The sequence below is a fragment of the Kitasatospora sp. NE20-6 genome (assembly GCF_045862635.1).
This window is the reverse complement of record NZ_BPRL01000040.1, coordinates 1-108,629: the sequence shown is the minus strand read 5'-3', so window position 1 is coordinate 108,629 and position 108,629 is coordinate 1. Positions and strand designations below refer to the sequence as shown.

The following is a 108,629-nucleotide window of genomic DNA, read 5'->3' as shown; positions in this document are numbered from 1 at the left end:
GGAAACGGCCCTGCTCGTCGACCTCGGCCGCGTACGGGGCGATCTTGGCCTCGGCCAGCGAACGGATCGCGTCCCGGAGCATGTCGTGCTCCTCGGTCGGCCGGAAGAGGTCGGAATCAGACATGTGGGTCCTCGTGAGGTCGGCGGGCGGTTCAGTGGACGGAGCGGCGGGCGGCGATCCGCTCCTTGAGGGCGTGCAGGTCGGCGGCCGGGTGGTGGTGCCCGGCCCGGACCACGCCGGTGATGCGGTGCAGGTTGTCCACGCTCTCGACGGGGTTGCCGTCGAGGAGGACGAGGTCGGCGTTCCGGCCGGGGGCGACGGTGCCCGCCGTGCCGGTGGTGCCGAGGAACTCCGCGGGGAGCAGGGTGGTCATCTGCAGGATGCGCAGGGGGCCGAGGCCGGCGCGGGCGAGCTCGTCGAACTCGTGGTGGAGGGCGGCGCCGGGGACCTCCCAGGCGGCGCCGGAGGAGTCGCTGCCGGCGAGCATCCGCACGCCCGCGTCGTCGAGGAGTTTCGTCAGTTCCAGCTGACGCCGGTAGGCGGCCCTGAAGGTGGCGCGGGCCTCGGGCGGGAACCGGGCGAACTTCTCGGCCGCGGCCTCCCAGTCCTTGATCACGGACGGGGCGACGTAGCGCAGGTCCGGGTCGGCACGGAAGGAGGGGTCGTCGCAGAGCTGGCTGGTCCGTTCCCGGATCAGCGTGGGGACGTGCCAGGTGCCGTCGGCGGCGAAGCGTTCCGCCATGGTGCGGGCGAGGTCGGCGTCGAAGGTTCCGAGGGCGTGGTCGAGGATCTCGATGTCCGCGGGCCTGTTGAGGTTGACGGGGTTGACGACGGCCTTGGCGATGATCCGGCCCAGGAGGAGTTCGAGGAAGGGGATCCTGAACGGCGGCAGTTTGATCTTCGGGCGGGATCCGGCCGCCTCCTGCACGTGGTGCCCGTCGGTGGAGCAGCAGGCGAACAGGCCCACGCCCGGGCCGAGGTGCTCGATGGACTTCATGCCCCGCCGGGAGGCCTCGGCGGTGTCGATGCCGGCGGGCAGGTGGCCGACGATGGGCAGGCCGAGGCGCAGCGCCTCCGCCTGGGCGTCGAAGAAGACCTCGGGGGTGACGAGCCCGACCTTGATGAAGTCGGCCCCGGCGGCGTGCTGTTCGCGGACGGCGGCGACGGCCCGGGCGGAGGTGCCGGCGTTGGCGGGAGTGAGCAGGGCCCCCGGCGTGGCGAGCAGCGCGGGCGAGGCCGCGGGCAGGTCGAGGGTGCCGGCGGTGCGGCGGCGCAGCAGGTCGAGGGAGCCGGACATCTGGCGGAAGCCCGTCACGCCGTGGGCGAGCATGAGTTCCAGGGCGCCGGTGGGGTCCGTGCGGCGGTCGAGCGGGTGGGCGTGCATGTCGACGAAGCCGGGGACGACGTACGTTCCCCGGGCGTCGACGGTGACGGCCCCGGCCGGGGCGGTGATGCCGGGGCGGACCTCGGCGATGCGGCCGTCGCGGACGAGCACGTCGGTGTCCGTGGCCAGGGTGCCGTCCCGCGTGTCGACGACGGTGGCGGAGCTGAGCAGCAGGGCGGGGCGGGGCCCGCTGCCCGGGCCCGGCTGCGGCGGTGCGGTGGTCATCGGGGGGCTCCTGGTGGTCCGGGGAACGTGTCCGGGGTGCGGGGTTCGCGGTGGTCCGTCACGGGCGGTGCAGCAGCCGGTGGGCGTTGCGGGTGGTGAGGGTGCGCCAGGTGTCGGCCGCCGTGTGCGGGGGTGCGGCGTCGACGGAGCGGATCTGGGCCGCGACGGCCGGGGCGGGGGTCCAGCAGTAGTCGCTGCCGTAGAGGATCCGGTCGGGGCCGAAGGCGGCGAGCAGGGCGGGGACCTGGCGGGGGAAGGGGGTGCCGGCGGTGTCGTACCAGAGCGTGCGGAGCTGTTCCTGGACGGTGGGCGTGTCCGGGTCGTGGTCGGCGCCGGCCATGCCGGTGCGGAAGAGCTCCATCCGGTCGGCGAGCAGGGGCAGTGCGCCGCCGCCGTGGGTGAGGACCCACCGGATGCCGGGGTACCGGGTGAGGACGCCGCCCAGGACGAGGTCGCTCGCGGCGCGTGCGGAGTCGAAGAGGAACTCCAGCATCGGGCGGGGCCGGCCGAGTGACACGGCGTCGGCGTGGGGCGGGGAGGTGGGGTGGACGAAGACGGTCGCGCGGCGGCGGTCCAGCTCGGCCCAGAGGGGTTCGTTGCGGGGGTCGCCGAGGTAGACGCCGTGGTGGTTGGTCTCGACCGCGACGCCGTCGGCGCCCAGGACGTCGAGGGCGTGGGCGAGTTCGTGCAGGGCGCCCTCGACGTCGGGCAGCGGCAGCGAGGCGAAGTGGCCGAAGCGGGTGGGGTGCCGGTCGCGGACCTGCGCGGCGAAGTCGTTGACCTCGCGGCTGAGGGCGCGGGCGGCGGGGTCGTCGCCGAAGTGGACGCCCGGGGAGGAGACGGAGAGGACGGAGGTGCGGATCCCGTGGCGGTCCATGAGGTCGAGGTGCGCCTCGGGGCTCCAGTCGGGCCACCCGGGCATGCCGTCGGGGTGGGTGTGTCCGGCGGCCTTCGCCGCGGCGGTGTAGCCGTCGGTCACGAAGTGGGCGTGCACGTCGATCAGGGCGGAGGGGTCGGGGGTCACGGGGCGGGTGGTCATCGGGTGGCTCGTTTCGTCGGCCGTGCCGGCCGGGTGCGGGGTGGTCTCAGGTCCGGGCGAAGCGGGTGAAGTACAGGAGGGCGTCGTAGTCGTCGACGGCCTCGCGGCTGACGACGTCGCCGACGGCGGCGCCCTGGAGGAGGCGTTTGACGGGCACCTCCAGCTTCTTGCCGGTGCGGGTGTGCGGCACGGCGGGCACGGCGAGGACGGTGTCGGGGACGTGCCGCGGCGAGGCCTGGGTGCGCAGGGCGGTGCCGATGCGGGCGCGGAGGTCGTCGGTGAGTTCGTGGCCCGGTTCCAGCACCACGAAGAGCGGCATCCAGTAGCCGCCGTCGGGGAGTTCGGCGCCGATGACGAGGCTCTCGCGGATCCCGGGGAGGTCGTCGACGACGGCGTAGACGTCGGCGCTGCCGAGGCGCACGCCCTGGCGGTTGAGGGTGGAGTCGGAGCGTCCGGAGACGACGACGCCGCCGTGGGGGGTGGTGGTCATCCAGTCGCCGTGCCGCCAGACGCCGGGATAGGCGCTGAAGTAGGCGTCGTGGTAGCGGCTGCCGTCGGGGTCGTTCCAGAAGGAGAGCGGCATGGACGGCATGGGGCGGGTGACGACGAGTTCGCCGACCTGGTCGACGACGGGGCGGCCGTGCGCGTCCCAGGCCTCCAGGGCGACTCCGAGCAGCGGGGCGGATATCTCGCCCGGCCGGACGGGGACGGTCGGGACGCCGCCGGCGAAGCCGCTGACGATGTCCGTGCCGCCGCTGGTGGACGCCACCTGCACGCCGCTCCCGACGTGGTCGCGGACCCAGAAGTAGCAGGCCGCGGGCAGGGGCGCGCCGGTGGAGCCGAGGGTGCGCAGCGCCGACAGGTCGAGGTCGCGGCCGGGTTCGAGGCCGGCCTTGGCGGAGGCGAGGAGGTAGCCGGGGCTGACGCCGAGGACGGACACGCGGTGCCGGTCGGCGAGCTCCCACAGGCGCTGCGGTGCGGGGTGGCCGGGGCTGCCGTCGTAGAGGACGATCGTGGCGCCGACGAGCAGGCCGGAGACCACCATGTTCCACATCATCCAGTTGGTGGTGGTGTACCAGAGGAAGCGGTCGCCGGGGTGCAGGTCGAGGTGGAGGCCGAGCAGCTTGTGGTGGTCGAGCAGGACGCCGCCGTGGCCGTGCACGATGCCCTTGGGGGCGCCGGTGGTGCCGGAGGAGAACAGCACCCACAGCGGCGCGTCGAAGGGGAGGCGTTCGAAGAGCGGCTCGTGGTCGCCGGCGGTGGCGTCCTCCCACGCGGTGGTGGAGGGGTCCGCGGGCAGGGGCCGGCCGAGGACGGGGACGTGCACGGTGTGCCGGAGGGTGGGCAGGGCCCGGCGCAGGTCCTCGGCCTCGTCGCCGCGGTCGTGCAGGGTGCCGTTCCAGCGGTAGCCGTCGGCGGTGAAGAGGACGACGGGCTCCAGCTGGGCGAAGCGGGCCGCGGCTCCCTGCGCGCCGTAGTCCTGGCCGCAGGCCGACCAGACGGCGCCGACGGCGGCGGTGGCGAGGAAGGCGACGACGGTGTGGACGGTGTTGGGCAGGTAGCCGACGACCCGGTCGCCCGGGGTGACGCCCTGCCCGCGCAGCCAGGCGGCCAGGGCGCCGACCCGGGCGCGCAGTTCGGCCCGGGTGACGGTGACGGTGGTGCCGTCCTCGCCCTCGGAGATCACCGCGGGTTCGCTGTCGTCGTCGCCGCGCAGTGCGTGCTCGGCGTAGTTGAGCCGGGTGCCGGGGAACCAGCGGGTGGCGGGCATCGGCGCGTCGTCGAGGACGCGCTCGTACGGCGTGTCGGAGCGGATGTCGAAGAAGTCCCACACCGCGGACCAGAAGCCGGCGAGGTCCTGGACCGACCACCTCCACAGGGACCGGTAGTCGGGGTGGGCGGTACCGGTCCGCAGGGCGACGAACTCGGTGAACCTGGCGATGCGGGAGTGTTCCGCGGCCGCCGGGTCGGGGGCCCAGATCGGCGGGTGGGACATGGCGGCGTTCTCCTACTGCTTCGCGGGCGCGGCGTGGGCGCCGGTCATGAGTTCGGCGAGGTCCTCGGGGGCGAGGAAGGAGGGCGGCGGCGGGGCGCCCCACGCCCACAGCGCCTTGGCGCCCTCCCAGACGCCGGGTGTCCACAGGGCGTCCTCGACGATGCAGTCGAGGTCGGAGTAGTACTCGGAGAAGGTGCCGGCCGGGTCCTTGAGGTACCAGAAGAAGTTGGAGCCGATGAAGTGCCGGCCCAGGCCCCAGGTGTGCCGGTCGGGGTCGGCCTCCAGCATGGCGGTGGCGCCGCGGCCGACCTCGTCGACGTCGTCGACCTGCCAGGAGGTGTGGTGCAGGAACGCCACCGGCGCCTGCTGGACGAGGACGTTGTGGTGGTCGGTCGAGCAGCGCATGAACGCGGCCAGGCCCGGGACGGTGTCGCTGACCTTGAAGCCGATGCCCTGCTGGAAGAAGCGCTGGGAGAACGTCTGGTCGGTGGAGCCGAGGACGACGTGTCCGAGCTTGCGGGGCCGCACCCGGTCCTCGCGGAGGATGCCCGGGGCGCGCAGGTGCAGGCGCGCGTCGGTGCCGGGCGTGTTGTACGGCGGGGCGGGGGTCGGGGCCTGGCGGTAGCGCGGTGCGATCTCGACGCGGACGAGGACCTCGGTGCCGGGATCGACGGCGGCGACGGCGGTGGGGGTGCGGTTCACCGGGACGCCGAGGCGCTCCAGGGAGGAGGCGACCCGGTCGAGGTCGTCGGGGTCGTCGACGCCGACGCCGAGTTCGACGAGGCGGCGGCGCGGGGTGCGGACGATCCGCAGCTGGTCGCCGCCGTCGACGGTGGCGAGGACGCGCGCGTCGGCGTGGGCCGGGGTGGTGGCGCCCGGGGTGGTGGCGCCCGGGGTGGTGGCGCCCGGGGTGAGGCCGAAGTCCTCGTAGTAGGCGGCGGCCTGTTCGACGTTCGGCACGCCCATGACGATCTGGGTCAGTCTGTGCAGCGGCATGGCTCGGGCTTCCTTCCGGTGGGTGTCTTCCGATGCGGCCTGTCGTCCGACGGCCTGTCCTTCGGCGGGTGGTGTCCGGTCAGGGGGCGAGCATCGGGTTGCGCAGCGTTCCGACGCCTTCGATCCAGGTGACGAGGGTGTCGCCGGGGGCGAGGAACTTCTGGGGGTTGCGGGCGCCGCCGACGCCTGCCGGGGTGCCGGTGAAGACCAGGTCGCCGGGCAGCAGCGGGCAGACGGCCGAGAGGCGGACGACGAGTTCCCGCACGTCGAAGATCATGTTCGAGGTGCGGCTCTTCTGCAGGACCTCGCCGTCCTCCAGCATGCAGCCGAGCTCCAGGTCGTCCGGGTCGGCGAGTTCGTCGACGGTGACCAGCTCGGGGCCGGTGGGGGCGAAGCCGGGGTAGGACTTGGCGAGGGAGAACTGCGGCGCGGGGCCGGTCAGTTGCAGTCGGCGCTCGGAGAGGTCCTGGCCGACGGTGACTCCGGCGACGTGCGACCACGCGGTCTCGCGGGTGGCGCGGTGGCAGTGGCGGCCGATGACGAGGACCAGCTCGGCCTCCCAGTCCACCAGGCCCTCGGGCAGGGTGACGGCCTGCTCGTGCCCGGTGAGCGAGGACGGGAACTTGGTGAAGACGGCCGGCTCGGTGGGGATCTGCAGGCCGGACTCCGCCACGTGGTCGCGGTAGTTCAGGCCGACGGCGAAGACCTGGGCCGGGCGGGGCACCGGCGGGCCGAACGGCGCGCCGGCGACCGGGGTGGTGGGCGCGGCACGGCCGGCCGGATCGGCCCGCAGGTACTCGCCCGCCCAGTGGGTGAAGGCCTCCCAGTCGGCGAACAGCCCTTGCGGGTCGGGGCCGAACCTGCCGTCACTGGCCGCCTCCACGTCGAGGTAGCCGTCGGCGAGGCGCAGGGCCGTCCGTCCGTCGATGTTCGCCAGGCGCATGGTGTCTCTCCCGCTCCGGTGCCCTGCCGCTCTGTCGCGCCGGGCTCTGACACGCAGTGTTCACGCAAATTATCGCCAAGGCAAGAGATTAACGATAATTGTTCCTCATAGCGCTTCCTGCTACCCTCTGCGACCATGGCGGGAGAAAAGGCGACACGAGCAGGCACGGTCCACGCGCTGATCCGCGAGGAGATCTTCCAGGGACGGCTGCAGCCCGGGCAGCGGCTGCGCCTGGTCGAACTCGCCCAGCGCTTCACGGTCAGCCAGTCCGTCGTCCGTGAGGCCCTGACCCGCCTGTCCGAACAGGGCCTGGTCACCGCCGCACCCCAGCAGGGCTTCAGCGTGGTCGCCCTCTCCCTGCAGCACCTCGACGAACTCACCGAGGCCCGCGTCGAGATCGAGTCGCTGGTGCTGCGCCGCGCCGTCGAACGCGGCGACCTCCGGTGGGAGGCGGCCGCCGTCGCCGCCCACCACCAGCTGGCCGGCACACCCACCACGCTCCCCGACGGCAGCCCCGACCCGGAGTGGTTCGCCGTCCACGAACGCTTCCACCAGGCCCTGCTCGCCGGCTGCGGCAACGACCGGCTGCTCGCCGTCACCATGGCCCTGCGCGACGCCGCCACGCTCTACCGCCGCTGGTCCCGCCCCGTCGGACACGACTACGACCGCGACGTCGCCCACGAGCACCAGCAACTCCTCGACGCCGTCCTCGCCCGGGACGCCACCACGGCCTCCCGACTCCTCGCCGAGCACATCGACCGCACCTCCGCCTCCCTGCGCACCGTCGTCCGCGCCGAGACCGAACCCGTCGGCTGACCGCCCCCACCCGTCCGCTCCACCCACCCACCGCTGTCGCCCGCCCTGTTCGCCCGTCCCTGTCCGCCGGCTCCGGCCGGTCGACACATCCGGGCGACCGCGCCACGCTGGTGGCGATGCCCTGAACCACCGGAGGCAGCCTTGGAAGAGACGGGCACGGCACCGCCCGGCAGCGGTGGATCCCCCTACGAGGGGACGGTCCCCGCCCCCGAGAACGGTGCCGACTGGCTGCGCCGGCTGGCACCGCCGGACACGGCGCAGGAGCTCACGCCGGCCAGCTCGCCGCGCACCCGGGCCGAGACCGAGGCCTGTCTCGGCCCTGCCCCGGTCGTGTGGGCCGTCGCGACGGGCCACACGATGGCCGAGACCATCGCCGCCGAGGTGCCCGAACTCGGCGGCGGCGCGGAGCCGTTCGAGACGCTGCGGATGGGCACCGAGTCCTCCGTGCTGTGGGCCCTGCTGCTGCTCGCCGATTCGGCCGCCCGCACGCCGGCCCCGGACGAGGCCCTGCAGGGCGACCGTGACTTCGTCCGCCGCGGCATCCCGCTCGACAAGGTGCTGCGGGGCATCCGGCTCGGCCACGCCGGCCTGGCCCACGCCCTGATGGCCGCCTGCCGCGAACTGACACCGCCGGAGCGGCGCGCCGAACACATGCAGCACCTCTCCGACACCCTCTTCCGCTTCATCGACGGCTTCTCCTCCCGGATGACCGAGGAGTACCTGGCCGAGCACGACCGCTGGCTGACCGGCAACGCGGCCGCCCGGCAGGAAACCGTCCGGGCGATCCTGGACGGTGAGCCGGTCGACCCCGACACCGCCGGCCAGACCCTCGGCTACGCGCTGGCGCACGACCACCTCGCGATCACCGCCTGGTGCGACCCGACGGCGGGGGCCACCGGCACGGACCTCCAGCAGGCGGCCGTGGAATTCCTGCACCGCAACGGGCGCACCGCCACGCTGGTCGTGCCCACCGGCCGTACGGCCCTGTGGGCCTGGGGCTCGCGCGTCGTGACCGGCCGGTCCGACAGCGGCCGGTCCGACGGTGGCCTGCCCGGCGGTCTGTCCGGTGGCCTGCCCGGCGGGGACCGGTCCGGCGCCGGTCGGCCCGCGGAGGAGGCCACCGCGGTCCGCGCCGGCGTCCACCTCGCCTGCGGTTCCCCGCACCCGGGCCCGGCCGGCTTCCGGCAGTCCCACGAGGAGTCCGGCCGGGCGGCGCGCGTGGCCCGCACCAACCCGCAGGGCAGTCCCCCGGTCCTGCACTACCGCGACATCGAGATCGCCGCCCTGATCGGCGGCGACCTGCCCGCCGCGCGGAACTTCGTCCTCGGCGAACTGGGCGCGCTCGCGGACGACACCCCGCAGGCCGGGCAGCTCCGCGAGACCCTGCGGCACTACCTGCAGGGCGAGCGGAGCCTCATGACGACCGCGGCCCACATGCACGTGGCCCGCAACACCGTCACCTACCGGGTCAAACGCGCCCAGCAGATCCTCGGCCACGACCTCACCGAGCGGCATCTCGAAGTGCACGCCGCCCTGGCCGTCGCCCGCGCACTCGGCCCGGCCGTCCTCAGGCCGGCCGGAACGGATCCCCGCCCCGGCCGCCCGTAGCCGGCGCCGGATCAGCGGGGCGACCTGCTCCCCGATGCCGAGCAGCGCCCGCCCGTACAGCTCCGTACAGCTCCGTACAGCTCCGTACAGTTCCGTGGAGATCGCGGTGTCGATCACCGCATGGCGGATGCCGGGCCCGGCCCGCAGGAGCTAGCGGGCGGCGGCCTGCCCGGCGTCTTCGAGGACCTGGCGGGCGACGGCGTGCTGGCCCTCCCGCTCCATGGTGAGGGCCAGCCGTCGGAGGAAGGCGTCCATGAGGCCGTCGACCTCGGCCGGGTCGAGGGCCCGCCGTTCCAGGGCGATGGAGATCGCCTGGTGGAAGCCGTCGGTGTCGACCTCGGCCTTCCGCCGGTAGTAGTCGTCCCCGATGCGGCTGCGGTCGGCCGAGCCCGTGGTGTTTTGGGGGACGCGGTACCGGCAGGGGATCGTCGGGAGGTAGGCCAGGGCGCTCCCGCCGGCGGACATCCGGAACCACGCGTGCGCGTCCTCGGACGCCCGGACGTGCGGGAACGGGTGGGCGAGGGCGAGAGCGGTACGGACGGCGACGGTCGAGGTCAGCGTGGTGTACCCGGTGTCGACGCCCATGCGGATCCAGGCGTCCGGCCCCTCGACCGGGGTGGTGCGGTGGGACTCCACGATCTCGCGGAGCGAGGGGGTGAGACGGTCCTCCGCCACGGTGGCGCCGTACTCGTCGATCACGGTGAAGGTCGAGTAGACGAAGTCGACGTCGGGCCGTTCCTCGAAGACGCGCCGGGTGGCTTCGAGCCGGAGCGGGTGGGCCACGTCGTCGGCGTCCTGGAAGAGGACGATGCCCGATCCCCGGGCGTGCGCCCAGCGGGTGCCGAGGTTGCGGCAGAATCCCTGCCCGCGGTTGACCCCCTGGGGGAGGAGGAAGACCCGCTCCGGATGGGACCGGCCGAGGGCCTCCACCTGCTGCCGGGCGGCCGGTTCCGGTGAGGCGTCGTCGACGACGACGAGTTGCCAGTCCCGGTCCGTCTGGGCGAGCAGGCTCTCCACCGTGTGATGGAGGTGGTCGGCAGCTCGCGGGCCGTCGGCGTAGAGCGGCATGACGAAGGTGGCGGTTGACGTCGAAGCCATCGTGGTCCCCTGTTCCCTGTTCCTCCCGGCTCCGAGAGGGAGACGGGAGCGGTGCTGTGTGTCAGGGCGTGGTGATCCGGCACGCGGAAGGCGGCCGACCTCTGCCGGGTGCGGAGGGCTGCGACGGGACATGGGGGACGGGTGCCGGGACACTCCGGCCCGGTGCGGTGGCCGCCCGGCCGGATCGGACCCCATCGAACAGGGGCCGACATGGCCGGTCAACGAGCGGACGCCGCCACGGCTCCAGGGTCGGCCACGTGAATGATCCCTGATGTCCTGTTCAGTGCCGTTGTGTCAGCTGTGCTCACTCGTGCGGCCCGTGGGGCTGGTCGGCCCGGTGGGACGGCTGCCCGGACCGGCACCGGACGTGTCGGCGCAGCGTGCGCGGGTCGCCCGGCGACGCCGGACCCCGCGGGGAGGGGCGGTCCGGTGCCGTCGCCCGTCCGTGTCGGGAGATGGCGGGAAACCGCCGGTTGCCCGCGGCCCGCGGCCCGCGGCCCGCGGTCGGCGGCGGAGCCGGCCGGTGTTCCGTTGCTACTGGTCGCGTGCTGCGGACCGTTCGGCGACCTCGGTCCTGACCGTCTCGTGCAGCTCGTCCGACGTGAAGCCGAGGCTGCGCAGGATCTGCGCGGCCGGACCCTCCTCGACGCGGATCAGGCCCAGCAGCATGTGCTCCGTGCCGACCCGGTCGTGGCCGAGGTCGGCCGACGCGCGGGACGCCTGCTCGATGGCCTCCTTGCTGTCCGGCCGGAACGCGATGTGACCTCGCAGCGCCTTCTGACCGGCCGGCGGCAGCGCTTCCTCGATCGCGTCGCGGATGCGCTGCTCCGAACCGGCCTTCGCCGTCAGCACCTCGTACGCCAGGCCCTGCGGTTCGCCGAGCAGGCCGAGCAGGAGGTGTTCGGTGCCGATGCCGTCGTGCTTGTGCGTTCGGGCGGCCTCCTGTGCCAGCACGATGCTGTGCCGGTTCAGGTTGGTGAACCGTTCGAACGCGGCGGGCGTGTGGCGTTGCTGGGCGGCCTGCTTGGACACCCCGATGGCGTCGCCGATCTCGGTCCACGACGCGCCGGCCTGCTTGGCCTTGCCGACGTAGTGGCCGACGAGCTGGTCGCCGAGGTCGGACAGGGTGTGGGAACGGACGTGGGCCTCGCTGATGCGGGCCAGGTTGTCGGCGTCGGGGAGTTCCTCGTCGAGACGGGCGATCAGGTCGGCGAGGCTGATGTTGAGTGGGCTCATGCGTCAATCGTAGATTGACGATTCCCCGACCGTCAATCTGTAATTGACGCAGATTTCCGGCGCACCCGGCGCACCCGGCGCACCCGGCGCGGGCCGTGAGCTCGCCGTCCGGCGGAGCGGGTGCGGGCCGCTTCGGGGCAGGCTTCAGGCCGGCTCGGGGCCGGCGGTGGCGGGGTGCTGCCCCCCGCTGACCGCGTCGAGGTATTCGGCGACCGAATCCCGGTTGCGGATCAGGCAGTTGATGCGTTCGGTCATCCGGTCGCGTTCGCGGGTGAGGGTGGCGAGCATCTCGGGTGTGGCGTCGGGGAAGTGGATGGTCCGGGGCTTGTCGAGGCAGGGCAGGATCTGTTTGATGATCCTGGTCGGGAGTCCGGCGTCGAGCAGTCCCCGGATCTGCATCACCCGGTCCACGAAGCGCTCGTCGTACTCGCGGTAGCCGTTGGGGGAGCGGGTGGAGACGATCAACTGCTGCTCCTCGTAGTAGCGGAGCAGACGGCGGGACGTGTCGGTGCGTTCCGACAGTTCTCCGATGCGCACGTGACCGACCTCACATTCGACCTGATTGACCCTCACATATATGTGAGGGTTCAACCATAGCCGCCATGAGCACACGGTTGCCGGTGGACACCCAGGCAGAACCCGAGGACGACGAGCAGGCGGAGAACCGGAAGCTGCCGGTCCCGGCGCTGCTGGCGCTTGCCACGGCCGTCTTCGTCACCTGTCTGACCGAGACGATCCCGGCGGGTGTGCTGCCCGCGATGAGCGCCGACCTCGGGGTCGGCGAGTCGGCGATGGGACAGTCGGTGACGATCTACGCGATCGGGACCGCGCTCACGGCGATCCCGCTGACCCTGGCCACTGCCGCGTGGCGTCGCAGGCGGCTGCTGCTGACGGCGATGGCGGCGTTCGCCCTCGCCAACACCGTCACGGCGCTGTCGACCGCCTACACGCTGACCATGGCGGGCCGGTTCGTCGCCGGAGTGGCCGCCGGGCTGGCATGGGCGCTGCTGGCCGGGTACGCCCGCCGGATGGCGCCGGTCCCGCTGCAGGGCAAGGCGATCGCCGTCGTCATGACGGGCATTCCGGTCGCGCTGTCGCTGGGGGTGCCCGCGGGCACCTTCCTGGGCGAGGCGTTCGGCTGGAGGGTGGTGTTCCTGACGATGACGGCGCTGGCCCTGATCGTGATCGCGTGGATCACGGCGACCCTGCCGGACCACCCGGGACAGCGGCCCGGTGGCAGGACCCGCATCGTGGGGGCGCTCTCCGTCCCCGGTGTGACGCCGGTGCTCTTCGTGACCCTGCTCTTCGTGCTGGCCCACACCGTCCTGTACGCCTACATCGCGTCCTACCTCGACCACCTCGGCATGGGCCGCTCCACCGACCTCGTGCTGCTGGTCTTCGGTGTCGCCTCGATGGTGAGCATCTGGATCGTGGGCGCCCGGATCCACCACCGGCTGCGGGCCCTGACGATCGGCAGCTCGCTGCTGGTCGCGGTGGCGGCCGCCGGGCTGGGGCTGCTGTCCGACAGTCACCTGCTGGTCCACGCGGCGGCGGCGCTCTGGGGTCTCGGCTGGGGAGGCGTCCCGACCCTGCTGCAGACCGCGGTGGGCGACGCGGGCGGTGAACAGGCGGACGCCGCCCAGGCGATGCTCGTCACCCTGTGGAACGTGGCGATGGCTGCAGGCGGGGTCGTCGGCGGCGTGCTGCTGGACGCGCTCGGCGCCGGGGCCTTCCCGTGGAGCGTGCTGATCCTGATGGTCCCGGTGCTGGTCGTGGTGGTCACTGCCCGAACGCACGGGTTCCCCCGCCGGCGCGGGTGAGCGCCGCCGCCCCGCTGCCCACCGCCGGGACGCGCTGCCGCCCACCACCGACCCCGCTGCCCACCGCCGGAACCTGCCCCGCACGCCGCCGCCCCCGCTGCCCGCCGCCGACCATGCTGTCCGAGGAGACCGTCTGCCGTGCCCCTGAAACAGATCCATCTCGCCGCTCAACTCCCCGCTGTGCAGAACACCGTGGTCTGGTCGGACCCCAGCGCGGGCAGCCAGATCGCCTTCGACTCGTTCGCCCGGCTCGCCCGGACCGCCGAGCGCGGCAGGTTCGACTTCTTCTTCCTCTCCGAGGGCCTGCGGCTGCGCGAGCACAAGGGACAGGTGCACGACCTCGACGTGGCGGGCCGGCCCGAATCGCTCACCGTGCTGAGCGCGCTCTCCGCCGTCACCACGCATCTCGGGCTGGCCGCGACGGTCAACTCCACCTTCAACGAGCCGTACGAGGTGGCCCGGCGGCTGGCCACCCTGGACCACCTGAGCGAGGGCCGGGCCGCCTGGAACGTGGTGACCAGTCACGACGCCTTCACCGGCGGGAACTTCCGGCGCGGCGGTTTCCTCGACGAGGCCGACCGCTACACCCGGGCCGCCGAGTTCCTGCAGGCCGCGCGGGTGCTGTGGGACAGCTGGCGGCCGGGCGACTTCCGGGCGGACGCGGCCTCCGGCGCGTTCATCGGGGCCGGGGCGGGCGCGTTCGAGCACCGGGGCCGGCACTTCGACATCTCCGGGCGGTTCAGCACGCCCCCCGGGCCGCAGGGCCACCCGGTGATCATCCAGGCGGGGGACTCCGCCGAGGGCCGCGAGTTCGCGGCCTCCGACGCCGACGTCATCTTCAGCAGGCACGACAACCTGGCCGACGGCCGGGCCTTCTACCGCGACGTCAAGCGGCGGCTCGCCCCGTACGGCCGAGCCCCGGAGGACCTGAAGATCATTCCCTCGGTCGGCTACGTGCTCGGCGACACCGCCGCGGAGGCCGCCGAGCACGCCGCCGAGATCGCCCGCGCCCAGGTCGGCCCGCAGACGGCACTGATGCTGCTGGAGGCGGCCTGGGGCCGGGACCTGTCGGGGTACGACCCGGACGGGCCCCTGCCGGACATCGACCCGCTGCCCGACGGCGTCACCGAGGGACACTCGCAGTTCCGCAAGGGGCGGGAGCAGACCGTCCGTCGCTGGCGGGCGATCGCGGAGGCGGGCGGGCTGAGCATCCGGGGCCTGGTCACCGAGGTCACCGCGCGGCCGACCTTCGTCGGCACTCCACGCCAAGTGGCCGACTCCATGAACGAGTTCGTGCAGACCGACGCCGCCGACGGCTTCATCTTCGCCCCGCACCTGGTGCCCGGCGGGCTGGACGACCTGGTCGACCGGGTGGTCCCGCTGCTCCAGGAGATGGGCGTCCACCGCACGGAGTACACCGGCAGCACGCTCCGCGACCACCTCGGTCTGGGAGGACCGCCCCGCAGCGCGGCCGCCGTTCGTCCCAGCACGGCGGCCGTCCGTCGCAGCACGGCGGCCGCCCGTCCCGACACGGCGGCCGCCCGGGGCGGCACGGCCGGACGCACCGGTAAGGAGACGTCGTGACGCAGCTCCACCTCGCGGTCGCCCTGGACGGCACCGGCTGGCACCCGGCGTCCTGGCGGGAGCCGGGGGCCCGGCCCGCCGAGATCCTGACCGCCCGGTACTGGGCCGACCTGGTCACCGGGGCCGAACGCGGTCTGCTCGACTTCGTCACCTTCGAGGACACCCTCGGCCTGCAGACCTCCGCCTTCCACCTGCCGGACGACCGGACCGACCACGTCAGGGGCCGGCTGGACGCCGTCCTGCTCACGGCCGCGCTGGCCCCGCTGACCTCGCACATCGGGCTGGTCCCCACCACCAACGTCACCCACACCGAGCCGTTCCACGTGGCCATCGGCATCGCCTCCCTGGACCACGCGAGCCGGGGGCGGGCGGGCTGGCGTCCGCAGATCACCTCGCGCGCCGCCGACGCGGCCCACTTCGGGCGGCGGACCACCCCCCAGCTGACCCCGGAGGACGTCCTCGACCCGGAGCTCGTCGCCGCCCGGTTGCGCGAACTGTTCGGCGAGGCCGGCGAGGTGGTGGAGGCGGTCCGTCGGCTCTGGGACAGCTGGGAGGACGACGCGGAGATCCGGGACGTCGCGACGGGGCGCTTCATCGACCGCGACAAGGTGCACCACATCGACTTCGAGGGACGGCACTTCAGCGTCCGGGGTCCGTCGATCACACCGCGCCCGCCGCAGGGCCAGCCGGTGGTGGCCGTCCTTGCGCACGCGAGCACGCCCTACGAACTGGCCGCCGCCGCGGCCGACGTCGTGTTCGTCACGCCGCAGTCCCGCGCGGACGTCGTGACCAGGCTCGCCGAGTTCGGGCGGGCACGGCAACGGTCCGGGCGGCCGGCCGGGGACCTGGTCAGGGCCTTCGCCGACCTGGTGGTCCTCCTGGACGCGGAACCGGGTCGGGCCGCCGAACGCAAACGCCGGCTGGACGAGCTGGACGGCAGCGAGTTCGCCTCGGACGCGGCCGTCTTCACCGGCACCCCGGGCGAGTTGGCCGACCTGCTGCTGGAGTGGCAGGCGGCCGGGCTGGACGGCTTCCGGCTGCGACCGGGCACGCTGCCGCACGACCTCGCCGCCATCACCGGCGGCCTGGTGCCCGAGCTCCAGCGGCGCAAGGCGTTCCGTACCGCCTACGGGGCCGACACCCTGCGCGGCCTGCTCGGCCTGCCCCGCCCCGCCAACCGCCATGCGCGGGCCCCCGGCCCCGCATAGCGCCCGGGCCGGGCCGGGCCGGGCTGGGCTGGGCCTCCGCTCCCGCATCGCGGACGCTCAGTCGACGCAGAACTCGTTGCCCTCGATGTCCTGCATCGGGATGCACGCGTCATTGCCGTCGTACAGCGTCCGCACGTGGACCGCGCCGAGTGCGACCAGCCGTGCGCACTCGGCCTCCAGCGTGGCGAGGCGCTCCTCACCCACGAGTCCGGTGCCGACCCGCACGTCGAGGTGCAGCCGGTTCTTGGCGGCCTTCCCTTCGGGGACGCGCTGGAAGTACAGCCGCGGGCCCACGCCCGAGGGATCGCTGCAAGCGAACCACGCGTCCTGCTGCTCGGGCGGCAGCGAGAGCCTGTGGTCGTCCCAGGTGGCGAACCCCTCCGGTGGCGGCGGTACGACGTATCCCAGCACCTCGCACCAGAAGCGGGCGAGTCGCTCGGGTTCTGCGCAGTCGAAGGTGACTTGGAACTTCTTGATCGACGTCATCGGGCCACCATATTGACGCGTTCCGCTCAGCGCACCCACCGGGGTGTCATCGCCGCGCGGGCCGGGGCCCCGTCCGGCACGAGGAGTGCCGACGGACCGGATCGCCCGGGACGGCGGCCGATTCGCGGAGACGGCACGGTGCCGATTCGCGGGGGACGGCACGGACGAGGAGGTGCTGGACGGCCGCCTGGCCACCAGGCCACCTGGCCACCTGAACCGACCGGTCGGTGACGGCGAAGCCGGGTCCGGGGCTCCGGCCGGGCGGGCGTGCGATAGGTTGCCCGCCATGACCGAGTACGGACCCGCCGCCTGGCCGCCTGCCCCGATCAGGACCGGGCGGCTGGTGCTCCGCGAGTCCGAGGCCCGGGATCGTCCGGCGTTCGTCGAGCTGTTCGCATCGCCGGAGGTGGGTACCTACATCGGTGGCCCCCGACCGCGGGACGAGCTCGACCGCACGATGCCGGAGGTGCCCGGGCAGCGTCCCGGCTTCTTCGTGATCGATCTCGCCGGCGCGATGATCGGCATGATCACGCTCGACCGGCGCGACGCGGAGCGTCCTGGCCACGTCCGTCCGGAGGCCGGGGAGACCGAACTCGGCTACCTGCTCCTGCCGGAGGCGTGGGGGTGCGGGTACGCCGCCGAGGCGTGCGCAGCGGCACTCGACTGGTTCGCCGACGCGCTTCCCGGCGAGCCGGTGGTGCTCTGCACCCAGACCGTCAACGACCGCGCGATGCGCCTCGCGGCGAAGCTGGGGTTCACCGAGGTGGAGCGGTTCGAGGAGTACGGCGCCGAGCAGTGGTTCGGCGTGCGGTCCCCGGACGCACCGTCCGGTTGAGCCCGGGCGGTTGAGCCCGTGCGGGCATCGCGGATCCACGGGGTCACCGATCCGCCGTCGGCCCCGGCTTCCGGCCTCCTGGGGCCGGACACCCGTGGGGCGCCCGGCCCCAGGAGGCTGCCCGGCAGTGCACCCGTGCTGCGCAGGCCTCACGGGTCGGCCGCAGGTGCCGTCGGTGAGGCCTGTGCAGCACGGGTGCGCCGGGGCGGTCAGAGCGCCGGAGCCCGGGTGAACGGCATGGCGGCCAGATCGGCCCGAACCGCTGCATCCTGACCGGCCGTCACCTGCCGGATCACCAGGATCGCCAGAACCGCAGCGACGACGTTGACCGCCGCGTCGTAGGGGGAGTACCCGTAAGGACCCGAACCGAGCTGAACGGCAATCGCGCCGCCGACCGTCTTGGCGAGCCACGCCGCCCACCACGCGTTGATCACCCAGGCGCCGCCGGCGGGCGAGTTCGCGCGCAGGACGTCCAGCGCCATCCGGCGCGGAATCCACCACATCGCCACGGGGATGAACCACGCGCCGACGGCAAGTCCCGCCGAATACCGGTGAGTTCCGGGAGCGAAGTGCTCCGCGTTGAGCCGGCAGCGCCGGAACCAGAAGAGGAACACGACGACGGTGGCGACGAACAGCGGCATGGAAATCGGGACGAACTGTGCGAAGAGCTTCGACCCGGTGCCGACGGTCACCGCCCCGGCCAGTTGTACGGCGGTCTGCACGGCGATCAGCACCTGCGCGGCCAGGGCCGGTCGCCGGGGGTCGGCGACCGGTCCGCTGTAGGCCAGGGCGCGCGGAAGCGGTCCGTGACGATGTGATTCGGAGTTCACTGCGAGCCCCCGCCGACATGCCTGCGGTGCCGGTCACGCGCAGAGATCGCCTGCAGAGTAGGGCTGCGTGTGCAGGCTGTCCACAGGTTTCCTGTCGTGCTCCGCGGGCCAGGGCCCAGGCACTGCGGGCGTCTCCGCCGCGGCCGCGCCGGCCCTGCTGCCTGCGGGTGGCCGGCGCCGCCGGGGTGGGCGGGCCGGCCGGTCGGCCGCGGATCTCCAGGTGCAGGCAGCCTCCGCAGGCCGCCCGGTCCCGCAGGCCAGGCCCCGCAGGCCAGGCCTCGGTGCCGCTGTCGCGCCGGGACGTCGTCCTTCACAGGGGCGTGAGGATGTCCTGGTGCGCCTCGTCGAGGACGAAGCCGTTGTCCAGCCGGACCCGGACCGTCACCCGGGTTCCCCGTTCCTGCTGCGCGGTCCACTCCGGTTCCAGCGCGGCGATCTTCGCCTCCAGCTGCTGCCGGCTCGCCGCCGGCATGGTGTGCCCGTAGTCCTCGAACAGCGCCTTGAGCCGCTGGTACTCGCGGGCCTCCTCGCTCTCCGGGAGTTCCCCGTCCACCCGCTCGACGGTGCCCTCGGTCCCGGCTGCCAGTGAGAGGAACCCGACGACGGCCCCGGGCTCCCCGGCGACCGCCTCACCGAGTGCGAGGTCCTCGGCCAGCCTGACGCGCAGGCCTTCCTTCAGGGTCATCCGTCCTCCGTCTTTCCATCGATCGGTGCCCCGGGCGCAGCCGGCCCGTGGCCTCGGCCATTATCCGTCGGGCGCGTCACGGCGCCGGGCCGCGGACCGGCCCGCTGATCGCTGCGCCTCCGCCGCCTCCGCTGTTTCCGCGTGGTCGCGCAGGCGCAGGCCGTCCCGGCGCCGCCCGTGGCCGGGGCGGAGGTGCCGGGGGATCGGCAGGCCGTCCGGGACGTGTGACGCGCATCCCACCACCCCCACTTGAACGCGTTCAAATCTGTGCCCTAGAGTCGTGCCCACAAGGTTTTGAACACGTTCGAAACGGAGTCCCGATGGACTGCACAGTCATCAGCTACGCCGCCTACCTGCCGATCGCCACCGGTGTGACCATGTGGGTGGCGCGGACGCTGAGCAGGAACGGCCGGATCTTCCTGGCCGACGTGTTCGCCGGCGACGAGCGGCTCGCCGACGCGGTCAACCACCTGCTGGTGGTCGGCTTCTACCTGATCAACCTCGGCTTCGTGGCGCTCTGGATGCGCACCGACGAGCGGGTGGACAACGTCCGGGGCGTGTTCGACGCACTCTCGTACAAGCTCGGCACCGTGCTGCTGCTGCTCGGCGTGATGCACCTGGGCAACGTGTACGTGCTCAACCGGATCCGCCGCCGGAGCGCGCTGGAGAAGCAGCACCGGCCGCCGGTCGCGCCGCAGGCGTGGGTCCACCCGCACCAGGCCTGACCCGCCGTGCATGCGATCACCCGTCCCGGAGCCGGGGCCCCGCCGCCGGTCCGTCGGATCACCGTGCTGCACGATCCCGGCTGCCTGCTCTGCCGGCACCTGACGGCCTGGCTGCGGGGGCAGCCGCAGCTGGTGCCGCTGGAGTTCGTCACGGCGGCCTCGGCCGGGGCCCGGGAGCGGTTCCCCGGGCTCGACCACGACGCCTCGCTCGGTGAGATCACCGTCGTCGCCGACACCGGCGAGGTCTGGCGCGGGGCGCACGCCTTCGTGGCCTGCCTGTGGGCGCTGGCCGGGTACCGGTCGCTCGCCGTACGGCTGTCGACCCCGGCCGGCCTCCCGCTGGCCCGGGCCGCCGCGTTCACCGCCAGCAGGTACCGCTCCGCCACGGGGGTAGGCCGGGTCGCGCCGGACGAGGAGGGGGCGGCCGGCGCCGACCGGCCTCCGGCCGCGGCCCCCTGCGGGGACGGCGGCTCCTGCCCGGCGCCCCGGCCGGCGGGTCCGTGAGTCGGCTCGCCCTTCCGGCCGTCGACCGCCCCGTCGCTCACCCCGCCCGGCCCGGTGGCGGGCCGCCGGGCCGTGGCGTTCCGCGCGTAAGGCACCGCCGGTCCGATGACAAAGAACCGGCGGTCTGTAGTATGAGTGCGTGGACACCTTCCAGCGTGCGCGCAGCGAGGAGCAGCGAGAGATCCGACGGCAGTCGATCCTCGACGCCGCCGCCGCCATGCTCGACGAGATGCCTGTCGGCGAGGTCAGCCTCAACGAGCTCAGCCGCCGCGTCGGCCTGGCGAAATCCAACGTGCTGCGGTACTTCGAGTCCCGCGAGGCGGTCCTGCTGGAACTGCTGGACCTCACCTGGAGGCGGTGGACGGCCGGGCTGCCCGCTGTGCTGGCCGACGCGATCGACGCGGAGGCGGCAGTGGCCGAACGGACGGAGCGCTTCGCTGCCGCCCTCGCAGCATCCCTCGCCGGGTACCGGGTGCTGTGCGACCTGCTCAGCGCGCAGGCCGGGGTGCTGGAGCACAACGTGTCCCCGGCGGTCGCCGCGCGCTACAAGAGGGCCGCCCTGGCCAACGTCGGGGAACTGGCCGCGCTCGCCCGCTTCCACCTGCCCGAGCTGGGCGACCGGGCCTCCCGGCTGGCCGCCTCCGTGATCATGATGATCGGCGCGGTGTGGACCCACGCCCGCCCTTCACCGTCGATGCTCGCCGCCTACGCGGCCGACCCCTCGCTCGCCGTGTGGAAGACGGACTTCACCACGGCCCTGCAGGACGTGCTGGCCACGCTCACCGCGGGCACGCTCGCCCGCACCTCTGCCTGAATCCCCGCCCCCACCACCCCCACCGCCAGGAGCAGCCGTGCGCGTCATCGTCTTCGGGGCATCCGGAATGGTCGGCCACGGCGCGCTGCGCGCCTGCCTCCTCGACGACACCGTCACCGAGGTCCTCGCCGTCGTCCGCAGTCCCCTCCCTGTGGAGCACCCCAGGCTCCGGCAGATCGTCCACACCGACTTCACCGACTACACCGCCGTCCAGGACCAGCTGAAGGACCTGGACGCCTGCTTCTTCTGCCTCGGCGTCTCGGCCGTCGGCCGGAAGGAGGAGGAGTACACCCGCGTCACCTACGACTACGCGCTGGCCGCCGCCCACGCCCTGAACGCCGCGAATCCCGGGCTGGCCTTCGTCTACGTCTCCGGCGAGGGCACCGACAGCACCGGGAAGAGCCGCCAGATGTGGGCCCGCGTCAAGGGCCGCACCGAGAACGACCTGCTCGCCATGCCGATGCGCGCGTACATGTTCCGGCCCGGTTACATCCAGCCCGTCGGCGGTGCCACCTCCCGCACCCCGCTCTACCGCGCCGTGTACCGCGCCACCGCAGTGCTGTACCCCCTCCTGCGGCGCGTCTTCCCCCGCTACATCACCACCACCGACGCCGTCGGGCGTGCCATGCTCGCCGTCGCCCGGTCGGAGGGGGCCGGCCCCACCGTGCTGCGGAACCCCGACATCAACCGTCTCGCCGTGACCGGGCAGGACGAGCCGGCCGGACGTCCGGCCCCCTGACGGCCGGCGTGCCGCGGCAGACCGCCGTCGTGGCCCGGCTTCCTGTCGCTGCGGGACTCCGGGCCGCCGTGGCTGCCGTCGCCGTCCCGGCCCGGTCAGCCGTCGGGTGGGGTGTACTCGTGCGGCACGGAGCTGTGGTGCTCCACCGGGTCCTCCGTGCCGAGGCGTGCCCACAGCCAGTACCCGCAGCCGACGGCGGCCAGTGCCGCGACCGGGATGAGAACGGCGAGCAGAACGTTCAGCACCGACGCCCCCTACGTCCCCTGCGTCCCGTCGGACCGGCGGCCGGGACACGCCCGCCCGGCACCACCTTACCGAGCCAAGTTCCATTGCAGTAAAGGTGATTGAGCGTACTGCGGGCCGCCCGGGGCAGTCCGTTCGTGGCCCGGGAACCGTGCCCGGGAGCCGTGGCCCCGGGAGCCGTGGCGTCAGGTGCGGTTGCGTCAGGTGCGGCTGAAGACGCCGCGGGGGAAGGCGCCGTTGCTCATGGCCGTTGCGGTGAGCTCGCGTCCGACGGCGGTGAGCCGTTCGACGCCCGCCTGCCCCAGGTGGGCGAAGGGCGCGTGGGCGAGTCGGTCGGTGGTGTCCTCGACACTCCGGCGGAGCGCGTGGCCGGCCTCGGTGAGGGCCCCGGTGGTGTCGAGGAGCCCTCGCCCGGCGAGCCGGTCGGCGGCCTGCGCCCATGCGGTGTCGGTCCAGCCGCGGCTGGCGCGGGCGAACGCCGTGGTGAAGCCCCGGCCCGTGGCGGTGTGGGTGACGAGGGCCTGCGGGCCGTCCAGTTCGGCCTCGGTGAGTGCGGCGAGGTGGCCGTCGCCGCGGTACTCCCGCAGCAGGGTGATGGCGTGCCACAGCGCCAGGTGGGGTTCGTCGGGCACCGGGAGTTCGGCGTGCGCGGCGTACAGGGTGCGGCCCGCCGGCGTGCACGCCTCGGCCGCGCGGAGGGCGAGGGCCGCTGCCTCGGCGACCTCGGGGTCGGCCGCGATGCCGTCTCCGAGCAGCCGGCGCAGCGTCCGGTCGACGGCGCGCTGCCGGGCTTCGAGCACGGCGGCCGGGCTCGCGAGCGTCCAGGCCCGCGGGACGTGGCGGGCCACCAGCGCGGGGTCGAAGTTGAAGAAGGCGGCAGCGACCGGCCCGGCGCCGACCGCGCCCATGGCGGCCGATCGCCCGGCGAAGTAGCACATCCGGCCCTGGTCCAGGCCGACTGCCGTGAACTCCTCCTCCGCCTCGGGGGCGAAGTAGATCAGGGAGTGCAGCGGGTTGAGGGCGTCGTGACACTTCCTACCGGCGAGTAGCTCCATGGTGGGTGACTGTACCCGGGCCGCTGTACGGGCCGGAAGGCGAGGCCGCGGCGGTCGGCGACGCACGCCGTCCGGGCACTCCGCGGCCGTCCGCCCCCTCGGCACCGGAGGACCGCGGCCCCCGGAGCCGCAGTGGCTGTCGGTCACAGCACCGCGTCCTCGGCCCCGGCGCGTCCCGCGAGGAGCAGCGGCCCCACGACGCCCTCCCCGCTCGTGTTCCCGTTCCAGTCCCCGTCCCCGTCGCCGAACGTGCGGCCGTCTCCGGCCCGGACGCCGCGGGCCTGCTCGTCCGGCTCGACGGGCACCTGCGGTGCCGGCAGGCTCCGGCCGCGCAGCGGCGAGCGCCACACGGCGCCGAGGACCGCGGCCGCGCCGAGCACCGCGCCGGCCGCCGTGAACCCGGCGGCCGCGCCCGCCCGGTCCATCAGCAGGCCCGCCGCCGACGACCCGAACGCACCCCCCAGGTTCCAGGCCGTGTTCACCCAGGCACCGGCCTCCGTCCGCGACCCGGCCGGCACCAGCACGTCGACCAGCAGATACCCGGTCACCAGCAGGGCGTCCGTGCACGCGCCCGCCAGCAGCAGGCCGACGGCGGCACCGGCCGGCGACGGCACCAGCACCGGAAGCGTGTAACAGCCGGCTGCCGCCGCGGCCAGCACCAGCAGGCGCGGTCCCGGACCGGAACGCCAGGTGCGCCGGCCGTAGGCCAGCCCGCCGACCGCGCCGCCGACGGAGAACAGCGCGAGCAGCGGACCTGCCGTCCCCGCGCCCCAGGCTGCGACGATCGCGATGTCGGCCAGGGCCGCCGCGGCTGCGACCGCCAGGACCACCAGCAGCAGCGGGACGACGCCCGGCGCCCGCAGCGGACCGGTCACCACCCCCGCGGACGACGGCCGGGCGGCCGCGGGACGGCCGCGCAGCGCGTGCGCGAACACCGCGAACGCCACCACGAACAGGGCCGCACACACCGCCAGCGCGACGGGGGCGGACCATGCCGAGACCAGCAGCCCGGCCAGCACCGGACCGAGCGCGAACACCGTCGACTCGGCGACCGTGTCGAGGCTCAGTGCCCGCTGGTGCTGCTCCTCGTCCGCGGCCAGTTCGCCCCACAGCGTCCGCATCAGCGGTCCGACCGGGGGCGGGAACAGCCCGGCGAGCACCGCCGGGGCGAGCGAGGCCCAGGCGGGCAGCGAGGCCGCGGCGCAAGCCGCCACCACGGCCAGCAGTACGGCGTGGGCGCCCGCCAGGACGGGCAGTGCGACCGGACGGCGCTCGACCAGCCGGGCCCGCAGCGGCCCCAGCAATGCGCAGATCAGACCGAACAGGCCCACGGCGGTGCCTGCCGCCGTGTACGAGCCGGTGGCGTCCCTGAGCGAGAGGAGCAGGGGCAGCGGCAGCACGCCGTAGCAGAGACGCGCCAGCAGGGCCGCGGCGAACGGCGTGCGGGCACGGGGGAGCGAGAGGACAGCGCGGTAGGTCGCGCTGCCCCTGACGGGGCGGGACATGGGGATCTCCGGCAGGAAGAAGGGCAGTTGACGGATCGGCGGCGCCCCGCCCGCCTCGCGTCGGCGAGGGGCGGTGGCGGTGGCGATCCGTCAGTGCGGCCCGGAGATGTCCATGCCGGTGATCGTAGGCGATCGTCCGGACGGTGACCAGCCCGCGGTGGCCGGCCCGCGATGACCGGCAGGACCGGCCGTTACCGCAGGCGCCGAAGGCCGTCGCGGAGACGGCGCGCGTCGCGGAGACGCTGTTCGTAGCCCGCGCCGACGGCCAGCAGGAGCAGGCCGGCCGCTGCCGGAGGAGCCCAGCGCGGCAGCAGCCCGAGCACCTGGACCACCGTCGGCGCGAGTTCGTGTCCTGCCGTCACCAGCAGCGTGCCCCCGCCCAGCACCAGCGGCGCCTGCAGCCGGAACCGCACACCGAGCAGCGTCACCCCCAGCGCGGCGGCGCCGAGCAGCAGCGGACGGAGCCAGTGGCCGTCCGCCCCCAGCGCCAGGACGCTCGGCGCGAGGCCGAGACCCAGCCCCGGCCCGTACGCCGCCCAGGAGGACAGCGCCGCGTCACGGCGGTACCGCAGGTGCCCGACCGTGAGCGCCGCACCGGCCAGGCCCGCGGTGTACGCCTCCGGCGTGACCACGCCCCACAGCGCCAGCCGCACCCAGGTCGAGGCCAGCAGCAGGACGGTCGCCGCGATCCCCGCCGCGGCCCGCCGGTCGGCGCGCAGCGCGACCGCCGCGGCCACCACACCGGCCGCCGCCAGTCCGAACGCCAGCACTCCCGGGTGGGCGACCATCAGCCCGAGCGCCACCACGGCCAGCGCGTAGCCGGTGCCCTCCACCACCCCGGCCACCCGCCGGAGCGCCGTCGCACCGGCCGTCGTGGCACCGGCCGCCCCCTCCGGCGCACCGGCGACGAATGCCGCACCGGCGACGGATGCCGCACCAGGGACGGATGCCGCACCGGGGACGGTCCCGCCCGCCGTGCTGCCGCCGCCCCGCGCCCGGTGGGCGAGCACGGCGACCACCGGCGCGGTGGCCGCGGCGACGCCCAGGATCGCGAGCGCGACGGACGGCTGCCCCGGACCGGCCGTGTCGCCGACCGCCGCGGCCTCGACACCGAGGGCGAGCACCGCACCGGCCGCCGCCGTGGCAGCCGCCCGCCCGGTGGTGCCACCACGGGTGACGGCCCGCCAGGCGGTCGCTGCCGCGAGTGCCGCGCAGACACCGAGGGCGACGATCGTGGCCGTCCGGTCCGCCGACGCCCACACCGGCGCCAGGCCGCCCGCAACCGCGAGTCCGGCCCAGGCCGGCCGTCCCGGCCGCACCGCGACCACCGCAGCTGCCGCCGCGGCGAGCAGCAGGGCCCAGCCCACCGACACCTCGTAGGGCAGGCCGGCGGCCGGCGCCGCCAGTGCCACCACCGGGAGACCCGCCACCACGGCCCCGGTCGCCGGCACCCGGGCCGGCAGCCGGACGACCCTCAGCGCGGCCGCCGCACCCAGCGCGACGGCGACCAGTGCGAGCCCGGCCAGCGCGGAGCCCGGCACCTGCCACGGCGTCTGCCGGTCCCACCCGGACCCGACACCCCATCCCCAGGTGGCGGGAGCGTGACCGAGCGGTACGAGCGCGGCGGTCAGCGCCCGCGGCACCGTTCCCAGCGAGGCCGCCGCGAGCACTGCGGCCGCCGTGTGGAGGACACAGGTCCAGGCGGTCCGCACGACCGACTCCGGCGCCGCACCCGATGCCGCACCTGCACCGGTCCCCGCGCCGGCCCCCGCGCCGGTTCCCGCACCGGTCCCCGCGCCGGCCTCCGCACCGGGCTCCGTCTTCCGACCGGCCGCCGCCCGGTGCCGCAGCAGCATGCCCGCGCCGACGACCAGCAGTGTCGCGGGCAGCCCGTAGGCCACCGCCGTCCACTCCACCGGAAGCAGCAGTCGCAGCGTCCCGCCGGCCGCGGCGAGCGCCGCCACGGCCGCGCCGGCCGCCATCGCCCGCCGCGCCCCGTGCGGCAGGCCGGGCGACCGGAGCGCCGACCCCATCCCCAGGGCTGCCAGCACGCCCAGCGGCCCCCAGGCCAGGAGGGCCTCCGCGGGTCCGTCCGACAGCACCGACCCGAGCACCGCGATGCCGCCGCCGAGCAGCGCCCACACCGCGGCGAACCCCGCCCCGATCCGCCGGAACGTCACCTCGGCGTGCTGTTCCGGAGCCACCGGGCCGACGGTCCGCCCCGCCGCGCGCCGCTCCGCACGCACCAGGAGCGCCGTGTCCAGGACGGTCACGGCCACCATCGCCGCCGCGTACGCCTCCACCTGCTCCACCCCGGCCGCGGCCAGGGCCAGCAGCACGGGCACCCGCGTCAGCACGAAGCCCGCCGCACGCGGGAACCGCAGCTGCTGCGCCCGGCCGTAGGCCAGGGAACCGGCGGCGAGCAGCGCGGTGGCACCGGCCCAGTAGCCGAGCCCGTCGGTGCCGTCGAGCCCGGCGAGACCGGCAGCCCTGGCCGCGTAGCAGTCCAGCACCAGGAACCCGAGCCCGACGGCGGCCGCCGCCTCCGCGGTCGCGGTGAGCCGGCGGCGGCGCAGCGGGGACGGGACGGCCAGGGCGACAGCCGTGAGGCCGAACAGGACGGCGCCGCGGCCACCGATGCCCAGCCGCCCCCAGCTGACCACGGTGAACACCAGGGCGGCGACGCTCACCAGCAGCCCGCCGAGCACCAGCAGCACGGTCTGCGCTGACCGGCCGGAGACCTCGGCCGGCCCACCGGCCCCGGCGGCCGGCGGCAGCGCACGGGGCGGCGGCACGACCGGGAGGGCGCCTGGCGGCGCCGCCCACACCGGGGCGGTGTCGGGAGCGTCCCGGCGGGCGCGCAGCCCGGCGAGCAGGTGGTCCCGGTGCCGCACCATCGCCCCGCGCTGCTCGTCCAGCCCGCGCAGGGCCATGACGACCTGCCACAGGGCGCCGGCGTCGGCTCCGGTCAGCGGCAGCCGGCAGTGCGGGCACCGGGTGTGCCGGCCGGGGCCGAGGTCGGCGCCGCAGTCGGGGCAGGGGGCGGAGTAGGGGCTCGTCATGCGCAGAGTGTGCAGGACGTGCCGTCCCGCGCACATGAGTACGACGACTCACTTCGGGGAGGTGCCGGGCCGTTTCACCGTCGGCGCGGACCAGCACGTCCCGGGGGGCCCGTGCACACACGGGGGTCCGGATCGCGGGCCGCAGCAGCACCTCGTACGACCCCGTGCCGTGCCGGGGCCGTGTCGGGGCCGTGTCGGGGCCGTGCCGAGGCCGTGTCGGGGTGCAACCGCGCGGGAGAAGAACGCGGAAACGGGGCCGGAGGGTCAGGGCGGCGGCACTCCCGGCCGCTCCGGGCCCCGTAGTTCGGCGTACACCGACCAGACCACCGACACCGCGGGGACGGCGACGACCGCGCCGATCACCCCGGCCGAGATGCTGCCGACAAGCACCGAGACCGCGACCACCACCGGGTGCAGGCTGACGGCCCAGCTCATCACCAGCGGGTGCAGCAGGTGGCCCTCGATCTGGCCGATCACCACGATCAGCGCGAGGACGACGATCGCGATCACCGGCCCGCGGGCGGCCAGTGCCACCAGCGAGGCGACCAGCATCGCGATCGGCGAGCCGACCAGCGGGACGAAGGAGGCGAAGAATTCGAGCACGGTCAGTGGCAGGGCCAGTGGAACCCGCAGCAGGAGAAGGGCGATGCCGACCATGATGGCGTTGCTGATCGCGACGATGAAGATGCCGCGGGTGTAGCCGGCGAAGGTCCGCCAGGCCGCGCGGCCGCCCCGGTCGAGGTGGTCGCCGGCAGCGGCGGGCAGCTGGCCGGCCGTCCAGCGCCACATCCGCTCGCCGGAGTGCAGGAAGAACACCGACATGAAGAGGGCGAGCGCGGCGCCGGTCGCCACCTCGACCACCCGGCCGGCGCCGCTGACGGCGGTGCTGATCAGGGTGGAGCGGTGCTCCGCGACGAAGTCGGAGACCTTGCGCTGGAGGTCGTCGAAGGTGCCGTGGGCGATGTGCAGCGGGGCTCCCTCCAGTGCCTTCTCCAGTCGGTCGAGGCCGCCCTGGAACTCCCTGGTCAGGCCGGACAGTTCGTTCGCCACTGTCTCGCCGACCAGCGCGAGCAGCCCGGCCGGCACCAGCAGGGCGACGGCCAGGCCGGTCAGCACCGCGAGCGGGCGGGGGAGGACCCGGGCGACCCGGTCGACCAGCGGCCTGATGACCGAGGTGATCACCATCGCGAGGAAGGCCGCCAGTGTGATCAGGTGGAACTTCCCCAGGACGATCAGCACCAGGTAGGCCGCCCCCGCGAGGACGAGCAGCCGCCAGGCGTAGTCGGAGAGGCGCCGCAGCCCCGCCGGTGCGCCGGTGCCGTCCGCCGCCGGGCGGTCGGGCCGGGCCCGCCCCGGCCGCCTCACCGGCACGCCGCACCGCCGTCCCCCGCCGGTACCGCCGATACCCGCCGGGCCGGGATCCGGCCGCGCGGCGGGGGAGTGGTGGGGCGCGAAAGTGGCATGAACCCTGGATAGCGGCTGGAGCACCGCGCGGGCTGTTCCCGCGCCGACGCAGGCCCGCCCCGGCCCGCTCCTTCACCCGGCGGGCCGCCTGCGGGGCCGGGCCCCTGCGCCCGCGCCGGGGGAGCAGGCTCAGGACCTCGTCGAGGCGGCCTTCGAGCAGCCGCGGCTGCGGTTCCTCGCCGCCGTCAGCACATGCCGCGGACGACCGGCGAAGCCCACCACGCCGGACAAGTACCGGAGCCTGTCTTCAAAGGGTTCAGGCTGGCGTGGAATCATGTGGGGTGTGGTGCGCCGACACGAGCTTTCGGATGTGGAGTGGGAGGTGCTGTCCCGTTTTCTGCCGCGGTCGGGGACGGGACGTCCTCGGGCGGATGACCGGGTGGTGCTGAACGGCATCGTGTGGAAGCTGCGGACCGGTACCGCCTGGCGGGACGTGCCGGGACGCTACGGTTCCTGGCAGACCCTGTACACGCGTTTCCGCAGGTGGGCGCTGGACGGCACGTTCTCCCGGATGTTGCAGGCCGTCCAGGCCGAGAAGGACGCCGCGGGCGACATCGACTGGCTGGTGTCGGTGGACTCCACCGTGGTGCGGGCCCACCAGCACGCCGCGGGCGCCGGTGAAGGGGGGACGGGCCGGAGGGCGAAACGGACGATCACGCCCTCGGTCGGTCCCGCGGCGGACTGAGCGCCAGGATCCATCCGGCCCGCGACGCATCGACCAGGCCACCGTCACCATCGCCTCGATCCTGCTCCGGATCCAACCTTTGAAGACAGGCGCCGGCAGGCACGACCGCACCCCTCTCCGCTTCGGGACGCGAGCGAAGCGGTGGGACGGCGGTCCACCCAGCCGGGGGGGGGCAGGGCCGGCATCGACAACAGGCCCGGCGGGCCGACGCGCCTTCCGAGTGACGGATGTAACCGGTCGAACCCTCGTGCGCCGACGTGGATGCGATGGCCGACCGCGCGGCGATATCGGCCTCCCACCCCTTGACGCCGCTGCGCTCCGGGGATGTCATGTGTTGCATACCGTTTGAACATGTTGGTTGTTGGTGGGGCGGGTTGCCGCGATCTGCGGACAGCTCCGTAGCGGCATGCCCTCCGCCGCGGTAGGCGCCGCCGGCCGACCGCCCGCGGCCCCGCCGCCGTCCCTGCCACCGAAGCACCGAAGCACCGAAGCGCCGAAGCACCGAAACGCCGCACGTCCACCGACGCGTGCACACCATCCACGTGCCGTGCACGAATCCCCAGCCGAAGGGTCCTTCAGGTGAAGTACACCCGCAAGCTCCTCCCGTTATGGTTGTTAGGGCTGATCGCCGCGATGCTCGCGGTCGGCGCCACTCCGTCCCAGGCCGCCACGACCACGATCACCGTCGACGGTAGCCAGGGCGGCCGTACGTTCGACGGCATCGGCGCGATCAGCGGCGGAGGCGGCAACTCCCGTCTGCTGAAGGACTATCCGGCGGCCCAGCAGGCGCAGATCCTGGACTACCTGTTCAAGCCCGGATACGGCGCGAGCCTGCAGTTGCTGAAGGTGGAGATCGGCGGTGACGCCAACTCCACCGACGGCTCGGAGCCGTCGATCGAGCACAGCCGCGGCGTGATCAACTGCAACGCCGGCTACGAATTCTGGCTGGCCGAGCAGGCCAGGGCCCGCAACCCCGCCATCGGCCTGTACGGGCTGGCGTGGACCGCGCCCGGATGGATCAACGGCGGCTTCTGGTCCACCGACACCATCAACTACCTGATCTCGTGGCTCGGTTGTGCCAAGCAGCACGGCCTGACCATCAGCTACCTCGGCGGCTGGAACGAACGCGGCCACGACGCCAACTGGTTCGTCCAACTGCGTACGGCGCTCGACAACGCCGGGTACTCCGGTGTGAAGCTCGTCGCCGACGACAGCGGCTGGGACGTGGCCGACGACATGGCTGCCGACTCGGCCTTCAACAACGCCGTCGCCGTCATCGGCGCCCACTACCCCTGCGGGTACGGCAACGACGACATCGCCAAGACATGCTCCACCACCACCACCGCCCGCAACAGCGGCAAGCCCCTGTGGGCCAGCGAGGGCGGCTCGAACGACATGGACAGCGGAACCCCGGCGCTGATCCGCGCCATCACCCGCGGCTACACCGACGCCAGGATGACCAGCTACTTCAACTGGCCGCTGATCGCCGCGATCTACCCCAACCTGCCGTACAGCACCGTCGGCCTGGCCACCGCCAGCTCTCCCTGGTCGGGCAACTACACCATCGGCGCCAGCACCTGGGCCACCGCCCAGGTCACCCAGTTCACCCGGCCGGGCTGGAAGTTCATCGACTCCGCCTCCGGCTACCTCGGCGGCACGGAGTCCAACGGCACGTACGTGACGATCAGGTCGAACACCAACTCCGACTACTCCACCATCCTGGAGACCACCACCTCCACCGGGACGCAGACCGCCAACTTCCATGTGCAGGGCGGCCTGTCGACCGGTACCGTGCACGTGTGGGCCACCAGGGTGAACTCGCCGAGCCCGGCGACGTCCTTCGTCCACACCCAGGACATCACCCCGAGCAACGGCTCCTACTCGCTGACGATGCAGCCCGGGTACGTCTACACGGTCAGCACCACGACCGGCCAGGGCAAGGGCACGGCGACCGCGCCGGCCGCACACCCGCTCGCGCTGCCCTACGCCGACAACTTCGACGGCTACGGCAACGGCACCGAGGCCACGTACCTGTCCGACATGCAGGGTTCCTACGAGGTCCAGCCCTGCACCGGCCGCTCCGGCAAGTGCGTGCAGCAGATGGCACCGGTCAAGCCGATCGAGTGGCAGGACGACTCGGACTCCTACGCGCTGATCGGCGACACGACCTGGTCCAACTACACCGTCAGCGCCGACGTCCTCCTGCGGGGTGCGGGCACCACCGAGCTGATCGGCCGCGCCAACACCCAGAAGCGCCCGCAGTCGCACATGAACGCGTACTACCTGCGCATCCGGGACACCGGGCAGTGGTGGATCGAGAAGATGTACACCGACGGCTCCAACCACACGCTGGCCACCGGCACCACCACCGCGCTGGGCACCGGCACCTGGCACAACCTGTCCCTCGCCTTCCAGGGCTCGCAGATCACGGCCAAGGCCGACGGCAACCAGATCGGGACGGTCGGCGACTCCTCCTTCCAGTCCGGACAGGCCGGCCTCGGCATCCAGGGCTACCGCACCGACCAGTTCGACAACCTCTCGATCACCCCGGGTTCGGGCAGCGCGGGCGGTACCGCGACCGGGCCGGTCACCACCGCCCTGAACACCGCGAAATGCCTGGACGACTACACCTCCTCGACCACGCCGGGCGCGGCCGTCGACATCTGGGACTGCAACGGATCCCCGGCCCAGCAGTGGACCGTCGGCAACAGCGCGGTCACCGTCAACGGCCTGTGCCTGGACGTCGCGGGAGGCGCCACCGCCAACGGCTCGGCGGTGGACCTGTGGACCTGCCACGGCGGCGCCAACCAGCGGTGGACCGTCAGCAACGGCACCCTGGTCAACCCTGCCTCCGGCCGCTGCCTGGACATCCCCGCCTCCAACACGGCCAACGGCACCAAGCTGAACATCTGGGACTGCAACGGCGGCGCCAACCAGAGGTGGAACGTCCCCGCCGCGTCATGACCCGGCCCTGAAGCCGTTCGCCGGGACCGTTCCCGGCACGGCTCTCTCGGCCGACCCGGGCCGGGCGTACTCCCGCACACGGAATACGCCCGGCCGCCCGGCCGGGAGTCCCCACCGCAGCCGGCACCACGACTCCCTCACGGCCCCCGCTCCTCGACGGAGAAAAGATATGATGTATCACTTTGCGATGCCGGCCGCCCTGGAGGCGGCTTCCCCCAGCGTCGGCAGCGGTACGGGCACCGGCCGCCGGGGCCGCCGGTGGAGCACGACGTCGCCCGACGGCCATGCACCGGAATCCGTGCCGGCGTCCGGCGCAACGGCACCCCGTCCGTGGACAGCGCCACACGCCAGGTGGTCCGGGAACCACGCGGATGCCCACAGCGCGGGCGCAGAGGTGCGCCGCAGCTGATCGAACGGCCCCCGTCCGCACTGTCGGCCCCCGGGCACCGCACGGGGCCGGCGCATCCGCTCCCGAGTTCCTCATCGATCCGCAAGGAGATCTCCGTGTTCGGTAAAGCCCTGCACAGACGGCGCCATCGCCGATGGCCGACGGCCGCCGTCGCCGCGCCGGCCATGGTCGCGGCCCTGGTGGCCACCGTGACGACCAGCCCCTCCACCGCGTCCGCGGCGACCGGCTCCCCGGTGACCTCCGTCGCGTCGGGCCGCTGCCTGGACGTGGTCGGCAACCGCACGACCGACGGCACCGGGATCAACATCTACGACTGCGACTCCTCGAAGGCCAACCAGGCATGGACCTTCACCTCGGCCGGTGAGCTGCGGGTCTACGACAGCCCGAAGTGTCTGGACGTGGCCCACAACTCCACCACCGCCGGTGCCCTGGTGCAGATCTGGACCTGCAACGGCGCCACCAACCAGAAGTGGAGGATCAACAGCGACGGCACCATCACCGGCGTGCAGTCGGGGCTGTGCCTGGACGTGGCCGGCGCGAAGACCGAGAACAGCACCCTGGTGCAGATGTGGACGTGCAACGGCCAGACCAACCAGCGGTGGAGGACCACCGCGGGTGACACCCAGCCGCCGACGGTGCCGGGCAACCCGCGGGTCGGCAACCTGCTGTGCGACTCGGTGACGTTCGCGTGGAACGCGTCGACCGACAACACCGGAGTGGCGTTCTACGACGTCTACCACGACGGCCAGTTGATGAAGTCGCTCAGCGGAACGACCCTGTCGACCAGCCTGACGGTGGTCCCCGGGGTCACCTGGGGGCTGTACGTCAACGCCCGCGACGCGGCCGGGAACGTCTCGCAGGCCAGCTCGACGGTGCCGATCACCGTGCCGCAGTGCCAGGTCGACACCCGGCCGCCGACCGCGCCCGGGTCGCTCACCGGAACGGTCTCCGGCACCACGGTCACCCTGAAGTGGTCCGCCTCCACCGATGACATCGGCGTCAAGTACTACGACATCTACCGCGGCAGCACCAAGGCCGGCACGGTCACCGCCAACGGGACGACCCCGCCGGCCACGACCTTCATCGACAGCGGACTGACCGCGAACACCACCTACTCCTACTACGTGGTGGCCCGCGACGCCCAGGCCAACACCTCCGCCCACAGCAACACCGCGACGGTGAAGACCGGCGCCGCGTGCGGCAGCCCGGTGTGCACCGTCACGCAGATCGCCACCGACACCGACATCCCCTGGGGCCTGGCAACTCTGCCCGACGGGACGATCCTCTACACCCGACGCGACGCCCACACCATCGTCCACCTCGACCCGGCCACCGGGGCGAAGACGACCGTCGGCACCGTGCCGAACGTCGACAACACCGACGGCGAGGGCGGCCTGACCGGCCTGGCGATCGCACCGGGCTTCGCCACCGACCACTGGCTGTACATCATGCACACCTCGCCGACCGACAACCGGATCGTGCGGATCAAGCTGGAGAACGACAAGCTCACCCCCGGCAGCGAGCAGGTCCTGCTGTCCGGCATCCTGCGCAACAAGTTCCACGACGGAGGGCGGCTGCGGTTCGGCCCGGACGGCAAGCTCTACGCGAGCACCGGCGACGCGCAGAACGGCGACAACGCGCAGAACAGGAACAGCCTCAACGGCAAGATCCTGCGCCTGAACCCCGACGGCACCGTTCCCTCGGACAACCCGTTCGGCACCTATGTCTGGAGCTACGGGCACCGCAACCCGCAGGGGCTGGCCTTCGACTCCCAGGGACGCCTGTGGGAGCAGGAGTTCGGCAACTCGGTCATGGACGAGACGAACCTGATCACCAGGGGCGGCAACTACGGCTGGCCCGCCTGCGAGGGAACCAGCGGCACCTGCGGCACCGCCGGGTACATCGCCCCGAAGCACGCCTACACCACCGCCGACGGCTCCTGCTCCGGCATCGCCGTCGTCCGCGACGTCCTCTACGTGGCCTGCGAACGCGGCACCCGCATGTACCGCGAAGTCATCAGCGGCACCGAACTGACCGATGTGCAGATCTACTTCAACGGCACCTACGGCCGGCTGCGCACGGTGGAACCCGCCCCCGACGGCGGCCTGTGGCTGACCACGAGCACCAAGGGCGACAAGGACAGCATCCCCGACAACAGCGACGAGAAGATCTTCCACGTCGCTCTCGGCTGACACCGGCACCCGGCCCGGAGGATCCCCGACGACGCCCCCGGGCCGGGCGCCCTCCGCATCACACGCCAGCAGCATCACGACCGCTGACGCGTCATCGACGAATCGGGGAGACATGAACCGGACCAGCATCCTGGTGGGTGCCGTCATCACGTTGGTGATCGGCCTGTTCGGGTCGACCGCCGCGCACGCCGGCAGCGCACCACCGCGGGCCGCGGCCGCGGCCGTCTTCGACGTCAGGGCCTACGGCGCCCTGGGCGACGGCCACGTCAACGACAGCCCCGCGATCCAGAAGGCCGTCGACGCCGCCAACGCCGCCGGCGGCGGCATCGTGGAGTTCCCGGCCGGCACCTACAAGTCGAAGAACACCGTCCACCTCAAGAGCAACGTGACGATCCAACTGGACGCCGGCTCCACCGTCATGGGATCGACAGCCGCCACCTACGACGCCGCCGAACCCAATCCGTACGACGCCTACCAGGACTACGGGCACAGCCACTTCCACGACGCGATGTTCTACGGCGACAACGTCTCCGGCATCGGCTTCACCGGCTCCGGAACGATCGACGGCATGGGCTACCTGACCGCGAGCGTCGACCCCGGCGCAGGACAGGCCGACAAGATCATCTCGCTGACGCGCTGCAGGAACCTGACCCTCAGCGGCATCACCCTGCGCCGCGGTGGCCACTTCGCCGCACTGATCAACAACTGCGACCAGGTCGTCTCCGACCACCTCGTCATCGACACGGCGAGCGACCGCGACGGCTGGAACATCATCTCCACCACCAACGTCAGGATCACCAACGCCGACATATCCGCCAACGACGACGCCCTGGTCTTCAAGAGCGACTACGCACTCGGCGCCAAGCTGGCCAACGGCCACGTCACCGTGAGCAACTCCAAGCTGTCCGCCCGGTGCTGCAACGCGCTGATGTTCGGCTCCGAGACCTGCGGCGACTTCACCGACTACCGGTTCCAGGGCATCAGGATCACCGGTGCGAACAAGTCCGGTCTGGGCATGGTCTCGATGGACGGAGCGAACATCTCCGACGTCCACTACCGCGACATCACCATGACCGGCGTCCACTCCCCGATCTTCCAGAAGATCGGCGCCAGGAAGCGCTGCGGCAACAACCCCGGCGTCGGACACATCAGCAACATCACCTACGACAACGTCACCGCGACCGGAAACAGCCCGAGCGTCACCCCCACCCTGTGGGGCGAGTCCGGCGGCAGCCGCATCAGCGGGGTGACCTTCGCCGGCGTCAACATCACGGTGCCCGGAGGAGGATCGGCGATCTCCACGGCCGTGCCCTCCAACGACGCGGTCAGCTACAACCCCACCAGCATCGGTACCCGGCCCTCGTACGGCTGGTACCTCCATAACGCCGACAACATCCGCTTCACCGACTCCTCGGTGAGGTTCGCCGCCGACGACAACCGTCCCGCCGTCATCGCCGACGGCGACAGCGCCGTCGTCCTCGACCGCTTCACCGCGCAGCGCGGCACCGGCAGCGCCTACGACGTCGGCTTCCGGGCCGTGAACGGCTACTGCGTGACCGGCAGCGCCAACACCACCGGCGGCGGCCTGCGCGTCAACGCCACCGGCTCCACCAAGACCTGCTGACCGCCGGATTCCGTGCGGGAGCACTCGACGTGGTCACCTCTGACGGCTGCCCCGGCCTCCGGATCCCGTCGGGGGCCGACCGGTCCTCGACGGGATCCGGAGGCAGCGCGACCTCCTCGCACCCCTGTACCCCTGTACCCCTGTCCCCGGAGGATTCCGATGGATGTGCGACGACGCAGGTTTCTGACCCTCGGCGCGGCCATGGGGCTGTCCGCCGCCGCTCCGTTCCCCGGCGGGAACCTCTCGTTCCTCGACGGCATCCCCGCGATCGGGAACAAGTTCCACCCCGCCGCCTCCGTAGGGCCCGTCGGCCGGCCCAACACGGCGACGGGGACCTACGCCCGCACCCTGTACTTCCACTTCGGAACCGACGGACGCCCTTGACCGGCCTCCGGCGAAGCCATAGCGTCATGCATATCGTATATGAGATCTCCTGGGAGCCTGCCCTGTGTCCGATGCGCTCGTCCACTCCGGCCATCCGCGTCCCGGCTCGCTCCCCTCGCGTACCGAGGCGGTGCTGGAAGCGGTCAAGCACGCCATCCTGGTAGGAGAGCTGAAGCCGGGTCAGCCCCTGGTGGAGACCGAGCTCGCCGCACGACTGGGCGTGTCGAAGACGCCGGTGCGCGAGGCGTTGAAGACGCTGGCCGGGACGGGCCTGGTCATCATGAGTCCCTACAAGGGTGCAGCGGTGCGCGAGGTGGACCAGGCCCTGGCGCGCAGCGTGTACGACATGAGGCTGCTGCTGGAGCCGGCTGCCGCCGCGCGGACCGCTGCGGGCGCCGACCGCTCGTGGGGTGAGGCGGCGGACGCCCTCGACCGGGCGGACCGGGCGGCGGACGCCGCCGAGCGCTCGTTGGCGAACCGGGACTTCCACCGGGCCCTGTACGCGGGTTGCGAGAACCCGCTGCTGATCGGCTGTCTGGACGGGTTGCGGGACCAGACGGCCCTGGTGTCCAGCGCCGCCTGGGCGGTGCGGCCCTCCTGGGAGATGGAGGCGCGGGAGCACCGGGCGATCCTGCAGGCCGCGCGGAGCAGGAAGCCCGAACTGGTGGGCGACCTTCTCCGCGCCCACATCGGCGCATTCATCGCACGCAACTTCCCCGAGAACTCGGCGAGTTAGGACCGGCATGAAACTGGAGCCCTCACTCTTGGACGACCTTCGTACCCGACTCGCCACCGTCATCGCGATTCCGGTGACCCCCTTCGCCGCCGACGGCAGCGTGGACTGGGACAACCACGCGGCACTCGTCCGCCGGCTGGTCGACCACGGAGTGCGGGTGGTCACCCCCAACGGCAACACGGGCGAGTTCTACGCACTCGGCCAGGCGGAGACCCGACGGGCCGTGGAGTCGACCGTCGCGGCGGTCGCAGGCCGGGCGGAGGTGGTGGCGGGCGTCGGCCTGGACACGGCGGGAGCGATCGCCGCCGCCCTGCACGCCCGCGAGGCGGGAGCAGGATCGATCATGGTGCACCAGCCCGTCCATCCCTACCGCTCCGCGGAGGGCTGGATCGACTACCACCGGGCGATCGCGGAGTCGGTACCGGAACTCGGCGTCGTCCTCTACGTCCGCGACGAGCGCGTGAGCGGCGAGCAGATCCGGACACTCGCCGACCACTGCCCGAACATCGTCGCCGTGAAGTACGCGGTCCCCGATCCGGTGCGTTTCGCGTCCGTGGCACGGGACGCGGGCCTGGAGCGGTTCGCGTGGATAGCCGGGCTGGCCGAGCTCCACGCCCCCGGCTACTGGGCGACCGGCGCGGTCGGCTTCACCTCGGGCCTGGTCAACGTGGTCCCGCGGTTGTCGCTCGCACTGCTGGAGACACTGCGAGGCGGGGACTACCCGAAGGCGATGCGCGTGTGGGAGTCGGCGCGGGTCTTCGAGGAGCTGCGCGCCGCCGACGCGTCCGCCGACAACGTCAGCGTGGTCAAGGAGGCGTTGGCGCAGCTCGGTCTGGGTGGGCGGGCGGTGCGTCCGCCGTCGCGGATCCTGCCGGCGACGGTCCGCGACGGCATCGGCGGACTGATCGCACAGTGGCGGTCGGAGGGCTGGCTGTGACGGCGCACCGGAGCCCGGCAGCCGACGCCGGGAACGGCAGCGGGCGGGGGAAGCCGCTGCGCAGCGAGGCGTGGTTCGGCAGCGCCGACGACGTCACCGGCGGTGGCCTGCGGACCTTCAGCCACCGCTCGCGGATGCGGCAGCTCGGTTACCTTCCGGAGGAGCACCTGGGCAAGCCCGTCATCGCGATCCTCAACACCTGGTCCGACATCAATCCCTGTCACATGCACCTACGGGAACGGGCCGAGCAGGTCAAGCGCGGCGTCTGGCAGGCCGGCGGATTCCCGCTGGAGTTCCCCGTCGCGACCCTCTCGGAGACCTTCCAGAAGCCCACGCCCATGCTCTACCGCAATCTGCTGTCCATGGAGACGGAGGAACTGCTGCGGTCGTACCCGGTGGACGGCGCGGTGCTGATGGGCGGCTGCGACAAGACCGTACCCGCGCTGCTCATGGGCGCCGCGAGTGCCGGGCTGCCGGCCCTGCTCGTCCCGTCCGGACCGATGCTGCGAGGCCATCACCGCGGGAAGACGCTGGGCAGCGGCACCGATCTGTGGGCCTACTGGGACGAGTACCGGGCAGGACGGATCGGCGAGTGCGAGATGTCGCAGGTGGAGTGCGGCCTGGCACGGTCGCCGGGCCACTGCATGACCATGGGCACGGCGTCCACCATGACCGCTGCCGCCGAGGCCATGGGCATGGCGCTGCCCGGCTCCTCCGCCATTCCCGCGGTGGACTCCGCCCATCACCGGATGGCGGCGGCGGCAGGGCGGCGGATCGTCGGTCTCGTCGAGGAGGACGTCACCCCGGCCGCGGTCATGACCCGGGAGGCGTTCGAGGACGCCGCCGCCACCGTGCTCGCCCTGGGCGGCTCCACCAACGCCCTCATCCACCTGACAGCCATGGCCCGACGGCTCGACGTCCCCTTCTCCCTGGAGGACTTCGACGTCATCGGCCGCCGGACCCCGGTACTCGCGGATGTCCGTCCGGTGGGCCGGTACCTGATGGAGGACTTCTACTACGCGGGCGGACTCCCCGCCCTGCTGCGGCAGTTGAACGAGGTCCCGGGAGCGCTGCATCCGGACCGGATCACCGTCGCGGGTCATCCCTTCGCCGGCTACTTCGCGGACGCGGAGATCCACGGGCCGGCCGTCCGTCCGCATGACGAACCCCTCCACGAGGAGGGCGGTCTCGCCGTCCTGCACGGCAACCTCGCCCCGGGCGGCGCGGTGATCAAGCACCTGGCCGCCACCCCGGACCTGCTGAGCCATACCGGCCCCGCCGTCGTCTTCGACTCCTACGCCGAGCTGAGGGAGGGCATCGACGATCCCGCCTTCGCCATCACCAGGGACACCGTCCTGGTGCTGCGCGGGGCAGGTCCCCTCGGCGGACCGGGCATGCCCGAGTACGGGATGCTTCCCGTTCCCGCCTACCTGCTGGAGAAGGGCGTCACCGACCTGGTGCGGCTCTCCGACGCCAGGATGAGCGGGACCAGCTACGGCACCTGTGTCCTGCACATCGCCCCCGAGTCGCACGCGGGCGGCCCGCTCGCGCTGGTACGCACCGGTGACCTGATCACCCTCGACGTCGAGCGTCGCCTCCTGCAACTGAACGTCGAACCGGACGAGTTGGAAGACCGCCGTCGTGCCTGGATCCCGCCGGAGCCGGTGTCCACGCGCGGCTACGGCGCGCTCTACGGCAGGCACGTCACCCAGGCCGACGCGGGCTGCGACTTCGACTTCCTCGCCTCGCCGGGCGTGGACGCGGTTCCCGATCCGCGCTGAGGAGTGCTTCATGGCCGCCGGCGAGGCGGCGGTGGCTCGCGAGCAGCGTGTGCCCGAGGCCGGTGAGACCTCCGCCGATCACCACCATGGCGGGGTCGAAGAAGCCGACCAGGCCGGCGATGACCTGGCCGGTGCGGTGGCCGCCCTGCCGGCAACGGGACAACCGTCGGCCCCCGTCGGTCAGCAGGGCCGGATCGCTGAAGGACCGACGACTGTCGGAGACCCCACTGGCCGATCGGTCCCCGCGCTCACCGCTGGAACGTTGAACGGCAAGCTAGAGCGTGCGGATCACCCGGGCGGGCGAGCCGACGGCGAGGGACCGCGCCGGGATGTCGCGGGTCACCACCGCTCCGGCACCGATCACGCTGTCGTCGCCGATGGTGACCCCGGGGCAGATGATCGCGCCGCCGCCGAGCCAGACGTTGTCGCCGATGGTGATCGGCCGGGCCGCTTCGAGCCGGTCCTTGCGCGGCTGTGGTTCCAGCGGGTGCACGGGCGTGAGCAGTTGTACGTTCGGCCCGATCTGGCAGTCCTCGCCGATCACGATCGGAGCCACGTCCAGGGCGGTCAGGTTGTAGTTGACGAAGGTGCGTGCCCCGATGCTGAGATAGGTGCCGTAGTCGACGTACAGCGGCGGCTTCACGTGTGCCCCGGATCCGAGACGGCCGAGCAGTTCCTCCAGGATCGGGCGGGCGGCGTCCGGGTCCTCGGCGTAGGCGGCGGTGTACGCGGTCTGCAGGCGTACCGCCCGTTCGGCCTGTTCCCGGCTGTCGGGGTCGTCGCTGATGTACCAGTCCCCGGCGAGCATGCGCTCCCGGTTGGTGCGGTCGTCCCCGGCGAAGTGGTCGGTCACGGCGGTCCTCCTTCGGTGGCGGCGGGTGCCGGTTGTCACCGTAAGGGAGATGGGGGTGACTTTCCGTGTGCGGTGGTTCGGGCGGCCGCGTCACCGGAGACGAGGTGCGATCCCGTCCCGGCTGTCGGCGGTGCCCTGGCTGCGACCGCCCGATTTCGTCAGTGTGCGTGTGGGCCTGTAGTGTCACTCCTACCGACGCGGGGTGGAGCAGCTCGGTAGCTCGCTGGGCTCATAACCCAGAGGTCGCAGGTTCAAATCCTGTCCCCGCTACGAGGAGAACGGCCCGGAACGCACTGTTCCGGGCCGTTCTTGTTGAAGCAGCACGATCCCGGCAGCGACAGCGGCAGCACCGGGGGCCGTTCTGGCCGCCGGTCATCCGGCAGTCGGCTCCTGGGCGGGCCGACTGCCGCGAGGCGGTGCGCTGTCCGGCTGCAGATCCGCCAGCCAGCCGTGCCCCGGATGCACCTGGGCCAGGAGGCCGGCCAGCGTCCGCCGCCGGGTGTCGTCCAGCAGCGCGAGGGTGCTGCTGAAGTCCCACTGATCCTTGGGCCGGACGGCCTTGGCCTTGAACAGCAGCGCCAACTCCGGTGCGAGGTAGGGGATCCCCTCCGGCGTGCGGAGGACGACCGCGCTGTACGGCAGACGGATCGACGGGTCGCGCCGGCAGATCCACACCGGGCCGTCGTGCGGCTCGCGGAACACGTCCAGCAGGAAGTCGCCGGTCGCCGGATCGCGCAGCCACGTCTGGTGGGTCAGCTCCCACGCCTCCGGCGCCGGTGTCCGCCAGAGCTGTCCGGAGGCCACGATGTCGAAGGCGAACCCGGGGAACCGCGCCCGGATCTCCGGGAATCGTGCGGCCGGTACGGCGATCTCCAGGTCGCTGTGGTCGCGGCTCTGTTCGCCCTTGAACAGGTCGATGGCCCAGCCCCCGGCGACGTACCAGGGGGCGGACACCCCGGCCAGCCGGGCGGCCACCTGGGCGGGGGACCAGGCGTTCCTCCATCTGGCCTCGGCCTCGGCGTCGGTGAGCTCGACACCGCCCGCCGGAAGTCCTTCGCTCATCCGGCCAGCCTACGGGCGGCGTTGACCGCAGGCACCCCTCACGGGGACGTGTCGGTGGCCGCGGTCAGGACGGCAGCGCGGCGGCGGCAGGCATGGTGGGTGCTCTCCCCTTCTCGCGGCGCCGAGCCGGTGCCGAGCCGGTGCCGAGCCGAGATCGGTATTCCGGCGACGCTTGACATAGCGTTGGCCCGATGTCTAGCAATGATAGAATTCCGCTCATGTCAGTCACCCGGAATCGCCGCGAGCGGGAGCGCGCCCAGCGCCATGCTCTGATCCTCGCCGTGGCGCGCGAGTTGGCCGAGGCCGAGGGCTGGGAGGCGGTCACCACCCGCCGCCTCGCCGAGCGCGTGGAGTACAGCCAGCCCGTGCTCTACAGCCACTTCAAGGGCAAGGACGCCATCGTCGCGGCCGTCGCCGAGGAGAGCTTCGCCGAGCTGGCCGAGCTGCTGCGCGACGCACGGGCAGCCGCCGGAGGGCGCGGGCCGGCGGACGGCCTGCGGGCCGTGTGCCAGGCCTATCTGCGCTTCGCCGTCGAGCATCCGGCCCTCTACCAGGCGATGTTCGTGATGCCCACGCAGCTGAAGTTCGCCGACGAGGAGACACCCGTGGCGCTGCGTGCCGCCTTCGGCGCCTTCGTGGAGGCGCTGCCCGAGGGGACCGCGGGACGCGAGGCGCGTGCCGAGCTGCTGTGGGCCGCCCTGCACGGGATCTCCGCCCTGTCGGCGACCGGCCGCATCCCGGCGCACGGCGAGGGGACGCGGCTGGACCTGCTCATCGAAGGAATCGCCCCGAGCGGCTGAGAGCCCCCGCGGACAGGCGTGTTGCGGACAGGGGGCGGGCGGCTCGCCCGGATGACCGGAGCAGTCGCAGAGGCTCGGGCGGGGGGCGGGGAGGAGGACTTCGCGAGGTGCTCGTACTGCGGCGGCCGGGGCACGGCCCACCGGACCGGCGGTGCAAGCGCTCTCCCCGTGACGCGGCCGGGCCGGAGGTACGGTGGTGCGCGCTGCCGGTGTGTGAGGTGTGGCACATTCCGCCGCTCGGTCGGTCCCGTTTGATCCCCCCTTGGCCGCATGCGTCTGGTTACGGTCCGTCAGAAACTGCTGGCCAGGGGCTATTTTGTCGTGGACGGTTCGTGTGGGGCCGCCGCAGCCTCAGCAGTCGGACTCACCACGTGCGGGTGATCACGGCCCGCTGCGGGCGGACCGCGGACCGCGCACTGCGCACCGCGGACCGCGGACCGCGGAGCGCAGATGTTCAGGTGGAGAAGGCCGTGTCCGTCCGGCACGGCGAAGGACCCGGAAGGGGCGGCGCGTGGGCGCAGGGACGGCAGGCGTGTTCCGGACCGGAAGCCTTCCCGCGAAGGAGCGGTTCGACTGCTGGCGGGAGGTGATCGGGCGTACCCGGGCGAGCGAGGTCGCCACCACCCACGCCGACGACTTCCATGCGGACATGCGGAGCCTGGACCTGGGGCCGGTGAGCCTTCTCAGGTCGTCGTTCTCCCCGGCGCGGTTCTGGCGGACCGAGCGCATGGTGCAGCGCTCGGACTCCGAGATGTGCCACCTGACGCTGCTGCTCGACGGAGGCCTGGCGCTGACCCGCGGCGCCGCCCGCCACCAGGAGACCTTCGGACGCGGCGACCTGCACATGGTCCACAGCTCCCACCCCTTCGACCTGCAGGGCTTCGACACCCGCACCACCGGCCCAGGAGAGGGCCGGATCGAAGCGCTGGGCGTCGACTTCCCCGCCGCGCTGCTGCCGTTCCCGCCGCACCAGGTGCGCGACCTGCTGAGCCGCAGCCTCCCGACGCGGGAGGGCGCGGGCGCGCTCCTCCCGGACTTCCTCCTCGGCCTGGACCGGCAGGCCGCCGCCCTGGGGCCCGCCGAGGCGCCCCGCCTGGGAACGGTCGTCGTCGACCTCGTGACCACCTGGCTCGCCCGCGAACTGGACGCCCAGGCCGCCGTGCCGGACGACGTCCGACGGCGCGCCATGGTGGAGAGCATCCGGACCTTCATCCAGCGCAACCTCCACGATCCCGAACTCTCCCCGCCCGCCATCGCCACCGTGCACCACATCTCCCTCAGCTACCTGCACCGCCTGTTCACCCAGCACTCGCAGGGCGAGACGGTCGCCGCCTGGATCCGCGGCCAGCGACTGGAGAGGGCACGCCGCGACCTGGCGGACCCCGCGCTGCGCGCCGTGCCGATCCACGCCGTGGCCGCCCGCTGGGGCATTACCCGCGCCTCCGACTTCAGCCGGGCCTTCCAGGCCGCGTACGGACTCTCGCCCAGAGAGCACCGTTCCCGGGCGCTGTCCGCGTGCGCAGGTGAGTAGACGCATGGCCAAGGGACTGGCGACGCAGCGCCAACACGCACCGGCGATGTCCTGACACCCTCGATGGGGCGCCACCACGGGCAGCACGCCGTCTTCCCTCTCGGCCCGGACCCGACCCGGCCGGACCGACCGGACCGGTCGGCCGCTGCCCCGCCCGGTGGATGCTGCGCAGTCGAATCGTCGAGAGTGAGCAGGTGTCTGACATGGGATCGGTTGTGGGTGGCCACGGCCGGTGGGGGCGGATCGCGGGGCGCACAGCGTCCGCGGCACGCCCGACCACCGGTCTGATGACGGATATCGGGTGGGCGCGCGCCGTTCCGGGTGCGGGTACGGGTGCAGGTGCAGGTACCGGTGCGGGTGCGGAGAGCGCTGGTGCATCGTCACCGCAGGCCCGGCAGAGCTCTTACGCGCTGGTCACCAGCTGATTCCGGCGGCCACCGGCAGATGATCGCTGCCGGTGGCCGGCAGCACCCACGAGCTCTCCGGCTTCACGCCGCGGACCAGGATCTGGTCGATCCGCGCCACCGGGAACGTCGCCGGCCAGCTGAAGCCGAAGCCGTCCCCGGCCGCGTCCTGGGCCGAGTGCAGCTGTGAGGTGACGCCGGCGAACGCGCGGTCGTCCGTCGTGCCGTTCAGGTCGCCGAGCAGCACCACCCGTTCGTTCTGCTCGGCGGCGAGGGCCTTGCCGAGCGACTGCGCGCCCTTGTCCCGCTGGTCGGTCCAGAAGCCTCCCCTGGGCATCACCCGCACGGAGCCCAGGTGGGCCACGTACACCGCCAGCGGCCCCCGGTCCGTGGCCACCGTGGTGCGCAGCGCCCGGGGCGTGGCCGCCTTCTCCTCGGCCGACATGTTCGCGGCCAGCGGCCCGGCCATGCCCTGCATCGCGACGTCGACCGTCCTGGTGTCCGACAGCGGCAGCCTGCTCCACAGCCCGACCGTGCCCCGCACCGTGTGGTACGGGTAGGCCGTCGCCAGCTCCTTCTCGTACGTGGCCCCGGCCTGCGGGGTGATCTCCTCCAGGGCCAGCACGTCCGCCCCGGAGGCGACGAGGTCGCGGGCGGTGCCGGCCGGGTCGGAGTTGTCCGCGCCGACGTTGTGGCTGACCACGGTGAGGTCGCCGCCCGGGTGGGACTTGTCGCCGAGCATTCCTCCGAAGAGGCTCAGCCACACCGTGACCGGCAGCAGCAGCGCGACCGCCGCGGAGGCGGAGCGGCGCCGCAGCGCCGGCACCGCGAGCACCGGGACGAACAGGCCGAACCACGGCAGGAAGGTCTCCACCAGACTGCCGAGGCCCCCGATGTCCGTGATCTTCGCGTGCAGCAGCATGAGCAGGCCCAGCAGCAGCGCCAGCGCCGCGAGCACCGGGCCGCGCTTCCAGGGTTCCGGCCGGGAGCCGGTGCGGATCGCCCGGCGGAGGCCCGCGCGCCGGGTGCCGGAGCCGTTGTCCCGGCGGCCGGCGCGGCCCTGTCCGGTCTCCGCGGTGTCCGTGGTTTCGGCGTGCTCCGCGGCCTCGGCCTGCTGCCGTGCAGCCGCGGTGGTCTGTCGTGATGCACTCACTGATCAAATTCCCGAACTGTGAAATCGTGGAAAGGCTGTTTTTCGACGGGCGGTCGGTGGTCGGGCGGGCGGGCGGTCGGTGGTCGGGCTGCGCGGTTGCGCGGCTGTGTATGGGGGGGTCCGGCCGTGCGGCCGTACATGATGTCGCCGTGCGGACCTGGCTAGGTGACCGCAGAGGCCGGTGGGGCGGGCAGTCGGACGGAGATGCGGAGTCCGCCCGCGGGGCGCGGGGTGATGGTGAGGGATCCGTCGTGCGCCTGGGTGATGCTCTTGACGATCGTCAGGCCGAGACCGACACCTGCGTGGTCGGTGCGAATGCGTTCGGTGCCGCGCCGAAACGGTTCGGTGAGCGTCCGGACCAAGGGCGGTGGGAGCTTCTCGCCGCTGTTTTCGACCGTGAGCACCACGGTCCCGGCGTGGACGCCGGTGTCGACCCACACGGTGCCTCCGTCGGGCAGGTTGTGCACGATGGCGTTGTGCACGAGGTTCGTCGTCATCTGCAGCAGGAGCGCCTGCGATCCGAAGGCCGGGGCGATGTCGCCGGAGGTCTCGATGGTGACACCGCGCCTCTCGGCGAGCGGGAGCAGTGTCTCGGTGGCCTCGTCCACGAGCAGGGACAGGTCGACGGGTTCCCGGGTGAAGGACCTCCGGCCGGCGCGGCCGAGCAGCAGCAGCGCCTCGGTGAGGTCGATCGCCCGGGCGTTGACGGTGTGCAGGCGGTCGATGGTTTCGCCGAGGTCCCGTGTCGGGTCGCTGCGGGCCACGTCGAGGAGCGCCTTCGAGATCGCCAGCGGGGTGCGCAGTTCGTGCGAGGCGTCGGCCGCGAATCTCTGCTGCTCGGCGACGTGCGCCTCGAACTGTTCGAGCATGACGTCGAAGGCGTCGGCGAGTTCGCGGAACTCGTCCTGCCGGCCCGGCAGCCGGATCCGGTGGGAGAGCGATCCGTTCGCGGCCACACGGGTGGCGTCCGTGATGCGGGTCAGCGGGGCGAGCATGCGGCCGGCGAGGATCCATCCGCCCAGGAGACCGAACACCAGCAGGAAGACCAGCACCATGCCTGCGGCCGACGCGAAGATGCGCAGGAAATCGGAGCGGTCCAGCGTTCCCGCGGGGCTGCTTCCCACCTCGGGCATGAACCGCCGCACGGACACCCACCCCGCCGCGAGCAGCAGGACACCGGCCAGCACGAGGAATCCGGCGTAGCTGAGGGTGAGCTTGACGCGAACGCTCAGCCCGGGCGCCCTCTCCGCGCCCTCCTCCCTCACGTCCGCCGTCCGGTGTCAGGCCGGGTGTCGATGCGGTACCCGGCGCCCGGCACGGTGGCGATGATCCAGGGTTCGCCGAGCCGTCTGCGCAACGCCGAGACCGTGATGCGCACGGCGTTGGTGAACGGGTCGGCGTTCTCGTCCCACGCGCGCTCCAGGAGTTCCTCGGCGCTGACGACCCCGCCCTCGGCGGCGACGAGGACGTCGAGCACGGCGAACTGCTTCCTGGTCAGCGCGACGGGCCGGCCGTCGCGGTGGACCTCCCGGCGGAACGGGTCGAGCCGCAGACCGGCGATCTCCCGCACGGGAGGCCTGCTGTGCGCACGCCTGCGGTCGAGCGCCCTGAGCCTGAGCACGAGCTCCTGGAGGTCGAAAGGCTTCGTGAGGTAGTCGTCCGCGCCGAGCCCGAACCCGGTGGCCTTGTCGTCGAGGCGGTCGGCAGCGGTGAGCATGAGGATCGGCAGCCCGCTGCCGGAGGCGACGATGCTTCTGGCGATCTCGTCGCCGGTGGGTCCGGGGACGTCCCGGTCGAGGACGGCGATGTCGTAGGCGTTGACGCTCAGCAGCTCCAGAGCGGTACCGCCGTCACCTGCGATGTCGGCGGCGATCGCTTCCCGCCGCAGGCCGTCGCGGATGGCTTCCGCCATGAAGGGTTCGTCCTCGACGATCAGCACACGCATGCTCCGAGGCTACGAGTCGGCACATATCGTCGGCATATCGAAAACCTCCGGCGTGATCGTTCCGCCGGCGGGCGCGAGGGCGGAGCCGCCGGTCCGCGGTCCGTGGCCACCGTCGGCCGTCGGCCGTGCCTGCCCGTTTATCCGCTGTGCATCGCCGTGGGCCACGCTTCCCCCGGATGTCGTCGACGCACCGATTGCAGAGGGATCACCTTGAGCCGAGAACTCAGCTTTGCCGAGCACCAGGTCCTTGCGCAGCTGGAGGGCGAGATCGACGTGATCCTCGCCCGGGGCACCAAGGGCGAGCTGGAGTCGACGACCGTTCTGAGCGGTCCGGGTGCGCTCCCGGACTACACGGTCTTCCACGCGCGCTTCCAGCGGCTCGGCGCCCGCCTGGACGAGCTGGTGAAGGCCGGACTCGTGAGGGTGAACGAGGGCCTGCCCGCGGCCATGGGCGCGAACACCGTCATCACCCGCGGCGCGAACCCCGTGGTGCAGAGACTGGAGCTGCGGCCGAGCCTGGTCGCCGAGGGCGGATCCTCGCTCACCACCCGCGCGATCACCCTGGTGCACGAGCTGTCCCACGCCCTGGTCGAGGGCTCGGTCCACCCGGTCAAGGACTACGCCTACCGCGACGGCTGGGCCTGGGGATACCTGCCGGCCACGCTCGTGCAGAGCAACGCCGACACCTTCGCCGAGGCCTTCGCCCTCCTCGCGGAGCGGTCCCGGGGACGGTGGGCGCGCTACCAGAAGCTGGGTCGCGTCCCCTCCCAGCGCTGGGCTCTGTGGAACCTGAGGGGGGTGTCCGACCTCGGGCCGGCGCTGGCCCACGCGGACATCCTCCTCAACCGGGCCTGGCTGCGCAGCAACGACAGCATGGGCGTGGCGCTGGCCGACTTCAGCAACAGCACGTGGGCGACGACCGAGCCCGCGTGGCGGGCCGAGCCGGACTACGCCTCCCTGCTGAAGATCGAGGCCGGGCTGCAGGGCCTGGGCATCATCGGCGCCCGGACCGCCGGTGTCCTCCGCACCGGCCTGAGCGGCACCGACAAGGATACGGTCACGGCGATCCACACCTACCTGACCGGCCTGAAGAACGCACTGGCCGAGGCCGAGCCGGTCCCGGTCGCCGAGGGGCGGACGGTGGTCCACCACCCCGCGACCGGCCGGCTGGAGATCCCGTACGCCGTGGCGGGCGTCGGTGTGGTGGCGCTGGCCGACCTCGTCATCGGTGCCCTGATCGCGGGTTCGGCGGTCGGCGGCCCGGCGCCCAAGGCGTTCACCGACAACCGCAGGCCGGTCATCGACCTGCTGGTGGCCAACGACCGCCTGGTGGAGAGGGCGGCCCTCGGTCCGGTCCGGGCCGCCTTCGCAGCCGCACCGGTGAGTGCTGCGAGCCCGGCCCGGTGGGCGGAACTGGCCTCCGACCTGCTCATCGCGACGCTGACCGACATCAGCGGCCGCTGGATCGAGATGGCCACGCACGCCGTGGACCTCCTCGGCGGACCGGCGGCCGAACGTGCCGGGCTGGAGACCCTCGACGAGTACCTGGCCCGGGACGTGGAGACGGCCGTCGCGGTCGGCAAGCAACTGCCCGGCTCCGAGCAGGAGTTCCGGAAGATGCTGCTCGCCCTGGCCGACATCGGCGTGGTGGCGACCAAGTTCTTCCCGGCCCGGGCACCGCAGTACACCGAGCTGCGCAAGCGCCTGGAGCCGTTCCGGCCCGGCGCCCGCTGACCCGCCGGCCCGCAGGGTCCGCCCGCCCGGTCGCGGGGTGACGGCACGTGTCAGGAGCGGGCGCATCGCTGCTGACCGAGGCGTCACCCCCGGCCGAGGGCGGTGACCTCGCGTACGGCTCCGGCGACGGCGCGGAAGTCCTTCCGGAGGATCGCACCGTGGTTGCCGGCGACCTTCGCGCTGATCCGGATGTTCGGGTTGCGGGCGGTCACCGCGTCGAGGCTGCGCCGTATCCGTTCCTGCTCGTCACCGCGGCTTCCCAGGGATGCTCCCGAAGCGACCACGTACCGCACCGGGCCGGTGATGCCGTCCAGCACGGGGCCCAGTTCACGTTCGCGGGAGATCACGCCGATCTCGATGTTGCTGTCCGCCATCTGTTCGGCGTTCATCCGCGGGGTCAGGCCCGTCGGGCGCAGCAGCGGCAGGAGCCGGCCCCACTGCCGGAACTGCTTGCGGATCCGCTGCTCCATGGCCTCGTCGAGCCAGTCGTGGGGGAAGGCGCCGTCGACCAGGACCGTGCCCACGGTGCGGTCCGGGTTGCGGCCGGCCCAGTGCGCCGCGACGAAGGCCCCGTAGGACCAGCCCACGAGCAGCGCACGGTCCACTCCTCTGGCGGCGAGGACGGCGTCGACGTCCCGGACGGCGGCCTCGAAGGAGTAGTCCGCCGAGCGCTTCGACTTCCTGCCGCGGGCGCGCTCGTCGTAGGTGATGTGCCGCCGTTCCGTGCCCAGTTCGGCGATGACCCGTCGCCAGTACCCCTGGGTGGCGAACTGGCCGTTGAGGTAGATCACGGGGGTGCCGGGGCCGCCGGTGTCGGTGACGGCCAGGGCCGTGTCGTCGACCGGCACCATGCCGGTCCAGTGCCGGTCGGTCGGGTCGGTGCTGTTCCTCGTCATGTGTTCCCCCTGGTGGTGGTGGGCGTCGTGGGTGGGTTCCCCTGGTGCTGGGTGCTGGGTGCTGGGTGCGGATCGCGGATCGCGGGTCTCTCGGGGCGGCCGGCCGGCCGGCCGGACCGGCGACCGGCGGGATCGCGGTCGCGGTGGGACAGGCCGGCCGGGCGGTCCCGGGTCCGCCGTTTCAGAGGCTGCGGGCGGTGATGTCGCCGTGGGAGGTGGTGGCGCGGATGTCGAGTCCGGGGGTGCCGTCGTTCCTGAGGGCGTTGTCGATGCGGCCGTGGCCGGTACCGGCGTCCAGGGAGGCGGAGACGCCGGTGGCGGCGGTGACCGTGATGTCTCCGGACCGGGTGCTGAGTGCGACCGTGCCGCGCACGGCCTCGGCGATCCGGATGTCGCCCCGTGCGGTGCTGATCTCCGCGGGGCCGCCCAGCCGGCCGACCTCGACGTCGCCGTCGACCGCGGTGAGGCGGATGCTCGCGGCTTCGTCGATCTTGATCCGGCGGTACGCGCCTTCGAAGGCGATGTCCCCGAGGCGGCCGACGCCGCGGAGCTCGGAGGCGGCGGACCTGGCCTCGATGCGGGAGCCGGTGGGCAGCTGGATGGTGACCTCCAGGGATCCGGAGGGGCCGAAGAGCTGCTTCCCGGGCTCGGGGGTGTGGATCTGCAGGACGCCGTCGGCGTAGGTGACGGTGGTCTGCTCCGCGGTCCTGACGTCGCGGCTCTTGGAGGGGTTGGTGGGGAGCACCTCGACGGTGGTGTCGGTGCGGTCGGCGGCGATGACCTGGATGCGTCCGGCGGGGATGCTCAGGACGGCGGAGACGGGGGCGGGGGTGTCGAACTTCTGCATCGTGCTCTCCTTGTGCGCTCACTGTTTCTGACATGAGAAACGCTACGTTGCATTCATGGTTATGGCAACACTGTCGTTGCAAGTGTCCGGCATCAGTGCAGGTGGTAGTCGTAATATCGTTGCAATGGATATGAATTCAACGCAACGTCAGGCATCGGCTCGTTGCAATGATCTGAGAGTGAACGCTATGCCGGAGACGCCGGGGAGCGCGGACGGGACCGCGGACGGGACCGCGGACGGGACCGCGGACGGGACCGCGGTGCCGGAAGGCGGCCGCACCCGGCAGGACTGTCGGCGGACCGCCCTGCGGCCGCGACCTCCCGTGACCCGACGCCCCGTCACCTTCCGCTAGCGTGTGACCGCGAAGCGCACCGGACCACGACGAGCAGGAGACCCGCCATGGCCACGGCCGCCCCCGACTCCACCGCACCCGTGCCGCACGGACGGCGCGCCGCCGCCCTGCCGCCCGAGCTGGACCCGGCCGCCGTCCGGACGTGGCAGACGGGCGGCGGGAGCATGATCGACCTGCTGACCCGGGCCCGCGCCCTCGGCCCCGTCAGCCGGTTCGTCCTCGGCGGCGTGCCGACGGTGCTGGTGACGGCGCCCGAGGGCGTGCACCACGTCCTCGCCCTGCACGCGGACCGGTACGTCAAGCGCTCCCACCGCGCCCGCGCGCTGCTCGGCGACGGCGTGCTCTCGGCCGCGGGCGAGCCCTGGAAGAGCCAGCGCCGCCTTCTCCAGCCCCACTTCACCGGACAGGGCGTCCGCCGCCTCGAACACCACATGGAGGCGGCCGCGCAGGCCGTCGCGGACGGGTGGACGGCGGCGGCGCGCAGCGGCGAACCCCGCGACCTCGCCGAGGACATGCGCCGCTACGCCATGGACGTCATCTGGCGCGTCCTGACCGGGCACCGGATCGACGACGCGTCCTACCACGCCCTCCAGGCCGGCGAGTCGATCCTGGCCGCGCTGCCCACACTGCCCGGCCAGGAGATCGACCCGGCGGCCACCGCGGACCTCGCCCGCATCGACGACGTCGCCCACGCCGCCATCGCCCGCGCCCGGCACACCCCGCCGGGGGAGGACGGACCCGGCCTCCTGCACACCCTCCTGGACGCCGGCCGTGAACACCCCGCCTACACCGACCGGTTGATCCGCGACGAGCTCGTCACCCTGCTCGTCGCCGGGTACGAGACCACGGCCACGACACTGACCTGGCTGTACCGCCTCCTCGACCGGCACCCCGGGGAGCGCACCCGGGCACTCGACGCGGGGCCCGCCGGCTCGCCGGCCCGCGCCGCCGCCGTCCGGGCCCTGGTCGGCGAGACCATGCGCCTCCACCCCGTCGCGTGGCTGCTCCCCAGGCACGCCACCGAGGACGACGTCGTCGCAGGCCACCTGATCACCGCCGGCAGCACCGTCCTGACCTGCCCCTACCTGACCCACCGGGATCCCGGCCTGTGGCCGGAGCCGGACGGATTCAGGCCCGGCCGGTTCCTTCCCGCCGGGGAACGCCCGGCCGGCCCGGGCGCGTACTTCCCGTTCGGCCTCGGCCCGCGGGCCTGCCTGGGCGCGCAGCTCGCCCAGCGCGAGGCCGACATCCTCCTCGACCGCCTGCTGCCCGCCTTCGTCCCGCAGCTGCACGAGAGCCCGGCCGGTCCGGTGTTCGGCTTCACCCTCCGCCCGGGCGGCCCGACGCCCGCCACGATCACCGCTGCGCCGGCCCCGGCCTGAGGCTCCGGTCCGGCCCCTCTGCGCCGGTGCGTCGCGGTCCGCCGAGCCCCGGCCCGCCGAGCCCCGGGCCGCCGAGCCCCGGCCCGGGGTTCCGGCCGCAGGGTTCCGGCCCGCCGTGCGGACCTGCGGGACGAACGGGCTTGACCTGGAGTGGACTCCAGGACGAAGAATCCCCTTCGGCCCGTACCGCACGGGTCGGAGATCGGAGGCACAGCACCGTGAAGTACCGCACCATCGGCAGCGATCCGGCGACCCGCCGTGAGGTCAGCGTCCTCTCGCTCGGCGCGATGCTGTTCGGGACACTCACCGACGAGAAGACCTCCTTCGCCGTCCTGGACCGCTACGTCGAGGCCGGCGGCACGTTCGTCGACACGTCGAACAACTACGCCTACTGGGCCGACGGCGGACTGGGCGGGCAGAGCGAGGCACTGCTCGGCCGCTGGCGGCACAGCCGCGGCATCGGCGACGGGATCGTGATCGCCACCAAGCTCGGGGCGCGCCCGCTCGCACCCGGCACCGGCTACGTCGACAACCCCGAGGGCCTGTCCGCCCGCGCGATACGCGAGGCGGCCGAGCAGAGCCGGGAACGCCTCGGCGTGGAGCGGATCGACCTGCTGTACGCGCACATCGAGGACCGGACCGTGCCCGTGCAGGAGACCGTCGAGGGCTTCGCCGCACTGGTGGCGGAGGGCAGCGTCGGGCTGCTCGGCACGAGCAACCACGCCGCCTGGCGGGTGGAGCGGGCGCGTGCCGTCGCGGCCGCGGCCGGGCTGCCCGGGTACGAGGTGCTGCAGTACCAGCACAGCCTGCTGCGCCCGCGCACGGACATACCCCAGCCGCTCTTCCCCGAGGGCAGCCTCGGCCACGCCGGCGCCGAACTCCTCAGCTACCTGCGGGCCGAGCCCGGCCTGACACTGGTCGCGTACTCGCCGCTGCTGGGCGGCGCCTACACCCGGTCGGACAAGCCGGTCCCGCCGGACTACGACCACCCCGGCACCCCCGCCCGGCTCGCCGTGCTGCGGGAGGTCGCCCGTGAGGCCGGCGCGACCGTGAACCAGGTCGTCCTGGCCTGGCAGATGTACGGCCCGCTGCCGGTCGTCCCGCTGGTCGGGGCGTCCTCGGTGGCGCAGCTCGACGAGAGTCTGGCCGCGGTCGACCTGGAACTGACGGAGGACCAGCGCCACCGGCTCGACGGCGTGCACTGATCCCACCGGGGAGCTGTGCTGCGGGCCGGGCCGGGCCGGGCCGGGGCCTCGCCGCGGCGGCCTCAGACGTCGCCCAGGCGACGGTAGATGTCCTGCAGGGCCTCCACGGCGTCGTCCGCGGCCTTGCCGGTGTCGCTGTGCGGGCCGGGGACGATCGAGAGCATGATCCAGTCGGTGCCGTGGCAGCCCTGGGTCCTGGCCATCGTGATCCTCCCGTTCCGGGTTTCGAGCTCGCGGAAGCCGCCGGGGCCGAGGGCGGGCATGTCCTCGAAGGTGAAGTCGGGGGACAGGGACCGGGTCTCGGCGGCCTCCCGGTCGTGCCGGTGCTCGGCGACGAGGACGCAGCGCTGCTCCGGCGACATGCTGGTGTTCGGCCCCGGCAGCTCGCGGGTGAAGGAGACCCCGAGGCCGCCCAGGCCGTCGTCGGTGGAGACCTGGCATCCGCCGGCGGCCAGTTCCGGGCCGGTGCCGCCCCGGGCGATGCTCAGGATCCGGTACTCGGGACTCATGAGCGGGTTGTGCCGCGGATCGTCCAGCGTGTAGCCGGGCGCATACCGGGTGAGGAAGCCGGGCCCCAGGAGCGTGCAGAGGTCGGCCCCGGCCTCCGGGACGATGGCGTCGGCCGGCAGCGGGCGCCTGGTGGCGGTGGCGGTGGCGGTTGCCGTGGCCGTGGCGGACGGCCCGGCTCCGTCGGGGGCGCGGGTCGTGGCCGAGCAGCCGGAGCCGGTGAGGACGGCCGTGCCCAGCAGCGCGGCCAGGGACACCCGGCGTATGCGGTGGTGTGCGATGAGTTGTTCCCCCGTGCGTCCCGTCGTCCTGCTGCGTGTCATCGCCGACGCCACCCAGTCTCCATGATCCGCGGCCCCGGTTCCAGAGCCGGGAGGTGCGTCCGGTGTCCCGGGTCGTCCGGCGCAGCAGTTGCCCGGTGTACGGCTCACCCGGTTGCCGGGGCCCTGGTGCGCGGGATGGCGGCCGGACAGGCTAGTTTGCTCGGGTGAGTCTCCTCGATGATGTAGCTGAGCGCGACGGCTGGCTGTGCTGGGTGTGCGACGAACCGGTCGACCCCGACAAGTCGGTGAACGACCCGCGGGGGCCCAGCGTCGACAGCCGGACCGCCGACCGGAAGGCCAAGGTCGCCGAGCGGCTCGCGCACCGCGGGTGCAACACCCGCAAGGGCGCGGTCAAGGTGGTCATCGCCTGGCCGGACCGTCTGTACGTGGTCGAGCCCGCGCCGCTGATCACCGTTGCGGCGAGGCTGGAGCGCAAGGGGGGCCGCGAGATCGTGGGCCGCTGTCCGACCCGGCAGGACGCCCGGGAAGCGGCGGACTGGCTGGTGGACCGGTTCTCCCGGCTGGTACCGGGGCTGCCGGTGACCGCCGACATCGAGGCGGGCGGCGGCCAGTTCCTCGTCGTCCTGACCGCAGGCCGCCGCTGACGGCGTCGGCCGCCCGCTCCGGCTGACGGGCGGTGCGGGGGATGCGGGGGTGCGGCGACTCGGACCGGACCGCGACCCCGCCCTCCGGCGGCAGGCGAGGATCGTGGCGGGTGCCGACAACGGTCGGGCGGCTCAGGAGAGTTCGTGCCGGGTGCCGTCGGCGACGGCGTGGAGCTTGTCGGGGTTGGCCACGTTGTGGATGGTCGAGATGCGGCCTTCCGGGTCGAAGTCGAAGGTCAGCGTGGCGACCACGCGGTCCGGCCCGCGGAAGACCACGCCCGGGCCGCCGTTGATCCGGGTGAGCTCTGCCCGCATCTGCCCGGGCTCGATGCCCTGGTAGGTCACGGTGCCGAGCGCGGCGAACCAACTCGCCACGGTCTGCAGGCCGACGACCGGCTTGAGGGCCTGGCGGACCTTGCCGCCACCGTCCGTCCACAGCGTCACGTCCGGGGAGAGCAGCTCCATGAGGGTGTTGATGTCGCCGCCCGTCGCCGCCGCGAAGAAACGCTCGGCGACGTCGTGCCGGCGGGCGCGGTCCGCGGAGAACCGGGGCCGGCGGGCCCGGACGTGCTCGCGGGCACGGTGCGCGGTCTGCCGGACGGCCGCCTCCGAGCGTTCCACCGCCTCCGCGATCTCCGCGTAGCTGAAGGCGAAGGCCTCCTTCAGCACGAAGACCGCGCGTTCCAGGGGGCTCAGCGTCTCCAGCACGACCAGCAGGGCCATGGAGACCGAGTCCGCGGTGGCGACGCCGTCGGCGGTGTCCGGGCCGGTGAGGATCGGCTCGGGGAGCCAGGGCCCGACGTAGGTCTCGCGCTGGTGGCGGGTCGAACGGAGCTGCTCCATCGCCAGGTTGGAGATGATCCGGGTCAGGTAGGCCTTGGGATCGGCGACCTGGGAACGGTCGGCCGCCGACCACTTGAGCCAGGCCTCCTGGACCACGTCCTCGGCGTCGGCGGCGCTGCCGAGGATGCGGTAGGCGACGGAGAAGAGCAGGGTGCGGTGCTGCTGGAAGGCGAGCTGGTCGGGGCCGGCCTGCTGCGGCTGGGTCACTTGGCGCTCCTGATCCGGGTGTGGCGGCCGCCGTGCGGCCAGAACGCGCCCGAGGCGGGCATCTTCTTCATGCGGGCGAAGGTCGGCCACGGCGCGGCAGTGACCTTCTCCTTGTACGCGGCGGCCCGCCTGCCGGTCAGCACGATCCGGCGCGGGCTGTCGTCGGGGTGGGTGAACTGCACGACGGCATCGTTCCGGCCCAGGCTGACGGGGGTGTGGTAGTAGCCGAAACGGAAGGGCCTGGGCTCCTTGCCGGCCAGCACCTGCAGGATCGAGAGGGCCGCGTGCACACCGGCGGGCATGCCGCCCTGGCAGGTCCCGTGCATCACGCCGTAGCCCTGACGGATCGCCGCGGCGTCGCCCACCGCGTAGACGTCCGGATGGGAGACCGAGCGCAGCGCACCGTCGGTGACCACCCGGCCCCGCTCGTCGACGCTCAGGCCCGCGGCGGCAGCCAGCGGCGAGACACGGGTGCCGCTGGTCCACAGCACCACGTCCGCCGGAATGCCGGAGCCGTCCGCGAGTCCGACGCCGTCCGGCAGCACCTCGGCCACCTCGACACCGCTGCGCACCTGCACGCCGAGCCGGGCGAGCGCCGCGTCCAGGTGCGCCTTGGCCTTCGGGTGCAGGTTCGCGCCCGGCTCCTGCCGGCCCAGCAGCACCACCTGCAGCTCCGGGTGCCGCTCGGCGATCTCCGTGGCGGCCTCGACGCCGGTGAGGCCGCTGCCGCCGACCACGACGGTCCCGCCGTCGAGCCGGGTCAGCCGGTCGGCGAGGAGGGCGGCGTCCTCCGGGCCGTCGAAGGTGTAGGCGTGATCGTCCACGCCGGGGACGGCGGCGGTGTCCGCGATGCTGCCCAGGCCGTAGACCAGGGTGTCGTAGCGCAGGACCCGGTCGTCGTCGACCCGGACGGTCTTCGCCCCGGCGTCCACGGCGGTGACCCAGCCGCGGACGAAGGCGGCGCCGGTGCCGTCCAGCAGCTCCGGGATGCTCAGCTCGGCCGTCTCCTGGCCGGTGGCGGTCATGTGCAGTCGGAGCCGCTCGGTGAAGGTGTCGTAGGGGTTGACCAGCGTCACCCGCAGGTTCCCCCGCTTCCTGGTGCGGGCCGCGAGCTGGATCGCGGCGGAGAGACCGGCGTAGCCGGCGCCGATGACCAGGACCTCGTGCTGCTGCGCTGCTGTCGCGTTCATCGCTCTGCTGCCTCTTTCGTGTCGGTCGTCCGCGTCGCGCGGACGACCACCAGACGCAAGCTGCCTCTCCGTTCGTGACATGAGGCCGATGTGGCCCGCGTCACACGTGGAGGGAGAGCGCGGCACCGGCCCCCGGGCTCCGATGCGCGCAGCATTCAACCATGATCGGCCGGCTCCCGGGGGGAGCCGGCGGAACCAGGGGATCCGCAGGTCGTCGGCAGCGCCGGGGCTTCCGGACCGCCCGCGGCCGCGCCCGTCCGTGCACCCCCCGGAGGGCCTCCGGACGCGACCGCCAGGGTCTCGCCGGGCCGGTCAGCGCCAGTCGGGGCCGCCGTCGAAGTGGACGTCGAACTCGTCGTGCAGGCCGGCCATGCTCTCCCAGCCCGCCTCGCCGCGCGCGATGCGGCCCAACTGCCGGAAGTAGGCGAACCGTTCGATGCCCGGCGTGAGGACCGCGAGGAACCCGGCCGGGCCTTCGGCGGACGCGCCGAAGGCGTGGACCGCGCCGGGCGGGACCACGACCAGCCCACCCCTGCCGACGCGCGTCACCGTGCCGCCGACCAGGAACTCCATGACGCCGTCGAGGACGTGGAACAGCTCCGTCGACAGCGTGTGGTGGTGCGGCCGGGTGCCGTCCGCACCGGCCGGCAGGACCAGGCGGTTCACGCCGAGGAGGCCGGCCGTCCCCCGGCCGTCCTCCAGCAGGAGGAACGAGCCGCCGCCGGGCAACGGCACCGCCTCGACGTCGAGTTCGTGCACGATCAGCGGTTCGGTCGTCGCGGGCACGGCCGGCTCCCTACGTCGTCGGATGTCTCCGGTCCAGTTCACCCCGGGAACACGACGCGACCAAGCGGCAGTTGACGAAGGCAGCCATCACCTCCGGTGATGGGCCGCGAACGGCCCGACGGGAGGAGCCCCGTGGAGATCCGGCAGCTGGAGTACCTCGTCGCGATCGCCGACGAGGGCGGCTTCGGACGGGCGGCCGCCCGCCTGCACGTCGTCCAGTCCGCCGTCAGCCAGCAGGTCGCACGCCTCGAACGCGAGCTGGGTGTCCGGCTGTTCGACCGGTCGACCCGCACGGTCCGCCTCACCGCCGCCGGGCGGCGCCTGCTGCCGGAGGCGCGCGCGGCACTGGCCGCGGTCGACCGGGTGGGACGGGTGGCGGCCGAGGTGGTGGCCGGGGCCGACGGGGTGCTGCGGCTGGGCACCAGTCGGGCGTTCGGCGACCGCGTCTACCGCGCCCTCGACCGGCTCGCCGGGACGGCGCCGCGACTCCGGGTGACGGTGCGTCAGCAGGACCGTGCACAGCGGATCGAGGCGGTGCGCGGCGGTGATTCGGACGCGGCGCTGGTGCGGGGGCCGGGGCCGTACGCCGGGCTGGCGGCGGCTCCCGTGTGGGAGGACCCCCTCGTCGTCGCCCTGCCCGCCGGGCACCCCCTCGCCGGGCGGGAGCGGCTGCGCCCGGCGGACCTGGCCGGGATCCCCGTACGGCTCGCCCCGCGCCGACGGAATCCGGCCTTCCACGACCTGATCACGGGAGCGCTCCGGGACGCGGGCGTCGAGCCGGTCGCGGGGCCGCCGTTCACCGTCCTTCAGGACACCCTGACCGCCCTGGCGGCGGACGCGGCGGACGGCGCCCCGTCGTGGACGGTCTTCGACCCCGTGGGCGCGCTGCCGCCGGCCGGCCGGGTGGCGTTCCGGCCGCTGGACGGGCCGGTGTCGACGACCTCCCTGGTGGTGCGGGAGGGCCCGGCGGCACCGGCGGTGCCACTCCTGCTCGCGGCGCTCGCGGAAGCCGCCGACCCGGGCCGGTGACGCGGCCGTCGCGGTGGGGCCTGCCGGCCCACCGGTCCACCGGCCTACCGGTCCACCGGCCTACCGGCCTACCGGCCTACCGGCCTACCGGTCTACCGGTCCACCGGATCGCGGAGTGCCGGCAGTACCGTCTCGGCGACCCGGTAGGCCTCCTCCAGCAGCGGGTTGCCGGAGAGGATGAAGGTGTCCACACCGAGTGCCCGGAACTCCTTCAGCCGCTCGATCACCTGCTGGGTGGAGCCGACCAGGGCGGTGCCCGGCCCGGGGCGGAAGAGGCTCATGCCCGGCCACAGGTTGGGATGGACCTCCAGTTCGCGGGCATGGGCGGGCACCCTGCCGCCGTGCTGGCGGAACTGCCGCTGCCAGCCGACGCCGTCCTCGCCGCGCGCCCCGCCCAGCTGCCGGGCGTACGTCTGCTCGCTGGTGACGTCCAGCAGCCGGTCGGCGGCCGCCCAGGCCTGTTCCTCGGTGTCCCGGACGATGAGGTGCAGGCGCAGGCCGAGGCGCAGGGTGCGGCCGTACGCGGCGGCCCGCGCGCGGACCCGCTCCAGCTTCTCCTTCAGCAGGTGCGGGGCCTCCCCCCAGGTGAGGTAGACGTCCACGTGCTCGGCGGCCATCTCGATGCCCGCGTCGGAGGAGCCGCCGAACCAGAGCGGGACGTGCCCCTCGCGCAGCGGCGGCAGGTCGCGGAAGGACCCGCCCGCGTTGTCGAGGCGGAAGAACTCGCCGCGGTGGTCGAACACCTCGCCCGAGGTGAGGCGCTTGACCACGCTCCAGTACTCGGAAGAGAGCCGGTACCGGTCGTCGTGCCCGACGTCCAGTCCGTACTCGCGCAGTTGGGGGGTCGACCCGTTGACGACGTTGAACCGCAGGCGGCCGGCGCCGTGCAGGTGTTCGAAGGAGAGCGCCATCTTCGCGAGCAGGGTCGGCGAGACGAGGCCGGGATGGACGGCGAGCAGCGGCTTGAAGCCGGGGCCCGTGGCGGCCGCGAGCGCGCTGCCGAGCGCCCACACGTCGTACCGGTCGGTGGCGAGGAGGGCGCCGGTGTAGCCCAGGCGTTCGACGCTGGAGGCGAGTTGCTGGAGGTAGCCGAGGTCGGCCGGGCGGCTGCCGGCCGGCTCCCAGGGGTAGTGGCCCTCGCGCGGGATGATGTACCAGAGGACTTCGGGGGCGGCCATCGGTTCAGGCTCCCTTGCGGACGGCGTCGGCGACCGTCTGCTCCAGCGCGGGCAGGTGGGCGTCGGCGACGGTGACGGGACCGCCGAGGAAGCCGACACGCCGGAAGATGTCCGCGGCCTCCTGCTGCTCGGCGATGAACTCGGCGGTGGCGGGCTCCAGTTCCCACGGCAGCGCGGCCAGGGCGGTCTGCCAGTCCTCGACGCTGCCGCCCTGGTCGCCGGCGGCGATCTCCGCGGCCTCGGCGAGGTGGCCGGCGGCCCAGGCGTCGGCGCGCCGGAGGGCGGTCACGATCGCCGCGACGATCTCGGGCCGCTCGGTGGCGACGTCCCGCCGGGTGAAGAAGACCGAGCGGTCGGTGATCACGTCGCCGGTGCGGACCAGCTCGCGGAACTCCCCGCTGCGGTGGGCGGCGGCGAGTTCGGCACCCTGCGCGATCCAGCCGGCGATCGCACCGGCCCGCAGGCGGTCGGCCTCGTCGCCGCGCGGCCGCTCGGGGGTGACGTCCTCGCCGTACGAGAGGCCCGCCCGGTCGAGGGCCTTGGCGAGCAGGTGCGTCTGCCAGGAGCCGACGCCCAGCACCACGATGGTGCCCTTGAGGTCGGCGACATCCGTGATCGGACCGTCGGCCCGCACGAGGAGGGCGCCGTGGTCGGGGCGCGGCGCGGAGACGGCGGCGTAGACCAGGTCGTGGCCGGCCGCCTGGGCGGTGATCGGCGGGGTGGAGCCGGTGCCGCCGAAGTCGATGGTGCCGTCGGCCAGGAGCTCGCCCGTCCGGGTGCCGTCCGTGTAGTGGTGGAAGGCGGCGCTCTCGCCGAGCGGCGCGAGCTCCTCCTGCAGGAGGTTCAGGCGGGCCAGGTGGTAGAGGGACGGGTTGCTGCGGTGGACACCGATGGTCACGGTCATGGGAGTTCGCTCCGGGGAGTGCGGTTCAGGGGATGGGCGGGCGGTCAGGAGGCTTCGGCGTGGACGCCCAGGTCGGCGTGGACACCGAGGTCGGGGTGGACACCCAGGTCGGCGAGGAGCCGGCGGCGCAGGGTGGCGAAGGCCGGGTCGGCCGGGTCGCGCGGCCGGGTGACGTCGACGGTCTCGTCGCGGACGAGGGCGCCGTCGCGCAGCACCGCCACCCGGTCGGCGAGCCGGATCGCCTCGTCCACGTCGTGGGTGACCAGCAGCACGGCCGGGCGGTGCGCGCGGCACAGTTCGCCGACGAGGTCCTGCATCCGCAGCCGGGTGAGCGCGTCGAGTGCCGCGAACGGCTCGTCCAGCAGCAGGAGTTCGGGCTCCCGTACGAGCGCCCGGGCCAGGGCGGCGCGCTGCGCCTCGCCGCCCGACAGGGTGGAGGGCCAGGCGTCGGCGTGGTCGGCCAGCCCGACCTCGGCGAGTGCCCGCTGCGCGGTCTCCCGGGTCCGGGCGCCGCGCGGCAGGCCGACCGTGACGTTGCCGAGGACGCGCTTGGACGGCACCAGCCGGGGCTCCTGGAAGACGACGGTCCGTGCGGGCGGCACCAGTACGGTGCCGGCGTCGGCCCGGTCGAGCGCGGCGAGGATGCGCAGGAGCGTGGTCTTGCCGGTGCCGCTCGCGCCGAGCAGGGCGAGGAACTCGCCGCGGGCGATGTCGAGGTCGATCCCGTCCAGCACCGAGCGGGTGCCGAAGGTGCGGCGCAGGCCGCGTACGTGGACGGCGGGCAGGGGGGTGCCGGGCGTGCTCACCGGGCCACCGCCTTTCCGGCCGTGCCCGTCCGGGCGGTGCCCGGGGCGCGCCAGGGCATCAGCAGCCGTTCCAGGCCGCGGACGATGCCGTCCGCGAGCAGCCCGAGCAGGCCGTAGACGAGGATGCACACGGCCAGCACGTCGGTGCGCGAGAAGTTCTGCGCCTGGGCCATCAGATAACCGATCCCCTCGGTCGAGTTGATCTCCTCGGCGGCGATCAGCGCGATCACGCTGAGCGTCATCGACAGCCGGAGTCCGGAGAGCAGGGCCGGCAGTGCGCCGGGGAGGACGACCTCGCGGACCACCGCCCAGCGGCCGAGGCCGAAACTGCGCATGGCCTCGACGAGCTTGCGGTCGGTGTTGCGCACGCCGCCCGAGGTGGAGACGTACATCGGGAAGCTGGTGGCCACGCCGATCAGGGCGATCTTGGCCGTCTCGGTGATGCCGAACCACACCATGAACAGCGGTACCAGGGCGAGGAAGGGCACCGTCCGCAGCACCTGGACGGCCGAGTCGAGCAGTTCCTCGCCGAGCCGGAAGAAGCCGGTGACCACGCCGAGGACCAGTCCGGCCGACGCGCCGATCAGCAGGCCCAGGCCGGCCCGGGTGAGCGAGGTGGCGAGTGCGGCCGGAAGCTGACCGTTGCCCCAGAGCTCCCCGACGGCCTGGACGACCTGCCCGGGCGAGGCCAGGATGTCGGGGGTGAGCACGCCGGTGGCGGAGGCCACCTGCCAGGCGACGAGCAGGCCGAGCGGTCCGAGCACGCGCAGGCCGAGGGCGAGGAGCCGCGGCCGGTGCGCGGGCAGGTGCGGGCGCGGCTCGACCAGGCCGGAGTGCCGCAGGGCTGCCTCGTCGACGAGTGTCGCGGTGCTCACTTCGCCGCCCCGGCAAGGCTGTTGACGTCGATGAGGTGCGGCCGCACGTCCACCGTCGACTTGGTGACCTTCTGCTCGGCGAAGAACGCCGCCACCGTGCCGAAGCGGGTGATGTCGGCCTCGGTGATCGGGGATTCGACGGCGCGCTGACGGGCCACACCGATGGCGAGGTCCTTCTCCGCCGGGGTGACGGCGGTCGGGCCGGCGTCGGTGAAGACGTTGAGGTACGCGCCGGGGTCGGCCTTCTCCTTGCGGCCGTTGTCGTGCAGGTAGCCGTAGAACGCCTTGACGACCTCGGGGTGCTGGTCGGCGAAGCCCGTACGCACCGCCCACACCGCGTAGTTGTCGGAACCGACCGCCTTGCCGTCGACCAGGAAGTGCGCCCCGGAGTTGGCGATCGCGGGCACGGCGAAGGTGCCCCAGGTCGCCCAGGCGTCCACCTGGCCGGAGTTGAACACGCCGGAGGTCTGGTCCGCGCGCAGGTAGACCCGCTCCACCTGGTCCGGCGAGATCCCCTCCTGCTTGAGGGCCTTGAGCAGCAGGTACTCGCTGGTGCCGCCCTGCGAGCAGGCGACCTTCTTGCCGATCAGGTCCCGGACCGTCCTGATCGGGGAGCCGTTCTTCACGAGGATGCCCTCGCCCGCCTGGTCGGGCTCGGTCTGGGCGAAGAGCTTGAACCCGGGCTTCTGGGCGAGCGCCGCGACGGCGGAGGTGATCGAGCCCTGGGCGACGTCGAGTTGCTGGGCGTTGAGGGCCTGGGCGGCCGGGGCGAACGGTCCGGCGCTGCCCGTCCACGCGACCTTGGCGTGGACGGCGGCGAGGGCTCTCTCCAGCGAGCCGTCCTTCTTGCCCTTCGCGAGGAAACCGGAGTTGCCCGGGTCGGGGATCCGCAGGGTCACCTCGGCGCCCTTGCCGCCGGAGGAGGCGGTGGCATTCCTGCCGTCGGAGGAGGAGGAAGAGGAGGAGCAGGCGGTCAGCGCCAGAGCGGCGGCGGCGGCGAGGGCGGTGGTGAGGACGAGGCGGCGGTTGGCGGTCACGGTGGCGGGCTCCTTGGGCACGGCGGTGCGGCGGCGGTCGGACGACCGGGCGGTCATGCGGCTGGGTGGTCGAGCGGTCGAGCGGTCGGATGGTCGGGCGGTCATGCGGGTTCGGCAGCCAGTCGGCGGGCGGCGGCGAGCGGGGCCGGGTCGGCCCACGTACGGACGTCGACGCGGTCGGGAAGGAAGCCCTGCGCGTGCAGGAAGTGCTCCTGCTGGGCGAGCAGGTCCAGACGGTCCCCGGAGAGGTCGAGGTGCAGGGTGCGGTGGCTGCCGGCGGCGTACGCGCCGGCCACACCCTCGGCTCCGGCGCCGGTCTCGGCGCTGAGGATCCGGGCGACCTCCTCGGGCTGCCCGGCCGCCCAGTCGGCGGCGCGGATCAGCACGGCGAGGAAGCGGGCCACGAGTTCGGGGTGGTCGTCCAGCAGCTGCTGGTGGACGGTGATCGGGCGCGGGGTGCCGTTGTTGACCCGCCTGCGCCGGTCGGGGACGGCGTCGAGCTCGACCGCGACCTCCGCGCCGTACTGCCGGGCCGCCTCGACGGCGAGCGCGCCCTTGACGTACACCGCGTCGACCCGGCCCTCGCGCAGGGCGGCGAGTTCGGCCGTCCACTGCCCGGAACGGCCGTCGGCCGGCACGTCGGTCAGCACGGCGTCCGCGGTGGTGAGCCCGGCCAGGGCGAGGGCGCCGGTGTGTCCGGCCAGGGCCATCGCCCGCCAGAAGTCGATGGCGATGGTGTGGCGCGGCACCGCGAGCCGCAGCCCTTCGAGCTGTTCGGCGGAGCTGATGCCGCTGCCTGCCCGGACGAGGATCGCCTGGCGTTCCTCGATCCAGGTCAGGCCGATCAGCCGGGTCCGTTCTCCGCGTGAACGGGCCCACAGCGCAGGGACGTTGCCGCCCTCGCGGAAGAGAGCGCCGAGCGCGTGGGTGTAGTGGTGGTCGGCGGCGTCCTCCGGTGCCGCATCCTGGAGGGAGCGCACGGCGATGCCGTCGGCCGCGAACTCGGCGGTGAGCCAGCCCTGGTCGGCGGCGATACCGGTGGCGGTGGGGACGGGGCAGCGGGTGAACCAGAGGGTGTCCGGGGCATGGCTGGGCATGGCAGGTCGACTCCTGGCGACTGGGGAAAGCGTGGGCCGCGACAGCTCACTGCCCATCAGATGGGAAGGCTGTGGCGGCAGGGTGGAGACAGAGGGGTGGCGGGTGCGCCGGCGCGGTCAGCGACAACAGGAGGTGCGGCACGGGCGGACGTTCACGGTGCTGCTCCCTCCTGGGCGGTCCTGGCGACTGCGCCGAGCGTTCCACGGCCGGAGAACCGGAAGCAAGTCTTTCCACATCATGGGATCGCATGTTCATGTTTGCCACGTTCTTGCAATGCCGACGCCACAATGCGGCACCACCTCGTGCCATAACCTCGGAGCACCAGTGCAGTTGTCCCGATCGAGGTGTCATGCCCGAAGCCGCCAAGGCCCCGGCCCCGCCGGTGCCCCAGACCCCGCCCGCCGGCGCGCAGGCCGTGCACCGGGCGCTCAACCTGCTGCACTGCTTCCATGACAACGGGCCCGACCTGAGCGCCTCCGACCTTGCCCGCCGGATGGGCCTCTCGGTGTCGACGGCCCACCGTCTGGCCCGGACCCTGGTCTCCACCGGCTTCCTGGAGCAGGACGCGCACACCGCCCGCTACCGGCTCGGCCCGACCGTCGCCGAACTCGGCCAGCTCACCTTCCACCAGCGCGGCCTGCACCTGGCCGGCCCGGAACTCGACGCGCTGGCGCGCCGCACCGGCGCCACCGCCGACCTGGCGATCCGCAGCGGCCCCCACGCCGTGATCCTGGTCGGCGGTTCCGTCCGTCCCGACGACGGCCTGGGCCTCCGGCGGCCGCTGCACTCGACGGCGCTCGGCAAGGTGCTGCTGGCCTGGCCCGGGGCCGGAGATCCGGAGCCGGCGTCCCTGGGGCCGCTGACCGCCTTCACCGACCGGACCATCACGGAACTGCACTCGCTCGAACAGGAACTGGCCGGAGTCCGGGCAGCCGGTCACGCACTGAACGACGGTGAGTCGGCAGCCGGTGTCCGCACCCTCGCCGTCCCCGTGCTGGACTGCACCGGCCACGCCCGCTTCGCGCTCGCCGTGCGCTCCACCCCCGACCGGCTGACCGCCGACCGCCTGCCGGGCGCACTCGTCCAGGCGAAGACCTGCGCGGCCGCCCTGGCCGTGCTGCTCCTGCCCCCGGACCAGCGGGCGGCCTGACCCGTAGCCCGGAGCCCCCGTAACCCCGTAGCCCCGGACCGGCGGGCGGCCCGACCCGGAGCCGCCGTACCGCGCGAACGTGCGGGAACCCGGCCCCCTCCCCTCGCCGATCGAATTCCGCAGGTGTGACGGATGCCCGGGCTGGCAGGATCTGCCCATGTCGACAGAACCCTTGCTGGTCAGGGCCCGCGGGCTGTGGGAGGGCCTGGCCGCGGCGCCGGTGTCGTTCGCGCCGGTGGGAGGTGTGGACGTGGTCGTCTCGCCGGAATCGGGGATGTGTCCTGCCGGCTGGGTCGGGCTGGTGTCCCTGGGCGGGTCGGCGATCGTGACCGCGCCCGGTGAGCGTGCGGCGGCGATCGTTCGCGACGCGTTGGAGGTGCTGCCGGTGGCGGCGGTCACGGATGCCGATGCGGTTCGCGGGGTGCTGCCGGTGGCCCGGGTGCTCGGCCCCGCGATGCTGGCCTACCTGTCCCCGGACGCGTTCCGGCCCGTCCGGCCCGGCGCGCAGGCGGTGGAACAACTGCCCGGAGAGCACCCGGACCTGCGGCGGCTGGAGCAACTGGCGGGCGAGGAGGACACCGGGGAGGCCGGTCTGCGGGAGATCACCTCGCCGGCGTTCGTGCTCCGCGAGGGCGGCGAGGTGGTCGCTGCTGCCGGATACCGGTCCTGGCCGGGCCGGACCGCTCACATCAGCGTGCTGACCGCGCCTGCGTGGCGGGGACGGGGGCTCGCCCGGGTGACGGGCTCGGCGACGGCGGCGCACGCACTCGCGGTCGGGCTGCTGCCGCAGTGGCGCGCCGGGGTGCCCGCGTCCCGGCGGGTGGCGGTCGCCCTGGGTTTCGAGGAGCTGGGTGCCCAGCTGAGCATCGAACTCGCGTAGCGGGATGGATGTGCGGTCGGGGGCAGCGCCCGGACCGCGCCCCGGCAGGATCCGGCGCCCGGACCGGGCCCCCGGCAGGATCCGGCGGCCGGACCGCGTCCCCGACAGGATCCGGCGGCCGGTCGGTGGGGATCCAGTGCAGGGTTGTCAGGCGCTCCTGGACGGCGCGCGCCTGCCGGCCGGAGCAGCCGGCCGGGCAGGTGGAAGGCGTCCTGAACCGCCGGCCAGGCCGCGCACCGGATGCTCGACGGCGGCCGCGGCCGCGGCCGCGACGGCGGCCTCGAAGCCGCCCAGGGCGCCGGACCCTGCCGGACGCCGCGACAGGTGCCGCGGGAGCGATTGATGTCAGATTGGCCCGGTCCGGGGTGTTTTGGCCTTCTCATCAGACACCCTGCTTCCTCACAGCTTCTGTTCATACGGGTACGATCCGGCTTCGGCCCTGCGGTTCCCGTCGCGGGCCTGCGGCTCCGGCCTGCCCGGACGCAACCCCCAATTTTCCGTACCGGTGCGCCGTAACGGCGTGCCGGTGGACCTGTGAGGTCTCCATGAAGCTGCGCCGTGCCCTGGCGATATCCGCCGCCACGACGCTGGTCACGGGCGCTGCCGCCCTGGCCGCCCCCGCCGCCCTGGCCGCCCCCGCCGCCCTGGCCGCCCCCGCGGCCGTGCCGGCCGTCGCGCACGCCGCCGCCCCCAAGGTGGGCGGCACCGTCTCCCTCAAGGACTTCCCCGCCGGCATCGCCGCCGGTGGCGGCCAGGTCACCTTCACCGAGGTGATCAGCAACAGCGGTGACGACGCCGTGGCGCTGCCCGTCCTGTTCCTGTCCTCGGCCGGCAACATCGCCACCAGCCAGGTCAAGGCCCAGTTCAAGAACCCGTACACCAACAAGTGGGTCGACGCCCAGCTGGAGAACGACGGCCCGGACGGCCCCGGTGTCGCGGTGATCCTGGGCAGCCTCAGCGACGACGCCGAGCCGGACGAGAACTCCGTCGTCTTCGTCCCGGCCGGCAAGAGCGTGAGCATCGAGGTCCACCTCTCCCTGACCTCCGCCGCCGTGGCCGGCGCGGCCACCGCCCAGCCCTACGCCGTCCTGTACCCCGCCGACGCGGAGTCCGAGGAGGAGCCCGACGGCGACGGCTTCCTCGTCGGCGCCAAGAAGGCCTTCACCATCACCGCCTCCGGCGGCGGCTCCTCGGCCAGCGCGTCCGCCGCGCCCTCCGCCTCGCCCAAGCCCAGCGGTTCCGCGAAGCCCAGCGGTTCGCCCAAGCCCAGCGGTTCCGCGAAGCCGACCGGTTCGCCCAAGCCCAGCGGTTCCGCGAAGCCGACCGGTGCGCCGACCGGCAAGCCCACCGGCGTACCGACCGCTCTCCCCACCAAGAAGCCCTCCACCACCACCGTCACCGAGGCCAAGAACCTCGCCAGCACCGGCGGCGGCAGCAACTCCACCGCCATCGCCGCCACCGGCGCCGGTGTCGTCGCCCTCGGCGCCGGCGCCCTGGTCCTGCTGCGCCGCCGCAAGACCAACACCCACCGCGCCTGACAACCTGACGGCCGCGATGTGCTCGTACCGGACGGCGCGGTCAGGAACCCCGGCGTGGCCCCTGACCTCGCGCGGCCCCGGTCGGGGCGCCCCGGCCGGGCGGGCCGGGGTTCCCGTCGACTGCCGGTGTCTCAGCCGATCCGGCCGAGCAGGTCGGTGACGTCCGCGAACACCCTGTCCCCTGCCGCCGCGGCGGCAGGGGACAGGGTGTCGAGGGTGAGGAACCCGTGGACCATGCCGGCCTCGCAGCGGTGTCCGACCGAAACGCCCGCGGCAGCCAACCGGGCGGCGTAGGCGTCGCCCTCGTCCCGAAGCGGGTCGTGCTCCGCGGTGATCACGACACCGGGCGGCAGCCCGCCCAGGTCGGCGGCGAACACCGGGCTGACCCCGGGGTCGGCGCGTCGGGACGGATCCGGAACCCACTGCTCGACGCCCCACGCGACGTCGTCGGCCGTCAGGCCCCAGCCCGTGGCCTTCGACCGCGCGCTGGGAGAGGAGAGGGTCAGATCGGTGTTGGGGTACACCAGGATCTGGGCGGCGGGCAGCGGTCCGCCTTCGTCGCGCAGCCGCAGACAGGCGAGCGCGGCAAGGTTTCCCCCGGAACTGTCCCCCATGACCACGGTCGGGCCTGCGGCCCCGGTGCCGGAACCTCCGTCGGTGACCGCCCACCGGACGACATCCACGCAGTCGTCGACGGCCGCCGGCCACGGGTGCTCCGGAGCCCGGCGGAAGTCGACACTCAGCACCGCCGTACCGGTCCGGAGCGCCAGTCTGCGGCACACCCGGTCATGCGACTCCAGATCGCCGATCGTCCACATCCCTCCGTGGAGGAACACCACCAGCGGCCCCCGCGCCGCCGACGGCCGGTAGAGACGGGCCCCCACAGCAGCCGGGCCGATCGTCAGATCCTCGACGTGGGCGATCGCGGGGCCCGGAGGCCGCGCCCCGACGCGGAGCCGCTGCGCCCGCCTCAACCCCGCCGCGCCCACGGTGCGGGCAGGAAGCCCGGGGTCCTGCCGAACTGCCCCGACGAAGGCGGCCAGTTCGGCGTCGGCGAGCGGAGGATCGATCGGTTCGGCCATGCAGGACAGGATGCCACCCCGACCCGAACGCCCCGCCCCGGGCGGCCTCCTGATCGAACCGTGCGGATACGCCCGGGATCGCAGGGGCGCGGCACGGCCGATCCGGCGAACGCCCGGCGGCGGGACGGGTACGCCTGCGGCACCTCTGCCGCCGGACTCCTCCGCTACGGCGCCGGCGCGTGCGCCGCCGGCTGGGGCCGGGCGGAGCCGGTGCCGGTGGTGCCGGGCCGGAGGAGGCCGATCAGCGCTGCGCCGAGGACGGCCGGGACGACGAAGGCGTAGAAGCCCGCCTCGGGCGAGCCGACCAGGGCGGTGGCCGCGGCCAGGTAGCTGGGGCCGACGATGGCGCCGACGCGGCCGACGCCGAGGCTGAAGCCCAGCGCGGTGCCCCGCAGATGGGCGGGGTGCGCCCGTGCGACGAAGATGTTGACGAGGGCCTGGGTGCCGAGCGCGCCGGCTCCGGCGACGCCGGACGCGAGGAGAAGGACGGCGCGCGGCTGCGGGGTGCTCAGCGTGATCATGGCGACGGCGGCGAGGAGGAAGCTGACGACGGTGGCGGCCTTCAGCAGTCCGCGGTCCGCGATCAGCGCGGCGCTCAGGGTGCCGACGACGGCGCCGACGTTGAAGGCGATGGCGAACTCCAGGGACGAGCTGAGGTCGTACCCGGCCTTGATCATGAGCGTGGGCAGCCAGGTGCTGGCGCCGTAGACGAGGACCAGGCCGCTGAAGGTGGCGGCCCAGAACAGCAGGGTGGCCCGGCGGTACCGGGGGGTGAGCAGCTGCCCGACCCGGTTGGCCGGCGGTCTCTGCGGTGCGGTGCCGGGTCCGTGCGGCTTCGGTGCTGCGGGGGTTCCGCCGGAGAGACGTGCGGGCACGAGGCGCAGGACGACGGGGACCAGCAGGAGGGGGACGACACCGAAGAGGAAGAGGGCGTGGAAGTCCCATCGGGGCAGCAGCGCGCGGCCGACGATGCCGGTGACGATGCCGCCGATGGCCAGGCCGGTGGTGGCGGTGCCCACGTGGAGGGAGTGGCGGGCCGGGTCGGCGGCTTCGCTGACGTAGGCGGTGACGAGGGGGATCAGCGCGCCGATCCCGACGCCGGCGAGGAACCGTGTGGCGGCGAACAGCGGCAGGTCGCCGGCCATCGCGCTGAGCAGCATGCACAGGGACAGCCAGGTCAGACTGACGGCCATCGGTGCGCGGCGCCCGTACAGGTCGCCGGCCCAGCCCGCGGCGATGGAGCCGAAGGGCATGCCGAGGGCTGTGAGGCTGCCCAGCAGGCCCAGGGTGGAGGGGGTGACGCCCCAGCCGGGGTGGGCCAGCAGGGAGGGGCCGACCGTGCCCAGGACGAAAAGGTCGTATCCCTCGATGCAGAGGATGACGAGGCCGAGGGCGACGGCGGGGCCGGTGCGGACGGCCGGACGGGACGGTTGAGAGCTGGTGTTCATGTCCGTGCTCCTGAGGAGGGTGGGGGACGCGCGGTGCCTGGCCCGCGCCGCGCCGTTCGACGGCGGGCGCGCCGGACGTGTGCGCGGTCTCGGGCCGGCGGTGGGGAGCTCGTGGTGGGGGAGCTCGGTGGTGGGGGTTCGGTAGGGGAGTTCGGCGCTGGGGAGTTCGGCAGTGGGCGAGCTCGGTGGTGGGGCCGTGCGCGGTGGGTGGCCTTCGCCGGTGAGGGGAGGGCCATCCGCGGGGGCGCCCTGTCGCGGGATCGCCGGTGGGCCCGGCCTGCACCGCCGTGTGCCGCTCAGACGGAGGCCGGCCCGCCCGTGGCGTGCTCGACGAGCCGGTCCGGGTCCGGCAGGTGGTCCCCGGCCCAGGCGACGTACTGGTCCGGCCGGACGAGGAGGAGGTCGGTGCCCAGGTGGTGACGCAGACCGGATCCGCTGAGGTCCAGTACGTCCAGCGGTACGTGCCTGCGCTTGGCGGCGTCCGCGAGCAGGGCGGCGTCGCGGGTCGCCGTGTCGGTCAGGCAGAGCAGCGTGAAGCCCGGGCCGAGGAGGTCGTACAGGGAGCGGGGTCCGATCCGGGCGTGCGGCAGCCGCTGTCCGGCGGTGGTGCCGGTGGTGCCGGGGGTGTCGGTGGCGCCGGAGATGACGGGGGAGGATTCGAGGCGGATGTCGATGACCAGGTCGAGTGCGTGGAACTCCGCCGTTTTGGTGTCCTGGATGCGCAGGTGGGCCGCCCGGCGGGCGGATTCGCCGAGCGGGCCGTCGGTGTCGAGGTCGTCGGCGACCAGTTCGGGTGAGGTGACCGCCATGTTGGCGGTCGCTTCGCGGATGACACGCTCCTGGACGGGGCGGCGTTCGTGCTCGTAGCTGTCGAGCAGGGCGGGGCCGCCCCATCCCTGCAGGACGGCGGCGAGCTTCCAGCCGAGGTCGACCGCGTCGCCGATGCCGGTGTTCAGGCCGTGGCCGCCGAAGGGCGGGTTGAGGTGGGCGGCGTCACCGGCGAGGAAGATGCGGCCTTCCCGCATGCGGTCGGCGATCTGCATCCGCGCCGTCCAGGGGTCGGTGGACAGCACCGTGGCGGCGGTGGGGCGGCCGACCGCGGCGTCGATGAGCTCCTCGGCCCGGCGTTCCCCGGTCTCGCGGTCCACGCCGAACGCGATCATCCACCAGGTGCCGTCGGTGTCGATCGGGCCGAGAAGGGCCGGGCAGTCGCGGTTGACGACCCAGTACTGCACGGCCGGGCCGTGCCGTACCTCCACCTCCAGGGCCGGCGCGTGGAAGACCATGCCGAAGTTGGGGCGCAGCGCGTGCTCGCCGTCGTAGCGGGCGCCGATCTGCTCGCGCACGGTGCTGCGCGGGCCGTCGCACCCGAGGAGGTAGTCGCAGGTGACCGTCCGCGTCCCGCCGTCGGGGCCGGTCAGTTCGACGGTGACGGCGTCCGGGTCCTGCCCGGCCCGCGTGAGGGACCACCCGGTGGCCAGGGTGCACGTCGGCAGGCTGCGGACGGTGTCGCGCAGCAGCTCCTCCAGGACGTACTGGGGGGCCTGCTGCCCGAGTTCGGGGAAGCGGTCGCCGTCGGGTACGAGGCCGAGCACACCGGTGAAGCGGGACAGTTCACGGCCCGTCAGCGTGGTGCAGAAGACGATGTCCTGCGACCGGTCCGCGGGCAGCGGCGCGCGGGTGCGCAGGTCGTCGGCGATGCCCCAGCGCCGTAGGTGCTCCATGGTGCGCACGTTGACGGTCTTGCAGCGGGGGCGCGCGTGGGAGACGGTCGTGCGGGGTTCGACGACCAGGACCCGGATGCCGCGCCGCCCGAGTTCGACCGCTGCGGCGAGGCCCACCGGTCCTCCTCCGGCCACGACGACCTGGGGATCCGTCATGAGCGGGTCTCCCGTCGGTGCGGGCCGCCGGTACGGCGCCGCGGGGGGACGGCCGGCGGCGGGGGTTTCACGGGGGGTCTCTCCGGCCGCGGGGGGAGGAGGTGGGAGGTGTTCCGGCAAGGCGATCTCTCCGTGCGGTTGTGGGGTGCGGGTGGGAGCGGGGCGGGGGGCCGGGGGCGGGGGCGTTTCCCGGGCTTGGCGGGTGGGCGGGTGGGCGGAACGGCACGGTCGCGGCCCCGGGACGGCCCCGGCCTCCGGCTCGCGCCGGCGGGTCAGTCGCCCATCAGGACGAGCATGGGGTCGGGCAGGTTCTGCTCCAGCGACCAGGCCCGGTCGGTGAGTTCCTCGACGGTGGCGCCGGCGCGGCGGGCGGTGAGCATGGCGGCGGGGTCGAAGGCCGGCCCCACGGAGTCCTCGCGGTACTCGTCGCCGTGCATGTAGGCGGTGGCCTCGTGGGGTTCGGCGAAGTTGTCGATCTGCATCTCGACGAAGTTGCCGTCGGGGTCGCGGTAGTAGAGGGAGGTGGTGACGCCGTGCGCGATGCTCACCGCCGGGAGGATGCCGGTCTCCTGAAGCTTCCCGTAGCGGGCGAGGAGGTCGTCGAGGGTGTCGAAGGTGTAGGCGACGTGGTGGGCGCAGGCGGTGGCGGGGGTCTTGCGCTCCAGCGGGGTGGGCGGGGTGATCAGGGCGACGCGGTGGTGCTCCTCGTCGAAGGTGAGGAAGCACAGCGCGTCGTCCTGGAAGACGGTGTGGCCGTCCAGGACCGCGCAGTACCAGTCGCGCATCTCGTCGGGCCGGCTGGTCTGGAACACGACGTGGGCGAACTTGGGGGCTGTCATGTCGTTCCTCTTCGGTTTCGGTGGAGGGACCGGCGGGGGTGTCCGCCGGTGCGGACGAGCCGGTGCGGGTGAGCCGGTGCGGGCGGGCCGTCGAGCACGCCGGACGACCGGTGGTGAGCTCGACGGCCCGGGCACGGGGCACGGGGTGGTGGTGCGGTGGCGGTGGTGCGGTGGTGCGGGCCCAGGCGTCAGTTCGTGAGGTCGTGCTCGACGCCGCCGGCCCAGACACGGAGGATGTTGCGGGTGGTGGTGATGTCCGCGAGGGGGTCGCCGTCGACGAGGACGAGGTCGGCCCGCCGGCCGGGGGCGATGGTGCCGCGATCCGTCAGGCCGAAGGCCTGGGCCGGCTGCACGGTGGCCGCGCGCAGGGCTTCGGCGGGGCTGAGGCCGGCGTCGACGAGCAGTTCCAGTTCGTGGTGCAGGCCGGCCCCGAAGGCGGGATGCACGGGGACACCCGGCGTGTGGTTGGAGTCGGTTCCGGCGAGGATCCGCACACCCGCCCGGTGCAGGGCCGTGACGCTGTCGCGTGCCGCGTCGTAGTTCAGCCCGGGGATGCCCAGGGCGGCGAATCCTTCCATCATGGTCAGGGTGGGGACGGCGGTGCGTCCTCCCGCGGCGTACCGGCAGGCCTGGGCGGTGGTCAGCGCGGTGTCCAGCGGGACGTGGTGGATCACGTCGATGCCGGCGTACAGCGCCTCCTCCGCGGCGGCGCCCGTGACCGCGTGGCCGTTGACGAGCTTCCCGACGGCGTGGGCGGCGCGGGTGAGGGCGGTGAGCGTGGCCCGGTCCAGGCCGGGCACGTCCACGATGACCTTGATGTGGTCCGACCCCTCGGCGAGGCGGGCGGCGACGAACGCCACCGCCTGGTCGGGACTGCTGATGATGCCGGAGGGAGGGAAGCCGGGGAGGTGGGCCTGCAGGCTCTCGGGGCCGACCGCGGGTGTTCCGGCGCTGCGGATGTCGGTCAGGCCGGTCCGGTGGCGCAGGGAGTCGACCAGCGAGGCGGGCCAGCAGGCCATGTCCAGGGCGGTGGTCACCCCGTAGCCGGTCAGCTGCTGCAGTGTGGTGACGTCCTGGAGGTGGACGTGGGCGTCGATCAGGCCCGGGAGCAGTGTCGCGCCCTGCCCGTCGACGATCCGGGCGCCCAGGGGGTTGAGTCCGATCGCGGGGCCGTCGACGACCACCGTGCGCGGGGCGCTGAGGGTGCGTCCGTCGAAGACGCGCACGTTGGTGAGGGCGGTCCTCTGCGGTGCCCCGCCGTCGGTGGCGTCGGTGGCGGCGACCGCCCTCCCGGGGGCGGCCAGTACGGCCGGTACGGAGGCCAGTGCGGCCCCGGCCACGGCCGACCTGAGGAGGTTGCGCCTGGTCCACTCGCTGCTGCACATGTGTCCTTGATCCCTTTCTGGGGGTCCGAGAATCGGGCTGTGCTCAGGGGAGGTGCGTGGAGCGGTTGTGCTCGGTGCGGGTCACGGGTGACGGGTCACGGGTGACGGGTGACGGGTGACGGGTTACCGGTCGCGGTCGCCGGTCATCGGCCGTCCCCGGCGAGGCGGGGGAACAGGCGGGCCGCGTTGCCGCGTTCCACGGCGGCGAGCTGCCGCGCGCTGAAGCCCTCGAAGCGCGTGAGGTCGGCGATGCCGTGGTCGACGGTCGCCTCCGGTGCGGCCGGCCAGTCGGTCCCGAAGAGCACGTGGTCGGCTCCGGTGACCTGCAGGGTCGGCAGCAGGGAGTGGGCGGCGCCGGCCAGGGCGGTGTCGTAGTACAGGCCGTGCAGGACGTGCGCCACGTGGGCGGGGTCGATGTCGGCGTCGCCGGGGCCGCGGCCCATGGTGGTGTGTTCGGCGATGCGCCAGCCCAGGGTGGGCAGGGCTCCGCCGCAGTGGGCGAGGATCAGCGTGAGGTCGGGGTAGCGCTCGAAGACGCCGCAGTAGAGGCCGTTGATGATGTTGCGGGCGGTGTCGAAGGGGTATTCGCACACCGAGCTCGGGCGTCCCCGTCCCAGCACGTCCACGTGCGGGGGGTCGGTGGGATGCAGGAGCACCGGCACCCCGCGGCGGTTCAGGTCGGCCAGGACGGGTTCGTAGAAGGGGTCTCCGAAGTAGTGGCCGAGGCTGTTGGAGGTCAGCATGACGCCGTCCAGGCCGAGGTCGTCGAGTCCGTGGGCGATCTCGGCGAGCATGGTGTCGGGGTCGTCCAGGGGCACGGCGGTGAAGGCGCCGAACCGGTCGGGATGCCTGGCGATCAGGTCCGCGTATTCGCGGTTGACGCCGCGGCAGAAGCGGGTGGCGAAGTCCGGGTCGTCCGGGCGGCCGGCGAAGGGCCAGGGGGCGGACAGCAGCTGGGCGGCGATGTCGTGGCGGTCCATGAAGGCCAGGGCGGCCTCCGGGGTCCAGCCGGGGGCGATCCTGTAGCCGCCGGCCAGGGTGAACCCGGAGCTGAACAGGGCCTCGACGGTGCCCCCCAGGTAGTGGGCGTGGACATCGATACGACGGGTCATGATGCGGGCTTTCACGTCGGGAGCGGTCACGGCCGCCCGGCCGGTGCGGTGCCGGTACGGATCGAGGAGTCGGACTGCAGGCGCGGCTGCGGCTGCGGCGGTGGCGACCGGGGGCGGGTGGGGCCGTGCCGCGGGACCGGTGGACGGCACGGGTGGTGCCGGTGGTGCAGGCGGCTCTGCACGCCGCGGCGCGTCAGGCGTGCCGGTCGCCGTCGGACGCCCACGCGGCGCACTCCTCGGCGAACGCCAGCTGGCGCAGGTGCAGGGCGTGGGCCAGGCGGTGGTGGTCGATGCAGTGCCCCGTGGCGCGGGCGACGCCCGCCTCCACGAACGGGGCGGCGGTGAACATCCCGGCGAAGAGGGCGACGTTGTGCGGGCTGCTGTCCCACAGCGCGTCGAATTCGGCGAGCGCGTTGTGCACGGGTACCCGGACCCGCGGGGCGACGGTGGGCAGGTGCTCCTTCGGCCACAGCGGGGCCTGCGCGAGCTCACGCACCGGCACCGGCGCGTAGGAGGCGTGGGCCTGGTGCAGGGCTTCGGGCCGGTAGGTGGAAGCCGGCCCGAACATCACCTGGTCCCGCTGGTCGTAGGGCAGGTCCACGGTCGCGTCGAGCGGGAGGGAGCCCAGGGCCTCCGCGGCGCCGCCGGGCGGGATGACCGCCCCCATGCCGGTCGCCGAGACGCCGATCAGCGGGAAGGCCGGGCCGTCGGCGGCGATCATCAGGGCGATCATGCCGCCGATGGAGTGCCCCACCAGGAACACCTGCTCGGCGGCGAGGCGCTCGGCCGCCTGCCCGACGGCGCGGCTCAGCAGGTCGGCGTGGCGCTCGAAGGTGTTGCCGGCCGGCTCCAGCGGTGTGCTGCCGCCGTAGCCGGGCCGGTCCAGGGCCACGACGGGGTACCCGTGCGCGGCGGCGACGTCCAGGAACGACCCCTGGGGAGAGCCTGCGACGTCGAAGTAGCGGGCGGTGTACGTGCCGCCGTGCAGGGCGGCTATCAGCGGCCTTCCGGTCGCTGCCGCCGGTCCTGCGGTGATGCCGGCGATCGTGTGTCCGTCGACCTCGAAGGTCAGGGTCTCGCGCTGCTGCGCCATTGCTGGGCTCCTGCCGGGTGGGGGTGAGCGGGCCGTGCGCCCGGCTCCTCGGTCGAAGAGGGCGCGGGCGGGGATCCGGACGGGCGGGGGATCCGGACGGGCGGGGGGTCCGAACGGGCGGGGTGCGGACGCCTCGTTCCGGGGGAGACGCCCCGGGTGGTCCCGTCGAGTGCCGAGAGACTAGATGCGATATGTGATAACGAGCAAGAGGTGTCGCCGAACGGGCCGGGAATCCGTCCGCGGGCGCGTCGGGGCAGCCCTCGGTACCGGGCGGCCCCGACGCCGGGTGGCCCGTGGCCCCGGGCAGCCCGCATCGCCGGGTGGCCCGCTCCGTGCGGGCGGCCCGTTCGCCCGGGTGTCAGCCGTGTGCCGTCGGAGCTGCGCGGTCAGCCGTGTGCCGTCGGCGGTGCGCCGTCAGTGCTGCTGCGGGACGTAGTCCTGGGTGATCTGCTTGTGTTCGAGGAAGTCCTCGACGGAGGCGAGGCCGCCGAGGCGGCCGACGCCGCTGTGCTTGAAGCCGCCCTCCTCGAACTCGACGGTGAGGTTGGCCCAGCTGTTGACGGAGATGAGGCCGGCGTCGAGCCGGCGGGCGAGCCGCAGCGGCCGGTCGGCGTCGCGGCTCCAGATGCAGGCGCTCAGCCCGTAGTCGGTGTCGTTGGCCAGGGCGACGGCCTCGTCCTCGGTGTCGAACACCTGGACGGTCTGGACGGGCCCGAAGGTCTCCTCCTGGACGATGGACAGGGAGGAGTCGGGCACCGTCAGGAGGGTGGGGTGGTAGAAGGCGCCCCCGGCCAGGGCCGGGTCGGTGGCCGGGCCGCCGCGGACGACGGCCTTGGCGCCTGCGGCGAGGGCGGCCTCGACCGCGGCGTCGACGCGGGCGACCGACGCCCTGTCGATCAGGGGGCCGATCTGGCTGGCCGGGTCGGAGGCCGGGCCGGGGCGCAGCGCTTCGAGGCGTTCGGCCAGCGCGGCGGTGAAGTCCTCGGCGATCTGCCGCTGGAGCAGGACCCTGCTGCCGGTCATGCAGAACTGCCCGGCGAAGACGGTGGACGAGGCCACGACGGTGGCCAGGGCCGCGTCGAGGTCCGCATCGGCGAAGACCAGGTGCGGGGTCTTGCCGCCCAGTTCCAGGCCCACCCGCTTGAAGCGGGACGCGGCCGCCTGGGCCACGAGCCGTCCGGTGGCGGTGCTGCCGGTGAAGCTGATGACGGGCACCTGGGGTGAGTCGACGAGCAGGCGGGCGACGTCGGAGCCCGACTCGACGACCACGTTCACCGCTCCGGCCGGGAGCTCGGGCACGGAGGCGAGGATGTCGCACATCAGCGCCGCGGTCTGTGCCGCCTGGCCGGGCATCTTGACCACCGTCGTGCATCCGGCGGCCAGCGCCGGGGCGAGCGCGCGGATGCACAGGTAGGCGGGCGAGTTCCACGGCACGACGATGCCCGCGACCCCGACGGGCTGCCGGATCGACATGGACTGGCGGCCGGGCCCGGTGTCGGTGACCCGGCCGTGGGGCTGCATTGCGAGTCCGGCGGCGAAGCGCAGGGCGCGGACGATGAAGTGGGCCTCGAAGCCCGCCTCGGGCCGCAGTTTGCCGTTCTCCCGGCACAGGGTGTCGACGACCTCGTCCAGGCGGGCGGCGTAGGCGTCGGCGAGGTGGCTCAGCGCGGTGGCGCGCAGCATCGGGTCGAGTCGCCAGTCCTCCTCCCGGAAGGCGCGGGCGGCGGCGTCGATCGCGGCCTGGCCGGTGTCGGTGTCGGCGTCGGCGTAGGTGCCGATGGTGTCGCCGGTGGCCGGGTCGATGCTGGTCGAGGTCCGGGGCGAGCCGACCCGGGCGCCGTTGATCCAGTGCTGTACGGCGCGTTGTGCGGTCATGGCAGTGGCTTTCTCTCGGCGGGTGGGCGATCGGCGGGTGGGGATCGCCAGGTGGGGGTGGGGGTGGGGGAGGGGGAGGGGGAGGGGCGAGGGCGGTGGCCCCGGGCCGGGCTGTTACAGGCCCAGCAGGCGTTCGGCGTTGAGGTGGGCGATCTTGGCGCGGTCGGCCTCGCTGACGGGGGCGTCGCGCAGGAACGCGGTGGCCGTGCCCATGTCCTCGAAGGGGTAGTCGGTGCCGAACAGGATGTGCTCGGGGCCGAGGGCGAGCAGTGCGCACAGCAGGGGCGGGGCGGAGCAGACGCCGCTGGTGGTGATGTACAGGTTGTGTCGAAGGTAGTCCGAGGGCTTCTCGCGGGCGAGTTCGACGCCGTGGTGGTTGTGGAAGCCCCAGCGCGAGTCCAGCCGCCACAGCGCGTAGGGCAGGCCCTCGCCCATGTGGCCGAGCAGGAGCTTGGCGTCGGGGAAGTCGTCGAAGACGCCGCCGAAGACGAGCCGCAGCACGTGGGAGGCGGTGTCGGTGCCCCAGCTCCACATCGGGCCGATGAGCTCGGGGTGCCCGGACATGACGTGCGGGGTGTCGGCGCCGTTCGCCGGGTGCAGGTACAGCGGGACGCCCAGGCCCTCCGCGCGCTCCCAGACCACGCGCAGTTCCGGCGCGTCGAGGTAGCGGCCCTGGGTGTGCGCGTTGACCAGGGCGCCGCGCATGCCGAGCTGGGTGACCGCGCGCTCCAGTTCCTTCGCCGCCGCCTGGGGGTCCTGCAGCGGCAGCGCGGCGAAGCCGGCGAACCGGGTCGGGTGCTCGGCGACCACCCCGGCGAGCAGGTCGTTGACCGCGGAGGCCTGCGCCACCGCGACCCCGGGGTCGGGTTCGGCCTGGATGCCGGGGGAGTTGAGGGACAGGACCTGCATGTCGAGGCCGGCGGCGTCCATCTCGGTGAGTCGCTCGCCGGTGAGGTCGAGCAGGCGCCGGGAGGCCTCGCGCCACCTGTCGGGCTGGGCGATCGAGGCCGATCCGGCGCCGTAACCCACCAGTTCCGGGCTGACGAAGTGCTCTTCGAGGCCGATCGTGCGCATCGGGGCTCCGCTCGTTTCACGTATATGCATTGACTTTCACGATGGTGAAACGTACGTTCCGGCTGTGTCAACCCCTTCGACCGCATCGAGACCTGGAGGCACCTGCACATGAGGACGACGACGGACGGCATGGATGACGGCGCCGGCGGCCCGGACCGCAGCGGCCCGCCGGTGGACGCGGTGGTGGACGTGGCGGTCGTCGGCTACGGGCCGGTCGGCATGGCGGCGGCGGCCCTGCTGGGACGGGCCGGGCACCGGGTGACGGTGCTGGAGCGGTACGCGGGGCCGTACAACCTGCCCCGGGCCGCGATCTTCGACGACGAGACCATGCGCACCCTGGCCCGGCTGGGCGTCGCGGAACGGCTGCTGCCGAAGCTGCGGGCGCAGCGCAGCTACGAGTGGCGCAACGCCCGGGGCGACCTGCTGATCGAGCAGGCGTTCGCCGAGGTGGGGCGCAGCGGCTGGGCCGAGTGGTTCATGATGTACCAGCCCGACCTGGAGGAGGCGCTGGACGCCGTGTGCCGGTCGGCGCCGGGCGTGGACGTGCGGCACTCCCGCGAGGTCGTGGCGATCGAGCAGACGCCCGGGGGCGTCACGCTCACCACCGAGGGGCCCGGCGGGGCGGAGACCGTCACCGCGCGCTACGTCCTGGGCTGCGACGGCGGCAACAGCTTCGTCCGCTCCGCGCTCGGCGTCACCCAGCACGACTACGGGTTCGCCGAGCCGTGGATGGTGTGCGACTTCCGTTTCCGCCGCCCGGTGGAGGTGCCGGCGGCCATGCAGGTCGGCGACCCGCTCGGGCCGACGTCGATCATCTCGCTCGGCCCGGACCACCACCGCTTCAGCTTCATGCTGGACTCGCCCGACGACTTCGAGGCCGAGAGCGCCCCGGAGCGGGTCTGGCAGCGGGTGCGCGCCCACCTCGGGCCCGACGACGCCGAACTGATCCGGGTGGCCACGTACACCTTCCGCTCGCTGGTGGCCGACCGGTGGCGGCACGGCAGGGTCGTGCTCGCCGGGGACGCGGCGCACCAGATGCCGCCGTTCCTCGGCCAGGGGATGTGCTCCGGCATCCGCGACGCGCAGAACCTCGCGTTCAAACTGGACCTGATCCTGCGCGGGGCCGCCGGGGACGACCTGCTGGACACCTACCAGACGGAGCGCGAGCCGCACGTGCGCGCGGTGACGGAGAAGGGCATCGAACTCGGGGCCATGCAGACCCTCCGCGATCCCGAGCGGGCCGCCGAACGTGACCGCGTCCTGCTCGCCCGCCGGGCCGCCTCCCGCACGCCGGACACCATCCGCTTCCCGGGCCTGGGGGAGGGCATGCTCGCGGCCGTGTCCGGCCCCGGGCGCGGCCAGCTGTCGGTCCAGGGCGTGGTCGAGGACGGCGAGCGGCGCGGCCTCCTCGACCAGGTCGTGGGCGGCGGTTTCCACGTCCTGGTCGACCCCGGCCTCCTCGGCCAGGAGGCCCCCGCGGCCGCGTTCCACGACCTCGCCCGGGCGGGCGTGCGCGTCGTCGCACCCGGCGGAGGGACCGGTGCCCACGCGTGGGCCGTGCCGGTGCACGACGTGGACGGCACCTACCGGCGCTGGTTCGCCGAGCTCGGGTGCTCGGCCGTGGCCGTCCGCCCCGACTTCTACGTGTACGGCACCGCGGCCGGCCCCGACGCCGTGGCGGTGCTCGCGCACGACCTCCTGGCCGCGGTCACCGGCGCCGCCGCCGTACCGGCCGCCCGCCCGGCCCGGGCGCGCGTCCGGCAGTAGCCCGCGCGGGCCCGGGGCACTCGCGCCGTCGGCCCCGGCCCTGCCCCGGCCCGCCCGTCCCCGCCCCGGCCCGTCCGCCCCCCGCCCTGTCCCTGCGCCGTCCCGTCCGGCCGGGGCAGGGCGGGTCCGGACACCGCACGCACCGGGAACCCGTCCCCTGTACTGCTGTACTGCGGCAACGATCCCCGTACCGTTCCGGGAGGTCATATGATCGCCCCCGTGGCAACGCAGAGTCTCTTCGACCCAGACGACAACGGAACCTCACCGGCACGGCAGGGCATCCAGTCCGTCGAACTGGCGATGACGGTGATCCAGGCCCTGGAGGAGGGCCGCGGCCCGATGAGCCTGACGCAGATCGCCGCCGCCTGCGGGATGCAGCCGAGCAAGGTCCACCGCTACCTGGTCAGCCTCACCCGGGTCGGCCTGGTCGCGCAGTCGCGCAGCTCCGGGCAGTACGACATGGGCCCGGCCATGCGGCGGCTGGGGGTGGAATCGCTGCGCAGGATGGACGAGGTCGCCCTGGTCAGCGAGCACCTGCCGGAACTGCGGGACCGCACCTCGCACGCGGTCAACCTGGCGGTGTGGGGAGACCACGGCCCGGTCGTCGTGCGGTGGGAGTACGGCACCCACGCCCTGCCCATCACCGTGAGGGTCGGCGCCACCATGCCGCTGCTGAACTCCGCGATGGGCGGGGTGTTCCTCGCCCACCTGCCCGGGCAGGTCACCGAACCGGTGCTGTGCGGGCAACTGGACACCGCCGCGCTGGACGCGCCGACCCGCGAGCGCGTCGACCGGATCCGCGCCGACGTCCTGCGGGACGGCGCGGCCAGCACCGTCGGCGGCGTCATCCCCGGCGTCACCTCGGTCGCCGCCCCGGTGTTCACCGCCGGCGACTCCTTCCCGCTCGTCGTCACACTGGTGATGCCCGCACGGGGCGTCACCGACGAGAGGCTGGCCGCCCTGACGGCACAGCTGCTGCACGCGACCCGGGCCATGTCCGACGACCTGGGCCACCCCGCGGCCGGGCTCGGGGCCTAGGACCGCAGGCCGGCACGGCGGGTGGGAACGCTCGGTGCAAGGGCCGAGCGTGCCCACGAGGTTGCTAACGATCGCGTAAAGCACCGGCCGCCACCTGCACCGGCGGTGGGAATCTGGATCCCCACCGCCCGCGAAGCCAGGTACCCGTCGGTCCTGCGGCGCGGGCACGCGTCGCTGCCCGGGGGAGAAAGTGCCGTCGTCATCGCGGGATCCCAAGAGAGTCACGGCCGGGATCCCGGGCATCTTCACCGTCGAACTCGACCGCGACGACATCGCCGGACTGTTCCGCCGCCGCACCTGGTCGCGGGGCCCGTTCGTCCTGGTGGGGCGTGACAGCGGGCTGGCACTCGACACCGCCTACCGGGGATCGGGCGGCAAGCCGACCCTCTGGACCGTGCACGCGCGCCCCCACCAGCTCTGGTATTTCGAACGCACCCGGCGCAAGGGCGAGTTCCTGATCCGATCGGCCGACAACGGGCTCGTCCTGGACGCCCGCCAGGGAGCCGAGCTGCGCCGGTCGCCGGTGATGAAGCCGCGGGACGAGTACCGGAACCAGCACTGGCGGCTCCACTCCACCGAAGACGCGACCGGATACATCATCGAGTCGGTCAACTCGGGGCACGTCCTGGACGTGCCGTTCGAGGCGGGCCCCAGGACCGAGTCGTCACCGGTCCTGTGGACGAGGCACGGATCGATGAACCAGCAGTTCCTCGTCATGACCCCGTCCGCCGGGCCGACGTAGCCGTCGGCTTCCCGGTGCCTGCCGGTGCCGGCCCGGTCGCTGTCCTCGCCGTCGGCCTCGCCGCGGCCACGGCCCGCACGGTGACCAGCCCGACGTCATCGGCCGGTGGAACCCCGGCATCCGGGATCGGGGCGTTTGGGAATCCCGTTGCGGTGAAGACGAGTGCTGACAGCGGCTTCACTCGTCGAGGCAGGGAGAAGAACATGGGCGTCATCGCCTGGATCCTGATCGGACTGTTCGCGGGCGTCATCGCGAAGGCGCTGATGCCGGGCAAGGACCCGGGAGGCGTCGTCGTCACGATCCTCATCGGGATCGCGGGCGGCCTGCTGGGCGGCTGGCTCGGCAAGGTCATTTTCGGCGTCGACTCCATCGACGGGTTCTTCGACCTCTCCACCTGGATCGCCGCCATCGCCGGCTCGGTCATCCTCCTCGCCCTCTACCGGCTGGTCACGGGCAACAACAAGCACCACCACCGCCACGCCTGAGCCATCCGGCTCCGGACCGGCTCCGGCCGGCACCAACGGCTCCGCCCTCTCCCTGTGAGGGCGGAGCCGTTCCGCTGCCCGCCCGCCGTCCGCCGGGCCGTCGCTCTGCCACCGCCGAAGCTGCCGCTCTTGTCCGTCACGAGCCGGACCCGGGCAGGTGCAGGGCAGGTGCAGGTGCAGGTGCAGGGCAGGTTCAGGGCCTGGGCGAGCCGGTGCGGGGCCGTCCCGGCGGGCCGGCGGCTCAGCGCGGGCCGGCCGGCTCCGGCACGCCGAACGCCTGCGCGGCCGTTCCCGTCACCCACGTCGCAAGCTGCGCCACCTCGATGGCCTGCGAGGCGGGGAAGTGCGGGCCGACCGCCCCCTCGGGGAAGAACGCGACCCGGCACCGTCGGCACAGCCGGACCGCCTGCCAGACCCGGTGGCACCCCACCCAGGCCGCGTGCCGCGCCGCGGCCTCGTTCTCGGCCGTCCGGGCCCGCCGCTGCTTCGTCGTCAGCTGTACGGTCAGCCCGATCAGTGCCAGGGGTACGGAGAGGATCAGCGGGCCGAGGAGGTACCCCATGCGGTAGGCGACCTCGTCGTCCGCCGACTCCGGCATGCCGTTGGCCATGTTCATCAGCCACAGGACGGTGATCGCGCCCGCCACGGCGTAGAGCGTGACGGCGAGCCGGCTGCGTCCGACCGAGGCCGGGGCCGGCGGCGGTGGCGGCAGGAGCAGGCCGCGCTCCGGCTCCCCGAGCGGGTGGCCGGTGTCGGTGAGGGCGGACTGCACGCTCACGGCCTGGTCGGAACCGGCACATCGGGGGCATTCGGTGTTCATCGGCCGGTACTGCTCCCGGTTCTGAGGTTGCACCCGCGGGTGGTGCGTGGACGGTGTGACACCGTATCGGAGCACAGGCGCCCGACCGCCCGCCACATGATTTCGGGAGGCGGACCCACCGGAGCATCAGGGCCCGTGCCGCTGACGCTCCGACGGGGTTTCGGTGGGACGCTTGCGCACCGCAGGGCCCGGATCAGGCGATGCTGCGTTCAGCCGCCGGTACCGACCCGGGAGGACGGCGACGGGCCCGGGCCCTACCGGTCAGGAGGGCAGCGCCGCCACGATCGGATGGTCCCGTCCGATCGGACCGAGCTTCGCACTGCTGCCCGGCGTGCCGAGGTCGGCGAAGAACTCGGCGTTCACGGCGGTGAAGTGCTGCCACTCCTGCGGGGTGTCGTCCTCGAAGAAGATCGCCTCGACGGGGCACACCGGCTCGCAGGCGCCGCAGTCGGTGCACTCGTCCGGTTGGATGTAGAGCATGCGCTCTCCCTCGTAGATGCAGTCGACGGGGCACTCGTCGATGCATGCCTTGTCCTTGACGTCCACACAGGGCAAAGCGATCACAAACGTCATCGAACTGCCGTCCTCTCCGGTCGTTCCTGCTCGTCGTTCCGACGCGGCCGACCGTATGACCTCAAGTAAGCTTGAGGGCAACAGGAGGATCTCCATGACGAGCTACCGTTCCGGCAGCGTCCGGCCCGCCCCGGACGACTGGCTGAGCATCGGCGAGGTCAGCACACGGACCGGGGCGGCCGTCTCCGCACTGCGGTTCTACGAAGAACTCGGCCTGATCGCGTCCGAACGCGACGACCGCAACCAGCGCCGCTACCCGCGGCACATGCTGCGCCGTATCGCATTGATCTCGGTGGCCAAACGGATCGGCATCCCGTTGCAGGACCTCCGGGAGGCGTTCGCCGACGTGCCGCTCGACCGTCCGCCGAGTCACCAGGAGTGGCAGCGGGCCTCGCGCGGCTGGAAGCGCCGACTGGAGGAACGCCGGCAGACCATCGAGCGGCTGGAGGCCGAGCTCACCGGGTGCATCGGCTGCGGATGTCTCTCGATGAAGGCCTGCGCCCTGCTGAACCCCGGTGATGCGCTCGCCGGGGACGGTGTCGGGCCTCGGCGGCTGTGAGTCCGTGCCCGAGGAGGACGGGTGCACCGGTACGGGAGGCCGTTCCGGCGACGGTGCCGGTCAGGGCGAGGCTGTCCACCGGAGCGTAGGGCGACGGATTGGCCGCCGCAGGAGGTGGGCATCACCGGGTCAGGTTCTGGTGCGACGGTCAGTGCAACGCCGGAGGGGGCAGCGTGTCGGCCGAGTTGGTGGAGCTGGTCGGTCAGGTCGGGCCGTACGTGGGCGCGGCGGTGACGGCCTACGGGGCGGGTGTCCTGACGCGCGCCCAGGACGCGGCGGTCGACGCGACCGCGAACCTCGGACAGCGGATCGTCCAGACGGTCTGGCACCGGGGGCGGCGTTCCGACCGGGCGGCGCTGGAGATCGCGGTGGAGGAAGCGGCCGCGGAGGGCGCGGGCGAGGGGGCGGGCGAGGATCTGCGGCGGCAGATCGAACGGGCGCTGCGCGAGGACGCGCGGCTCAGGTCCGAAATCGCGGCGATGCTGCCGGGTGCCCCGCAGATCGTGATCACCGCAACCGGTGAGCGGGGTGTCGCGGCCCAGCACATCGGCATGGTGATCAACGGGGACAACCCGACGGTGCACCCGTGAGACATCCGGAGGAGCAGCCGGCGTCCGACTACTGGGTCACCTCGCACGGCAGCCGCGGTACGGCCGCGCAGAGCATCGGCATGGTCGTCAACGGCGACGTCGTCATGTCCCCCGGAGACCCGCAACACGCCCCGCAGCGCACCCCGCAACACGCCCCGCAGCGCACCCCGCAACACGCCCCGCAGGGTGCTCCGCAGGGAACGGGCCCGGAGCTGCCGGGCGGCACGCCGATGCACTGGTCGGTGCCGCCCCGCAACGTCTCCTTCACGGGCCGGGCCGAGGTGCTGTCCGAGTTGCACGCACGACTGGCCGAGGGCACCACGGCGGTGGTGGCCGCGCCGCACACCCTGTACGGGCTCGGCGGGGTCGGCAAGACCCAGCTGGCGCTGGAGTACGCGCACCGGTACAAGGCGTACTACGACCTGGTCTGGTGGATCGACGCCGAACAGACCGAGCTGATCCCGGTCGCCCTGGCCCGGCTGGCCCGGCAGATCGGGCTGCCGGTCGAAGCGGACACCGACACGGCGGCGGTGCTCAAGGACGCGCTGCGCCGTGGGGTGCCCACGTCCCGATGGTTACTGGTCTTCGACAACGCCGACACCCCGGCCGCCGTGCACGACATCCTGCCGAGCGGCCCCGGGCACACTTTGATCACCTCACGGAACCCGAACTGGTCAGGTCTCGCCGAGGTGCTGCCGGTGGGCGTGTTCACCCGGGAGGAGAGCATCGGGCACGTGTGCCGGCGGGTCCGGGGGCTGGCCCGGGCGGACGCGGACCGGGTCGCCGACGCGGTGGGGGACCTGCCGCTGGCGGTCGAGATCGCGGCAGCCTGGCTGGCCACGAGCGGGATGCCGGTGCGGAGCTACGTCGCGCAGCTGTACGCCGGAGCTTCCCGGGCACTCGGGGCGGATCCGATGCAGCGGTTCGACGCGACCTGGCAGGTCTCCGTCTCGCTGCTGCGGGAGCAGGTGCCGGCCGCGGTGGGGCTGCTGGAGCTCTGTGCGTTCTTCGCGCCGGAGCCCATCTCGCTCGACCTGTTCTACAGCGAGCAGATGCTCGCCGCCCTCGCCGGGTACGACGACAGTCTGACCGACGTCTTCATGCTCGGCAGGGTGCTCCAGGCGGTGGGCAGGTACGCGCTGGTCCACGTCGATCCCGGCAGCAACAGCTTCCAGATGCACCGGCTGGTGCAGGCCGTGATCCGGTCGGGCATGGACACCACCGCCCAGCAGGAGGCGCTCCACTCCGTGCACCGGATCCTGGTCGGTGCACGGCCTCCGGACGGCGACACCGACAGCCCCGCCAACTGGCCGCACTTCAACACCATCTGGCCGCACCTGGCGCCGTCGTACGCGTCGGACTGCGACGAGCCGGAGACCCGTGAGCTGCTGATCGACCGGGTCCGTCATCTGCGGAGCTTCTCCTCCCTGGAACGGGCCGGGCAGCTCGCCGAGCAGATCACGGCGTCGTGGAGCGCCCGACTCGGCGAGGAGGACGAGGGGGGCCGGGACTGGCAGGTTCTGCGGCGCCAGCTGTTCACGCTCTCCTTCCACCACGCCAACGTCCTCCGGTCCCAAGGGCGTTACGCGGATGCACACGCCATGGACGAGACCACTCATGCCGGGCAGCGGGCGCTGCTCGGCGAACGGCATCCGCAGACCCTGATGACGGCCGCCTCGCTCGCCGCCGATCTGCGCGCGCTCGGCAGGCTCCAGGAAGCCCTCCGGCTGAGGCAGCGGACGTTCCGGAGCTTCCGGGAGGTCCTCGGCCCGGCGGACCCCCGCACCCTGGCCATCGCCGGTACCGTGGCCCGCGACCTGCGGGAGATCGGCGACTACCCGGGCGCGGTCGAACTGCTGCGGGACGTCACCGGGGAGACGGCCGGCATCCTCCGGCCGGACCACCCGGAGGACCTGCGGATCGCCACGTCGCTCGCGGTGTCGCTCCGCAGGAACGGGCAGCTGCAGGAAGCCCTGGAACTCGCCGGGCGGACCTACGAGCGCCACCGCGACCGGTACGGCCCCGACGCGGCCGACACCCTGGCCTGCGCGCTGGGCCTGGCCGCCGACCACAGCGCGTCCGGCGACAAGGAGACGGCCCGGGAGCTGGCCACCGCAGTCCACGAGGGCTACCGGCGGCTGCTGGGCCACGGGCACGTCTTCACCCGGATCTGCGAGAACAACCTCGGGATCTACCTGCGCGGCTGCGGTGATCCCGAGGGTGCCGTCCGGCTCGGTTCACAGGCCGTGGAGGGGCTGCGTTCGACGCTGGGACCTGACCACCAGTACACCCTGAACGCCATGGTGAACCTGGCCAACGCCCACGGCGAGGCAGGCCGGACAGCCGACGCCCGAGCACTGGAGCAGGCCGCGCACGCAGGCCTGACAAGCCGCTACGGCCCGGGCCACCCCGACACCGTCACCTGCGGCTCCAACCTCGCCGTCACCCTGCGCAGGACGGACCCGGCCCGGGCCGCCGAGCTCCACGAGCACGCCCTTGCCGGGCTCGGCCGACTGCTCGGTGCGGAACACCCCGCCACCGTGGCCTGCCGGGCCTGGCAGCGCATCGACCGCGATCTGGAGCCGCAGTCCGTCTGATGCCGCAGGGGACTCCGCGCCGGTACGGCCTTCGGGACAGCGGGCCTGACGGGCCGTCCGGCCTGCGGAGCGTTGTACGCCCCCGGCGCTGAACCGGTGCTGCACGCCGGGGGCACGGCTCCACTCGGCTCCGCCGCCGAACGCCCCCCGGGCGCGCTCCCCAGCCGCCCGGACAACGCCTCATCATGACCGGGAGGGAGCCACGGCCTCCTGCCCCCGCCCCGCTCCTGCCCCCGTCCGCCCGTTCCCTCCCGCCCCGCTCCTTCGTCCGGCACCTCCCCGGCCCGCCCTCACTGCCCCGAGGACGAGACTTGGCCTCACCGCCGCGCTCCGCCGCCCTTGACCTCCGCCTCCTCGTCCGCCCCGTCGACGCCGTACTCGACGGCTTCCTCAACGACCGGGCCCTGGATCCCGCCCTGCGTGCCGAAGCCCGGCTCCCCTTCCTCGTGGCGCAGCTCCAACAGCTGATCGCCGCGGGCGGGAAGCGCATCAGGCCGGCCCTGGCCCTGGTCGGCTGGCACGCCGCCGGTGCGGGTGGCGAGCCTCGCGCCGCCCACCACCTGGCCGCCTCGCTGGAACTGCTGCACACCTGCGCCCTGATCCACGACGACGTCATGGACCGCTCCGACACCCGGCGCGGCCGCCCCACCCTGCACCGCGCGCTGGCCCGACGGCACCGGGGCAGCCCGGCCGCCGCCGAGCGCTTCGGCACGGGCACCGCGATCCTGGTCGGCGACCTGGCCCTGATCTGGTCCGACGAACTGCTGCACACCGGCCGGCCCACCGCCGGGCAGCTCGCGGCACTGCGCCCGCTGCTGCTGGCCATGCGCACCGAACTGATCCTCGGCCAGTACCTGGACCTGGAACGTACCGGCGGCCGGCGGGCGGACGCGGAACCGGGGGACGTGGAGGCGGCGCTCGCCACCATCAGGCTGAAGACCGCGAAGTACACCGTGGAGCGCCCGCTCCAGCTGGGTGCGCTGCTGGCCGGGGCCGGACCGCCGGTGCTGGAGGCCCTCTCCGCCTACGCGATCCCGCTGGGCGAGGCGTTCCAGCTCCGTGACGACCTCCTCGGCGTCTTCGGCGACCCGACCGCAACCGGCAAACCCGCCCTGGACGACCTCAGGGACGGCAAGGCCACCGTCCTGGTCGCCCTTGCGCTGCGGCATGCGGACGCGGCCCAGGCCGGACAGTTGCTGGCCGCCCTGGGCGACCCGGACCTGACCGAGGAGCAGGCCGCCGCCGTTCGCCGGACGATCATCGCCACCGGCGCACCCCGACGGGTCCAGCAGATGATCGCGCGGCGGCGGCAGCGGGCCCTCTCGTCCCTGGTCCGGGCCCCGCTCGCCCCGGCCGCCACCGAGGCCCTGCGCACCCTGGCCGACCAGGCCGTCCACCGCCTGCTCTGACGGCACCTGCCGACAGTCCCCGCGCCGAACCGAGAGGCATTCCGTGACCGGTCCCACCGCCACCCTCCATCCCGCGCTCGACCCGCCCGTGCCGGACCTGCTCCACCCCGGCGCCGAGGGCGTGGACGAGGACCTGCTGTCCTGGGTGGGCACGGCAGGACTGATCACCGACCCCGGCCACCTCGACCGGTTCCACGCCGCCCGGTTCGGCACGTTCTCGGCCCGGACCTGCCCGCGCACCCCGCTGCTGCAGCTGTCGGCCCGGTGGAACGGCCATATGTGGATCATCGACGACTGGATCGACGATCCGGCCCGCGACCCGGCCGAGATCACCCGGCTGGGAGCGGACCTGCTGACCGTCCTCACCGCCGACCCGCTCACCCACCGCCCCGCCCGTACCGCCTCCGTCACCGCCTCTGCCCCTGCCTCTGCCTCTGCCTCTGCCGGCGCGGCATCCCACGACGTGCTCACGGCGGCCCTCGGCGAGCTCTGGGACGGGACCGCCGGAGCCATGTCGGCCGACTGGCGGCGGCGCTTCGCCGGCCACTACCGGGACGTCTTCGCGATGACCGCGCTGGCCCGCCGGGACGCCGGGAAGGGCCTGGGACTGCCCACCTACCTGCGGCGGCGCCGCAACTACTCCGGCTGCGAGGTGTCCTTCGACCTCGCCGAGGCCGTGAACGGCTGCGAACTGCCCGCCGTGGTGGCCGCCGCCGAGCCCTACCGGGACGTCCGCGCCCTGGCCTGCCATGTGGTCGCGGCCACCAACGACCTCTTCTCGGTCCCCAAGCAGCAGGACGGCGACGGCGGCGACCACCTGGTCGCCGTCCTGGACAGGGAGGCCCCCGGTGACGAACCCGCAATCGACCGGGCCCTCGCTCTTGTCCGCGCACTGACCGGCGACTTCCTCACCGCCGCCGCCGACGTGCGGACCATGCGTCCGCTGTTCCTGGGCTCCGGAGGGACCGACCGCGACGGCTGGGAGCGGGTGGAACGGACCCTGGACGACCTGGCCCTCTGGGTCGCCGGAAACCTGCGCTGGCACCGCGAGTCCCGCCGCTACCTGCCGGAGCACGGCTGATCGAGGCACGGACAGCAGCAGGCCCGGGCCGGTCGGGAAGTCCTCCGCCGACCACGGCCGGGACTCCCGAACGCTCCCCCGGTGATCCGAAACCGGGCGTGACGACGGCGGACGGTCGCGCAACCCCGGTCGGCCTGCTGACCCTTCGGGGGGTTTGCGCGAGCCGGGTGCCGAACGGCCGTCACGCCCGTTCCGGGGGCCGGGTCACGGCAACGGCAACGGCAACGCGACCCGGCCCTCCCCACTCAGTTGGTGACGCCGAACCAGCTGCTCGAACCGTTTCCGTTGACGTACCGCACGTGGTAGCCGTTCGAGGAGCCTGAGCAGTTGCCGGTCGGGTAGGTGGTGATGTGCACCTCGCCGCGCCACCACCAGTTGCTGTCGAAGCTGTCCCAGCTGGGAGTGGCCACGCAGTGGCTGCTCCCCTGACCGTTCTGGTTGGTGCCCTCGACGTACATGGAGTAGGCGATGCCCTGGTTGTCGAAGAACTCGATCTGCTGGCTGGTCGAGGGCGCGTTGTCATTGGTGACTATGGCCCACCAGTCGCCGCCGGCCCGGTAGGAGGGCACGCTCGTGTAGCCGGACCAGTTGTCGCCGCCGGTGCAGTTCTGGCCGTTGTAGGCGACGACGGTCACGGTGCCGTGCCACCACCAGCCGCCGATGCCGTTCTTGAAGTTGGGAGTGTTGAAGCAGCCCTGGACGGAATTGCCGTTCTGGTCGAGACCGATGACCTTGACCGAGGCCGCCGTGTCCTTGTTGTCGACGACCATCAGCTGCTGGCCGGACGAACCGGCGTGGGCGGTACCGCCGAGGGAGACGACTCCTGTTACTGCAAGCGCCAGGCCGACCACCGCGTGGACCGCCCGCTTGAAGAGCTTCATGTCACTCCTGATGCCGAACGTGTGTATGGGCAGGGCGCATTATGCAGGAGCTCGGCCACGTGAAAGAGATCTTCGGCAGTTCGCGTACCCCGAACCGGCCATGACGGCCGGAGACCCGGGCCGTCGCACCCCGGACCTCCTCGCCAGCGGCCGGGTGCTCCCCCTGATGCCGACTTGATGCCGACCACGTGGACCGGGGCTGCGTCCACAGCCGGGCGACGGGAAACTCGGCAGGTTCTGGTTCCGGCAGCGGTTGTGTGAACGGTCTCCGGCCGTGCCGCAACGGCGGGTGCGTCTACCGTTGTTCGAAAGGCAGCCGGGTGACCGAGGCGGCCGGGTCGGCGTGGAGGTGGCGATGAGGGTCGTGTTCGTGCACGGGGCGTGCGTGCGGGACGGGTCGTGGTGGTGGCACCGCACCGCCGAACTGCTGCAGGTGGAAGGGGTGTCGAGCGTGGCCCCGGCGCTGCCGAGCTGCGGCGAGGCCGGTCTGCCCGCAGGTGCCGGCGGTCCGGGGCTTCCCGAGGACGTCGAGGCGGTGCGGCAGGTGCTGCTGGACGGTGACGAGCCGACCGTCGTGGTGGCGCACAGCTACGGTGGCATCGTCACCGCGGAAGCCGCCGCGGGTGTCGGGTCGGTTCGTCATCTGCTGCTGGTCTCCAGCTACCTGCCCGAGGTCGGGCAGAGCCTGTCGGAGTTCGGGGACGGCAGCCCTGCCCCGTTCCTCGACGTCGACCCCGACGCCGGTACCTTCGGGGTCCGCCCCGAGCTGCTCGCGGACACCTTCCTGCAGGACTGCGACCCCGAGGTCCGGGCCCGGGCGGCAGGTCACCTCGCCCGGCAGAGCGTGCAGGTGACCGGGCAGCCGGTCATGGCGGCCGCATGGCAGCAGGTGCCTTCGACCTACCTCGTCTGCGCCCGGGACCGCGGCACCCCGCCACCGCTGCAGCGCGAGTACGCCCGCCGGGCCGGCAGCGTCGTCGAACTCGACACCGGCCACCACCCGTTCCTGTCCCGGCCCGCAGCCGTCCGGGACCTGCTGCTGGGCCTGTGACGGCGACGGGAGCATGCACGGAATCGCGGCCGGAACCGATCTCCTCCGGCGGCCGTGCCGTCGGGCCGTGTGCACGTCCGTGCCGGGGCCGCTCGACCGTCCACGACGCGGAGCGGCAGCGGGCGGCGCGGTGGATCAGGGCCTGGAGCAGCCCTTCCGGCCCTTCCGGCCCCAGGGCGTCTCACGTTTCGTCGCCGGAGACCGAAGCCACGGGACGGGCGGGCCCGGTCCGTCATGGACCGGGCCCGCCCGTGTGGTTCAGGTGTTCGTCCGGCGGCCGGCCCGTTTGGCGGGGGCCGTCTTCCTGCCGGTGCCCGGGGTGGTGTTCCTGGCTGCGGTGGCGGTCTTCTTCGCGGGGGCCGTCGTCTTCTTCGCCGCCGCCGCGGGCTTCCTGGCGGTGGTCTTCCCGGCGGGGGCCGGCGATCCCGCTGCGGTGGTGCGCTTCGCAGCGGTCCGCTTGGTGGCGCCGGTGGTGCTCTTCCCCGGGGTGAGCGAGCCCTTGGGGGCCTTGGCGACCGAGGGTCCGTCCTTGGGCAGTTTCTTCGTGCCGGAGACCAGGTCCTTGAAGCCCTGGCCGGGCCGGAAGCGCGGCACGGTGGTCTTCTTGACCCTCACCCGCTCGCCGGTCTGCGGGTTGCGGGCGTAGCGGCCGGCGCGCGGGACCTTCTCCAGCGTGCCGAACCCGGTGACCTGCACCCGCTCCCCGGCCACGACCGCGCGGACCATCACGTCGAGGACCGCGTCGACGGCGTCCTCGGCAGCAGCGCGGCTGCCCAGCTGTCCGGCCACCGCCTCGACGAGTTGCCCCTTGTTCACAACGACTCCCAGGCGAATAGAGGTGTTTGTTCGGTTTCGTCCCCAACATAGGGGCCCTCCGGGGATCCCGCCCGCCGACGCCCGCCGATGCCGGCCGATGCCCGCCGATGCCGGCCGATGCCGGCCGATGCCGGCCGGTACGGACAGCGCGCGGCCGTCCGGCCGTTCAGTGCAGGCCGTTCAGTGCAGGTCGAACCGGTCGAGGTTCATCACCTTGTCCCACGCGGCCACGAAGTCGCGCACGAACTTCTCGTCCGCGTCCCCGGAGGCGTAGACCTCCGCGACGGCGCGGAGCTGGGAGTGCGACCCGAAGACGAGGTCGACGGCGGTGGCCGTCCACTTCACCTCGCCCGTCGCGCGGTCCCGTCCTTCGAACACGTTCGCGCTCGACTCCGAGGCCTTCCACTCCGTGCCCATGCCGAGCACATGGACGAAGAAGTCCGTGGTCAGCGCCTCCGGGCGCCGGGTGAGGACGCCGTGCGGGGAGCCCCGGAAGCCGGCGTTCAGTGCCCGCATGCCCCCGACCAGCACCGTCATCTCGGGCGCGGTCAGCGTCAGCAGGTTCGCCCGGTCGAGCAGCAGGGTCTCCGGTGACAGCTTCTCGTCGGCCCGCAGGTAGTTGCGGAAGCCGTCCGCCCGCGGTTCGAGCACGGCGAACGACTCCACGTCGGTCTGCTCCTGCGAGGCGTCCGTGCGCCCCGGTGCGAACGGGACCGTGACGACGTGCCCGGCGTTCCGCGCGGCCCGCTCGACCGCCGCGCAGCCCCCCAGGACGATCAGGTCGGCGAGCGAGATCTTCCTGCCGCCGCTCTGCGCGCCGTTGAAGTCGCGCTGGACCTCCTCCAGCCGCCGCACCGTCTCGGCCACCTCCGGCAGGTCGTTGACCTCCCAGTCCTTCTGCGGAGCCAGCCGGATCCGCGCTCCGTTGGCGCCGCCGCGCTTGTCGGTGCCGCGGAAGCTCGCGGCCGCCGCCCACGCGGTGGTGACCAGTTGCGGGATGCCCGGGCCGGAGTCGAGGATCCGCTCCTTGAGGGCGGCGACGTCCTCGTCCGTGACCAGTGCGTGATCGACTTCCGGGACCGGGTCCTGCCACAGCTGCGGTGCGGCGACCCACGGCCCGAGGTAACGGGAGACCGGGCCCATGTCGCGGTGCAGCAGCTTGTACCAGGCCTTGGCGAACGCCTCGGCGAGCTGGTCCGGATTCTCGTGGAAGCGCCTGCAGATCGGTCCGTAGACCGGGTCCTCCCGCAGCGCGAGGTCGGTCGTCAGCATCATCGGGGCGTGCCGCTTCGACGGGTCGTGCGCGTCCGGCACGGTGCCCTGTGCCGCGGGGTCGGAGGGCTTCCACTGCTGGGCCCCGGCGGGGCTGGTGGTCAGCTCCCAGTCGTACCGGAACAGGTTGTCCAGGTAGCCGTTGTCCCACTTCGTCGGCTCGTCGGTCCAGGCGCCTTCGAGCCCGCTGGTGAGCGTGTCGGCACCCCTGCCGCTGCCGTACGTGTTGTGCCAGCCCAGGCCCTGCTGTTCGAGGGGAGCGGCTTCGGGTTCCGGGCCGAGGTACGCCGGATCGACGGCGCCGTGGCACTTGCCGAAGGTGTGGCCGCCGATGATGAGTGCGACGGTCTCCTCGTCGTTCATGGCCATCCGCCCGAAGGTGTCCCGGACGTCGTGGGCCGCTGCCAGCGGGTCCGGATTGCCGTTGGGGCCCTCCGGATTGACGTAGATCAGCCCCATCTGCACGGCGCCGAACGGATGGGCGAGCTCACGGTCGCCGCTGTAGCGCTCGTCGCCGAGCCAGGTGTCCTCGGAGCCCCAGAAGATCTCCTCGGGCTCCCAGACGTCCTCGCGCCCGAAGCCGAAGCCGAACGTCCTGAAGCCCATGGACTCCATGGCGCAGTTGCCCGCGAACACGAGGAGGTCGGCCCAGGAGATCTTCCGGCCGTACTTCTGCTTGACCGGCCACAGCAGCCGCCGCGCCTTGTCCAGGCTGGCGTTGTCGGGCCAGCTGTTGAGCGGCGCGAAGCGCTGGGCGCCGCTGCCGCCGCCGCCCCGGCCGTCCGCGGTGCGGTACGTGCCGGCGGCGTGCCAGCTCATCCGGATGAACAGCGGTCCGTAGTGGCCGTAGTCGGCGGGCCACCAGTCCTGCGAGTCCGTCATCAGCCCGATGACGTCGCGCTTCAGCGCGTCGACGTCGAGGGCGGCGAACTCGGCCGGGTAGTCGAAGTCCTCGTCCATCGGGCTGGAACGGGGCGAGTGCTGGTGCAGCACCTGGAGGTCCAGCTGGGCGGGCCACCAGTCCCGGTTCGTCCTGGGGCGGGTCGACGTGGGGGTGGGGGAGGGGATCGCCGGGTTCTCGCTCTCACTGCCGGACATGTCCGCCCTTCTTCCTTGCTCGTTTCGTACCCTTTCGTCCGTATCGTTCCGCACGGCGGACCGGCACGGCCGGAAGAACACGCAGAACGGGTCCTCCCGGAGGTCGAGGACGTCGCCGCCCTTGCCGGGACCGGTCCCGTGGAGGCAGCGGAGGGCCCATTTCGTTCATATCCTTGAACATTGCTCGAAATTATGAACCGTTCGAGCCATGGGTGTGAGGCCATCTTCCTGCCTGATGCGCACAGGGCAGTAAGATTTTCGGCTAGAGCATTAGATCGCGGGAGTATCTTCTCCCTGGGCGCGGTCAGGCCGCGTCGCGGCGCAGCCCAAGATGCGCCGGCTCGGATTTCATATGTGACAAGAACCTTGTTGGCCCGTCAGAAGCGGCCCTATCCTCGCGGACAGAAATCGCCTTCCCCGTTCGCGAGCCTCGTCCGGTCGGTACGCCGTCATGGCATCGACCGCGACTTCCGCATGGGCTGATGCCAGTGCAGGGCTTCCCGCAGGTCGTCGACCCGCTACGGAACGAAGGGTGTACGCGTCGTGCCGACGACGCGGTCCACCCTCCGCCGCCGTTGCCGTGGTGACGGCCGCGGCGACCGGCGGCCCCGCGGGGCCGGGCCTCGGCGGACACGCCGACCCGGTCGCGTCGGAGAAGGCGCTCGCAACGGGGTCCACGAGGACCCCGCCCGGCGACAGTCGGCAATCCCGACGACAGGCCGGCAGTCCCGACGGTCCGTCGGCACGACCGTCGTACGTGCGCAGCACCAGCACCCAGAGTCCGAAAACGAATCGGGAGACGGACATGAGACGATCAGTCGCCCTGCGACTCCACGCGACACTCGCCACGACGGCCCTGGCGGCCGCGACCGGTGTGATCGTGCTGATGCCCTCGGCATCGGCAGCAGTGACCGGCAGCGCCACCGGCTACGCGTCCCAGAACGGTGGGACCACCGGCGGTGCGGGCGGGCAGACCGTACGTGCCACCACGGGGACCGCGATCCACGCGGCCCTCTGCGGCCGGGCCAGCGCCAGCACCCCGATCACCATCGAGGTCGAGGGCACCATCAACCACGGCAACACCGCCAAGGTGTCGGGTTCCAGCTGCAACACCGCCGCGGGCGTCATCGAGCTCAAGCAGATCAGCAACGTCACGATCGTCGGCGTCGGCAGCGGAGCCGTCTTCGACCAACTGGGCATCCACATCCGCGAGTCCAGCAACATCATCATCCAGAACGTGACCGTCAAGAACGTCAAGAAGTCGGGCTCGCCCACGTCCAACGGTGGTGACGCCATCGGCATGGAGAGTGACGTCCGCAACGTCTGGGTCGACCACGCCACCCTTGAGGCGTCGGGCGGGGAGTCGGAAGGGTTCGACGGCCTCTTCGACATGAAGGACAACACCCAGTACGTGACGCTGTCCTACAGCACCCTGCGCAACTCCGGCCGCGGTGGCCTCATCGGGTCCAGCGAGACCGAACTCTCGAACGGCTTCGTCACCTTCCACCACAACCTGTACGAGAACATCGACTCCCGCACGCCCCTGCTGCGGGGCGGCACGGCCCACATCTACAACAACTACTACGTGAAGCTCAACGAGTCCGGGATCAACTCCCGGGCCGGGGCCCACGCCAGGGTGGACAACAACTACTTCAAGGACTCCAAGGACGTCCTGGGCACCTTCTACACCAGCGCAGCCGGTTACTGGCAGGTCGCCGGCAACATCTTCGACAACGTGACCTGGTCCAGCCCCGGCACCGAGAACAATCCGGCCGGGCCCGACGTGAAGTCCAACACCACGGTCAGCATCCCCTACTCCTTCAGCCTCGATGCGGCCGGCTGCGTGCCGGACGTCGTGAGCCAGACGGCAGGGGCCAACAAGGGGCTGAAGGTGTCGAACGGCACCTGCACGCCGCAGACGCCGTCGCCGAGCCCGACCACCTCCACCCCCACGCCCACCCCCACCCCCACGCCCACCCCCACGACCGGCCCGACCCAGCCCGGCGGAACGAACCTCAGCATCGGCGCCGGTGCCGACGGCTCCAGCAAGGCCAGCGGGACGAGCTACGGCAACGTCAAGGACGGCAACCTGAGCACCTTCTGGTCGCCGGCCGGCTCCACCGGTTCCATCTCGGTCAAGTGGCCCTCCGCCACCGCCGTGGCCGTCGTCAACATCCGGGAGGCAGCAGGCTCCGCGGGCATCATCGGATCCTGGAGGGTCCTCAACGGTGACACCGGCGCCGTCCTGGCGTCCGGCAGCGGTGCGGGCGTCATCGCGGTCCCCCGTACCTCGCTGAGCAAGATCACCTTTGAGATCACCGGCTCGACCGGAACGCCGAAGGTCGCCGAGTTCGAGACCTACGCGGGGTAGCGGCACGGGCTCCCCGGCCCGGGATCTGCACCGGACGCCGGGAGGCCCGACCGCATCGGCCGGCATCGCCTCCGGCGGTCGGCTCTCCGGCAGCCGACTTTCCGGCGGCCGACGGAGAGCCGGCCGCCGAAGGGCCGACGGGCGGTGCGGCGGAACGGTCGGGACCTCTCCCCTCACCCGCAGCCGACTCACCCGTGGCCGGGCGGCCGGGCGCGGCCGCCCGGCCCGGCGGTGTCGTGGTCAGGCCTCCGTGTAGCGGGCGTGGTCGATGTGCCAGACGTAGGAGCAGGCGATGGACTCCAGGGCCCGGGCATGCTGCGCGAGCGGAGCCGGTCCGCCGGCCGCGAGTGCGCCGATTCCGCGCCGGGCCGTTGCGGCGTGCGCTTCCCCCAGCCGGGAGGCCGCTGCGTAGGCGGTGGGGACGTCGCAGTTCTGCTCCCTCCTGATCAACGCGACGAGGTTCAGCGAGTCCGGGACGCCCCGGGCGGACTCCCTCGCGTAGGAGCCGAGGTCGTTCAGCACGCCGGCGAGGTCGGCGACGGCCGACTCCGGTTGCCGCACCGCCGGGGAGTTCCGCGCCTCTTCCGGCAGTTCGTACCCCAGGACGACTTCGGCAACGGCGACGAGGGTCCGTGCGAACACGGTGTGGGGGCGGATCGCCCGGTAGTCGTGCAGCGTGACGTGACCGGGGTCGGCCAGGTGGTGCGCCTCCCAGAGGATGCCGAACAGGACGTCCCTGAGGCAGCCGGTGACCCGCAGGTACTGGGCGGTCGTGGCCCGGGCGCGCAGCCTCACGAGGAGGTCCTGGAGCGCCGTGTCGAAGGGGTCGGCGTCGGCGGGTGGCTCGCCGTCGGCCAGGAGGTGGACGCAGCGCTGGATCCGGCGCACCAGCCGGACCGGGCTGCCTGCCGCCGTCGCCTCGCCGAAGGTGTCGTCGAACGCGGTGAGCCACAGGAAGAGGTCCGCGCACAGGAAGAGGCCGTCCGGCCCGGCGGTGGGAAAGGTCCGGGCCACCCCGTGCGCCACGATGTCGCGGAGCATGCGCTGCGCCCCGGGCGGGCCGAGGAGCGGGAACCGGTGGAGCCACTGCCCCAGGTGCTCCTCGGTGAGGTCCGCGTGCCGGCCGGTCGGGAAGGGGCCGGGGAAGGTGCCGGAGAGGTCGGGCATGGGCAGGGCGGCGGTGCCCGGCCGGTCGGTGGTGGTCACGCCGCCTCCCGCACCGCTGCACGCCCTCTGGCCTCGGCGGTCATGTGGAGGGAGGAGGGGTGGACGGTGATGGCGGGTACCGGCCGGACGGTGGTGCCGGGGACGGGCCGCAGCGTCCAGCGGGAGGCGACGAGGGCGGTCAGGACCGTCGCCTCGGCCCAGGTGAACCCGTCGCCGATGCACATGCGCTTTCCGGCGCCGAACGGGATGTACGCCCCTCTGGGCGGCTGGGGCCGCTCGGGGAGCCAGCGGTCCGGGTCGAACCGCAGCGGGTCGCGGTACAGCTCCGGGTCGCGGTGGATCGCGTACGGGCTCCAGATCAGGTCGGCCCCGGCGGGCAGGTGCGCGGTGCCGAGCCGGACCGGGACGTTCGTCTCGCGGGTCACGACCCAGGCGGGGTTGTGCAGGCGCAGCGTCTCGGTGACCAGCCTGCGGGTGTGACCGAGCAGGGGGAGCCGGTCGGCGGTGAGCGGGCCGTCCGCCAGGACGGTGTCGACCTCCTGGTGCAGCCGTTCCTCCTGGTCGGGGTGGCGGCTCAGCTCGTGGAAGAGCCAGGCCATGGTCACCGCGGTGGTCTCGGAGCCGGCGGCCAGCAGGGCGGTGATCTCGGACAGGATCTCGTCGTCGTCGAGGGGCAGGCCGTCCTCGTCGCGGGCGTCGAGGAGCAGGGAGACGAGGTCGTCGGGGGCTTCGGGGTCCGCCCGGTGGGCGGCGACGATGTCGCTGACGGTCCGGCGCAGTACCGTGTTCGCGGTCCGGAGCTTGCGGTTGCCGGGGAGGGGCAGCCGTTCCCAGGCGGAGACGGGCACGACGGCACGCCGGATGGCGGCCTGGAAGACGGTGTCGACGCCGTTCATGACGGCCTGCGCCGGATCGCGGTCGGGGTTGGTGGAGAACAGCACCGACATGACGACGCCCTGGGCCATGAGCTGCATCTCGTTCAGCACGTCGAGCCGTGCCCCGTGTCCCCAGGAGCGGAGTGCGCCCTCCGCGGTGGTGATCATCGTGTCGATGTAGGAGTTGATGCGTTCGCGGTGGAAGGCCGGCTGCATCAGGCGGCGGCGTTGCAGGTGCTGCTGTCCTTCGGCGATCGGCAGCGGTGATCCGCCGAACAGGCGGAGCTTGTCGAAGAGCCGGCCCTTGTTGAAGTTCGCGGACTGGGCGGTGAGGATCTCCCAGACGAGCTCCGGCGAGTTGACGACGAACACCGGCCGCGGGCCGACCCTGATCTGCACCACGTCGCCGTGGTCGCGCAGTTGCTGCATGAACGCCAGCCGGTTTCGGAGCAGCGGCATCACGTGTCCGACGACGGGCAGGCGCCCCGGTGCGTGTGGCGGGAGCGTTGCGTCGGGGGTCACGGGAGGTACTCCGTCTCGGTGCGGGTGCGTAGCAGGTGGCGGGCGGCGACGACCTCGGCCTGGATCATCGCCTCCGGTGCGTAGAGGGTCTTGTCGTGCCAGAGGGCGGGGTGCCGGTGGCCGGGCGTGCGGGCCGTCGTGTGCAGGAAGGCCTCGGCGCGGTCCAGTGCACGGGTGTGCGCCGGCTGCCGCTCCGGCCCGGACGTGCGGAGCAGGATCTTCACGGCGTAGGCGGTCTCCTCGGCGGTGCCGCCCCAGACGCCCCAGGACCCGTCCGGGTGCGCGGTGTCCAGCACCCACGCGGTGGCCGCCCGGACCGCCCGGCGCGCTCGGGGACCGGGAAGGGCGGACAGTGCGGTGACGCACCGTTCGGTGGCGTAGTAGGGGGAGGCGTGCCACTTGTCGGTCCAGTGGCCCTGCGGCTGCTGGTGCTCGACGAGCCAGTCGGCCACCCGGTGCACGACGGGCCGGTGCGTCTCCGCCGCCTCTGGGTGGTGGCGGAGGTAGGCGTGCAGGGCCTGGAGGGCGTGCGCGTTGGCGCTGAGGGATCCGGTGTCCTCGCCGATGTAGCAGTCGTAGTGGCGGCCGTTGTCGAACATGGCGAGCGGAGCGGGGTCGCGGGGCCGGTCGACCAGGGCCGCGACGAGTACGGCCATGGCGGTGTCGTCGGCGTCCACCATCAGCCCGGGCGTGCCCCGGACGCCCTCGGGGTCGTAGAGGCGGTCGACCCACTTCCGCAGGGTGGGCAGGCCGGCGGACGGCAGGCCGGCCCGGGCCAGCGCGGCGGCGACCCAGAGCCGCTCGAAGACCGTGATCGGTGCCGCTTCCGGGAAGAGGCCGCCGTAGCGGTGGGCCACGGCGGTGAGTTCGTCGACCGCACGCTGCCGCTGCGGGGAGCGGGGTGCGGCGGCGGCCCACGCCGCGGTGGCGGCCGGGGAACTGCCGAGCAGCCCGTCCGCCGCGGGCAGCAGCGTCTCGGGGAGGTGTCCGGCGACGCCTTCGAAGGTGTGGTGGAGCTTGAGCGGGACTCCGCCGGCCGCCAGGCACTTGCGTGCGACTGCTCCGGGTGCCGCGGCGTGGTAACCGCCGGGGACGACGGGACGCGGGCCGCGGTGCCAGGGCCCGAGGTGCGGGAGGTCGGCGGTCCGGGGTCGGTCGAGGCGCTCGTTGACGGCGGCGACCAGGCTCGGGACGAGGATCTCGGCGGCTGCGGTGTCCGGCCACGGCCCGGCCGACGGCAGGCCGCCGAGCGCGGCGAGCCCTCTGGCCGCCGCCGCGGCGAGACGGTGCGTCGCGCCGCCGGTCACGGGCTCCCGCTGCAGCACCGCGAGTACGGCCTCGACGGCGCTCAGCGTCGGCAGGAGCCGGTAGGGCGCAGGCCCGTCGCCCCAGCTGCCGTCGTCGGCCTGTCCGTCGAGCAGGTGGTCGACCCGGGTCCGTCCGCCGGGCAGCCACGGCGCCGTGGACAGCACGCGGGCGGTCTCGTACAGGGACGGGCGGACGCTGCCCCAGGGGTCGGCGTCGACCGCGCCGATCAGCTCCGTCGCTTCGTCGGTGCGGGCGTCGTCCACCGGAGGGTGCTCGGCGAGCGCCGTCGCCAGGGACGTGCCGGCCTCGCCGGGCCGGTACTCGTTCATGCGTGCCTCGCAGTTGCAAATCCGGCGATGTCCCGCAGCGCCGCGACGGCGGCGGCCGGGAAGGGGGCGCGGCCGAGGGCCGTCAGGGCTTCGTCCCGCCGGGACCGGATCATCTCCTCCACGGCCTGCCGGGCTCCGGTGGCCTCCAGGACGGACCGGACCACGGCGGCGTCCCGCTCGTCGAGGTTGCGTCTGCCGAACCGTGCGCGCAGCGACCGCATCTCGCGGCGGGAGGCCCGCTGGGCCGCGAGGGCGACGAGCACGGTGGCCTTGCCCGCGCGCAGGTCGTCGAGCACCGACTTCCCCGTCTCCCGGGGATCGCCGAAGACCCCCAGGAGGTCGTCGCGGAGCTGGAAGGCCTCACCGAGCGGCAGGGCGAACGCACTCAGGGCCGCGTGGATCCCCGGGGCGGCACCGGCCAGTGCCGCGCCGATGTGGAGCGGCCGCTCGACGGTGTACTTCGCGGTCTTGTACCGGATGACCCGGACGGCGGTCTCGACGTCGTCGGACAGCCGGCCGGTGGTCTGCAGGTCGAGGTACTGGCCGTAGAGCACCTCGCTGCGCATCTCGTCGAGGAGCGGCAGGACCTGCTCGGGGCTCCGGGCCGTCAGGCTCGCTCCGTGCAGGAGTTCGTCGGACCAGATCAGCGCGAGGTCCCCGAGGAGCACGGCGGCGCCCAGGCCGTGTTCCTCCGCCCGGCGGGCCGGGCCGCCGCCGGCGGTGTAGGCGGAGGCCAGTGCGCGGTGGGCGGAGGGCCGGCCCCGGCGGGTGTCGCTGGCGTCCATCACGTCGTCGTGGATGAGGGCGAACGCCTGGAAGAGTTCGAGGCCGGCCGCTGCCCGGACCGCCGACGCGTGGTCGCCCTTGCCGCCGCCCGCGTACCAGCCGCACACGCACAGCAGGGGGCGCAGGCGCTTTCCTCCCGCCAGGAAGGTGCGGAGCTGGGCTATGAGGGGTGGTAGTTCGGGCCCGGGTGCGGACTGTTCCTTGGCGTCCAGGAACGCGGCCAGTGTCGCGTCGACATCCCGCCGCACGGCCGGGAGGTCCAGTGCGGCGGGATGGGGCGCGACGTCGGCCGCTGACGGCCCGAGTCTCTTATGGTCAAGAACGGCCAATGCATGTTCCTCTGGCGAACGAATGTGGTCAAGGACGCACATCCCCAGCTGTTTCAGCTGTCACGCCTGGTGTCGATGTGGCGGAGAACACCCCGTCGACATGCTTCGATCCGCGGTGGCGGTGCTATGGCCGGATGGTGCCGGTACTTCTGTCGCCCCGTCACACCGGCCCGCGGGCCGAGGCGGGCCCGGTCGGCCCGGTCGGCTCGGACGATCCGGAGGGCCGCTGCCGGGGAGGGTTCCCCTGGCGCCGGTGCGCGGGCTGGAGCGGGGTGAAAGCGGCGGGCAGTGCCGTCAGGCTCCGGTAGATCGGGCCACCGTGGTAGGCCAGTTCCGTCGCGGGCACGGTGAGCCTGATGTCGGGGAGGTAGGAGGTGAGCCGTTCGATCGCCGCGGTGGCGACGAGGACGGCGGTGGAGCGGGCCGGGCAGGCGTGAGGGCCGGCGGCGAAGGCGAGGTGGGCCTTGTTGCCGGACCGGTGGTCCTCGTTCGGCGGGTTGCTGTGCGGGCAGGAGTTCGCGGCCGCGTAGGAGACCATCACGGGTGAGCCGGCCCGAATGACCGTGCCGTGGAAGTCGACCTCGTGCCGGGGGAAGTGGAGGCTGTAGTTCGCCAGCGGGGAGTCGTTCCACAGCGCCTCGTCGATCGCGTGCTGGATCGGCAGGCTCCCGCTGGTGAGGGTGCCGAAGTAGCGGTCGTCCGAGAGCATGCGGGCGAGGGTGCTGGCGATGAGGTTGGCCAGCGGTTCGTTGCCTGCACCGAGGACGATGATGACCTGCTGGAGGACGTCCTCCGGGCTCAGCCCGTTCGGGTGGTCGATGAACCACGAGGTCAGGTCGTGTCCGCGCTGCCGGGCCTTGGTGGCGTACAGGCTGGTGAGGTACTCGTTCAGCGACTGTGCGCCCTCGGCCGCCTGCCCGGGATCGGAGCTCACCATGCCGGTGAACGCCTTCAGGAGCCGGGGGGCGTACTCGTCGGGCATGCCGAACAGCGCGTTGAAGACCATCAGGGGGATCTGCTGCGCGTACTGGGCGACCAGGTCGGCCTCGCCGTCCTCCGCGAACCGCTGGAGGAGCGTGTCGGCGTAACGGAAGGTCAGGTTGCGTACGTCGTGGGGGTCGAGAAGGCTGAAGCTGTCCGTGATGACGCTGCGCAGGTGGGCGTGCTGGGCGCCGTCGGCGAAGAACAGGCTGGGCCGCCACTGCACGTGCGGCATGAGGGGGCTGTCCGGCGGGACCTGGTCCATCCACGGACGGGTGTCCTTGGACCAGGTGTGCGTGTCGTGGAGGAGGTCGATGGCGGCGCGGTAGTCGGTGACCACGTGGACGACGACACCGGGGGAGATCTCCGCGAGGCCGACCGGCCCCTGCAGGCGCAGCAGTTCGTAGCTGCGCCGGGGCTGCGCGTCGTGCTCGGGCCCGTGGAGGCGCACCGGGACGGCGGGTGTAGTGACGGTCACGACGGTTCGTCTCCGGCTCGGGCTATCAGGTGGGCGGTCAGGGCGATGAGCGCGTCCAGGGTGGAGTTCTTGTCCCGGGCGTCGCAGGTGACCAGTGGGGTGTGCTCGTCCAGGTCGAGCTTGGAGCGCAGGGTGTCGAGGGTGTAGTCGGGCGAGGTCGGGAAGGTGTTCACGGCGACCGCGTAGTCCAGGCCGCGTTCCTCGATGAGGTCCATGACCTCGAACGACTGGTCCAGGCGGCGGGTGTCGGCCAGGACGAGGGCGCCGATGGCGCCGTCGGCGATGTCCTCCCACAGCGGCAGGAAGCGGCGCTGCCCGGGGGTGCCGTACAGGTACAGGACCACCTTGGCCTGCTGCACGGTCAGGCGGCCGAAGTCGATGGCGACCGTGGTGGTCGTCTTGCCGCGCAGGCCGTCGAGGGTGAGGTCGTCCGCCGACGCGGCGGCGTCGGTCATCACCTCGTCGGTGTGCAGCGTCGGGATCTCGGACAGGGTCCTGATCGCGGTGGTCTTCCCGATGCCGAGGGGGCCTGCGACCAGGATCTTCAGCCGCTGGTGGTCGTCCTCGGGCAGATACACAGGAGTCGGGCTAGTGCTGCCTGAGCGCGCGGAGTCCACTCAGCACCTCTTCCAGGAGTTCTTTGGACGGACGATCGGCATGTGCGTCGGGACGTAAGGCTTCCGGGGCCGGCACGCGCACCTGCAGGTGGCCGCCGTCCAGGAGTTGGGAGACCAGGACCTTGCACACGCCGGTCTGCAGCCGGAGGTAGGCGGCCGTCTCGCTGACGGTCAGCGCGCCTCCCGTGAGCAGCGTGATGATCCGCTGCTGCACGGGGGTGTGGTGGGGGGCGGGCGGAAGACCCGTGGCGACCACGGCCATGAGCGACTGGAGGGTGTTGCGGGTCGGGGTGCCGACGCCGCGGGTCGCCAGGTAGCTGGGGATCATCCGCCGCCGCAGCGGCCCGCGGCTCATGACGCCCCCTGTGTGCGGGCGGGGACGGACATGAGTTGCTCGCCGAGCTTCTTGGCCTGGCGGGCCATGATGTGCGCGACCGTACCCATGGGCATGTCGAGGCCTCCGGCGACGGCGATGAAGGTGTTGGTGCGGGCTCCGGCCGGCATGATCATGTACGTGCCGTGGGCGTTCTGCACGGTGATGGTCATGATGGGGGTTCCGTCCGCGG

At 73.1% G+C, this 108,629-nt stretch carries 94 protein-coding genes, 1 tRNA gene and 2 pseudogenes; 40 read left to right on the top strand and 57 right to left on the bottom strand.

Going from position 1 to position 108,629, the window contains the following annotated elements:
- The 6 genes from SNE206_RS25845 to SNE206_RS25820 all read right to left on the bottom strand — a co-directional run.
- On the bottom strand, positions 1-124 hold a 124-nt coding region (locus tag SNE206_RS25845), incomplete at its 3' end, for an acyl-CoA dehydrogenase family protein (protein WP_407914101.1).
- 28 nt (positions 125-152) lie between these two features.
- A complete protein-coding gene (locus SNE206_RS25840) occupies positions 153-1,610 on the bottom strand; it encodes an amidohydrolase family protein (protein ID WP_407914098.1) in 1,458 nt (485 codons plus the stop codon).
- A 58-nt stretch (positions 1,611-1,668) separates the two neighbouring features.
- Positions 1,669-2,649, bottom strand: a complete 981-nt coding sequence (locus SNE206_RS25835; protein ID WP_407914097.1) for an amidohydrolase family protein — start codon at positions 2,647-2,649, stop codon at positions 1,669-1,671.
- A 46-nt stretch (positions 2,650-2,695) separates the two neighbouring features.
- On the bottom strand, positions 2,696-4,645 hold the full coding sequence (locus SNE206_RS25830; RefSeq protein WP_407914096.1) for an acetoacetate--CoA ligase: 1,950 nt from the start codon (positions 4,643-4,645) through the stop codon (positions 2,696-2,698).
- A 12-nt stretch (positions 4,646-4,657) separates the two neighbouring features.
- The gene (locus SNE206_RS25825; protein ID WP_407914095.1) at positions 4,658-5,641 is read right to left on the bottom strand and encodes a VOC family protein; all 984 of its coding nucleotides are present in this window, start codon (positions 5,639-5,641) and stop codon (positions 4,658-4,660) included.
- A 79-nt stretch (positions 5,642-5,720) separates the two neighbouring features.
- Entirely contained in the window at positions 5,721-6,584 is an 864-nt protein-coding gene (locus tag SNE206_RS25820) for a fumarylacetoacetate hydrolase family protein (protein ID WP_407914094.1), read from the bottom strand.
- A gap of 135 nt (positions 6,585-6,719) precedes the next feature.
- Between SNE206_RS25820 and SNE206_RS25815 the strand changes: the two genes are divergently transcribed.
- Both SNE206_RS25815 and SNE206_RS25810 read left to right on the top strand, forming a co-directional pair.
- The gene (locus SNE206_RS25815; protein WP_407915886.1) at positions 6,720-7,400 is read left to right on the top strand and encodes a GntR family transcriptional regulator; all 681 of its coding nucleotides are present in this window, start codon (positions 6,720-6,722) and stop codon (positions 7,398-7,400) included.
- A gap of 141 nt (positions 7,401-7,541) precedes the next feature.
- On the top strand, positions 7,542-9,008 hold the full coding sequence (locus SNE206_RS25810) for a PucR family transcriptional regulator (protein ID WP_407915885.1): 1,467 nt from the start codon (positions 7,542-7,544) through the stop codon (positions 9,006-9,008).
- A gap of 150 nt (positions 9,009-9,158) precedes the next feature.
- Here the strand turns inward: SNE206_RS25810 and SNE206_RS25805 are convergent, their stop codons facing one another.
- The 3 genes from SNE206_RS25805 to SNE206_RS25795 form a co-directional block, all read right to left on the bottom strand.
- A complete protein-coding gene (locus tag SNE206_RS25805) occupies positions 9,159-10,106 on the bottom strand; it encodes a glycosyltransferase family 2 protein (protein WP_407915884.1) in 948 nt (315 codons plus the stop codon).
- A gap of 534 nt (positions 10,107-10,640) precedes the next feature.
- Positions 10,641-11,342 (bottom strand): Clp protease N-terminal domain-containing protein, encoded by a 702-nt coding sequence (locus tag SNE206_RS25800; RefSeq protein WP_407915883.1) that lies wholly within the window; start codon positions 11,340-11,342, stop codon positions 10,641-10,643.
- 144 nt (positions 11,343-11,486) lie between these two features.
- Positions 11,487-11,879, bottom strand: coding sequence for a MerR family transcriptional regulator (locus SNE206_RS25795; RefSeq protein WP_407915882.1), 393 nt, complete (start codon positions 11,877-11,879; stop codon positions 11,487-11,489).
- Positions 11,880-11,944: 65 nt separating this feature from the next.
- Between SNE206_RS25795 and SNE206_RS25790 the strand changes: the two genes are divergently transcribed.
- The 3 genes from SNE206_RS25790 to SNE206_RS25780 all read left to right on the top strand — a co-directional run bounded on the left by SNE206_RS25790 (position 11,945) and on the right by SNE206_RS25780 (position 15,954).
- Positions 11,945-13,162, top strand: coding sequence for an MFS transporter (locus SNE206_RS25790; protein ID WP_407915881.1), 1,218 nt, complete (start codon positions 11,945-11,947; stop codon positions 13,160-13,162).
- A 144-nt stretch (positions 13,163-13,306) separates the two neighbouring features.
- Entirely contained in the window at positions 13,307-14,746 is a 1,440-nt protein-coding gene (locus SNE206_RS25785; RefSeq protein WP_407915888.1) for an NtaA/DmoA family FMN-dependent monooxygenase, read from the top strand.
- Positions 14,743-15,954, top strand: a complete 1,212-nt coding sequence (locus SNE206_RS25780) for an LLM class flavin-dependent oxidoreductase (protein WP_407915880.1) — start codon at positions 14,743-14,745, stop codon at positions 15,952-15,954. The genes SNE206_RS25785 and SNE206_RS25780 overlap by 4 nt, the downstream gene beginning before the upstream one ends.
- Before the next feature lie 57 nt (positions 15,955-16,011).
- Here the strand turns inward: SNE206_RS25780 and SNE206_RS25775 are convergent, their stop codons facing one another.
- The gene (locus tag SNE206_RS25775) at positions 16,012-16,440 is read right to left on the bottom strand and encodes a VOC family protein (protein WP_407915879.1); all 429 of its coding nucleotides are present in this window, start codon (positions 16,438-16,440) and stop codon (positions 16,012-16,014) included.
- 286 nt (positions 16,441-16,726) lie between these two features.
- On the opposite strand from SNE206_RS25775, the gene SNE206_RS25770 reads away from it, so the two are divergent.
- On the top strand, positions 16,727-17,275 hold the full coding sequence (locus SNE206_RS25770) for a GNAT family N-acetyltransferase (RefSeq protein ID WP_407915878.1): 549 nt from the start codon (positions 16,727-16,729) through the stop codon (positions 17,273-17,275).
- 209 nt (positions 17,276-17,484) lie between these two features.
- Here SNE206_RS25770 and SNE206_RS25765 read toward each other — a convergent pair whose 3' ends face one another.
- Together SNE206_RS25765 and SNE206_RS25760 are read right to left on the bottom strand one after the other, a co-directional pair.
- Complete coding sequence (locus tag SNE206_RS25765) at positions 17,485-18,105, bottom strand: DUF4328 domain-containing protein (RefSeq protein WP_407915877.1); 621 nt, start codon at positions 18,103-18,105, stop codon at positions 17,485-17,487.
- 310 nt (positions 18,106-18,415) lie between these two features.
- The gene (locus SNE206_RS25760) at positions 18,416-18,790 is read right to left on the bottom strand and encodes a hypothetical protein (protein WP_407915876.1); all 375 of its coding nucleotides are present in this window, start codon (positions 18,788-18,790) and stop codon (positions 18,416-18,418) included.
- A gap of 320 nt (positions 18,791-19,110) precedes the next feature.
- Here SNE206_RS25760 and SNE206_RS25755 point away from each other — a divergent pair, with 320 nt between their 5' ends.
- The 4 genes from SNE206_RS25755 to SNE206_RS25740 all read left to right on the top strand — a co-directional run bounded on the left by SNE206_RS25755 (position 19,111) and on the right by SNE206_RS25740 (position 21,572).
- A complete protein-coding gene (locus SNE206_RS25755; RefSeq protein ID WP_407915875.1) occupies positions 19,111-19,515 on the top strand; it encodes a hypothetical protein in 405 nt (134 codons plus the stop codon).
- A gap of 63 nt (positions 19,516-19,578) precedes the next feature.
- Positions 19,579-20,019, top strand: coding sequence for a thiol-disulfide oxidoreductase DCC family protein (locus tag SNE206_RS25750; protein ID WP_407915874.1), 441 nt, complete (start codon positions 19,579-19,581; stop codon positions 20,017-20,019).
- 139 nt (positions 20,020-20,158) lie between these two features.
- Positions 20,159-20,833, top strand: coding sequence for a TetR family transcriptional regulator (locus tag SNE206_RS25745; RefSeq protein WP_407915873.1), 675 nt, complete (start codon positions 20,159-20,161; stop codon positions 20,831-20,833).
- 37 nt (positions 20,834-20,870) lie between these two features.
- Positions 20,871-21,572 (top strand): NAD-dependent epimerase/dehydratase family protein, encoded by a 702-nt coding sequence (locus SNE206_RS25740; RefSeq protein ID WP_407915872.1) that lies wholly within the window; start codon positions 20,871-20,873, stop codon positions 21,570-21,572.
- A 95-nt stretch (positions 21,573-21,667) separates the two neighbouring features.
- Here the strand turns inward: SNE206_RS25740 and SNE206_RS25735 are convergent, their stop codons facing one another.
- From SNE206_RS25735 to SNE206_RS25715, 5 genes are all read right to left on the bottom strand, one after another.
- Positions 21,668-21,817: a hypothetical protein gene (locus SNE206_RS25735; protein WP_407915871.1), complete on the bottom strand. Its 150-nt coding sequence runs from the start codon at positions 21,815-21,817 to the stop codon at positions 21,668-21,670.
- 198 nt (positions 21,818-22,015) lie between these two features.
- Positions 22,016-22,870: an SCO6745 family protein gene (locus tag SNE206_RS25730; RefSeq protein ID WP_407915870.1), complete on the bottom strand. Its 855-nt coding sequence runs from the start codon at positions 22,868-22,870 to the stop codon at positions 22,016-22,018.
- A 143-nt stretch (positions 22,871-23,013) separates the two neighbouring features.
- Positions 23,014-24,375 (bottom strand): MFS transporter, encoded by a 1,362-nt coding sequence (locus tag SNE206_RS25725; protein ID WP_407915869.1) that lies wholly within the window; start codon positions 24,373-24,375, stop codon positions 23,014-23,016.
- A gap of 191 nt (positions 24,376-24,566) precedes the next feature.
- Positions 24,567-27,437, bottom strand: coding sequence for an SCO7613 C-terminal domain-containing membrane protein (locus tag SNE206_RS25720; protein ID WP_407915868.1), 2,871 nt, complete (start codon positions 27,435-27,437; stop codon positions 24,567-24,569).
- Between the two features lie 264 nt (positions 27,438-27,701).
- Positions 27,702-28,808, bottom strand: coding sequence for an AI-2E family transporter (locus SNE206_RS25715; protein WP_407915867.1), 1,107 nt, complete (start codon positions 28,806-28,808; stop codon positions 27,702-27,704).
- Between the two features lie 367 nt (positions 28,809-29,175).
- Here SNE206_RS25715 and SNE206_RS25710 point away from each other — a divergent pair.
- The 8 genes and pseudogenes from SNE206_RS25710 to SNE206_RS25675 form a co-directional block, all read left to right on the top strand.
- Positions 29,176-29,627, top strand: a pseudogene (locus SNE206_RS25710) (IS5 family transposase); the annotation flags it as partial.
- A 538-nt stretch (positions 29,628-30,165) separates the two neighbouring features.
- On the top strand, positions 30,166-32,550 hold the full coding sequence (locus SNE206_RS25705) for a ricin-type beta-trefoil lectin domain protein (protein ID WP_407915866.1): 2,385 nt from the start codon (positions 30,166-30,168) through the stop codon (positions 32,548-32,550).
- A 504-nt stretch (positions 32,551-33,054) separates the two neighbouring features.
- Positions 33,055-35,151, top strand: a complete 2,097-nt coding sequence (locus SNE206_RS25700; protein ID WP_407915865.1) for a PQQ-dependent sugar dehydrogenase — start codon at positions 33,055-33,057, stop codon at positions 35,149-35,151.
- Between the two features lie 112 nt (positions 35,152-35,263).
- Positions 35,264-36,775: a glycoside hydrolase family 28 protein gene (locus SNE206_RS25695; RefSeq protein WP_407915864.1), complete on the top strand. Its 1,512-nt coding sequence runs from the start codon at positions 35,264-35,266 to the stop codon at positions 36,773-36,775.
- A gap of 159 nt (positions 36,776-36,934) precedes the next feature.
- Positions 36,935-37,159 (top strand): hypothetical protein, encoded by a 225-nt coding sequence (locus SNE206_RS25690; RefSeq protein WP_407915863.1) that lies wholly within the window; start codon positions 36,935-36,937, stop codon positions 37,157-37,159.
- Between the two features lie 64 nt (positions 37,160-37,223).
- The gene (locus SNE206_RS25685) at positions 37,224-37,895 is read left to right on the top strand and encodes a GntR family transcriptional regulator (protein WP_407915862.1); all 672 of its coding nucleotides are present in this window, start codon (positions 37,224-37,226) and stop codon (positions 37,893-37,895) included.
- Positions 37,896-37,902: 7 nt separating this feature from the next.
- Complete coding sequence (locus SNE206_RS25680) at positions 37,903-38,832, top strand: dihydrodipicolinate synthase family protein (protein ID WP_407915861.1); 930 nt, start codon at positions 37,903-37,905, stop codon at positions 38,830-38,832.
- On the top strand, positions 38,829-40,613 hold the full coding sequence (locus tag SNE206_RS25675; RefSeq protein WP_407915860.1) for an IlvD/Edd family dehydratase: 1,785 nt from the start codon (positions 38,829-38,831) through the stop codon (positions 40,611-40,613). The genes SNE206_RS25680 and SNE206_RS25675 overlap by 4 nt, the downstream gene beginning before the upstream one ends.
- A gap of 28 nt (positions 40,614-40,641) precedes the next feature.
- Here SNE206_RS25675 and SNE206_RS25670 read toward each other — a convergent pair.
- Positions 40,642-40,776 (bottom strand): annotated as a pseudogene (locus SNE206_RS25670) (sugar kinase); the annotation flags it as partial.
- Between the two features lie 111 nt (positions 40,777-40,887).
- Positions 40,888-41,466 carry a sugar O-acetyltransferase gene (locus SNE206_RS25665; RefSeq protein ID WP_407915859.1) on the bottom strand — a complete coding sequence of 193 codons (579 nt, stop codon included), beginning with the start codon at positions 41,464-41,466 and terminating at the stop codon, positions 40,888-40,890.
- A 196-nt stretch (positions 41,467-41,662) separates the two neighbouring features.
- Between SNE206_RS25665 and SNE206_RS25660 the strand changes: the two genes are divergently transcribed.
- A tRNA-Met gene (locus SNE206_RS25660) sits at positions 41,663-41,736 on the top strand.
- A gap of 102 nt (positions 41,737-41,838) precedes the next feature.
- On the opposite strand, the gene SNE206_RS25655 is transcribed toward SNE206_RS25660, so the two are convergent.
- Positions 41,839-42,528, bottom strand: coding sequence for a nucleotidyltransferase domain-containing protein (locus tag SNE206_RS25655; RefSeq protein ID WP_407915858.1), 690 nt, complete (start codon positions 42,526-42,528; stop codon positions 41,839-41,841).
- Between the two features lie 218 nt (positions 42,529-42,746).
- Between SNE206_RS25655 and SNE206_RS25650 the strand changes: the two genes are divergently transcribed.
- Both SNE206_RS25650 and SNE206_RS25645 read left to right on the top strand, forming a co-directional pair.
- The gene (locus SNE206_RS25650; protein WP_407915857.1) at positions 42,747-43,328 is read left to right on the top strand and encodes a TetR/AcrR family transcriptional regulator; all 582 of its coding nucleotides are present in this window, start codon (positions 42,747-42,749) and stop codon (positions 43,326-43,328) included.
- 532 nt (positions 43,329-43,860) lie between these two features.
- Positions 43,861-44,859 carry a helix-turn-helix domain-containing protein gene (locus tag SNE206_RS25645; RefSeq protein WP_407915856.1) on the top strand — a complete coding sequence of 333 codons (999 nt, stop codon included), beginning with the start codon at positions 43,861-43,863 and terminating at the stop codon, positions 44,857-44,859.
- 414 nt (positions 44,860-45,273) lie between these two features.
- Here the strand turns inward: SNE206_RS25645 and SNE206_RS25640 are convergent, their stop codons facing one another.
- The 3 genes from SNE206_RS25640 to SNE206_RS25630 form a co-directional block, all read right to left on the bottom strand.
- On the bottom strand, positions 45,274-46,263 hold the full coding sequence (locus SNE206_RS25640) for an endonuclease/exonuclease/phosphatase family protein (RefSeq protein ID WP_407915887.1): 990 nt from the start codon (positions 46,261-46,263) through the stop codon (positions 45,274-45,276).
- Positions 46,264-46,577: 314 nt separating this feature from the next.
- Positions 46,578-47,681 carry a sensor histidine kinase gene (locus tag SNE206_RS25635; RefSeq protein WP_407915855.1) on the bottom strand — a complete coding sequence of 368 codons (1,104 nt, stop codon included), beginning with the start codon at positions 47,679-47,681 and terminating at the stop codon, positions 46,578-46,580.
- Entirely contained in the window at positions 47,678-48,361 is a 684-nt protein-coding gene (locus tag SNE206_RS25630; protein WP_407915854.1) for a response regulator transcription factor, read from the bottom strand. Before SNE206_RS25630 ends, SNE206_RS25635 begins: the two co-directional genes overlap by 4 nt.
- A 210-nt stretch (positions 48,362-48,571) precedes the next feature.
- Here SNE206_RS25630 and SNE206_RS25625 point away from each other — a divergent pair, with 210 nt between their 5' ends.
- The gene (locus SNE206_RS25625; protein WP_407915853.1) at positions 48,572-50,095 is read left to right on the top strand and encodes a hypothetical protein; all 1,524 of its coding nucleotides are present in this window, start codon (positions 48,572-48,574) and stop codon (positions 50,093-50,095) included.
- Positions 50,096-50,178: 83 nt separating this feature from the next.
- Here SNE206_RS25625 and SNE206_RS25620 read toward each other — a convergent pair whose 3' ends face one another.
- Together SNE206_RS25620 and SNE206_RS25615 are read right to left on the bottom strand one after the other, a co-directional pair.
- Entirely contained in the window at positions 50,179-50,991 is an 813-nt protein-coding gene (locus SNE206_RS25620) for an alpha/beta fold hydrolase (protein ID WP_407915852.1), read from the bottom strand.
- Between the two features lie 181 nt (positions 50,992-51,172).
- Positions 51,173-51,838 (bottom strand): DUF4097 family beta strand repeat-containing protein, encoded by a 666-nt coding sequence (locus tag SNE206_RS25615; RefSeq protein WP_407915851.1) that lies wholly within the window; start codon positions 51,836-51,838, stop codon positions 51,173-51,175.
- Between the two features lie 399 nt (positions 51,839-52,237).
- Here SNE206_RS25615 and SNE206_RS25610 point away from each other — a divergent pair, with 399 nt between their 5' ends.
- Both SNE206_RS25610 and SNE206_RS25605 read left to right on the top strand, forming a co-directional pair.
- Complete coding sequence (locus SNE206_RS25610; protein ID WP_407915850.1) at positions 52,238-53,572, top strand: cytochrome P450; 1,335 nt, start codon at positions 52,238-52,240, stop codon at positions 53,570-53,572.
- 218 nt (positions 53,573-53,790) lie between these two features.
- Positions 53,791-54,777 (top strand): aldo/keto reductase, encoded by a 987-nt coding sequence (locus SNE206_RS25605; protein ID WP_407915849.1) that lies wholly within the window; start codon positions 53,791-53,793, stop codon positions 54,775-54,777.
- Positions 54,778-54,839: 62 nt separating this feature from the next.
- Here SNE206_RS25605 and SNE206_RS25600 read toward each other — a convergent pair whose 3' ends face one another.
- Positions 54,840-55,541, bottom strand: coding sequence for a hypothetical protein (locus SNE206_RS25600; RefSeq protein WP_407915848.1), 702 nt, complete (start codon positions 55,539-55,541; stop codon positions 54,840-54,842).
- A 230-nt stretch (positions 55,542-55,771) separates the two neighbouring features.
- Between SNE206_RS25600 and SNE206_RS25595 the strand changes: the two genes are divergently transcribed.
- On the top strand, positions 55,772-56,212 hold the full coding sequence (locus SNE206_RS25595; RefSeq protein WP_407915847.1) for a hypothetical protein: 441 nt from the start codon (positions 55,772-55,774) through the stop codon (positions 56,210-56,212).
- Positions 56,213-56,344: 132 nt separating this feature from the next.
- Here the strand turns inward: SNE206_RS25595 and SNE206_RS25590 are convergent, their stop codons facing one another.
- The 3 genes from SNE206_RS25590 to SNE206_RS25580 form a co-directional block, all read right to left on the bottom strand.
- Positions 56,345-57,262, bottom strand: coding sequence for an RNA polymerase sigma-70 factor (locus tag SNE206_RS25590; RefSeq protein WP_407915846.1), 918 nt, complete (start codon positions 57,260-57,262; stop codon positions 56,345-56,347).
- Complete coding sequence (locus tag SNE206_RS25585; protein ID WP_407915845.1) at positions 57,259-58,452, bottom strand: NAD(P)/FAD-dependent oxidoreductase; 1,194 nt, start codon at positions 58,450-58,452, stop codon at positions 57,259-57,261. The genes SNE206_RS25590 and SNE206_RS25585 overlap by 4 nt, the downstream gene beginning before the upstream one ends.
- A gap of 312 nt (positions 58,453-58,764) precedes the next feature.
- The gene (locus SNE206_RS25580) at positions 58,765-59,238 is read right to left on the bottom strand and encodes a cupin domain-containing protein (protein WP_407915844.1); all 474 of its coding nucleotides are present in this window, start codon (positions 59,236-59,238) and stop codon (positions 58,765-58,767) included.
- Between the two features lie 132 nt (positions 59,239-59,370).
- Here SNE206_RS25580 and SNE206_RS25575 point away from each other — a divergent pair, with 132 nt between their 5' ends.
- The gene (locus SNE206_RS25575) at positions 59,371-60,267 is read left to right on the top strand and encodes a LysR family transcriptional regulator (protein ID WP_407915843.1); all 897 of its coding nucleotides are present in this window, start codon (positions 59,371-59,373) and stop codon (positions 60,265-60,267) included.
- Positions 60,268-60,359: 92 nt separating this feature from the next.
- Here SNE206_RS25575 and SNE206_RS25570 read toward each other — a convergent pair whose 3' ends face one another.
- From SNE206_RS25570 to SNE206_RS25545, 6 genes are read right to left on the bottom strand one after another with little or no spacing between them, the layout of a single operon-like run.
- Positions 60,360-61,445: an LLM class flavin-dependent oxidoreductase gene (locus SNE206_RS25570; RefSeq protein ID WP_407915842.1), complete on the bottom strand. Its 1,086-nt coding sequence runs from the start codon at positions 61,443-61,445 to the stop codon at positions 60,360-60,362.
- 4 nt (positions 61,446-61,449) lie between these two features.
- A complete protein-coding gene (locus tag SNE206_RS25565; RefSeq protein ID WP_407915841.1) occupies positions 61,450-62,349 on the bottom strand; it encodes an ABC transporter substrate-binding protein in 900 nt (299 codons plus the stop codon).
- Positions 62,350-62,393: 44 nt separating this feature from the next.
- Positions 62,394-63,155: an ABC transporter ATP-binding protein gene (locus tag SNE206_RS25560; RefSeq protein ID WP_407915840.1), complete on the bottom strand. Its 762-nt coding sequence runs from the start codon at positions 63,153-63,155 to the stop codon at positions 62,394-62,396.
- On the bottom strand, positions 63,152-64,030 hold the full coding sequence (locus SNE206_RS25555; protein WP_407915839.1) for an ABC transporter permease: 879 nt from the start codon (positions 64,028-64,030) through the stop codon (positions 63,152-63,154). The genes SNE206_RS25560 and SNE206_RS25555 overlap by 4 nt, the downstream gene beginning before the upstream one ends.
- Positions 64,027-65,124, bottom strand: coding sequence for an NrtA/SsuA/CpmA family ABC transporter substrate-binding protein (locus SNE206_RS25550; RefSeq protein WP_407915838.1), 1,098 nt, complete (start codon positions 65,122-65,124; stop codon positions 64,027-64,029). Before SNE206_RS25550 ends, SNE206_RS25555 begins: the two co-directional genes overlap by 4 nt.
- Positions 65,125-65,168: 44 nt before the next feature.
- Complete coding sequence (locus SNE206_RS25545; protein ID WP_407915837.1) at positions 65,169-66,164, bottom strand: ABC transporter substrate-binding protein; 996 nt, start codon at positions 66,162-66,164, stop codon at positions 65,169-65,171.
- 350 nt (positions 66,165-66,514) lie between these two features.
- On the opposite strand from SNE206_RS25545, the gene SNE206_RS25540 reads away from it, so the two are divergent.
- The 3 genes from SNE206_RS25540 (at position 66,515) to SNE206_RS25530 (ending at position 69,733) form a co-directional block, all read left to right on the top strand.
- The gene (locus SNE206_RS25540; protein ID WP_407915836.1) at positions 66,515-67,315 is read left to right on the top strand and encodes an IclR family transcriptional regulator; all 801 of its coding nucleotides are present in this window, start codon (positions 66,515-66,517) and stop codon (positions 67,313-67,315) included.
- 157 nt (positions 67,316-67,472) lie between these two features.
- Entirely contained in the window at positions 67,473-68,195 is a 723-nt protein-coding gene (locus SNE206_RS25535) for a GNAT family N-acetyltransferase (RefSeq protein ID WP_407915835.1), read from the top strand.
- A 545-nt stretch (positions 68,196-68,740) separates the two neighbouring features.
- Entirely contained in the window at positions 68,741-69,733 is a 993-nt protein-coding gene (locus SNE206_RS25530; protein WP_407915834.1) for an LPXTG cell wall anchor domain-containing protein, read from the top strand.
- 131 nt (positions 69,734-69,864) lie between these two features.
- Here the strand turns inward: SNE206_RS25530 and SNE206_RS25525 are convergent, their stop codons facing one another.
- The 9 genes from SNE206_RS25525 to SNE206_RS25485 form a co-directional block, all read right to left on the bottom strand.
- Positions 69,865-70,815, bottom strand: coding sequence for an alpha/beta hydrolase (locus tag SNE206_RS25525; RefSeq protein WP_407915833.1), 951 nt, complete (start codon positions 70,813-70,815; stop codon positions 69,865-69,867).
- A 164-nt stretch (positions 70,816-70,979) separates the two neighbouring features.
- Positions 70,980-72,263 (bottom strand): MFS transporter, encoded by a 1,284-nt coding sequence (locus SNE206_RS25520; RefSeq protein ID WP_407915832.1) that lies wholly within the window; start codon positions 72,261-72,263, stop codon positions 70,980-70,982.
- Positions 72,264-72,559: 296 nt separating this feature from the next.
- On the bottom strand, positions 72,560-74,143 hold the full coding sequence (locus SNE206_RS25515; protein WP_407915831.1) for an FAD-dependent monooxygenase: 1,584 nt from the start codon (positions 74,141-74,143) through the stop codon (positions 72,560-72,562).
- Between the two features lie 272 nt (positions 74,144-74,415).
- Positions 74,416-74,982 carry a VOC family protein gene (locus SNE206_RS25510; RefSeq protein WP_407915830.1) on the bottom strand — a complete coding sequence of 189 codons (567 nt, stop codon included), beginning with the start codon at positions 74,980-74,982 and terminating at the stop codon, positions 74,416-74,418.
- A 188-nt stretch (positions 74,983-75,170) separates the two neighbouring features.
- Positions 75,171-76,367: an amidohydrolase family protein gene (locus SNE206_RS25505; protein WP_407915829.1), complete on the bottom strand. Its 1,197-nt coding sequence runs from the start codon at positions 76,365-76,367 to the stop codon at positions 75,171-75,173.
- A gap of 143 nt (positions 76,368-76,510) precedes the next feature.
- The gene (locus SNE206_RS25500; RefSeq protein WP_407915828.1) at positions 76,511-77,479 is read right to left on the bottom strand and encodes an amidohydrolase family protein; all 969 of its coding nucleotides are present in this window, start codon (positions 77,477-77,479) and stop codon (positions 76,511-76,513) included.
- Between the two features lie 193 nt (positions 77,480-77,672).
- Complete coding sequence (locus SNE206_RS25495) at positions 77,673-78,572, bottom strand: alpha/beta hydrolase (RefSeq protein WP_407915827.1); 900 nt, start codon at positions 78,570-78,572, stop codon at positions 77,673-77,675.
- A gap of 414 nt (positions 78,573-78,986) precedes the next feature.
- Positions 78,987-80,447, bottom strand: a complete 1,461-nt coding sequence (locus SNE206_RS25490) for an aldehyde dehydrogenase family protein (protein WP_407915826.1) — start codon at positions 80,445-80,447, stop codon at positions 78,987-78,989.
- A 114-nt stretch (positions 80,448-80,561) separates the two neighbouring features.
- Complete coding sequence (locus SNE206_RS25485) at positions 80,562-81,521, bottom strand: amidohydrolase family protein (RefSeq protein WP_407915825.1); 960 nt, start codon at positions 81,519-81,521, stop codon at positions 80,562-80,564.
- Positions 81,522-81,629: 108 nt separating this feature from the next.
- Between SNE206_RS25485 and SNE206_RS25480 the strand changes: the two genes are divergently transcribed.
- The 4 genes from SNE206_RS25480 (at position 81,630) to SNE206_RS25465 (ending at position 85,553) form a co-directional block, all read left to right on the top strand.
- Positions 81,630-83,288: a bifunctional 3-(3-hydroxy-phenyl)propionate/3-hydroxycinnamic acid hydroxylase gene (locus tag SNE206_RS25480; protein WP_407915824.1), complete on the top strand. Its 1,659-nt coding sequence runs from the start codon at positions 81,630-81,632 to the stop codon at positions 83,286-83,288.
- Positions 83,289-83,507: 219 nt separating this feature from the next.
- The gene (locus SNE206_RS25475) at positions 83,508-84,326 is read left to right on the top strand and encodes an IclR family transcriptional regulator (protein WP_407915823.1); all 819 of its coding nucleotides are present in this window, start codon (positions 83,508-83,510) and stop codon (positions 84,324-84,326) included.
- Between the two features lie 190 nt (positions 84,327-84,516).
- Positions 84,517-85,068, top strand: a complete 552-nt coding sequence (locus tag SNE206_RS25470) for an RICIN domain-containing protein (protein ID WP_407915822.1) — start codon at positions 84,517-84,519, stop codon at positions 85,066-85,068.
- Between the two features lie 203 nt (positions 85,069-85,271).
- The gene (locus SNE206_RS25465) at positions 85,272-85,553 is read left to right on the top strand and encodes a GlsB/YeaQ/YmgE family stress response membrane protein (protein WP_407915821.1); all 282 of its coding nucleotides are present in this window, start codon (positions 85,272-85,274) and stop codon (positions 85,551-85,553) included.
- A 241-nt stretch (positions 85,554-85,794) separates the two neighbouring features.
- Here SNE206_RS25465 and SNE206_RS25460 read toward each other — a convergent pair whose 3' ends face one another.
- Together SNE206_RS25460 and fdxA are read right to left on the bottom strand one after the other, a co-directional pair.
- Positions 85,795-86,331: a hypothetical protein gene (locus SNE206_RS25460; RefSeq protein ID WP_407915820.1), complete on the bottom strand. Its 537-nt coding sequence runs from the start codon at positions 86,329-86,331 to the stop codon at positions 85,795-85,797.
- Positions 86,332-86,634: 303 nt separating this feature from the next.
- Positions 86,635-86,946, bottom strand: coding sequence for a ferredoxin (gene fdxA / locus SNE206_RS25455; RefSeq protein ID WP_407915819.1), 312 nt, complete (start codon positions 86,944-86,946; stop codon positions 86,635-86,637).
- Positions 86,947-87,040: 94 nt separating this feature from the next.
- Between fdxA and soxR the strand changes: the two genes are divergently transcribed.
- From soxR to SNE206_RS25430, 5 genes are all read left to right on the top strand, one after another.
- Positions 87,041-87,505, top strand: coding sequence for a redox-sensitive transcriptional activator SoxR (gene soxR, locus SNE206_RS25450; protein ID WP_407915818.1), 465 nt, complete (start codon positions 87,041-87,043; stop codon positions 87,503-87,505).
- Positions 87,506-87,678: 173 nt separating this feature from the next.
- Entirely contained in the window at positions 87,679-88,095 is a 417-nt protein-coding gene (locus SNE206_RS25445) for a hypothetical protein (protein ID WP_407915817.1), read from the top strand.
- Entirely contained in the window at positions 88,092-90,692 is a 2,601-nt protein-coding gene (gene fxsT, locus SNE206_RS25440) for an FxSxx-COOH system tetratricopeptide repeat protein (RefSeq protein ID WP_407915816.1), read from the top strand. Before SNE206_RS25445 ends, fxsT begins: the two co-directional genes overlap by 4 nt.
- 311 nt (positions 90,693-91,003) lie before the next feature.
- Positions 91,004-92,101 (top strand): polyprenyl synthetase family protein, encoded by a 1,098-nt coding sequence (locus SNE206_RS25435; RefSeq protein WP_407915815.1) that lies wholly within the window; start codon positions 91,004-91,006, stop codon positions 92,099-92,101.
- A gap of 43 nt (positions 92,102-92,144) precedes the next feature.
- The gene (locus SNE206_RS25430; RefSeq protein WP_407915814.1) at positions 92,145-93,182 is read left to right on the top strand and encodes a terpene synthase family protein; all 1,038 of its coding nucleotides are present in this window, start codon (positions 92,145-92,147) and stop codon (positions 93,180-93,182) included.
- Positions 93,183-93,427: 245 nt separating this feature from the next.
- On the opposite strand, the gene SNE206_RS25425 is transcribed toward SNE206_RS25430, so the two are convergent.
- The gene (locus tag SNE206_RS25425; protein ID WP_407915813.1) at positions 93,428-94,063 is read right to left on the bottom strand and encodes a hypothetical protein; all 636 of its coding nucleotides are present in this window, start codon (positions 94,061-94,063) and stop codon (positions 93,428-93,430) included.
- Between the two features lie 355 nt (positions 94,064-94,418).
- Here SNE206_RS25425 and SNE206_RS25420 point away from each other — a divergent pair, with 355 nt between their 5' ends.
- On the top strand, positions 94,419-95,114 hold the full coding sequence (locus SNE206_RS25420; protein WP_407915812.1) for an alpha/beta hydrolase: 696 nt from the start codon (positions 94,419-94,421) through the stop codon (positions 95,112-95,114).
- A gap of 258 nt (positions 95,115-95,372) precedes the next feature.
- Here SNE206_RS25420 and SNE206_RS25415 read toward each other — a convergent pair whose 3' ends face one another.
- On the bottom strand, positions 95,373-95,930 hold the full coding sequence (locus tag SNE206_RS25415) for an HU family DNA-binding protein (RefSeq protein WP_407915811.1): 558 nt from the start codon (positions 95,928-95,930) through the stop codon (positions 95,373-95,375).
- A gap of 180 nt (positions 95,931-96,110) precedes the next feature.
- Positions 96,111-98,300: a catalase/peroxidase HPI gene (gene katG / locus SNE206_RS25410; protein WP_407915810.1), complete on the bottom strand. Its 2,190-nt coding sequence runs from the start codon at positions 98,298-98,300 to the stop codon at positions 96,111-96,113.
- Between the two features lie 805 nt (positions 98,301-99,105).
- Here katG and SNE206_RS25405 point away from each other — a divergent pair.
- Positions 99,106-100,671 (top strand): polysaccharide lyase family 1 protein, encoded by a 1,566-nt coding sequence (locus SNE206_RS25405; RefSeq protein ID WP_407915809.1) that lies wholly within the window; start codon positions 99,106-99,108, stop codon positions 100,669-100,671.
- A 240-nt stretch (positions 100,672-100,911) separates the two neighbouring features.
- Here SNE206_RS25405 and SNE206_RS25400 read toward each other — a convergent pair whose 3' ends face one another.
- The 8 genes from SNE206_RS25400 to SNE206_RS25365 form a co-directional block, all read right to left on the bottom strand.
- A complete protein-coding gene (locus tag SNE206_RS25400; protein WP_407915808.1) occupies positions 100,912-101,877 on the bottom strand; it encodes a terpene synthase family protein in 966 nt (321 codons plus the stop codon).
- Complete coding sequence (locus SNE206_RS25395) at positions 101,874-103,235, bottom strand: cytochrome P450 (RefSeq protein WP_407915807.1); 1,362 nt, start codon at positions 103,233-103,235, stop codon at positions 101,874-101,876. Before SNE206_RS25395 ends, SNE206_RS25400 begins: the two co-directional genes overlap by 4 nt.
- Complete coding sequence (locus tag SNE206_RS25390; protein WP_407915806.1) at positions 103,232-104,872, bottom strand: prenyltransferase/squalene oxidase repeat-containing protein; 1,641 nt, start codon at positions 104,870-104,872, stop codon at positions 103,232-103,234. Before SNE206_RS25390 ends, SNE206_RS25395 begins: the two co-directional genes overlap by 4 nt.
- Positions 104,869-105,906, bottom strand: coding sequence for a polyprenyl synthetase family protein (locus SNE206_RS25385; RefSeq protein ID WP_407915805.1), 1,038 nt, complete (start codon positions 105,904-105,906; stop codon positions 104,869-104,871). The genes SNE206_RS25390 and SNE206_RS25385 overlap by 4 nt, the downstream gene beginning before the upstream one ends.
- A gap of 241 nt (positions 105,907-106,147) precedes the next feature.
- Positions 106,148-107,446 carry a cytochrome P450 gene (locus SNE206_RS25380; RefSeq protein ID WP_407915804.1) on the bottom strand — a complete coding sequence of 433 codons (1,299 nt, stop codon included), beginning with the start codon at positions 107,444-107,446 and terminating at the stop codon, positions 106,148-106,150.
- Positions 107,443-108,024: a GTP-binding protein gene (locus SNE206_RS25375; RefSeq protein WP_407915803.1), complete on the bottom strand. Its 582-nt coding sequence runs from the start codon at positions 108,022-108,024 to the stop codon at positions 107,443-107,445. Before SNE206_RS25375 ends, SNE206_RS25380 begins: the two co-directional genes overlap by 4 nt.
- Positions 108,025-108,034: 10 nt before the next feature.
- Complete coding sequence (locus tag SNE206_RS25370) at positions 108,035-108,418, bottom strand: DUF742 domain-containing protein (RefSeq protein ID WP_407915802.1); 384 nt, start codon at positions 108,416-108,418, stop codon at positions 108,035-108,037.
- Positions 108,415-108,629, bottom strand: a 215-nt coding sequence (locus SNE206_RS25365) for a hypothetical protein (protein ID WP_407915801.1), incomplete at its 5' end; no start/stop codon positions are given. The genes SNE206_RS25370 and SNE206_RS25365, both read right to left, overlap by 4 nt.

Bases quoted from the DNA above. Each gene is read 5' to 3' on its own strand.
- SNE206_RS25515 (WP_407915831.1), bottom strand. From the start codon at position 74,143: ATGACGGATCCCCAGGTCGTCGTGGCCGGAGGAGGACCGGTGGGCCTC.
- SNE206_RS25820 (WP_407914094.1), bottom strand. From the start codon at position 6,584: ATGCGCCTGGCGAACATCGACGGACGGACGGCCCTGCGCCTCGCCGAC.
- SNE206_RS25545 (WP_407915837.1), bottom strand. From the start codon at position 66,164: ATGCCCAGCCATGCCCCGGACACCCTCTGGTTCACCCGCTGCCCCGTC.
- SNE206_RS25550 (WP_407915838.1), bottom strand. From the start codon at position 65,124: ATGACCGCCCGGTCGTCCGACCGCCGCCGCACCGCCGTGCCCAAGGAG.
- SNE206_RS25800 (WP_407915883.1), bottom strand. From the start codon at position 11,342: ATGAGCCCACTCAACATCAGCCTCGCCGACCTGATCGCCCGTCTCGAC.
- SNE206_RS25790 (WP_407915881.1), top strand. From the start codon at position 11,945: ATGAGCACACGGTTGCCGGTGGACACCCAGGCAGAACCCGAGGACGAC.
- SNE206_RS25520 (WP_407915832.1), bottom strand. From the start codon at position 72,263: ATGAACACCAGCTCTCAACCGTCCCGTCCGGCCGTCCGCACCGGCCCC.
- SNE206_RS25620 (WP_407915852.1), bottom strand. From the start codon at position 50,991: ATGACGAGGAACAGCACCGACCCGACCGACCGGCACTGGACCGGCATG.
- SNE206_RS25770 (WP_407915878.1), top strand. From the start codon at position 16,727: ATGACCGAGTACGGACCCGCCGCCTGGCCGCCTGCCCCGATCAGGACC.
- SNE206_RS25655 (WP_407915858.1), bottom strand. From the start codon at position 42,528: ATGAGCGAAGGACTTCCGGCGGGCGGTGTCGAGCTCACCGACGCCGAG.
- SNE206_RS25420 (WP_407915812.1), top strand. From the start codon at position 94,419: ATGAGGGTCGTGTTCGTGCACGGGGCGTGCGTGCGGGACGGGTCGTGG.
- SNE206_RS25805 (WP_407915884.1), bottom strand. From the start codon at position 10,106: ATGGCTTCGACGTCAACCGCCACCTTCGTCATGCCGCTCTACGCCGAC.
- SNE206_RS25425 (WP_407915813.1), bottom strand. From the start codon at position 94,063: ATGAAGCTCTTCAAGCGGGCGGTCCACGCGGTGGTCGGCCTGGCGCTT.
- SNE206_RS25650 (WP_407915857.1), top strand. From the start codon at position 42,747: ATGTCAGTCACCCGGAATCGCCGCGAGCGGGAGCGCGCCCAGCGCCAT.
- katG (WP_407915810.1), bottom strand. From the start codon at position 98,300: ATGTCCGGCAGTGAGAGCGAGAACCCGGCGATCCCCTCCCCCACCCCC.
- SNE206_RS25370 (WP_407915802.1), bottom strand. From the start codon at position 108,418: ATGAGCCGCGGGCCGCTGCGGCGGCGGATGATCCCCAGCTACCTGGCG.
- SNE206_RS25815 (WP_407915886.1), top strand. From the start codon at position 6,720: ATGGCGGGAGAAAAGGCGACACGAGCAGGCACGGTCCACGCGCTGATC.
- SNE206_RS25690 (WP_407915863.1), top strand. From the start codon at position 36,935: ATGGATGTGCGACGACGCAGGTTTCTGACCCTCGGCGCGGCCATGGGG.
- SNE206_RS25695 (WP_407915864.1), top strand. From the start codon at position 35,264: ATGAACCGGACCAGCATCCTGGTGGGTGCCGTCATCACGTTGGTGATC.
- SNE206_RS25530 (WP_407915834.1), top strand. From the start codon at position 68,741: ATGAAGCTGCGCCGTGCCCTGGCGATATCCGCCGCCACGACGCTGGTC.
- SNE206_RS25585 (WP_407915845.1), bottom strand. From the start codon at position 58,452: ATGAACGCGACAGCAGCGCAGCAGCACGAGGTCCTGGTCATCGGCGCC.
- soxR (WP_407915818.1), top strand. From the start codon at position 87,041: ATGACGAGCTACCGTTCCGGCAGCGTCCGGCCCGCCCCGGACGACTGG.
- SNE206_RS25480 (WP_407915824.1), top strand. From the start codon at position 81,630: ATGAGGACGACGACGGACGGCATGGATGACGGCGCCGGCGGCCCGGAC.
- SNE206_RS25565 (WP_407915841.1), bottom strand. From the start codon at position 62,349: ATGACCGTGACCATCGGTGTCCACCGCAGCAACCCGTCCCTCTACCAC.
- SNE206_RS25730 (WP_407915870.1), bottom strand. From the start codon at position 22,870: ATGGAGCTACTCGCCGGTAGGAAGTGTCACGACGCCCTCAACCCGCTG.
- SNE206_RS25510 (WP_407915830.1), bottom strand. From the start codon at position 74,982: ATGACAGCCCCCAAGTTCGCCCACGTCGTGTTCCAGACCAGCCGGCCC.
- SNE206_RS25630 (WP_407915854.1), bottom strand. From the start codon at position 48,361: ATGCGTGTGCTGATCGTCGAGGACGAACCCTTCATGGCGGAAGCCATC.
- SNE206_RS25535 (WP_407915835.1), top strand. From the start codon at position 67,473: ATGTCGACAGAACCCTTGCTGGTCAGGGCCCGCGGGCTGTGGGAGGGC.
- SNE206_RS25525 (WP_407915833.1), bottom strand. From the start codon at position 70,815: ATGGCCGAACCGATCGATCCTCCGCTCGCCGACGCCGAACTGGCCGCC.
- SNE206_RS25775 (WP_407915879.1), bottom strand. From the start codon at position 16,440: ATGACGTCGATCAAGAAGTTCCAAGTCACCTTCGACTGCGCAGAACCC.
- SNE206_RS25570 (WP_407915842.1), bottom strand. From the start codon at position 61,445: ATGGCCGCCCCCGAAGTCCTCTGGTACATCATCCCGCGCGAGGGCCAC.
- SNE206_RS25610 (WP_407915850.1), top strand. From the start codon at position 52,238: ATGGCCACGGCCGCCCCCGACTCCACCGCACCCGTGCCGCACGGACGG.
- SNE206_RS25830 (WP_407914096.1), bottom strand. From the start codon at position 4,645: ATGTCCCACCCGCCGATCTGGGCCCCCGACCCGGCGGCCGCGGAACAC.
- SNE206_RS25615 (WP_407915851.1), bottom strand. From the start codon at position 51,838: ATGCAGAAGTTCGACACCCCCGCCCCCGTCTCCGCCGTCCTGAGCATC.
- SNE206_RS25720 (WP_407915868.1), bottom strand. From the start codon at position 27,437: ATGACGAGCCCCTACTCCGCCCCCTGCCCCGACTGCGGCGCCGACCTC.
- SNE206_RS25760 (WP_407915876.1), bottom strand. From the start codon at position 18,790: ATGACCCTGAAGGAAGGCCTGCGCGTCAGGCTGGCCGAGGACCTCGCA.
- SNE206_RS25390 (WP_407915806.1), bottom strand. From the start codon at position 104,872: ATGAACGAGTACCGGCCCGGCGAGGCCGGCACGTCCCTGGCGACGGCG.
- fdxA (WP_407915819.1), bottom strand. From the start codon at position 86,946: ATGACGTTTGTGATCGCTTTGCCCTGTGTGGACGTCAAGGACAAGGCA.
- SNE206_RS25485 (WP_407915825.1), bottom strand. From the start codon at position 81,521: ATGCGCACGATCGGCCTCGAAGAGCACTTCGTCAGCCCGGAACTGGTG.
- SNE206_RS25755 (WP_407915875.1), top strand. From the start codon at position 19,111: ATGGACTGCACAGTCATCAGCTACGCCGCCTACCTGCCGATCGCCACC.
- SNE206_RS25500 (WP_407915828.1), bottom strand. From the start codon at position 77,479: ATGACCCGTCGTATCGATGTCCACGCCCACTACCTGGGGGGCACCGTC.
- SNE206_RS25540 (WP_407915836.1), top strand. From the start codon at position 66,515: ATGCCCGAAGCCGCCAAGGCCCCGGCCCCGCCGGTGCCCCAGACCCCG.
- SNE206_RS25505 (WP_407915829.1), bottom strand. From the start codon at position 76,367: ATGTGCAGCAGCGAGTGGACCAGGCGCAACCTCCTCAGGTCGGCCGTG.
- SNE206_RS25725 (WP_407915869.1), bottom strand. From the start codon at position 24,375: ATGTCCCGCCCCGTCAGGGGCAGCGCGACCTACCGCGCTGTCCTCTCG.
- SNE206_RS25680 (WP_407915861.1), top strand. From the start codon at position 37,903: ATGAAACTGGAGCCCTCACTCTTGGACGACCTTCGTACCCGACTCGCC.
- SNE206_RS25495 (WP_407915827.1), bottom strand. From the start codon at position 78,572: ATGGCGCAGCAGCGCGAGACCCTGACCTTCGAGGTCGACGGACACACG.
- SNE206_RS25465 (WP_407915821.1), top strand. From the start codon at position 85,272: ATGGGCGTCATCGCCTGGATCCTGATCGGACTGTTCGCGGGCGTCATC.
- SNE206_RS25840 (WP_407914098.1), bottom strand. From the start codon at position 1,610: ATGACCACCGCACCGCCGCAGCCGGGCCCGGGCAGCGGGCCCCGCCCC.
- SNE206_RS25835 (WP_407914097.1), bottom strand. From the start codon at position 2,649: ATGACCACCCGCCCCGTGACCCCCGACCCCTCCGCCCTGATCGACGTG.
- SNE206_RS25490 (WP_407915826.1), bottom strand. From the start codon at position 80,447: ATGACCGCACAACGCGCCGTACAGCACTGGATCAACGGCGCCCGGGTC.
- SNE206_RS25825 (WP_407914095.1), bottom strand. From the start codon at position 5,641: ATGCCGCTGCACAGACTGACCCAGATCGTCATGGGCGTGCCGAACGTC.
- SNE206_RS25405 (WP_407915809.1), top strand. From the start codon at position 99,106: ATGAGACGATCAGTCGCCCTGCGACTCCACGCGACACTCGCCACGACG.